Annotated in this window: 75 protein-coding genes, 1 pseudogene and 1 riboswitch; of the genes and pseudogenes, 43 read left to right on the forward strand and 33 right to left on the reverse strand. The window is 47.4% G+C overall.

Features of this window, described 5'->3' with window-relative positions:
- Positions 1-82: 82 nt before the first annotated feature.
- The gene (locus H6G50_RS18050; RefSeq protein ID WP_190719292.1) at positions 83-913 is read right to left on the reverse strand and encodes a tetratricopeptide repeat protein; all 831 of its coding nucleotides are present in this window, start codon (positions 911-913) and stop codon (positions 83-85) included.
- Complete coding sequence (locus H6G50_RS18055; RefSeq protein ID WP_190719295.1) at positions 914-1585, reverse strand: pentapeptide repeat-containing protein; 672 nt, start codon at positions 1583-1585, stop codon at positions 914-916.
- A gap of 400 nt (positions 1586-1985) precedes the next feature.
- On the opposite strand from H6G50_RS18055, the gene cysK reads away from it, so the two are divergent.
- Positions 1986-2948 (forward strand): cysteine synthase A, encoded by a 963-nt coding sequence (cysK, locus tag H6G50_RS18060; protein ID WP_190719300.1) that lies wholly within the window; start codon positions 1986-1988, stop codon positions 2946-2948.
- 479 nt (positions 2949-3427) lie between these two features.
- Complete coding sequence (locus H6G50_RS18065; RefSeq protein WP_347239961.1) at positions 3428-6019, forward strand: family 10 glycosylhydrolase; 2592 nt, start codon at positions 3428-3430, stop codon at positions 6017-6019.
- 175 nt (positions 6020-6194) lie between these two features.
- Here the strand turns inward: H6G50_RS18065 and H6G50_RS18070 are convergent, their stop codons facing one another.
- From H6G50_RS18070 to H6G50_RS18120, 11 genes and pseudogenes are all read right to left on the reverse strand, one after another.
- Positions 6195-7568, reverse strand: coding sequence for an ATP-binding protein (locus tag H6G50_RS18070; RefSeq protein ID WP_199303197.1), 1374 nt, complete (start codon positions 7566-7568; stop codon positions 6195-6197).
- Between the two features lie 97 nt (positions 7569-7665).
- The gene (locus H6G50_RS18075; protein WP_190719312.1) at positions 7666-9495 is read right to left on the reverse strand and encodes a diguanylate cyclase; all 1830 of its coding nucleotides are present in this window, start codon (positions 9493-9495) and stop codon (positions 7666-7668) included.
- A gap of 271 nt (positions 9496-9766) precedes the next feature.
- Positions 9767-10639 (reverse strand): annotated as a pseudogene (locus H6G50_RS18080) (ATP-binding protein); the annotation flags it as partial.
- Positions 10640-10863: 224 nt separating this feature from the next.
- A complete protein-coding gene (locus H6G50_RS18085) occupies positions 10864-12018 on the reverse strand; it encodes an FIST N-terminal domain-containing protein (protein ID WP_190719318.1) in 1155 nt (384 codons plus the stop codon).
- A 37-nt stretch (positions 12019-12055) separates the two neighbouring features.
- Positions 12056-17857, reverse strand: a complete 5802-nt coding sequence (locus tag H6G50_RS18090; protein WP_199303214.1) for an ATP-binding sensor histidine kinase — start codon at positions 17855-17857, stop codon at positions 12056-12058.
- Positions 17858-17925: 68 nt separating this feature from the next.
- Entirely contained in the window at positions 17926-23814 is a 5889-nt protein-coding gene (locus tag H6G50_RS18095) for an ATP-binding sensor histidine kinase (RefSeq protein WP_190719489.1), read from the reverse strand.
- A gap of 84 nt (positions 23815-23898) precedes the next feature.
- Positions 23899-29280 (reverse strand): ATP-binding sensor histidine kinase, encoded by a 5382-nt coding sequence (locus H6G50_RS18100; RefSeq protein ID WP_190719323.1) that lies wholly within the window; start codon positions 29278-29280, stop codon positions 23899-23901.
- 133 nt (positions 29281-29413) lie between these two features.
- A complete protein-coding gene (locus H6G50_RS18105) occupies positions 29414-31126 on the reverse strand; it encodes an ATP-binding protein (RefSeq protein WP_190719326.1) in 1713 nt (570 codons plus the stop codon).
- Positions 31127-31348: 222 nt separating this feature from the next.
- Positions 31349-31579 (reverse strand): type II toxin-antitoxin system CcdA family antitoxin, encoded by a 231-nt coding sequence (locus tag H6G50_RS18110; RefSeq protein WP_190719329.1) that lies wholly within the window; start codon positions 31577-31579, stop codon positions 31349-31351.
- A 63-nt stretch (positions 31580-31642) separates the two neighbouring features.
- On the reverse strand, positions 31643-32788 hold the full coding sequence (tgt, locus tag H6G50_RS18115; protein ID WP_199303199.1) for a tRNA guanosine(34) transglycosylase Tgt: 1146 nt from the start codon (positions 32786-32788) through the stop codon (positions 31643-31645).
- 43 nt (positions 32789-32831) lie between these two features.
- Positions 32832-33284 (reverse strand): hypothetical protein, encoded by a 453-nt coding sequence (locus H6G50_RS18120; protein ID WP_190719335.1) that lies wholly within the window; start codon positions 33282-33284, stop codon positions 32832-32834.
- A 177-nt stretch (positions 33285-33461) separates the two neighbouring features.
- Between H6G50_RS18120 and H6G50_RS18125 the strand changes: the two genes are divergently transcribed.
- The 4 genes from H6G50_RS18125 to H6G50_RS24245 all read left to right on the forward strand — a co-directional run bounded on the left by H6G50_RS18125 (position 33462) and on the right by H6G50_RS24245 (position 37148).
- Positions 33462-34862, forward strand: a complete 1401-nt coding sequence (locus tag H6G50_RS18125) for a 3' terminal RNA ribose 2'-O-methyltransferase Hen1 (protein WP_190719339.1) — start codon at positions 33462-33464, stop codon at positions 34860-34862.
- A 204-nt stretch (positions 34863-35066) separates the two neighbouring features.
- Positions 35067-35849: an intradiol ring-cleavage dioxygenase gene (locus tag H6G50_RS18130; protein ID WP_190719343.1), complete on the forward strand. Its 783-nt coding sequence runs from the start codon at positions 35067-35069 to the stop codon at positions 35847-35849.
- Between the two features lie 31 nt (positions 35850-35880).
- The gene (locus tag H6G50_RS18135; RefSeq protein WP_190719346.1) at positions 35881-36387 is read left to right on the forward strand and encodes a GNAT family N-acetyltransferase; all 507 of its coding nucleotides are present in this window, start codon (positions 35881-35883) and stop codon (positions 36385-36387) included.
- 236 nt (positions 36388-36623) lie between these two features.
- Entirely contained in the window at positions 36624-37148 is a 525-nt protein-coding gene (locus H6G50_RS24245) for a DUF1622 domain-containing protein (protein WP_190719348.1), read from the forward strand.
- 84 nt (positions 37149-37232) lie between these two features.
- Here H6G50_RS24245 and H6G50_RS18145 read toward each other — a convergent pair whose 3' ends face one another.
- The gene (locus tag H6G50_RS18145) at positions 37233-38312 is read right to left on the reverse strand and encodes a hypothetical protein (protein WP_190719350.1); all 1080 of its coding nucleotides are present in this window, start codon (positions 38310-38312) and stop codon (positions 37233-37235) included.
- A gap of 234 nt (positions 38313-38546) precedes the next feature.
- Between H6G50_RS18145 and H6G50_RS18150 the strand changes: the two genes are divergently transcribed.
- Positions 38547-41135: a polynucleotide kinase-phosphatase gene (locus H6G50_RS18150; protein ID WP_190719352.1), complete on the forward strand. Its 2589-nt coding sequence runs from the start codon at positions 38547-38549 to the stop codon at positions 41133-41135.
- Positions 41136-41395: 260 nt separating this feature from the next.
- Positions 41396-43189, forward strand: coding sequence for a family 10 glycosylhydrolase (locus H6G50_RS18155; protein ID WP_242032886.1), 1794 nt, complete (start codon positions 41396-41398; stop codon positions 43187-43189).
- 282 nt (positions 43190-43471) lie between these two features.
- Here the strand turns inward: H6G50_RS18155 and H6G50_RS18160 are convergent, their stop codons facing one another.
- Positions 43472-44221 (reverse strand): class I SAM-dependent methyltransferase, encoded by a 750-nt coding sequence (locus H6G50_RS18160; RefSeq protein ID WP_190719354.1) that lies wholly within the window; start codon positions 44219-44221, stop codon positions 43472-43474.
- Between the two features lie 12 nt (positions 44222-44233).
- A complete protein-coding gene (locus H6G50_RS18165; RefSeq protein WP_190719355.1) occupies positions 44234-45217 on the reverse strand; it encodes a glycosyltransferase in 984 nt (327 codons plus the stop codon).
- 342 nt (positions 45218-45559) lie between these two features.
- Between H6G50_RS18165 and H6G50_RS18170 the strand changes: the two genes are divergently transcribed.
- From H6G50_RS18170 to H6G50_RS18225, 12 genes are all read left to right on the forward strand, one after another.
- Positions 45560-46492: a glycosyltransferase gene (locus H6G50_RS18170; RefSeq protein WP_190719357.1), complete on the forward strand. Its 933-nt coding sequence runs from the start codon at positions 45560-45562 to the stop codon at positions 46490-46492.
- A 48-nt stretch (positions 46493-46540) separates the two neighbouring features.
- Positions 46541-47485, forward strand: coding sequence for a glycosyltransferase (locus tag H6G50_RS18175; protein ID WP_190719360.1), 945 nt, complete (start codon positions 46541-46543; stop codon positions 47483-47485).
- Positions 47486-47597: 112 nt separating this feature from the next.
- Positions 47598-48464, forward strand: coding sequence for a GNAT family N-acetyltransferase (locus H6G50_RS18180; RefSeq protein WP_190719362.1), 867 nt, complete (start codon positions 47598-47600; stop codon positions 48462-48464).
- 272 nt (positions 48465-48736) lie between these two features.
- Positions 48737-48890, forward strand: a riboswitch (cyclic di-AMP (ydaO/yuaA leader).
- 93 nt (positions 48891-48983) lie between these two features.
- Positions 48984-49820 carry a nitrate ABC transporter permease gene (gene ntrB / locus H6G50_RS18185; RefSeq protein ID WP_199303203.1) on the forward strand — a complete coding sequence of 279 codons (837 nt, stop codon included), beginning with the start codon at positions 48984-48986 and terminating at the stop codon, positions 49818-49820.
- Positions 49821-49841: 21 nt separating this feature from the next.
- Positions 49842-51269: a CmpA/NrtA family ABC transporter substrate-binding protein gene (locus H6G50_RS18190; RefSeq protein ID WP_190719364.1), complete on the forward strand. Its 1428-nt coding sequence runs from the start codon at positions 49842-49844 to the stop codon at positions 51267-51269.
- Positions 51270-51333: 64 nt separating this feature from the next.
- Positions 51334-52113 carry a nitrate ABC transporter ATP-binding protein gene (locus H6G50_RS18195; RefSeq protein ID WP_190719367.1) on the forward strand — a complete coding sequence of 260 codons (780 nt, stop codon included), beginning with the start codon at positions 51334-51336 and terminating at the stop codon, positions 52111-52113.
- A gap of 128 nt (positions 52114-52241) precedes the next feature.
- The gene (locus H6G50_RS18200) at positions 52242-53579 is read left to right on the forward strand and encodes an ArsB/NhaD family transporter (RefSeq protein WP_190719371.1); all 1338 of its coding nucleotides are present in this window, start codon (positions 52242-52244) and stop codon (positions 53577-53579) included.
- Between the two features lie 25 nt (positions 53580-53604).
- Complete coding sequence (locus H6G50_RS18205; RefSeq protein ID WP_190719373.1) at positions 53605-54213, forward strand: exopolysaccharide biosynthesis protein; 609 nt, start codon at positions 53605-53607, stop codon at positions 54211-54213.
- 69 nt (positions 54214-54282) lie between these two features.
- Positions 54283-55440 (forward strand): magnesium/cobalt transporter CorA, encoded by a 1158-nt coding sequence (gene corA, locus H6G50_RS18210; RefSeq protein ID WP_190719376.1) that lies wholly within the window; start codon positions 54283-54285, stop codon positions 55438-55440.
- 122 nt (positions 55441-55562) lie between these two features.
- Positions 55563-57410, forward strand: a complete 1848-nt coding sequence (locus tag H6G50_RS18215) for an amino acid permease (protein WP_190719379.1) — start codon at positions 55563-55565, stop codon at positions 57408-57410.
- 91 nt (positions 57411-57501) lie between these two features.
- Positions 57502-57825 (forward strand): thioredoxin, encoded by a 324-nt coding sequence (trxA, locus tag H6G50_RS18220; RefSeq protein WP_190719382.1) that lies wholly within the window; start codon positions 57502-57504, stop codon positions 57823-57825.
- A gap of 168 nt (positions 57826-57993) precedes the next feature.
- Positions 57994-58389, forward strand: a complete 396-nt coding sequence (locus H6G50_RS18225) for a thioredoxin domain-containing protein (protein ID WP_190719385.1) — start codon at positions 57994-57996, stop codon at positions 58387-58389.
- Between the two features lie 255 nt (positions 58390-58644).
- On the opposite strand, the gene H6G50_RS18230 is transcribed toward H6G50_RS18225, so the two are convergent.
- From H6G50_RS18230 to H6G50_RS18250, 5 genes are all read right to left on the reverse strand, one after another.
- Entirely contained in the window at positions 58645-58932 is a 288-nt protein-coding gene (locus tag H6G50_RS18230; protein ID WP_190719388.1) for a DUF2973 domain-containing protein, read from the reverse strand.
- Positions 58933-59116: 184 nt separating this feature from the next.
- Positions 59117-59443 carry a DUF2605 family protein gene (locus tag H6G50_RS18235; protein ID WP_190719391.1) on the reverse strand — a complete coding sequence of 109 codons (327 nt, stop codon included), beginning with the start codon at positions 59441-59443 and terminating at the stop codon, positions 59117-59119.
- A 270-nt stretch (positions 59444-59713) separates the two neighbouring features.
- Positions 59714-60343: a glutathione binding-like protein gene (locus tag H6G50_RS18240; protein ID WP_190719394.1), complete on the reverse strand. Its 630-nt coding sequence runs from the start codon at positions 60341-60343 to the stop codon at positions 59714-59716.
- 257 nt (positions 60344-60600) lie between these two features.
- Positions 60601-62190 carry a mechanosensitive ion channel domain-containing protein gene (locus H6G50_RS18245; RefSeq protein WP_190719397.1) on the reverse strand — a complete coding sequence of 530 codons (1590 nt, stop codon included), beginning with the start codon at positions 62188-62190 and terminating at the stop codon, positions 60601-60603.
- Between the two features lie 193 nt (positions 62191-62383).
- A complete protein-coding gene (locus H6G50_RS18250) occupies positions 62384-63259 on the reverse strand; it encodes an HAD family hydrolase (RefSeq protein ID WP_190719399.1) in 876 nt (291 codons plus the stop codon).
- Positions 63260-63906: 647 nt separating this feature from the next.
- On the opposite strand from H6G50_RS18250, the gene pruA reads away from it, so the two are divergent.
- The 8 genes from pruA to H6G50_RS18295 all read left to right on the forward strand — a co-directional run bounded on the left by pruA (position 63907) and on the right by H6G50_RS18295 (position 71364).
- The gene (gene pruA / locus H6G50_RS18260) at positions 63907-66879 is read left to right on the forward strand and encodes an L-glutamate gamma-semialdehyde dehydrogenase (RefSeq protein ID WP_190719402.1); all 2973 of its coding nucleotides are present in this window, start codon (positions 63907-63909) and stop codon (positions 66877-66879) included.
- 65 nt (positions 66880-66944) lie between these two features.
- On the forward strand, positions 66945-67157 hold the full coding sequence (locus H6G50_RS18265; RefSeq protein ID WP_190719404.1) for a type II toxin-antitoxin system HicA family toxin: 213 nt from the start codon (positions 66945-66947) through the stop codon (positions 67155-67157).
- Positions 67147-67368: a type II toxin-antitoxin system HicB family antitoxin gene (locus H6G50_RS18270; protein ID WP_190719407.1), complete on the forward strand. Its 222-nt coding sequence runs from the start codon at positions 67147-67149 to the stop codon at positions 67366-67368. The genes H6G50_RS18265 and H6G50_RS18270 overlap by 11 nt, the downstream gene beginning before the upstream one ends.
- Before the next feature lie 137 nt (positions 67369-67505).
- Positions 67506-68963 carry an HNH endonuclease gene (locus H6G50_RS18275; protein ID WP_190719410.1) on the forward strand — a complete coding sequence of 486 codons (1458 nt, stop codon included), beginning with the start codon at positions 67506-67508 and terminating at the stop codon, positions 68961-68963.
- A gap of 352 nt (positions 68964-69315) precedes the next feature.
- Complete coding sequence (locus H6G50_RS18280) at positions 69316-69597, forward strand: hypothetical protein (protein WP_190719412.1); 282 nt, start codon at positions 69316-69318, stop codon at positions 69595-69597.
- 153 nt (positions 69598-69750) lie between these two features.
- Positions 69751-70125, forward strand: coding sequence for a DUF433 domain-containing protein (locus H6G50_RS18285; RefSeq protein ID WP_190719414.1), 375 nt, complete (start codon positions 69751-69753; stop codon positions 70123-70125).
- 76 nt (positions 70126-70201) lie between these two features.
- Entirely contained in the window at positions 70202-70438 is a 237-nt protein-coding gene (locus H6G50_RS18290; protein ID WP_190719416.1) for a type II toxin-antitoxin system prevent-host-death family antitoxin, read from the forward strand.
- A gap of 521 nt (positions 70439-70959) precedes the next feature.
- The gene (locus tag H6G50_RS18295; protein ID WP_190719418.1) at positions 70960-71364 is read left to right on the forward strand and encodes a PIN domain-containing protein; all 405 of its coding nucleotides are present in this window, start codon (positions 70960-70962) and stop codon (positions 71362-71364) included.
- Positions 71365-71673: 309 nt separating this feature from the next.
- Here the strand turns inward: H6G50_RS18295 and H6G50_RS18300 are convergent, their stop codons facing one another.
- From H6G50_RS18300 to clpP, 7 genes are all read right to left on the reverse strand, one after another.
- Complete coding sequence (locus H6G50_RS18300; RefSeq protein ID WP_190719419.1) at positions 71674-71913, reverse strand: type II toxin-antitoxin system HicA family toxin; 240 nt, start codon at positions 71911-71913, stop codon at positions 71674-71676.
- Entirely contained in the window at positions 71913-72134 is a 222-nt protein-coding gene (locus H6G50_RS18305; RefSeq protein ID WP_190719421.1) for a hypothetical protein, read from the reverse strand. Before H6G50_RS18305 ends, H6G50_RS18300 begins: the two co-directional genes overlap by 1 nt.
- 401 nt (positions 72135-72535) lie before the next feature.
- A complete protein-coding gene (locus H6G50_RS18310) occupies positions 72536-73918 on the reverse strand; it encodes a glycoside hydrolase family 3 N-terminal domain-containing protein (RefSeq protein ID WP_242032887.1) in 1383 nt (460 codons plus the stop codon).
- Positions 73857-74717, reverse strand: a complete 861-nt coding sequence (locus H6G50_RS18315; protein WP_190719423.1) for an alpha/beta hydrolase — start codon at positions 74715-74717, stop codon at positions 73857-73859. The genes H6G50_RS18310 and H6G50_RS18315 overlap by 62 nt, the downstream gene beginning before the upstream one ends.
- A gap of 24 nt (positions 74718-74741) precedes the next feature.
- Entirely contained in the window at positions 74742-75329 is a 588-nt protein-coding gene (locus tag H6G50_RS18320) for a Uma2 family endonuclease (protein WP_190719425.1), read from the reverse strand.
- Between the two features lie 117 nt (positions 75330-75446).
- Positions 75447-76787, reverse strand: a complete 1341-nt coding sequence (gene clpX, locus H6G50_RS18325) for an ATP-dependent protease ATP-binding subunit ClpX (RefSeq protein WP_190719427.1) — start codon at positions 76785-76787, stop codon at positions 75447-75449.
- 11 nt (positions 76788-76798) lie between these two features.
- A complete protein-coding gene (gene clpP / locus H6G50_RS18330; protein ID WP_190719430.1) occupies positions 76799-77509 on the reverse strand; it encodes an ATP-dependent Clp endopeptidase proteolytic subunit ClpP in 711 nt (236 codons plus the stop codon).
- Positions 77510-77645: 136 nt separating this feature from the next.
- Here clpP and H6G50_RS18335 point away from each other — a divergent pair, with 136 nt between their 5' ends.
- Together H6G50_RS18335 and mnmG are read left to right on the forward strand one after the other, a co-directional pair.
- Positions 77646-77906 carry a hypothetical protein gene (locus H6G50_RS18335; RefSeq protein ID WP_190719433.1) on the forward strand — a complete coding sequence of 87 codons (261 nt, stop codon included), beginning with the start codon at positions 77646-77648 and terminating at the stop codon, positions 77904-77906.
- Between the two features lie 151 nt (positions 77907-78057).
- Positions 78058-79968 carry a tRNA uridine-5-carboxymethylaminomethyl(34) synthesis enzyme MnmG gene (mnmG, locus tag H6G50_RS18340; protein WP_190719437.1) on the forward strand — a complete coding sequence of 637 codons (1911 nt, stop codon included), beginning with the start codon at positions 78058-78060 and terminating at the stop codon, positions 79966-79968.
- 149 nt (positions 79969-80117) lie between these two features.
- Here the strand turns inward: mnmG and blaOXA are convergent, their stop codons facing one another.
- From blaOXA to H6G50_RS18355, 3 genes are all read right to left on the reverse strand, one after another.
- The gene (gene blaOXA / locus H6G50_RS18345; RefSeq protein ID WP_347239962.1) at positions 80118-81014 is read right to left on the reverse strand and encodes a class D beta-lactamase; all 897 of its coding nucleotides are present in this window, start codon (positions 81012-81014) and stop codon (positions 80118-80120) included.
- Positions 81015-81021: 7 nt separating this feature from the next.
- A complete protein-coding gene (cphA, locus tag H6G50_RS18350) occupies positions 81022-83664 on the reverse strand; it encodes a cyanophycin synthetase (RefSeq protein ID WP_190719443.1) in 2643 nt (880 codons plus the stop codon).
- Positions 83665-83850: 186 nt separating this feature from the next.
- Positions 83851-84711: a cyanophycinase gene (locus H6G50_RS18355; RefSeq protein WP_190719446.1), complete on the reverse strand. Its 861-nt coding sequence runs from the start codon at positions 84709-84711 to the stop codon at positions 83851-83853.
- A 58-nt stretch (positions 84712-84769) separates the two neighbouring features.
- On the opposite strand from H6G50_RS18355, the gene hpsE reads away from it, so the two are divergent.
- The 10 genes from hpsE to cysH all read left to right on the forward strand — a co-directional run bounded on the left by hpsE (position 84770) and on the right by cysH (position 94664).
- Positions 84770-85759 (forward strand): hormogonium polysaccharide biosynthesis glycosyltransferase HpsE, encoded by a 990-nt coding sequence (gene hpsE / locus H6G50_RS18360; RefSeq protein ID WP_190719450.1) that lies wholly within the window; start codon positions 84770-84772, stop codon positions 85757-85759.
- 17 nt (positions 85760-85776) lie between these two features.
- Complete coding sequence (locus H6G50_RS18365) at positions 85777-86892, forward strand: polysaccharide pyruvyl transferase family protein (protein WP_190719453.1); 1116 nt, start codon at positions 85777-85779, stop codon at positions 86890-86892.
- A 41-nt stretch (positions 86893-86933) separates the two neighbouring features.
- The gene (locus H6G50_RS18370; RefSeq protein WP_190719456.1) at positions 86934-88727 is read left to right on the forward strand and encodes an asparagine synthase-related protein; all 1794 of its coding nucleotides are present in this window, start codon (positions 86934-86936) and stop codon (positions 88725-88727) included.
- On the forward strand, positions 88724-89902 hold the full coding sequence (locus H6G50_RS18375; RefSeq protein WP_190719459.1) for a hypothetical protein: 1179 nt from the start codon (positions 88724-88726) through the stop codon (positions 89900-89902). Before H6G50_RS18370 ends, H6G50_RS18375 begins: the two co-directional genes overlap by 4 nt.
- A gap of 62 nt (positions 89903-89964) precedes the next feature.
- Positions 89965-90831: a class I SAM-dependent methyltransferase gene (locus tag H6G50_RS18380; protein ID WP_190719462.1), complete on the forward strand. Its 867-nt coding sequence runs from the start codon at positions 89965-89967 to the stop codon at positions 90829-90831.
- 21 nt (positions 90832-90852) lie between these two features.
- A complete protein-coding gene (locus tag H6G50_RS18385) occupies positions 90853-91605 on the forward strand; it encodes a class I SAM-dependent methyltransferase (protein WP_190719464.1) in 753 nt (250 codons plus the stop codon).
- A gap of 33 nt (positions 91606-91638) precedes the next feature.
- Positions 91639-91800 (forward strand): hypothetical protein, encoded by a 162-nt coding sequence (locus H6G50_RS18390; RefSeq protein ID WP_190719467.1) that lies wholly within the window; start codon positions 91639-91641, stop codon positions 91798-91800.
- Positions 91801-91849: 49 nt separating this feature from the next.
- On the forward strand, positions 91850-92965 hold the full coding sequence (locus tag H6G50_RS18395) for a Fic family protein (protein WP_190719469.1): 1116 nt from the start codon (positions 91850-91852) through the stop codon (positions 92963-92965).
- A gap of 126 nt (positions 92966-93091) precedes the next feature.
- Positions 93092-93787: a tRNA (guanosine(37)-N1)-methyltransferase TrmD gene (gene trmD / locus H6G50_RS18400; protein WP_190719472.1), complete on the forward strand. Its 696-nt coding sequence runs from the start codon at positions 93092-93094 to the stop codon at positions 93785-93787.
- A gap of 118 nt (positions 93788-93905) precedes the next feature.
- On the forward strand, positions 93906-94664 hold the full coding sequence (cysH, locus tag H6G50_RS18405; protein WP_190719474.1) for a phosphoadenosine phosphosulfate reductase: 759 nt from the start codon (positions 93906-93908) through the stop codon (positions 94662-94664).
- A gap of 166 nt (positions 94665-94830) precedes the next feature.
- Here the strand turns inward: cysH and H6G50_RS18410 are convergent, their stop codons facing one another.
- Entirely contained in the window at positions 94831-95592 is a 762-nt protein-coding gene (locus H6G50_RS18410; RefSeq protein WP_190719477.1) for a hypothetical protein, read from the reverse strand.
- A gap of 389 nt (positions 95593-95981) precedes the next feature.
- Between H6G50_RS18410 and H6G50_RS18415 the strand changes: the two genes are divergently transcribed.
- The 3 genes from H6G50_RS18415 to H6G50_RS24255 all read left to right on the forward strand — a co-directional run bounded on the left by H6G50_RS18415 (position 95982) and on the right by H6G50_RS24255 (position 98110).
- Positions 95982-96386 carry a hypothetical protein gene (locus tag H6G50_RS18415; RefSeq protein WP_190719480.1) on the forward strand — a complete coding sequence of 135 codons (405 nt, stop codon included), beginning with the start codon at positions 95982-95984 and terminating at the stop codon, positions 96384-96386.
- A gap of 403 nt (positions 96387-96789) precedes the next feature.
- The gene (locus H6G50_RS24250; RefSeq protein ID WP_242032888.1) at positions 96790-97227 is read left to right on the forward strand and encodes a transposase; all 438 of its coding nucleotides are present in this window, start codon (positions 96790-96792) and stop codon (positions 97225-97227) included.
- 154 nt (positions 97228-97381) lie between these two features.
- Positions 97382-98110, forward strand: coding sequence for a hypothetical protein (locus H6G50_RS24255; RefSeq protein ID WP_242032889.1), 729 nt, complete (start codon positions 97382-97384; stop codon positions 98108-98110).
- A gap of 72 nt (positions 98111-98182) precedes the next feature.
- On the opposite strand, the gene H6G50_RS18425 is transcribed toward H6G50_RS24255, so the two are convergent.
- Positions 98183-98806, reverse strand: coding sequence for an IS982 family transposase (locus tag H6G50_RS18425; protein ID WP_277882706.1), 624 nt, complete (start codon positions 98804-98806; stop codon positions 98183-98185).
- Between the last annotated feature and the right edge of the window lie 109 nt (positions 98807-98915).

Raw genomic sequence — 98915 nt, forward strand, 5'->3', positions numbered from 1 at the left:
GAAGCACTAGCTCAAGCTTATGCTCAAGTGACTGAGCAGGATTTTCGTAACTGGTTTACACATTGCTGTTACTGTACCTCACTCACGTGAAAAACGCTATATAAATTATTCCACTTGCCTGAAAAGCTCTTGCTTCAATAAATCGATCCCCAAAACTTTGGCTGTTTTTTATTGCCTGCTCATTAAGCTCAATTGCTCGGTCGAATTGTCCTAGATTAATATGAACAATGCTGAGATTCAAAAAAAATCTACTTTGCAAGTATTTTTCTGCTATTAAATTACTAATATCTAAGGCTTGCTGGTGAAACTCTAATGCTTGAATATATTGACCCTTAGCATTATAAATCACGCCCAGACGATCTAGCGTTTGCATCTCAGATAGGCGATCGTCCTTCTCTCGATTAAGTTCTAACGCTTGCTGACAAAAGTTTAAAGCAGTATTGTATTGACTAAGATAAAAATAAAGAATACATTTTTCACTTAATACTTGTCCATGTAAAGTGCGATCTCCTGTTAAATTAGCTAGTTCTAATGATTGCTCCAAAGTTGTTAGAGCTTGCTGAAATTGACTTAGATAACGATAAGATACTCCAATATTATAAAGTGCTTTTCCTTGTCCGACTCGATCGTTATTCTCTCGATATAAATTGAGTATTTCTCGATTTATCATTAAAGCCGATTTAAAATCACTCTTCCGAAAAAAATCATCGCTTAGTTTTAACAGATATTCTATTTTAATCGTAGTTTCTCGCTCATTTTCAGCAGAGATATGTTTGGAGTTAAGCGGTGAAAATATGGCGACAGCTTTGCGTGTATTACAAAAGAAACCAGCACAAATAATAGATAGAGTCAGAATTCTTAAAAAATAAATTGATAAACCATAACCCTTTTTAAACTTGTTTTTTATTGTCATTCAATGAGTTCCTCCCGGTGTGGGATTGCCTCTAGGAGGTGGTGCTACGTTCGGGATGCCTCTAATGCCTCCAGGTCTTACTTGATGACAACTATTTATACTCTTTGCGGATCGAGTTAGATTTCCCTGTTCCTCTAATAATTCTCCTCTAATTTCAGAACCAGTATTTAGACTTGCTTCGTTAAAATTAGTATTGGACAAGTTAGCATTAATTAAATTATCGTTGTCAAGGGTAGCGTTCTCTAAATTTACATTCGTTAAATCTGCCTCTGCAAGCAAGGCTCCTCTCAAGTTTGCTTTGTTTAAATTGGCATCATTTAAAGTGGCTCTAACTAAAGTTGCATTACTTAAATCCACTTGGGTCAAATTAGCTCCATTTAATTTCGCATTGTCCAATACTGCTTCCGTCATATTTGCATTGCTCAAGTTGGCACAAGTTAAGTCAGCACCCGCTAAGTTCATACCGCTTAAGTTTGCACCATTTAAATCTGCATTCACTAAATTTCTGGGTAAAGTTTCACCACGGAGGTCGCATCCCGGACAGCGGTTGGTTTCGATCAATTGCATGAGAGGGTCAACCTCTTGTGCTTGGGCAGAAAAAGTAATTAATAGGAAACTGGAGACAGCAAGGGTAGCAATAATGTTAATTTTTCTTACTGTTGCTCCTAACATACTAGGTCAATTCGAGGGGTCGCATATATATTATTGTGGATCTTTAATCTTGAGGAGATGCTGTAACAAAAATTGAGTTGAGGCGGAATGGGGTTATACATCGCGCGAAACGCTATCTTACAGGCTGCATCAAAATCCACCGAGCTAATGGTCGCTAATTCAGAAACTGGCGATAAAATCTGGACTCAGCAGGCTCAAACCGATCCCGAAATTGCTAGAGAATTTGGTGGAGATGGGAATCTCGAACTTTGCCCAACATACAAGATTAAGGTTGCCAGTGCATTACAAAGACTTAAGCTGGGCTTTATAAATCGCTGCTTAGGTGCGAGCCTGAGAATCCCTGTCCGTTCCTCTGCGAGGAATGGCACAATGAAACCATGTCCAAATAAGCTTTAGAACTATGCGCGTTGCCCAAAATATTACAGAACTCGTCGGCAGAACTCCTTTAGTTCGACTCAATCGCATCCCTCAAGCTGAAGGCTGCGTGGCTCAAATTCTGGTCAAATTAGAGGGAATGAACCCCGCTGCCTCCGTAAAAGACAGAATCGGGGTTCACATGATTAACGTTGCCGAACGGGAAGGACAAATCGTACCGGGAGAAACGATTTTAGTCGAACCCACTTCGGGCAATACGGGAATTGCCCTGGCAATGGCAGCAGCGGCGAAGGGCTATCAATTGATTCTGACGATGCCGGAAACGATGAGTACGGAACGGCGGGCGATGTTGCGCGCTTACGGGGCGCAACTGGAACTTACGCCGGGAAATTTGGGGATGAAGGGGGCGATTCAACGGGCGCAAGAACTGGTCGAAAGTACGCCCAAGGCTTATATGCTGCAACAGTTCAAAAATCCCGCTAACCCGGAAATTCACCGCCACACGACGGCGGAGGAGATTTGGGAGGATACGGACGGAGAGGTGGATATTTTGATCGCGGGAGTTGGTACGGGGGGAACGATTACGGGAGTGGCTGAGGCGCTCAAACAACGCAAACCCGAGTTTAGCGCGATCGCGGTCGAACCTATCAATAGCCCCGTGCTTTCCGGCGGTAGCCCCGGACCGCACAAAATTCAGGGAATCGGCGCGGGCTTCGTTCCCGAAGTCCTCAAGCTGGATCTCATCGACGAAACGATTCAGGTTTCCGATGAGGAAGCGATGCGTTACGGTCGCCGTCTGGCTCGAGAAGAGGGCCTCCTCTCGGGGATTTCTTCGGGGGCGGCGCTGTGTGCGGCGATTCAGGTCGCCAAGCGCCCGGAGAATGCGGGTAAGTTAATCGTAATGATTCAACCGAGTTTCGGGGAACGCTACCTGAGTACGCCGTTATTTCAAGATTTAGAGCGCGATCGCGAACCCGTTTTAGTATAAGTAAAAAGCGATCGCAAAGTTAACGCTAAAGTTAACCCGATCGGTCGGGGCGGGTGTGAAGATTACAACCTGCCCTCCCCATGTTCGATTGAATTACACCGAGCCATTAGTAGACATTCCGGCCTTGCGTCCGCTATCCTTGATGGGGCGCAAGGCTCCCTCAAACCCAACTACCGCTTCGCGCAATTAAAAATTAAAGATTAAAACTTAAAAATTGCTGCCCGATACCGATTTCAGCAATTTTAAACGGTAGGCGAATTTGCGCCCTCACGTACTAGGGCGTATATTTTAACAGCGATTAAGTAGGGCGAACGGCTAACAGCACGTTTAGTTGATTTTGTCAAATTGCGCCGAATCAGAATGAGGAATTGAAACTCGGGCTTCTACTGCGGTAATATTCTCCCTCACCTCCTCCTACTCTAGGTTTGAGCAATTCGATCGCACATAATTTTTTCTCGGACGGAATTTTGGAACAACGAGTGGATAAAAGTGTTTGGATTTTCGGCCTCGCGCGCGAGGGTTGCCGAGTTGCGGGCGTTACGCTCGGGTTAGCCCTGGCGCTGACCAGCTACCCAAAGCTCGCGATCGCGCAAAATGCTCGGCTCGGAGTCGTCAGGAGCCAAGAAAACGCGCCGCAATGGGCAGAAATTAGCGATCGCTTGCAAGCCGCCGGGGTCGATTACTGCGTCGTCAACCTCAGCGATCTCAAAGCTGGAGCTAATCTCAGCGATCTGAAAATCCTCTTTCTGCCTAACATCGACAATTTAAACGAAGTTCAAGTTGCAGGCTTAGAAAACTGGCTGGCAAGCGGCGGACGGGCGATTGCCACCGGACCGACAGGAGCGCTATCGCCACCGCCCGCACGCGAGAAGTTGCGATCGCTCTTCGGAGCCTATTGGGGCTTCAGTCTCAGCAACGCCGCTCCCCTAGAACCGTTGCGCGTGCGCGAGCAAGAATGGGTGCGGCAAGCCCCTCCTAACGTCCTGCGCGGTGGCGTAGTCATTCCCACGGGGCTGAACAGTCAAACCGCAGCAGTATGGCGATCGGACGGTACGCCGCCCGCCGTCGTCGTCACCGATCGCACTGCATTTTTGGGCTGGCGCTGGGGAACCCAAGTCGTCGCAGCCGCCGATTTTGATGTGTCTTGGTTGCAAGCAACCTTAAACCGTTACGGCGGCGTTGCAGGGGCTAGCGGCGCGCCCCAAGAACCCTGCCTCGCGTCGGGGGGAACGGCTCGGACTGCACCGCCGCCGCGTCCGGTTGCTCGCGCTACGCCTCCGACTCCAACTCCCCCAGCCGTCGGCGGGCGAGGAACGCCAATTAGCGCGACTCAAGCCCAACAGATGCGTCAAGAATTGACAGAAGCGATCGCGCGTTGGGAAAGCGCCTTATTAATGGCAGAAGTTGCGGTCGAAGGAAATGTATCCATGCACGCAGCGAGCGAACAATTTCTCCGCCGCGTGGATAAGGGGACAAATCCGACCGGGAGGGCGGGAACGCTCAACGCAACCCTGGCTGAGGCGCGCAGCGGACTGCAAGCCTTCGATCGCGCCCTGAGCGATCGCGACTACACCCGCGCTCGGCAGCAGGTGGAACAAGTTCGTAATAACCTCCTGAAAACCTATCCCAGCGATCGCCCGATTCGCTATCCGGAAGTGCGCGCCATTTGGTTCGATCGCGGCACGATTGTTAAGGCGCGATCGAAAGCCGATTTAGTGCCGATCTTCGATCGCCTGCAAGCCGCCGGAATCAACACCCTTTTCTTTGAAACCGTCAACGCCAGCTATCCCATCTATCCCTCGCAAATCGCCCCAGAACAAAACCCCCTGACGCGGGGTTGGGATCCCCTCGCCGCCGCGATCGAACTCGCCCACGAACGCGGAATGGAACTGCACGCTTGGGTGTGGATATTCGCCGCCGCCAACCAGCGCCACAATACCATTCTCGGACAGCCGACGGATTATCCCGGCCCCGTCCTCTCGCGCCATCCCGATTGGATTGCCACCGACAGACAGGGCAGTCGTTTCGAGCGCAACCAAAAAGCCTTTTTCGATCCCGCCAATCCCCAAGTTCGCCAATATCTTCTTTCGCTGCTCGAAGAAATTGCCACTCGTTACGCCGTCGATGGCATTCAACTGGACTATATTCGCTATCCCTTTCAGGATCCCAGCGTCAACCAGACCTATGGGTATGGGAATGCAGCGCGATCGCAATTCCAACAACTCGCCGGAGTCGATCCCGTCACCCTCGCCCCCAATAGCCCCTTATGGGAACGCTGGACGCAGTTTCGCATTCAACAGGTGGATAGTTTTGTCGCCGAAGCCGCGCAACGCCTGAGAGCCAAACGTCCCGAACTGCTACTCTCTGCCGCCGTCTTCCCGATTCCGCGAGCCGAACGCCTCGTGCGACTGCAACAGAACTGGGAAAGCTGGCTCGAGCGCGGCGATCTCGATCTGCTCGTACCGATGACTTATGCGCTCGAAAACGACGATTTCCAACGGCTTGCCACCGGATTGTTCGAGAACCAGCCCCGCAGTAACGCGCTGCTGTTACCCGGAATTCGCCTGCTGCGCCTGCCCGTCTCGACGGCTGCCGATCGCCTCCAACAACTTCGGGATCTGCCTGCTAATGGCTATGCTCTCTTCGCCGCAGAAAATTTAAGTTTAAATGTGGAAACGTTGCTGCGTCAAACTCAAGGTTCTCGCCCCAACGTACCGACCGATCCCCTTCCCCAGCGCCAACCTTTCCAAGCGGCTAATCTGCGCTATCAAACTTTGCACCGGGAATGGGTGTTTTTATTGCAGAACGGACAGTTGAATGTTGAGGAAGTTGCTCTCAAACAATGGTCGCTACAAGCGGATTTGCTGGCGACAGCGCTGAATAAACTCGCAGAAACGCCCAATGTTACCAATTTACAAGCGGCGCAGAGGACGTTAGCGAGCTTCGAGCAGCAATTTGGAACTTGGACGCGACAGTACGCGCAAGAGAGTCCGGAGCGGGTGTCAGCTTGGGAGAATCGCCTCGACGCGATCGCGCGTTTGTTGCGCTACGGACAAAATAGAGGGTTTTGAAGGCATAGCACTCACTATAATTGACAATTGACAATTGATAACGTTCGGAGCCGTTCTGATAAAATCCGCAAAATCGCCCATACCCTTGCACCTCCGATTAGGTTGATGTCATAAAAAGAGGCTTCGCCTTAAGGGAGCAATGAATTTTTACCGAAGCCCTATTTACTGGCAGTTCTTAACCTTCGCGATCGATATCGAAGGGCAGTTCGATCGCGAATTCGGTTCCTTTGCCGGGATTCGAGTGACAGTAAAGTTTGCCGCCATGTCTCTCGGTAATAATTTGATGGCAGACCGACAGACCGATACCCTGTCCCTGACCGGTGGGTTTAGTCGTGAAGAATGGGTCAAAAATTTTCGGTTGCACGGCTTCAGGAATACCGATCCCGCTATCGGCAATACGAATTGCGATCCCGCGATCGCCTATCATTTCAGTGCGAATCTTAATTGTATTGCGCGACGATGGATCGGCTTCAATCGCATCGATCGCATTGCTGAGGATATTCAGCAGCGCTTGATTGAGAAGTATGGGATAGCATTGAACTAGCGGTAGACTTTCGTAATCGCGCGCGATCGCAATTGCCGGACGCTCGGCCGTTGCTTGGAGACGATGTTGCAAAATCGTTAAAGCGCTTTCGATCCCTTCGTGGATATCGACAGGTTTTAATCCCGCTTCGTCGTAATGAGAGATGTTTCGCAGCGAAAGGACGATATCTTTGATGCGAGTGCTACCTTTGCGAGCCGATTTAATCAGTTTTTCGAGATCTCGAGTTAGGAAATCGAGATCGATTTCTTCGAGTCGTTCTTGGAGTGCTAGGGGCGGATTGGGATAGTAAAGTTGGTATTGGTTAATCAAACAGAGGAGTTCGCGAGTATAGCGATCGAGATGCTGGAGATTGGCATGAATAAAATTTACGGGGTTGTTGATTTCGCAAGCAAATCCAGCCACAAATTGCCCCAAAGCCGACATTTTCTCGCTTTTAATTAATTGAGCTTGGGTTTCTTGGAGATCGCGTAGTTTCAGTCGCAGTTCGAGTTGCGCGATCGCTTGTCGCCCCAGAACGCGCAAAGCATCGAGTTGTTCGGGACTGAGTTGTCGCGGACAGCGATCGATCGCGCAAAGCGTACCGATGGCGTAACCCTCTGGCGTAACCAGAGGCGTTCCTGCATAGAAACGAATATTAGGATCGGCGGTGACTAAAGGATTATCGGCGAACCGCTCGTCTTCAAGGGCGTTAGGAACCACGAATAGTTCGTCCGGTTGCGCGATCGCGTGGGCGCAAAAAGCAATATCTCGCGGCGTTTCAGCAGCCTCTAGCCCCAAATTGGACTTAAACCACTGTCGGTGGCGATCGACTAAACTTACCAAAGCAATGGGCGTACCGCAAATATAAGCTGCCAATTGAGTTAAATCGTCAAAGGCTTCCTCAAACTCGGTATCCAAGACGCGGTAACGATTCAGCGCTTGCAGGCGCTCTAATTCATTTTCGGGAATCGGTGGCGTTTTCATCAAAATATTGGGGCTGAAACCCCGTCCTTCTTGGGATGACATTCCGCCGGGAGAGATTGGAGAGAATAGGGGAATATCACTCTACAATCTTATCAGGTATTCTCAGGCGATTTTTGTTAATTAACTTGAGGGTTGTTTGCTAGCCACTTTCAACATGGCTTTGATTGCGTCCTAGTTTCTTTGCTTGATACAGGGCTGCATCCGCTCGACAAACTAAATTTTCGGGTTGGTTTTCTGGAGTCGGAATTATTGCTGCTATGCCTAAACTTAAGGTGACATAGGGACTCACTTCAGATTGAGGATGAGGAATTTTTAAAGATAGCACTGCTGTTCGTAGTAATTCTGATAATAAAAAAGCACCAGCTAAGGAGGTATTGGGTAAAATCACTACAAACTCTTCCCCCCCGTAACGAGCGACTAGAGCATCAGCTTGTTTGGGAACTTTTTCAATTGCTTGTGCCACTCTAAACAAACACTCATCTCCCCCTTGATGTCCGTAGTTATCGTTGTAGGATTTAAAATAATCAATATCAATCATAATTGCAGCAATAAACTTTTGTGACTTGATGTGTCGGTTCCATTCTTTTTTAATTAATTCATCAAAATAGCGGCGATTTGGGATTTGAGTAAGCTCATCTAAAATTGCAAGTTTCAATAACTTTTGGTTGGCTTTTTGCAGGGCTTCAGTCCGTTCTTCTACGCGCACTTCCAGTTCGGCAAACAAAGTTTTCAGTTGGGCTGCCATTTGATTGAACGATCTCGCTAATTCTTCAAGTTCGTATATACCTTCTACCTTAACGCTGCGATCGAGTTCTCCCCTCGCAATCGCAACGCTTGCCTGCTGCAATTTGAGAATGGGACGGGCAATCCAACGTGAAGTATAAATTCCTAAAATTGTGGCGATTGCTAGGGCTGCAAAACAGAGTAAAATAGTCGTGCGAGTATTGGCATTAATTTGTGCCATAAAATCAGATTCTGGAATAATAACTAAGACCAACCAATCTAATCCGTGTCGATCTTTCCAAGGATTGACCGAAGTGTAGTAGCGAGCATTTCCCACCTGCATTTCAAAAGACTGTTGAGTTTTAATCGATTGCCAATTCCCAAACTTTTTTTTAAAAATAGCGGCAATCGAGCGAAGCAGGGGATCGCTGCTATCAGCCACATTCAAACGCTTTGCGGTATTATTTATTATCGTGAAAGGAGGTTCTAGACTGGAACTCGCCACAATATTGCAATCTCTTTCTAAAATCAGAATTTTTCCCGTCTGACTTGCTTTTAACTGCTGTAACAACTTACTGATATTAGAGAGCAAAAAATCGGAACCCATTACCGCAATTAATTGCTGACGTTCGTCATAGACGGGGAGCGATGCGCTAATAGAAATATATTCAGGCGAACCGTCCCAGTTGTAGATTTTACTCCAGGTGAATTTGCCTACTTTCACTGCTCTGATATACCAATCTTCGGACAGAGGTTGATACTTGCCCTTATAAATTAGTTGCTGTCGATTTCCTTCCTCATCTGTTGCATAACTGTAGTTTTGATAACTGGTTCGTGGAGATACCTCGTCAATTGTCGTTTTGCCTCCATCTACCCAGCGTCCCGCTCCTGTATATTCTCCTGTCGGTAAGGCATAAAAAATATAGCTAAAGTTTTTGTATGTCTGCATTTGTTTCCATAAATAACGTCCTGTTACTTCCGAATCGCGCAGGTTAAGAATCCGATTTTTGACTGCATCGGCATTAATTTGATTAAGCTGTTGGGGAACTGCTAAGTAGGAATCTAAATGCTGCTGGATTCTAGCGTCAATCTCGCTTATTACCTGATTTGCGAGCCGATCGATCGCCTCTTGTCCATTGCGGAAGGAGAGATAGCTTACTAGCCCAACTGCGGCAAAAGTTTGCAGAAAAAATGGTACAATTAGTACGATTTGAAGGGGAAAGCTGATTTTTTTTGATAAAGGCATTGCAAATTATTTTTAGCGAGTTTAAAAAATATAAAAATATTATTTTTAATGTTTTTTTGTCGAAAAAAAGGGGGCTAAAATGCGCGATCGTACTGATTCTGGAATTCCTGAACCCTTGTCAGTAATTACCAATCTTTCAGCCACGCTCTGGCTTTGATTGTTTACATAGATCCAAAATCGACAGTCTATAGATTATAGTCTATAAAAATACCAAGACGTTTATGAGAGATTGTCATTGCCCTCGAATCGAGCCGTCGTTAGATGACGAACTTTATTTTTTCATTGGCAATAGTATAATAAATTCCGTACCTTGACCCAAGGTGGAATTGACTTCAATCGAACCTTGATGTTTTTCTACAATAATTTGCCGTGCGATCGCCAATCCTAAACCCGTCCCTTTTCCTACTGCTTTGGTGGTAAATAAGTGGTCGAAAATATTCTGTTTTATCTCCTCATTCATCCCTATCCCATTATCAGCAATGACAATTTCAACTTGACAATTCTGGATAAAAGTGGTAACTGTAATTCGGTAACAATTGGCTTTATTCTTCTTGTAACTGCATCCGTTTTTTGATTCTTCTAAGGCATCAATTGCATTCGCAAGAATATTCATAAATACCTGGTTAAGCTGTCCGGGAAAACATTCAATCTTAGGTACATTTCCATAGTTGGTAACGACTTCAATAGCGGGACGAGTTTCGTTCGCTTTGAGACGATGTTTGAGAATTAACAGAGTGCTATCAATGCCTTCGTGGATATTAAAAGGTACTTTGTAATCTCGATCGGCTCTTGAGAATGTTCGGAGTGAAGTGCTGATACTGCGGAGGCGATCGCAGCCCAACTGCAAAGAGGTAAACATCTTAGGTAAATCCTCCAGCAGATAATCCAGATCCACCGCCTCAGCGTGCGCCACAATTGCTTCACCTGGATCGGGAAGAGCTTGACGATACAGCCTCAGATGATGAGCCAAATCCTCAAATTCCTGTTTAGCTTCGTTGAGATTACCTGCAATAAAACCCACTGGATTATTGATTTCATGAGCTATCCCCGCTACAAGATTCCCCAGAGCCGACATTTTTTCGTTTTGAACCAACTGCAACTGCATCTGTTGTAGTTGGTTCAAAGCTTGCTGCAACTCTTCAGTCCGCTGTTCGACCCGCCGTTCTAACGCTTCATTGAGATTCGCAAGCTGTTGTTGAGATTGTTTGACTTCCTCAAACAGTTGTTGCAACAGCGTTTCCCGGCGTTGATTGGTTTCATCCAATTCCAGCAAATGAGCCGATGCCCGTTTTAGTTTCTGCCACAAAACCCGATTTTCCTTCTCCAATGCCTGGATTTTAGAGCGATCGCTAGTTGCTTCTATTTCCATTACTTTGTTCCTAAAAGGAGTGTCACAAACGTTTGATTATGAAACTGGCTTTCTCCAGGAATTTCAAACGGAGAAATTTCTCCATAAGTGTAGAAACCGCAGCTTGGGATCGGCATTGCCAGGAGATCGCGGATGATGGCATATTCCCGATCTGTTTTAGGTCCTAAAAGTCGTCGCCGCACGGTACAAGAGAACAGCAGTGCGGCAGCCGGAGTGTTGCCCGGATAAGCAGCTAAGGCTTGCTGGCTGGAAAGTTTTGCCGCAGTCAGAATATCATTGCGATTGGTTTGGGCAATCTGAACGATCGCCCCTTCTGGAATATCCCCATAGAACACCAGTTTGCCAGAGGCTAAATCTGATTCCTTGCTGGGCAGTCGCAGGCTGAAATGCTGCTGGTTCGGCTCAAAAACGGCCAGTCCAATATCAAGGTCTACCAGCAAATTTCCCAAATAGTGTCGATAAAAGTCATAGGCAGATTGACCGTCGATTTCATAAACTGTATTCTTATCGACTTTAGTAACTCTGCCCTTTTTACCAACAGCACACGAACCGCTGGAAACGCCGCAGGAAACCAGCAAATCTCCTGCAAACAGCAGCACAGGTGCGGCATTGCTCAACACTTCTGTTTGAAAAAACTGAAACGTTTGTTGGAAGCGATACTGATCTGCGGTCAAGCCACCGACGATCGGCACCTGCAATCCGAGCGCTTGTTTTAAGCCCTGTAACACCCCCTCGGCTCGGGTTGTTAGACTTTCAGACAGGGCAATGCACAGTTTGGGTGGCTCGGTCAGATCCGTCGTTGCTTGGGCAATCGCTTGCTGGGCTGCGGCTACCGGATCTTGCGACACACCGCGCCCCACGCCTGCCCTAATTTCGATCGTGTCGGAACTAAACAGCATCAGCGTCAGAGAATCTTCTTGAAATCCCAATACTGAGGAAAGTTCTCCATCGGTAGTGCCGCCAATCAATTCAATTCCAGCAAAGCACTGCTGGATTTGTTGCAGGATTGGGGCATGGTCAAAATGAATTGCTGCAAACAAGATCCCTGCCTTGGGGACTGTACCTGCTAGGGCATCAAGACATTGCTCTAGAACTTCGGCGATCGCAGATTGTGAATCTGGATCGCAGCTATGACCGACGACAACATTCAACATAAATTACTTCTCCTTTCTTTTAATTGCTTACGGTTAATCATCCCTGAATTGGTAGCAACAGTTTAAAAACCGTTTCTTCACCTGGTTGAGAGGAAAAGGTAATGCTTCCCCCATGTTTTTCGACGACAATTTGACGCGCGATCGCCAATCCCAAGCCTGTTCCTTTCCCGACAGCTTTTGTGGTAAATAAATGCTCGAAAACTTTCTGTTGAATCTCCTCACTCATCCCTATCCCGTTATCAGCAATAGTAATTTCTACTTGGCGATCGTCCCCTGAAGTTTGAATGATAATTTGGTTAGGATTGGCTTTGATATCGGCAAAACTTCGTCCGATATTAGATTCATCTAAAGCATCGATCGCATTGGCAAGAATATTCATGAAGACCTGATTGAGTTGTCCGGGAAAGCATTCAATGGGAGGTAGATGATCGTATTGAGTAACGACCTCGATATCTGGACGATTTTCATTAGCTTTGAGACGATGTTTGAGAATTAAGAGAGTGCTGTCAATTCCTTCGTGAATATTGAAGGTGACTTTGTAATCTTTATCGGCGCGGGAAAAAGTCCTTAAACTGGTACTGATATTTTGGATGCGAGCGCATCCCAATTCGATTGAATTGAGCATTTTTGGAAAATCTGACAGCAAATAGTTAATGTCCAATTCTTCTGCTTTTTCTTCAATTTCATAGCCGGGATGGGGGAATTTTTCGTGATAGAGTTGCAGATATTCTGTAAGGTCAGCAAAAGAGGCGATCGCTTCGTTGATATTGCCGGAAATAAAGCCAACAGGATTGTTGATTTCGTGAGCGACACCAGCGACTAGATTTCCTAATGCTGACATTTTTTCGCTCTGGACTATTTGTAATTGCGCTTGTTGTAAGTCCAGTAAAGCTGTTTCTAATTCTTGAGACTTTTGTTTTACAGCGATTTCTGCTTGTTTGCGGTTGGTAATATCTAATAACAAACCATCCCAGATAATAGTTCCATCAGTTTCTTTAATTGGATTGGATGAGGCTTGAACCCATTTTAATTTACCGGAACGAGTAATAACCCGTCCTTGATATTGCCAAGATTCTAATGTTTGAGCGGACATTGCCACAGATTCTTGAAAATAGGCAACATCTTCTGGGTGGGTTAAGGATAGTAATCTATCTGCATCGGCTTCCACTTCCTCTGGAAAAATCTCGTAAATTCCATAGCAGCCCGGACTAACATAGTTAAATTTAGGAATGCCCTCTGGAGAGAGTTGAAATTGATAGATCATCCCCGGTGCGTTCTCAGCAAGGCGTAAAAAGCGCGCTTCGCTTGCTTGTAAATTACTGTAGAGTTGTGCATTTTCTAGAGAAATTGCCGATTGGGTACAAAGTAAGTCAATACTTTGCAAGCGATCGCTGGTAAATACCCCGCCAGTATATTGATTTTCGAGGTAAATAATCCCAACCAATTTCCCTTGATTCATGATTGGCGTGCAACAAACACTTTGGGGTTGATGGGTTAGCATATAGTGACCAATTATTCCAGAAACTTCTGTTTTTAAGCGATCGATGACAACGGTTTTTTGAGTATTTTTGACGTAATAAATTAGAGGTTTTGGCAGGTCTGTGTAAGTCTCTAGAAGATGAGAATTAAGAACAGTTTTTATGTCATTTTCTGAGTTCTCTTGACGATCGACCGAAGTTATTGCCCTGACTTGCAAATTTCCGGCTTGGAGGAGAATCAGTGCTGATTTTTTTGCTCCCGAATTTTCTAAGAGAATGCGGGTGAGATTCGCCATCAATTCATCGAGTTCGATGCTGCTGGAAATGGCTTGAGCGGCTTTGAGTACAGAGGCGAAATCGAGCGCATCGGAAATGCTGCTACTGCTATGAGAACTGCCAGTAGACGTTGAAGTGACGGTAGTCGCGGCGATCGTTTCTCTGGGATTGAGGCTGAGTCGTCGCTGTTGCAGGATCGGTTGCAGCAGTTGGGGATAGCATTTTTCGAGGCGATCGGTTTTGGCTTTGGCTCCCCAGCGGGCGTAGCAGTAGTAGGCTTCTTGCATATAACCTGCTGCAACTTTTTCTTTGCCCCAATCGAGGTAAAACTTAGCAGCGAGTTCGTTGGCTAATGCTTCTTCTTGGATGTATTCGTTTTCTTTAGCGAGTTGGATGGCGCGATCGTACCAATCCCCAGCTTTGTAATACTTTCCTAAAACTCGGTATTTCTCGGCTTCGACTAAATCGTATTTATGTTGGTGATTCATGGGAGCGTGGTTTGCCCATTGCTGTAAAAGAGTTTGGTTTTGTTCCACCCGCTCTAATGTAGTTGATATCTCGTCTGCGCTTTGAGTCAATTTTGCTATGGAAACCAAAGAATCATACAAATAAAATGCAGGTTCGCCAACTGTACTTGCACCTCCCATAAAATAATTTCTGCACTCAACTGCATGGTTGTTTGCTTCTTCAATTTCCCCAAATAACAAGCAAAGAATTAACTTATATATATAAATCATATAGAGTCCATGCCAATCATTTGCAGCGCGCAGCAGTGGCAGAAACTCTGTTTCTTGTAGAGCCGATCCAGACAAAATAGTGGGACGCTCCGCAAAGCCCAATAAATTTAAAATCATTTGCCAGTAGATCAGACAGTAATTAGCCGACCCTAATTGCTTTAGTTGCACTAAAGCATGGTAGTAAGTGCGTGTATTTTGCTCTAAGTCGGAAAGGGGTAAACCGCAATAAAAAGAATTTCGACAGAAACTTTGACCGCAATATCCGACATATTCTAGGTTGCCGATTTCTAGCCCAAGCGTGTATCCCTTCTCTAAGAAAGGTAATGTTTCTTTGATGTGATATTTGCGGTGGAGAATAAAACCACCTAACAACAAAAATACTTCAGGTTTAGTCGCTTTAGCATCAAATTTTAAAACGAGATTCAATGCTAACTGACCAAACTGTGCCGCTAAATCTATATCCTTTTGAATGTTCGAGAGAACCAGGCTGTAGCAAGCATAGTTAGCCGCAGAAACAGATGTATTACCGTATTGCAGAGATAATTTGACGAGCAAGGTCGTTAATAATGGATACAAAAGAGAGCCACAGGTGTAAGCTGCTGCCATGATACTACTAGCAATTTGGGTAATAGCTATTGTGTTCGCATCTGTCATTACAGGGAACTCGGCAAAATCTTCAACTTTCTGGTTTCCAATGATTGTGCTAATTTCTTGGATTGATTGCTGTACATCTTCCATAGTAGGTGCTTCGGTCATTGGTATCCCTAATTGTTGTAAGATATCCATGCCCAGCGCTAGCACTTCATCGAGTTGACTTTGGGAGGTCTTAAATTGAATCTTAATGCGATAAACATTGACCTTTTCTAGTAAGGTATGAGCCTGTTCGATGACTGTTTCAATAAACTGTTCCATCACTGCAAAGTCACCGCACAGAAACGCAAACTCAGCCGTTAATTCGTGAAATTCCAGCGTCAGTTCGTATTGCTGCTGCCAAGCTTGCTCGCCCAGCAAAGATAGCCCAATATTGGTATATTCACGACCTGCTTGATAAGCCGTCGCACTTCTAGCTTTGCGACTGGCAATGAGATTGAGTTTAGCGAGTTCGTAGCCTTGGGTAGGCTGGGTAATCAGAGAAGTTCCGTGATTTAATTGATCGAGCAGTTCAAAAATGCGTTCTTCTCTAGCTTCTGAGGAAATTTGCTGTAACAGTAGTTGCCCGATCTGGTAATGAGTTATTTGTTTTTGTTCGTCTGGAATGAGAGAATAAGCCGCTTGTTGAACGCGATCGTGTAGGAATTTGTAAGAAACGGTCGTTTGTGCCGAGCGATCTATCGATGACGCATCTTGATAAAATTTATAAACGTCATTTTGCGGCAGGATTAAGCCTTCTATTAAAGCCGCCCATAGTGCGGTAGAAGCCTCAATTTGGGATTGTTCGGAGACGATAGCCAGCGTGTCTAAATCGAATTGAGCACCAATACAAGCTGCCAACTTTAGGATAGTTTGGGTAGCATTGGGCAGTTTCTGCAATTGTGCTGCCATGAATTCTACCACATCGTCGGTCAGGGCTAATGCCTGGACTTGGGTCAGATCGCATTGCCAATAACTCAGTTCGCGATCGAATTCGATCGCGCCTTCTTGATATAACGCTTTGAGAAACTGCGTGGTAAAGAAGGGATTTCCTTGGGTTTTTCGAGCGACAATTTCGGTCAGAGGTCGAGCGATCGCGCTTTCGCAATTCAACGTATCGGCAATGAGTTGATTGGTGTCTTCCACACTTAACGCTCGCAAAGTAATTGTATTGGATATTGTGCCGGATTTAACGATTTTATCGAGCGCTAACATCAAAGGATGGGCGGGCGAGACTTCGTTGTCTCGATAAGCTCCTAAAACTAACAAATACCTCGCATCGTTCATTAAATATTTTAATAATTCTAGCGATGCCGAATCTGCCCATTGCAAGTCATCGATAAAAAGCGTTAAAGGATGTTCCTTCTGGGCAAATACCCCAACAAACTTTTGAAAGAGTAGGTTAAAGCGATTTTGGGCAGCACTGCCGGAGAGTTCGGGAACGTCAAGCTGTTTGCCGATGATGGTTTCTAATTCGGGAATGACATCAATAATGACTTGACCGTTTTCGCCTACTGCCTCGATAATTTTAGTTTTCCAAACCGCGAGTTGGGCATCGCTTTCTCCAAGGAGTTGCCCGATTAAATTGCGGAAGGCTTGGACAAAGGCAGAGAAAGGAATATTACGATTAAATTGGTCGAATTTGCCTTTGATAAAGTATCCCCGTTGCCGTACAATGGGTTTATGAACTTCGTTAACGACGGCAGTTTTACCGATGCCTGAAAATCCGGCAACCAGCATCAGTTCTGTATTACCCTCTGCAACACGATCGAAAGCTGCCAACAATTGTGCAATTTCCACCTCCCGTCCGTAGAGTTTTTCCGGGATAATGAAGCGATCGCAAATATCGTGTTGGGCGATCGCAAAGTTCTCAATCTTACCCGTTTCTTGAAGTTGATACAGACAAGTTTCTAAATCGTGTTTCAACCCCAAAGCACTCTGATAGCGGTTTTCTGCATTCTTCGCCATCAATTTCATGACAATGTTTGCTAACACTTGGGGAATTTTTTGTGTTTTCCCTAAGTCAGGCGGAGTTTTGGCAAGATGACAGTGGACTAACTCCATCGGGTCAGTCGCTTGAAAGGGAAGTTCTCCGGTCAGTAATTCAAATAATGTGACTCCCAAGGCGTAAAAATCACTGCGGTAGTCGATGCCTCGATTCATCCGTCCGGTTTGTTCGGGAGAAATATAAGCAAGCGTTCCTTCAAGAACGTTAGGATTTTTAATTTCTTGGGTTTCTTTCGGTAATAATGAGGCAATACTGAAGTCGATTAATTGAAGCTGTTTGCTGTCAGGATGAATTAGAATATTGGCGGGTTTTATGTCTTTATGGATGACTCGGTTTTGCCCCAGTCCGTGCAGAATTTCTGCTAATTGACTAGCGAGAATGAGATACTGTTCTAAGGAAATTTCGACTTGACCTTTGAGCCATTGTTCTAACGAAATATACCCTTCATCCGGCATTACCAAGGCGTAGCCATTGCCGTAGGATTCTAAAGCTAAGGGTTTGACGATTCCTGGTAGATTGAGATTTTGCGCGATCGTATATTGATTGCGAAATTGTACTAATTCGCTAAAACTGGGGTAAGGGTTTCGCAAAAATTTCAGGATGACGGGTTTTTTATCGAATTGGCGGATTGCACGATAGACGAGGGTGCGACTCCCTTGGTAGAGATTGTCGCTGAGGAGGTAACCGTCAAGATGTAAAGTTATTGCCATCATAATTTTAATCTTGTCATTAGTTTTGACTGAGAGTTAAAGCGCTTTGTTGGAGTATTGGTGAGGATTTACCTCAGAGGAAGGGCAATTTCAAACTCAGTTCCTTCTCCTAGGTGGGAACGAACGACGATCGCACCATCATGTTTTTCTACAATAATTTGCCGTGCGATCGTCAATCCTAACCCTGTTCCTTTTCCGACAGCCTTTGTTGTAAACAAATGGTCGAATATCTTCGCTTTTAAATCTTCACTCATTCCTTTTCCGTTATCTAAAATTTGAATTTTGATAACATCATTTTCAGAGACAAAAACCGTTTTTATGATGATTCTTTGAGGATGGCTTTGCAAGTTTTTATAGGGAGTCTTCCGCGCCATTTCATCAAACATATCAATCGCGTTGGCGAGAATGTTCATGAACACCTGATTAAGTTGACCTGGAAAGCATTTAAACGTAGGAATATTTCCGTAATCTGTCACAACTGCAATCGCTGGGCGCTTATCATTCGCTTTCAAACGATGCTTAAGAATCAAAATTGTGCTATCAATTCCCTCGTGAATATCAAAGGATACTTTGCAATCTTTGTCGGCTCTAGAGAAGGTTCTGAGACTGTTACTGATGCTGCGGATGCGATCGATTCCTAGTTGCATTGAGCTAATTAACTTCGGCAGGTCTTCCTGGACATATTCGAGTTCGATCGCTTCTATCTCGTCTTGAATCGTAGCAGTGGGATTGGGATATTCCTGCTGATATCGTTCGATCAAGCCAAACAGGTCGTTAATGTAATCAAGCGCAGGTTTTAAATTCCCTGCAATGAAGCTAACCGGATTATTAATCTCGTGCGCTACTCCTGCTACTAAGTTGCCCAAGGCTGACATCTTTTCGCTTTGTACAAGCTGTAACTGAGCGCTTTGTAGGTTTTCTAAAGCCTCCTCTAAATCCCGTGTCTTTTGTTCTAAAGCTTGTTCGGCAATTTTGCGATCGCTAATATCGATTAACATTCCATCCCAAATAATTCGTCCATTTTCTCTGATTTCGGGTTGAGAGGCGGCTTTGACCCATTTCACATTTCCATTAGGAGTAATAATTCGCCACTCATGACGAAAGGGGGTGAGCGCTTGCGCCGACTCGATAACTGCCTGAAAAGCCTCTGCTCGATCGTCAGGATGTTCAAAGTCCCGCAGACTGAATTTTCCAGACATCACATCCTCAGCGGATACCCCGTAGAGCGTCTGGCAACCCGAACTTACATAAGGAGTGGAAGCAGAACCGTCAGCTTCAATCTGAATTTGGTAAATTAAGCCCGGTACATTATTGGCAAGCTTCTGAAATCGCGCCTCGCTAGCTTGCAATTGCTGTAATGATTGCTCGAGTTGTCGGGCATATTGTTGTGAAAGCGAGTACAGTCGAGCATTTTCTAAGGAGATGGCAGCTTGAGCGCATAATAGGTTGAGAAGTTCGACGCGATCGCGGGTAAATGCACCTGCGACCAGATTGTTCTCCAGATATACGATGCCCAGCAGCTTACCTTGGTGCAAAATCGGACTGCACAAAATACTCTTAGGCTGTCGAGTTTGGATGTAAACATTAGGGCTTAACTGAGGATGTGTCATCGCATTGCCGATGACAGCAGGTTGTAAGCTGCGCTTGACGCTGTTGATTAAGCTAATCGGCACTTCCTCGCTAGACTCGACAGGCACAGGAGTCGATCGCACCTCAGCCTCAATCTGATTGGCAGCAGAGAGTTCGGCAACGGCTCGGACGGTTAACACCTCGTCCTCTTGCAACATTAGCACGCACTTATTGCCGCCTGCGGTTTGCATCACTGTATGCAGCAGGGTTGAGAGCAGTTTGTTGAGTTCGATAGTGCTGGATAGGGTTTGGGAGGCTTTGAGGATAGCCGCCAGATCGAGGGAATCGGAAAGGCTAGTGGAAGATGAATTTGTAACAGTAACGGTTCCGACTGGAAAGACTGTTTCGTTGACCGATAGGGCGGTGCGAGTGGGTTGAAGAATTGGAGCCAGCAGTTGCGGGTAGCGGGTTTCCAGGTCTGAGACTTTGGCTTTAGCACCCCAGCGAGCATAGCCGTAGTAGGCTTCAATCATATACTCTCGGGCAATACGCGGTTTGCCCCAGTTGAGGTAAAACTTCGCGGCTAGTTCGTTGGCAAGTGCTTCTTCCTGAGTGTATTCGTTGGCTTTGGCTAGAGCGATCGCGCGATCGTACAAATCTGTCGCTTCCAAAGCTTTACCGGAAATAACCGCCATTTCAGCAGACAGTAGTAAATACTTATGCAGAAAGTTTTCTGGACAACTATCTGCCCAAGCTTTGAGGTGCTGCTGCTGCTGTTGTAAAACGTCCCAGTACAGTTGTCGATCTGTCTGAGTCGCCTTTGGATAAAGTGCAGCCAGACTTAGCGGGTAATAAAAGTGGTACAAAACGATCGGAAAGAAGCCCGCATTGGTAGGCAACGTTGGCTCTGCTTCTTTCGCCGCCGCGACAGCATCAGCATAGTGACCGTAGAGATACGAAAGTTGCAACTTTAAAAAGCAGTACCAGTTGATTCCATGCTCAAAGTTTCGTTTTTCTCGCCAAACTTGGATGTAAGGAAGCTCTGACTCATCATCATCACTATCTTGGTCGTAGAGTAAATCTGTGCTATGAGAAGCGTCTTGCAAATTCAGGAGGAACTGCCTTTGTAGAGTGAAAGCATACAGCATATTGGCATCGTTCACGCCCCGTACATAACCGAGATACATCTCAGTCTCTGCATAAACAGTAGACAGGCAATCCCCCTTGATAATCATGGCCCATATTAAGAATGAAACAGCCCAGACCCCAAATACAACGTCTCCTCCTTCCTGGCTAGTTTGAAACGCCTGACGAGATATAGAAAGATTCGTTTTTAAGTGTCGATTGTAAGGATTGATGGTATGAGCAAAGATGTTGTTAGTTTTGAAGATAAACTTCGTACTATTAAAATGACGATCGAGCTTGAGTGCTAATGTGCCAAATTCATAGGCTTTTTGATACTCTCCTTTGCTGGCAAGGCTCATACCATAGAGACAGTATGCAAAACCAGACGCTTCAGCATTGCCATGCGTTAACGAAGTATCGATCATCTTCAGCAAGCTCAAGTAAGAGAGGGATTGAGCGCCTCCCATATACGCCGCTGCCCAAATATCCGCCAGTAAACTCATACAGACCTTCGGGTTTGGCTCGACTATTTCGGGCAGATCGAACAACTCGGAAGGAGAAACAGCAGCCAGTTTAGCCTCTAGCCGCTCCAATTGACTTTGAATTTCAGCTTGTTGCTCTGCCTCTGTACGCGGCAAAGGCATACCAAGAATACTTAGACCTTTCAATCCATCGTCAAAACTTCCTCGGATGTTTTCCCCTTGCGTCATCTTCAGATACATCTCGATCCCATAGATGTCAGCTTTCTCAAAGGTAGCCCGAGCATGACTCAAAGCTAAATCAAACCATTGCTCTGCCCGTTCGAGATTACCTGTTAAATATTGGCACTCTGCTCCCTCTCGATACAGGTCAAAGGTTAATTGATAATGAGTATCCCAGCTATCTTCTGCCAGCAAATCTATCCCAGATTTGAGGTAATCAACAGCAGCTTTATAAGCAGTTGAAGCCTTTGCTTTTTTTCCAGCTATCAAATTCAGTTGAGCAATGTTATCCTTTTCGGATTGTTGCAGGGGAATTTCGCTCCCTTTATTAAGTTGATTAACAATATCGAAAATTTTTGATTCAATGGTTGCAGAAGATGTACTCTTGAAGAGTAATTCTCCTACTTTTAGATGGGCTGACTGCTTCTGGGAATCAGGAATGAGAGAATAGGCAGCTTGTTGTACGCGATCGTGCAGGAATCGGTAGGCAACAGATGGGAGAATAGATGAAATAGATGAAGGTTTTGTCGTATCCGTTTCATGCGTGGGGTATACGTTACCAAAGAATTTGTAGACATGGCTTTGAGGCAAAATCAACCCTTCCTGTAACGCTTTCCACAAGTGAGTAGCAGTTTCTTCTTGGGTTTGTTCTGACACGATCGCCAATGTATCGAGATCGAATTGATTGCCGATACAGGCAGCGAGTTTAAGAACGTTCTGAGTGGCAACCGGTAACTTCTGAAGCTGAAGTGCCATAAACTCCACTACATCATCGGTGAGCGCTAGCGATCGCACGTTTGCCAGATCGCATTGCCAGGAACCGACCTCCCAGTTAAAGGCGATCGGTCCATCTTCGTGTAGTGCCTTCAAAAACTGTGTGGTAAAAAATGGATTACCCTGGGTTTTTTGATAAACCAATTCTGTCAAGGGCAGGGTCAGTTCGCTCGAACAACTGAGTGCATCAGCAGTCAAATGATTGACATTGCGCTGACTTAAAGGCGCTAAAGTTAGGGTATTAATATGAATCCCAGCCTTCCGAATATCGTCTAGTGTCAGCATCAGCGGATGGGCTGGGAAAACTTCATTATCTCGATAAGCACCAATAATAAATAAATAATTCTGCTCGACATTGGTTAGTAACAGTTTCAGCAAACTCAGAGAAGCAGAATCAGTCCACTGTAAATCGTCGAGAAACATCACCAGTGGATGCTCCTGTGTAGTGAATACGGCAATAAACTTTTGGAACAGTAGATTAAACCGATTTTGGGCAGCACTACCTGAAAGCTCCGACACCGTTGGCTGTTTGCCAATAATCTGCGCGAGCTCGGGAATCACCTCAATCAACACTTGACCTTGCTCGCCCACCGCTTCGAGAATCGACGCTTTCCATTGCGCCAATCGTGTATCGGATTCACACAGGAGTTGCCCCATGAGGCTACGAAAAGCTTGAACAAAAGCAGAGAAGGGAATGTCGCGGTTGAACTGGTCGAATTTCCCTTTAATGAAGTATCCTCGTTGCCGCACGATGGGTTTATGAACTTCATTCACCACCGCCGTTTTGCCAATCCCCGAAAAGCCTGCGACTAACATTAACTCTGACGCACCTGTGGCAACCCGCTCAAAAGCATTCAGCAAGGTTTGAACTTCGGCTTCTCGTCCGTAGAGCTTTTCCGGGATCAGGAAGCGATCGCACATATCCCGTTTCCCAATCGCAAAGTTCTCAATCTTGCCCGTTTCTTGAAGTTGCTCCAGACAAGTCTCTAAGTCGTGTTTCAACCCCAAAGCACTCTGATAGCGAGCTTCGGCATTTTTTGCCATCAGTTTCATGACAATGTTTGCTAAAGTTTTGGGTATTTCTTTACTAAAGGGAGCGGGAATTTTGGCAATATGAGAGTGAATTAACTCCATTGGGTCTTTGCTCTCAAAAGGGAGGCATCCCGTTAGCAGTTCGTAAAAGGTAACGCCAAGGGCATAAAAGTCGCTGCGATAGTCGATCCCCCGATTCATTCGTCCGGTTTGTTCGGGGGAGATATAAGCGAGGGTTCCTTCGAGGGTGTTAGGGTTTTGGATTTCTTGGGTTTCTTTGGGGAGTAATGAGGAGATGGAGAAGTCAATCAGTTTGACTTGTTGGGTTTCGGGGTGAATCAGGATGTTAGCCGGCTTGATGTCTTTGTGAATGACACGGTTTTGGTAGAGTTGGTGGAGGATTTCTGCGAGTTGAATGCCAATCTTGAGAAAGTTTTCCGAGGACAAGCCATTACCGGTAACGAATGAGCGAAGGGAAATATACCCCTCGTCAGGCATAATTAAGGCATAGTTGTTACGGTAGGGTTCGAGGGCTAAAGGTTTGACCGTTCCGGGGAAGTCGAGATTTTTGGCAATGGTGTACTGGTTGCGAAATTGTAGCAGTTCGCTAAAGCTGGGGTATTCGTTGCGTAAGAATTTGACGATGACAGGAAACCCATCAGCGTTGCGAATTCCCCGGTAGACAGAGGTGCGAGAACCGCAGTAGAGTTGCTCGGTCAGTTGATAGCCAGGGAGAGCAGTGGGTATACTGGTCATCATGGGTATTGGGAATATCGAGAAGTGTTAGAGAGGAGTTTGTGTAGATCTTACTCTCACTATTCCCAAAGTTCCAACTAACACTCATGGCTGGAGGGGAATTTCCATTGTAAACTCTGTGCCTTGACCTAGAACGGAATTACAGGTGAGGGTTCCGCCGTGCTGTTCTTCGATAATTTTACGGGCGATCGCTAACCCCAATCCCGTGCCTTTACCCACGCCTTTGGTGGTAAATAAATGCTCGAAAATTCTTTCTTGTAACTCCTCGGCAATACCATCCCCGTTATCTTTAATCCGAATTTCTACCTTGTTTTGTTCGCGGTTAAGCTGAGTGCAAACCTCGATTTTTTGGGGATGGACTTCGAGTTCGAGATAGCCGCGTTTCTGGGCGACTTCATCTAACGCATCGATCGCGTTAGCCAGAATGTTCATAAATACTTGATTTAACTGCCCCGGAAAACATTCAACTGCCGGAATTCGATCGTAATTTTTGATGACGGAGATTGCCGGTCGCTGTTCGTTGGCTTTGAGGCGATATTTTAAAATGAGTAGGGTACTGTCGAGGCCAGCATGGAGATCGGCGGTAACGGGATGTTCGCTATCGGCCCGAGAAAAGGTTCGCAAGCTATTACTAATGGATTTAATGCGATCGATCGCGCCTCGCATCGCTTCGAGCAGTTTAGGTAAGTCTTCCACTACGAACCCTAAGTCAATGTCTTCAGCATTTTCAAGGACAGCCGCCGGAGGAGAGGGAACGCATTCTTGATAAAGTTCTAAATGAGATAATACATCTTGAATATAATCTCGCGTGTTGCTAAGGCTGCCGTTTAAGAAACCGATGGGGTTATTAATTTCGTGGGCGACACCTGCGACTAAGTTGCCCAAAGAAGCCATCTTTTCGCTCTGAACGATTTGGAGTTGGGACTGTTCGAGTTGTTGGGTGTAGTCTTGCGCTTCTTGGTAAAGTCTTGCGTTTTCGAGGGAAATGGCTGCTTGAGAGCAAAGAAAATTGAGAACGAGCAGGCGTTCTGTGGTGAAAGCCCCTCGAGCGAGTCGATTTTCTAAGTAGAGTAGTCCGACGAGGTTGCCGCGATCGAGAATGGGCTGTACTAAAAGGCTTTGGGGATGGTGGCGCTCGAAATAAGGATCGATAACGGGTAGATTATCCGCAAGAGCGTCGAGTGCGATCGCTTCGAGCGTATTTTTAACGTATTGAATCAGTTTGACGGGAAGTTCGTTATAGCCTTCCAACGCTTGGGAGTTGAGTTGGGTACTTTGGAGCGTTGCAACAGCTTCTACGTGCCATTCACCGGCGCGATCGGGCAAAATTAACGCACAACGCTCTGCTCCCGCATTTTGCAACATGATTTCCGTCAATTGAGCGATCGATTCTTCAAGTTTGAGGGGACTAGAAATGCTTTGAGCGGCTCTAATCACGGCTGCAAAATCTAACGTATTATTCAGGCTGGAACTCGAGGAGCGAGTGATGCTATTGGTCGAAGTTTGAAGTCCAATCTTCGGCGTTGCTAGGGTAGCTAGAGTGTCGAGAAGATTGAGCGGTTGCGAGGCTGAGTGAAGGATGGGGTAGAGTAAAATCGGGTAGCGGCGTTCTAAGTCGTCGGTTTTGGCTTTCGCCCCCCAACGGGCATAGCAGTAGTAAGCTTCCTGCATATAACTTGCGGCAATTCTTTCTTTTCCCCAAGCGAGGTAAAATTTCGCGGCTAATTCGTTAGCGATCGCTTCTTCTTGGATGTACTCGTTTTCTCTCGCTCCGGCAATGGCTTTATCGTATAGCTCGATCGCTTCGAGTTTGCGATCGAGAACGCGACTTTTTTCAGCTTCTACCAAATCGAATTTATGTTGGTAGTTCATGGGTGCGTATTTCGTCCAAAATTGTTGCAATGTAGCCTGATTTTGTTCGACTTGTTGCCATTGCTCGGAATTGCCAACTTCTGAAGGGAGTAACTCCGATAAGATCGCTAGAGATTCGTAAAAATAAAAAGCAGGTTCTGCAACTGTTCCGATAATAAAGGACAAGTTTCTTCCCCATTTATTTAAGGACTTCAGACTTTTTAGATCTCTGAATAAATATCCCAACATTAACTTCAGCAAATAAATATGGCAGGACTCCATAAGTTTAAAGCTATCCGGATTCTCTGCAATAATCTCTGATTCTTGATAAACTTCACCCGATAAAATAGTTGGATTTTCAGAAAATCCTAATAAATTCAAAATGCACTGCCATTGAACTAACCAAAAGCCCATTAAGTGCATCGCGTTACTTCTATGAGTGCGAGCCTCTTGTTCGAGAGCGTTCAAAGGAAGACCTGCCCAAAACGAAGCACCAAAGTAGTTTAAGGCATTATAGGCTAGATATTCGGAGTTTCCAACTTCTAGGGCGAGTGTATATCCTTCTCGATTAAGGGGAAGTATTTTTCGGATGTGGCATTTACGGTGGATGAGCGAAGCAGTCAGCGTAATAAAGAGTTCTGGTTTTATTTCTTTAATTCCAAACTTTTCTGCGAGTTTGTAGCCTAGGTTTCCAAATTTTACGCCGGTTTCGATATCTTTAAGAGAGATACAGACAAAACGACCGTAAGAGCCGTAACTCATTGGAGATTCAAACGTATTTCCATGTTTGATTGAGGCTTTTACGGCTGAGGCTAAAATAAAAATATGACAATTCGGGTTGATGAAGAAAGTAATCCCAAAAATCATTTTTGCTACTTTAGCGATCGCGATTTGATGACGATCTGTCGTGAGAGGAATATTGACTAAATCTTCAATGTCGCGATCGCCAATCAGTTGTGCGATCTCAGCCACCTCTCGACCAATCTCTGCTTCGGTGGGCAACTTAGGAACCATTAAGCCTAGCTGTTCTAAAATATCCAAACCCAGAGCGAGCGCTTCAACTAATAAATTTCGAGAGATAGTGGCTTGAATCTGAGTTAGGTAGACCTCAATGCGATCGAGGAGCGTTTTTGTTTTCTCTAAAACGGTCAAAATTAACGCTTCCATCGCTTCATAGTCGCCGCACAAGGAAGTTAATTCAGCCGCTAAGTTATGAAGTTTCAACGTCAAGTCATATTGTCGTTCCCAAGCATTTTCCCCTAATAAGCCAATCCCAATTTCTGCATAACGCCTGCCCGCATTATAAGCTGTTGAAGTTCGGGCGCGGCGAGTCGCGATCGCATTCAGTTCTGCCAAGCGATCGCGACTCGCTTGCTCCTCGATCGAATCTTTACCTGCGTTTAACTGATTCACCAATTCAAAAATTTGTTCCTCCTGCTGTTCCGGGGGAATTTTAGCTAGGAGAAGCTGCCCGATACGATAGTGGGTTTGCGCTCTTTCAGCTTCAGGAATAAGGGAATAAGCTGCTTGTTGTACCCGGTCGTGGAAGAATCGATAAGTAATATTTTGATGGGGTTCGGATTGTGCTTCTCCTTCCTCATAGCTCGCATAAAACTTATAGATTTCGCTTTGCGGTAAAATTAGCCCTTCCTGCAAAGCCTCCCACAACCCCAGGGCAACTTCAGCTTTATTTTTTTCAAGAACAATAGCTAACGTTGCCAAGTCAAATTGAGCGCCGATACAAGCAGCGATTTTTAAGCTTTCTTGACTGCAAGGCGATATTTTTTTTAACTGTTGACCCATAAACTCGACCACATCACTGCTGAGGGTTAGAGTTTTTAAATGGGTAATATCGCATTCCCAATAGCCGCGAGTCTCAAAACGATTCCCGCGCGGCGCGCACTTAAAAGTGAGGTGGCGCTCGTCGTATAAAGCTTTGAGAAACTGAGTGGTAAAAAAAGGATTCCCTTGGGTTTTAGCGTTAATAATTTCAGTGAGAGGCATCACCAGAGAAGGCGAGCAACGTAAAGTATCTGCAACTAACTGATTGATAACGCGCTGTTCGAGCGGAGTAAGCGTTATGGTATTGACAATATGCCCGCCTTGTTTTAATTCTTCAACCATTAACATCAAGGGATGTGTGGGAGAAACTTCACGATCTCGATAGGCTCCGAGTAACAGCAGACATCGAATATCTTGCATCAACAGTTTCATCAACCGCAACGAGGCTAAATCGGCCCACTGAAGGTCATCGAGAAAAATAACGATGGGATGTTCCGGGCGGGCAAATACTTCAATAAACTTTTGGAAGACTGAGTTGAAGCGATTTTGGGCAGCAGAACCGGTGAGTTCGGGAATGACTTCAATTAAAACCTGTCCGTTGTCGCCGACTGCTTCTAAAATTTGGTTGCGCCATTGGGCGATTTTTGCGTCGCTATCGGCTAGGAGTTGCCTCATTAAGTCTTTAAAGGCGTACACAAAAGCTGAAAAGGGGATGTTGCGGTTGAATTGGTCGAATTTACCTTTAATAAAATAACCGTGCTGGCGGGTAATGGGTTTGTGAACTTCGTTGATGACGGCGGTTTTCCCAATCCCAGAAAATCCAGCCACTAACATCATTTCCGAAGCGCCAACCGCGACGCGAGCGAAGGCGGCGCGTAATTGAGCAACTTCTGCTTCGCGTCCGTAAAGTTTTTCCGGGATAATAAAGCGATCGCATATATCCCCCTGCCCTAACTCGAATTCAGTAATGCTGCCCGTTTCCTGCCACTGCTGAAGGCATTGTTCGAGGTCGTCTTTGAGTCCGAGGGCGCTCTGATAGCGCTCTTCAGCATTTTTCGCCATTAATTTCACCACAATTCCCGAAACCGTCGCTGGAATCTGGGGCGCGATTTGGTGGGGCGGAATCGGATTTTTGGCGATGTGTGCGTGAACTAACTCTAGGGGATCTTTCTCGGTAAACGGGAGTTGTCCGGTTAGCAGTTCGTAGAGGCTGACTCCCAAGCTGTAAAAGTCGGTACGGTAATCGATGCAGCGATTCATTCGTCCGGTTTGTTCGGGGGAGATGTAGGCGAGGGTTCCTTCTAAAAGGTGGGGATTTTGGAGTTCTTGATTTTCTTTGGGTAAGAGCGTGGCAATACTAAAGTCAATGAGTTTGATTTGTTGCGTTTCTGGATTAATAAGAATGTTAGCGGGCTTAATGTCTTTGTGGATGGTGCGCTGCTCGTGGAGGTCGTGTAGGATATCGGCAAGTTGGATGGCAATGTTTAATACATTAATCCAGTCGAGTTTCTGCGATCGCGCGTATTGTGCTAAGGAGATACTGCCGTTATCTTCCATCACGAGAGCGTAGCCGTTTTGCCAGGGTTCGAGGCTGATGGGGCGAACGATTCCTTCGATGGCAAGGTTGCACGCGATCGCGTATTGATTGCGGAATTGAACGATTTCGTTGAAGCTGGGGTAAGTTTGCCGCAGGACTTTAATGACCACCGGACGTAGCCCGGACAGTTGTTTGGCGCGGTAAACCAGCGTTCTGGAACCGGTGTAAAGTTGCTCGGTTAGGACGTAGCCCGGTAGGGTGGGTAGGGTTGTCGTGTCGCCAGTGAGTGGTGTCATAGTCCGAGAGGATTATCTTCGATCTCTTGTTTAGTATTCCCTCAGCGATGGCGATTGACTTTTCCTCCCAACACAATAATTTAAATAGAGTTCAAATAAGGCTTAATAACGGCGATTTTTGGCTCTCTCGACATTACATGGAGCTAAAGCGCTCCATCACCGGTAGCTGGAATAAGGGAACGGTGAATGTCACCGTCGAACCCAATTCTTCACCCATGCTAAAAAAGTCAATCGTTCCTCCCATTGCTTCGATCAGTTTTTGGGAAATTGCTAAGCCTAAGCCCGTACCGCCGTAGGATTTGGTGCGCGAACCGTCCACTTGGCTGAAGTTTTCAAAGAGTTTGTCGAGTTTTTCAATCGGTACGCCAATCCCGGTATCGGCAACGCGAATCAGTACCGTTCCCGGAAATTCGCGATCGTGCAGTTTGATGCGCTTCTTCATCACTTCTGCGGAAATGGTTACGCCGCCTTCATGAGTAAATTTGATGGCATTACCGACGAGGTTGAGCATTACTTGCAATAGGCGTTGATAGTTGCCGTAAATTTTGACGGGTTCGCGGGAGGGAGGCAGTTGAAAATCGAAACTGAGGTTTTTTTGATGGGCGATGGGGCGCGTCTTTTTATCGACATCCTCAAACAGTTCGCTTAAGGGGAAGTCGATAAAATCCAGTTCCATTTTACCGGCTTCGATTTTGGCGATATCGAGGATATCGTTAATCAGGTTAAGGAGGTGAATGGCGGAACGGTGAGCTTCTTTGAGAAAGTCTCGCTGTTCGGCGGGGTCGTCGGCTAAACCGTCCAGGATGAGGCGCAGGAAGCCGATAATGCCGTTGAGAGGGGTGCGCAGTTCGTGGGAGGTGCTGGCCAGGAATTCGCTTTTAAGGCGGGAAGCATCTTCGGCGAGTTCTTTAGCTTGCTCGAGTTCTTCGTAAAGCGAGGCGTGGGCAACGGCGGTACTGACTTGAGCGGCGAGTTCTCGCATTAAGTCGATTTCGTCGGCGTTCCATTGGCGGCGGCGATCGCATTGTTGCAAGCAAATCAAGGCTCCGCGCTGACCTTTATAGAAGGTGGACACGGCGAGGAGCGAGTGCCACTCGAGTTCCTGGGCGCTAACCGGATGGATGGCGATCGGTTCGGAGCGTTGCAGCGCTTGTTGGAAGTGGGGTTCGCTCTCTAAGCTCAGTCGCGCTCCTAACATTGATTTGTAGGGGCGCTGGCAGTATTCGACTTCAACTTTGAGGCACTCTCGATCCGAGTTGTACGATAAGATCAGGCAGCGAGAGACGTTGAGGGCTGCTCCGACGCTATCCACGGTTTGCTGCCAGATGGTACCGAGATCTAAGGTGCGGCGAATATTGCGCGCGATTTCAGCGAGCAAACTGCGATAGGGATTATGGCGAATTTTGCGCGCGAGTTGCTCGACTAAATCTTGGTAGACATCTTGCGATTCTGAGGTTTCTGAATTGAGGCGCTGGATTAAGGTTGCTTCATCCAAAAGTCGCCCCATCACTAAAATCGTATCAACTTGACCGTCAGGAAGCGGGATAGGGCTGAGAATCAGTTCTAGCGGAAAGGATTGACTCGCATACTCGAATAGGGCGCAGTACCGCTGGGGGATTCGTTTTTGTGCTACTTTCTGAAGCCGCCTTCGATACGCTTGCGAATCCGCAGGAACGAAACTGTCTTCAAGTTCGCAGCCGACAATATCTTCGCATCTAAAGCCAAAGTCAGATGCAGCCTTCCAATAAAAGGAAATATATTTCCCGGCGGGGGTTTGAACAAACACGAGGTCAGCGCCCAAATCCTGACAATTTTGTGGGTTGACTTGCACAAGAGCAGAGTTCATCGCGGTCAAGTTTTATGCTGAGGAATTTATCGGCAAGCGGTAGCAGGAAGTTACTCTTCTGTTTTACTCTGAATCATCCGGACTGTCTAGCAATCCGGATAAAATTGTACTGCTCGATCTTTGCTTTCTAAGGGTTTTTACTGACAATCGTTAGGCACCCTGCCGTTCTTCTCACGAAATCCTCGCTGGCCGTGAGTTTATCCTACTGTGTTTTCTGTCAGTTCAATCATTCCATTCCCCTCGCGGTGGGACGGGAGGATTGCGCAGAAAAGTACGAGTTAGATCTTCATCCGGCTCTCGTTCTCCGCGTAACCATTGGCGGATAGCCACTTCGACAATGCGACTGGGATCGTTAGTTAGGTGTCGAATTTGTTCCAATAAATCGGAATCAATACTAATGGATAACTCAACTTTTTCAGATGCACGTTGGGAGGGAATTGTACTGTCATTCATAAGGTTGATTCGATCGCGAAGATCTACTCGTTTTCGGGAAAATAAGCGCCATATTCCCTATCATTATAGCCGTTCTGCTGGGTCAAAGTCTTTCTGGGCTTCGGGGTCGAGCCAAGCGGCAAATTCCGCCGCGAAGCGATCGCACTGAATGGCTTCTCTGATGTCTTTTGTGAAGCGGATCAGTTCGGTTACGTTGTGTAAAGAAAGCAGGATATAGGCGAGCATTTCTTTAGCTTTGACCAAATGATTGAGATAGGCGCGGGTGTAATTTTTGCAACCATAGCACTCGCAAGTTGCATCGAGGGGCTGAAAATCTTCTCGGAAGCGAGCGTTTTTCAGGTTCCAGCGTTCGCCGCGTACTAATGCGGTTCCGTGTCGCCCCAAGCGGGTGGGAATCACGCAATCGAAAAGATCGATTCCCGAGGCAATCGCTACGGCCATTTCGCGATAAGTGCCGACTCCCATCAGGTAGCGCGGTTTTTCGGGCGGGAGTAGGGGGGTTGTGGCGCGGACGATTTCGTGAATTAATTCTGGGGGTTCGCCGACACTCACGCCGCCGATCGCGTATCCGGGAAGGTTGTATTCGACGAGCGATCGCGCCGCTTCCTGCCGCAGATCGCCGTATACGCCGCCTTGAACGATGCCGAATAACGCCTGTTTGGGGTTCTGATGGGCGTTGATGCAGCGTTCCAGCCAGCGCTGCGTCCGTTCCATCGAAGCAACGATTTGCCCTCGTTCGGCGGGGTAGGGCGGACATTCGTCGAAGGCCATAATCACATCCGCGCCGAGGTCGTTTTGAATCGCGATCGCGCGCTCTGGTGTTAAATTCACTAAGCGTCCGTCCCGAGGCGAGCGAAATTTCACCCCTTCCTCGCTGATTTGTCGCAACTTGCTCAGACTAAATACCTGAAAACCGCCGGAATCGGTCAGAATCGGCTGCTTCCAGCCCATAAACTCGTGCAAGCCTCCCGCCGCACGCACCAGCGCTTCGCCCGGTTGCAGGTGCAGGTGGTAGGTATTGGCGAGAATCATTTGAGCGCCCGCCCGTTCCAACTGTTCCGGCGTTAGCCCTTTAACCGTTCCCACCGTTCCCACCGGCATAAAACGAGGCGTTTCGATGCTGCCGTGCGGCGTATGAAAAATCCCGGCTCTAGCACCCGTGGCGCTACAAGTCGCTTGCCGTTCAAAAAAAAATTCGCGCACTGGCAATCTGCCTTTTTAGGGAAATTCAATCTCGAACAATACAAAAAATCTAAAACGCACAATCTTCATCGTCGAACTGTACGTCCCACTTCGCCGATAACACTTGCGCGACCATTGCTTCTAAGCTATCGACATCGAAGTCGGTTTCCATCTGTGGGTCTGCTAAACAATTCGATTGCGGCAGCAATTGTAACCGTCGATTATCTTGCACCAGTTCAAAGCAACTTTCGCCGTCTTCTAAAAGATACAGATGCAAATAATCAAAACTTTGAACGTTGAGGTACAAAGCGCCATTGGCAATTAAAGTCGATTGGGCTGGGTCGGCGAAAACTTCCAAAATGCAGCCTTCACCTTGATTATGAACCGAGCCGTCTAAGGAGTGGATGTAATAAACGCGACTTAAAGAATTTAAAAGTCGCCGCATATCGTCTTTGTTGACAACAATTCCTGTATCGACAATGCAGGGCGCTGGAGGAGAGTGAGGTATTCGATCGTGACTCATGAGAAAAAGCTTTTGATGCGAGCGGATGCCTGGAATTCGAGATTGAATGGGTCGCGAGAGGGTTGAGGGGTCAGACCCTTCAGTCTCTCGATACTATACTGGGGGTTATGGCTCAATCTTAGCCCAATCTTTGAGTGCTGGCGAGTCCATTTTAAATTTTGAGCGATCGAAACTTTCATGTTGCTAACTTTAACGACAACCCAAACTCCAGCGACCGATCTCGGCTATCTGCTCCACAAACACCCCGATCGCTGTCAGTCGTTTTCGTTGCCTTTTGGGGAAGCATCGGTTTTTTACCCCGAAGCGACGCGGGAACGCTGCACCGCTGTTCTGTTACTCGAGATCGATCCGGTGAGCTTGGTCCGGGGAAAATCGAAGGAGAATCGAGAACAAACCTTAGAACAGTACGTTAACGATCGCCCCTATGTTGCTTCTTCTTTTCTCAGCGTTGCGATCGCGCAAATCTTCGGTACGGCACTGAACGGAAACTGTAAAGAACGCCCGGAACTGGCTAAGACAGCTATTCCCTTAACAGCGAGCATTCCTGCCTTACCTTGTCGCGGCGGTGAAGCATTTTTGCGACAACTTTTTGAGCCGTTAGGCTACCAAATTGAGGCAGAATTGTTGCCCCTCGACGAACAATTTCCAGATTGGGGCAATAGTCGCTATTTTTCGGTAAAGTTGCAGCATACGCTGCGATTATGCGATTTTTTAAGCCATCTTTACGTGCTGATTCCCGTTCTCGATGACGATAAGCATTATTGGGTGGGAGATGCGGAAGTGGAAAAGTTGCTGCGACACGGCGAAGGATGGCTGAACCAACATCCGGCGCGGGAGACGATCGCGCGGCGTTACCTGAAACGACAATTTCGCCTCGCACGCACGGCGATTGCGCGCTTAGTCGAAGAGGAGAACGCCAATCCGGAGGCGGTGGAAGGGGAGGGCGCGCAGCAGGAGGAGGCGCTCGAAAAGCCGGTAAGTTTGAACCAGCAGCGCATTGAAGCGGTCATTGCTGTGCTGAAAGCGAGCGGTGCTAAGCAAGTCCTCGATTTGGGGTGCGGCGAAGGGAAGGTGATGCGATCGCTCCTTCAGGAACAATACTTCGAGCGAGTGACGGGCGTGGATGTCTCCTACCGCGCTTTAGAGATCGCTAAGGAACGCTTGCACTGGGATCGCTTACCGCCCTTACAACGCGATCGCATTCAACTACTGCAAGGTTCGCTGATTTATCGAGACGATCGCTTACTGGGGTACGATGCAGCAATTTTAGTCGAAGTTATCGAGCATTTGGAGTTGAATCGTTTGGCGGCGTTGGAACGAGTCGTGTTTGAATGCGCGCGCCCAAAAACTGCGATCGTAACTACGCCTAATATCGAATACAACGTCCGTTTTGAAGGATTAGCGGCTGGAAAATTCCGGCACGGAGATCATCGCTTTGAGTGGACGCGCGCCGAGTTTCAAGATTGGGCGCAGCGAGTGGCAGAACGCTTTAGTTACAGCGTTGAATTTCGCGGTATCGGGACGGAGGATATTGAAGTCGGTACGCCGACGCAAATGGCTGTATTTAGGCAGATATAGCGAGCGGCTTCTCAAAATGAATCAAAATTTGAATTGGCGATCGCGGATTCACCCAAATTAAGTCTTTAGTCCTAGAAGAAATTGGGAAGATCGATCCATGTGCCGGTTTGAGGGTGACTCGTAAGATCGAAACTATGGCACACTATGGCACGACGCGATCGGGTGCGCTCCTTACGCCTCAAATGTAATATCAAGATATCCCCCATGAAAGCTAGAAATTCGAGACAACGTTGGCAAACCCAGAAATCTTTAGCTACGCTAGTAACTCGTCGCAAAGTTCTGGGTTTTATTGGGGGGACGGCTGCCGTTTCTTTATTCGGATGTTGGCGCGGACAGTCGGCTTTATCGGAACCTACGAGTTCTTCAACTTCAACTTCAAAACCGACTGTATCACCTTGTATAGTTAAACCGGAACTGACGGAAGGGCCTTATTTTGTTGATGAAAAGCTGAATCGTTCCGATATTCGCTCGAATTCATCGGATAGCTCGATGCGGGCTGGCGTACCGTTACAATTGATATTTCAGGTGTTGCGGTTGCAGGGGAGTGCTTGCGAACCTTTGCGCGGTGCAATTGTGGATGTTTGGCACTGCGACGCGCAAGGGGTTTATTCGGATGTACGCGATCGCAGTTTTGATACAATCGGGCAGAAGTTTTTGCGCGGCTATCAAGTTACCGATGCTAATGGTATCGCTGAATTCACTACGATTTATCCGGGTTGGTATCCGGGACGAACCGTTCACATTCATTTTAAAATTCGCTTAGAAGGAGCCTCTGCATCGAGCTACGAATTCACTTCGCAACTCTTCTTTGATGAGGCACTCAGCGATCGCGTTTATGCCCAACTTACCTATCAAAAACCGGGACAGCGTACCCTCAATCAAGAGGATGGTATCTTTATAGGCGGTGGCGAACAGTTGATGCCCGAAATTGCCCAAACTGCTGAGGGTTATTCGGGGAAGTTCGCGATCGCGCTTCAGTTAACATGATATCGCCGAACTCACTTTCAATATAGGATTTATGTACGCTACTTACCAAAACTTTACTATTCGAGATTGGACAACGCGCGATCGCGAAACTGCTGCGGCTATAATTCGCTGGGTTTTAAATGAATATAATTTGCCCTGGCAGCCCGACACCAGCGATCGCGATTCGATAGAAGTTGAAAAACATTATTTCAATCGCGGCGGTGAATTTTGGATCGTTTTGCAGGAGAAAAAGATTGTCGGGACGGCAGGGTATTATCCAATTTCTCGCGGCGAAAAAGCCGTAGAAATTCGGAAAATGTATTTATTACCGGAGGTGCGGGGGAAAGGATTGGGGCGGTTTTTGCTGGAGCAATTGGAACGCGCGATCGCCGCGAGGGGATTTGGCGAAATTTGGGTGGAAACAGCTAGTGTGTTAGCCGAAGCCGTACAACTTTACGAAAATTCGGGCTATCGTCCGGCAACGGGAGTCGAAACGCCACGGTGCGATCGCGTTTATCATAAAATAATAGCATCCCAGCAGGGCGGTAACTCAAAGTAAAATAGTCCGATGCCAGATAACCGTCGTTCCCCAAAAAACCCTATTCCCCGCAATAAAAATTCGCGATCGATCTCCGAGTCGTTTCAGGCTTACTTAAGGGAATTCTAAGTAATAACAATAAAAGATTTAATGACCAAGGCTTCGGGCGGAGGCGTGCTACTTGCTCGTTTTTTTCAACGAAAGATAGACTCAATGCGATAAAATATCTCAGAAGCTGAAAGAGCGAGTGGAAAACTGTGAAAAGAGAATCCTGGAGCGAACTTTTAATCCCCTTCGCCTTGATTCTAGGCTTAGTGTTGTTGCTAAGTTTAAATGTGGAAACGGCGAGGGAAGTAACAGTAGAAAGCAACCCTTCAGAAACTTGGTTGAAGTGGATTGTTGGCTATCTGGCTGTGGGCGCTGAAATTGCGGCAGCTATTGTTATTGGGGGAGCCGTAATTCGCGGAATTTTAGACTATTTGCGTCAGTTATTTTCTCATCCCCAGCAGCGTTTTGATGGGACTGAATCAATTCGACTTCAATTGGGTCGGGTGTTAGCGTTGGGTTTAGAATTTACGATCGCTAGCGATATTTTACGGACAGCAGTTGCTCCGACTCGCCAAGATATTTTGAACCTCGGTGCAATCGTTTTACTGCGAACGTTATTAAATTACTTTTTAGAGCGCGAAATCCACCAAGGAGAACGCAACCGTTCGATCTCTCGCGCATCATTGAGAGCGAATAGTTCCTCGGAGCAATCCTCAAGAGTAACTCCCCCTTAGCAACATTTTTGACTTTAAGCCCTTCTTTAATACGAGGGGACAAAAAGCAGATGCTCGCCCGACTATTTAATAACAGTTGCGGAATTAGGAGAGAAGACGAGTCGCGAAGATTTTAGTATTTTCAGCAATTGAATGAGAACGATACCATTTTTGTGCATTATTGCTAACCGTTTGTAGCGCTTCTAAATTCATGTTTTTTAGAGATTCTCCCGCCACAACGTAATGCTGATTCATGTTAATCCCATCCGCTTCTGCTGGGTTGTATTTGGAGAGAATGGGAATGACACCATGAGTGCAGTGAGCGGCAAAAATAGAGGACTTACTCAATTCACCGGGATAAGCACTATAATCGAGAAAACCGGCTAGAGAAGTCAACAGCAATTCGCTAATTGCTTCGCGAGACTGAACGCCCAACTGAACGACTCGAATCCCCTCAGCGTTGGGAAAATTTAATTCAAAAGGCGCACCCACATCGTAAATTTCTTTAATGCCTAACATCTGGCAACTCATTAACAGTTCGTTCGTGAATTCTTGATAAATTTGCGGTCTCGAATAAATTGTCCCCAGCACCACTAAGCGCGGTTCCCGTGCGGTTAAGGTCGGAACTTCTTCAGGTTCGCCAAGGGTAGAAATATTTAAAAGGCGGGGTATGGGCTTTGAAGTCCATTTAGAAAGGGTTTTTTGAAATTTTGTACTATTGGTAAAAATAGCATCCGCCATTTTTACGAGACTCCGAGCCGCTAAGATGTGATGGGGGTGAGGTAACGTAAATCGTCTCACGTTAAACGTTAGCGGCAATTCGTGAAACATCACGATCAGTTTAAAACTGTATTGCTGGCGCACTAGCTTTAAAGCACTAACGAGCCAATATGCTGTCCGGGATGGCTCGTGTTCTCCTCGAAAGTTATAATGGAAAATTATTCCCCCAATGGAACGTTTTGAGAACAAGGAAAATATCGCTTCGGGCGTGCTATCTGCTAAAGCAGTCTCAGTAAAATCTTCGCTTTTATACGTGCTTTTTCTACCATAAAACTGCTTTTCATAAACGACGAAATGACTCCGAATTTGATGCGCTTGTAACAATCTTTCTGCTAATCTAAGAGCATAATCGCTAATTCCCGTTGCAGAATCCATTGGATGGGGAACGAGTTGAATAATTTCCATGTTCGTTTTATGGAAGAAAATATGTTTTTTTGGGATTTTATCCAGATTCAGCTTAGCATAGGTATTACGCACTGACGTAGAATGCGTTTGGTTTCTCTCCCTTTACCTTCTAACGTTGGAGAGGTTAAAGCAGTTCATGAAGTCAGAGCGTGCAATTGTTCGGGTTGCAATTGAGTCAGCCGCGTCCCAGCAAGCACACCTTTCAGATCCTAAAGACAGCTTCGGAAAATGCCCATGAAAATTACGATTCCCGAACTTTCCCTCGTCGTTCTCATCGGTGCTTCCGGCTCGGGGAAATCTAGTTTTGCGCGCAAGCATTTCCTCCCGACTGAAGTTCTTTCCTCCGATGCTTGTCGCGGCTGGGTGTCCGACGATGAAAACAACCAAGCGGCGAGCAAGGATGCCTTCGAGGTTCTGCATTATATTGCCGCAAAACGCTTGGCGGCAGGGCGTTTAACGGTTATCGATGCGACGAACGTTCAGTCGGAGGATCGTAAGTATTATGTTGAGTTGGCGCGGCAGTATCATTGTCTCCCGGTTGCGCTAGTCTTGAATTTGCCGGAACAGTTGTGCCACGATCGCAACCAAACCCGCAGCGATCGCAACTTTGGCCCCCACGTCGTCCGCAGGCACGTTCAAAGCTTGCGGCGATCGCTGCGACACCTCAAACGCGAGGGCTTTCGCTACGTTTATACTTTCTCTTCCGTTGCCGAAATCGAGGCAGTGGAAATCGAACGCCAACCACTCTGGACGAATCGCAAAACAGAACATGGCCCCTTCGATATTATCGGCGATGTCCACGGTTGTTGCGACGAACTAGAAGCGCTCCTCGATCGCCTCGGCTACCGACAAATCGAAACCGAACCGACTTCGACTTTTTGGGACTTTCCCACCTACGCCCACCCCGAAGGCCGCAAAGTCGTATTCCTAGGCGATTTGGTCGATCGCGGCCCCCGCATCCTCGATACCCTCAAGCTCGCTCGCAATATGGTTGCCGCCGATAGCGCCCTCTGCGTTCCCGGCAATCACGACATGAAATTACTGCGGCAACTGAACGGCAAAAAGGTAAAAGTCAACCACGGTTTGGAGCAAACCCTGGCGGAAATCGAAGCCTTACCCGAAGAACAGAAGCAAGATGCGATCGCGCAAATGCGAGACTTTCTCGAATCTCTCATCAGTCACTACGTCCTCGATGACGGCAACTTAGTCGTTGCCCACGCTGGAATGAAACAAGCCTATCAGGGGCGCGGTTCCGGGGCCGTCCGCGCCTTTGCCCTCTACGGCGAAACCACCGGCGAAATCGACGAATTCGGCTTGCCCGTGCGCTACGACTGGGCGCGAGAATATCGCGGCAAAGCAATGGTGGTTTACGGACATACGCCCGTCCCCGCCGCCGAATGGCTCAATAATACCATCGACATCGATACCGGCTGCGTGTTTGGCGGGCAACTCACCGCCCTGCGCTATCCAGAAAAAGAATTAGCAAGCGTCGCCGCAAATCGCGTTTATTGCGAACCCGTCAAACCCTTACATTCTGTCAGCGCTATCGATTCCCCCCTCAGCGCCCAACAACAACACGACGACTTGCTCGATCTCGCCGATGTCCTCGGCAAACGCTGGATTTCGACGCGACTGCACCGTAATATTGTCGTGCGGGAAGAAAACGCGATCGCAGCCCTCGAGGTGATGAGTCGCTTCGCTGCCAACCCCAAATGGTTGATTTACCTGCCGCCCACCATGTCCCCCGTCGCCACCTCCCGCGAACCCGGACTGCTGGAACATCCTGCCGAAGCCTTCGATTACTACCAACAGCTTGGCATTGAGACGGTAATTTGCGAAGAAAAACACATGGGTTCCCGCGCCGTCCTCATCATCTGTCGGGACGAAAGCGTTGCCGCTCGTCGCTTCGGCATCGAAAAGGAAGGGATCGGAATCTGCTATACCCGCACGGGCCGTCGTTTTTTCGACGATATCGCCTTGGAAAGCGAACTGCTAGCGCGAGTCAACGCAGCGATGACGGGAAGCGGTTTCTGGGAAAGCTTGCAAACCGATTGGGCCTGCTTGGATTGCGAACTGATGCCTTGGTCGGTGAAAGCGCAAGGATTGTTGCGGCAACAGTATGCAGCGGTGGGAACGGCGGCGCGGCGGGCGTTAGAGCGGGCAAAGGACTGCTTGCAACAAGCGCGCGATCGCGGCGTTGAGGTTGCTGCTTCCTTAGAACGCCTGCAAGAACGTCACTCCCTCGTTCATCGCTACGCAGACGCTTACCGTCGCTACTGTTGGCCCGTCGAATCCCTCACCGACCTCAAACTCGCCCCCTTCCACCTCCTCGCCACAGAAGGGCAGGTTCATGGCGATAAAACCCACGATTGGCATATGCAGAAGATCGCTGAGGTGTGCCAATCCGATCCCGAACTGCTCTTGGCGACGCAATACCGGCAGGTGGATTTAAACGATGCCGCCAGAGTTGCCGAAGCAACGCAATGGTGGCAGGAGCTAACCGCTAAAGGAGGCGAAGGAATGGTCGTCAAACCGCTGCACTTTATCCAATCGAGTTCTAAGGGTTGGGTGCAACCGGCGGTGAAATGTCGCGGCGTTGAGTATTTGCGGATTATTTACGGCCCGGAATACTCGCGGCCGGAAAATTTGGAACGGCTGAGACAGCGGGGTTTGGGAAGGAAGCGATCGCTCGCCCTGCGGGAATTTGCATTGGGAATCGAAGCTTTGGAACGATTCGTCGCGCGCAACCCCTTGCGAAAAGTTCATGAATGCACGTTTGGGGTGTTAGCTTTGGAAAGCGAACCCGTGGATCCGAGGTTATAGTTTGACAAAGATGGGGTTTCTTACATTAAATAAGAAGCGTTTGAAGGTCTTTTATGCTTAAGAAAACGAGGATTTTCTCAATTGAATCGAAAGAACCTGTACTCTGGACTCTATTCCCTAAATTCATCTGAACTTAACCCATGCAACAACGATTGATTGGGCTGAAACAAATGTTACGGACGTTGTACCGCAGGAGCGGAAATTACGCTCGATCTGTTTTCGGCAGACGTTCTTTAATGGCTCGCAGAAAGAGCATCTCAATGTCAGCCGTTCCGAAAAGATTGAAATTGCCTTTTATTTTTATCGGGCTGACGAGTTTCGTGTTGGCGTTTTTACACCCTCTCGCCGCTCAATCGCAAATGCAGCTTAACGACATCCAAAATCATTGGGCAAAAGATTGCATTCAACAACTCGCGAGCGATGGCATTATTAGCGGTTATAGCGATCGCACTTTCCGCCCGGATCGCCCGGTTACTCGCGCCGAATTTGCTGCCATTGTTAACAAAGCTTTTCCCAATGCGCCCGTCGTCCGCGCGCCAATGGATTTTGCCGACGTTCGTAGTAACTTTTGGGCGCGAAATGCGATCGCGCAAGCATATAAAACCAACTTTCTTTCCGGCTACCCCAACGCTCGCTTTCAGCCGGAACAAAATATACCGCGCGTACAAGCCTTGGTTTCCTTAGTATCGGGCTTGAGTTACGCGCCCGCGCTTCCGGTTGAAACAACGCTCGCTCGCAGCTTTACCGATGCTGCGGCGATTCCTAACTATGCCAAATCCGCGATCGCAGCCGCAACCGAAAAACGCCTAACCGTCAACTATCCCAACGTGCAGCAACTCAACCCCAACCGCTTGGCAACGCGCGCCGATGTCGCCGCCTTTGTCTGTCAGGCGTTGGGGCGGCAGGGCGTGCCGACAGCTTATATCGTTGGCGAAGCGCCCGTCGCGGCGAATAAGCCCGAATTGCGCGGTGTATGGCTCACTAATATCGACAGCGACGTTCTTTTTTCGCAACAAAAATTAACCGACGCGATCGCGCGCCTCGATACCCTCAACTTCAACACCCTCTATCCCACCGTCTGGAATTGGGGCTATACCCTCTATCCCAGCGCCGTCGCCCAGCGAGAAACCGGAATTAGGCTCGATCCGGCTCCCGGACTCCAAGGGCGCGATATGCTCAAAGAAACCGTCACCCAAGGACACGCCAAAGGAATGGCGGTGATTCCCTGGTTTGAATTCGGTTTTATGGCACCGGCCGACTCCGAACTCGCAAAACGCCATCCCGACTGGCTTACCCAGCGTCGCAACGGCGAAACCGTTTGGCTCGAAGGGGGCGTTCACGAGCGCGTTTGGCTCAATCCCCTGCGTCCCGACGTGCAACAATTCCTCACCGATTTAGTGGTTGAAATTGTTAAAAATTACGATGTAGATGGCATTCAATTTGACGATCATTTCGGCTATCCCAGCGATTTTGGCTACGATAATTTCACCGTCGAACTTTATAAGAAAGAACACAACGGTCAAGCCCCGCCGGAAGCTTTTAATGACTCAGATTGGGTTCGCTGGCGCGCAGACAAAATCACTAATTACATGAAAGCGCTGTTTGCAACCGTCAAAAATGTTAGAAAGAATGCGATTTTTTCGGTTTCTCCCAACCCGCAAGAATTTTCCCTAAATTCTTATCTTCTCGATTGGCAAACGTGGGACAATCTGGGGTTAATTGAAGAGTTAATCGTGCAAGTTTACCGCGACGATACGGCTCGCTTTGCGGCAGAACTCGAGCATCCTTCAATCCAGAATGCTAAGAAACATATTCCTGTCGCGATCGGTGTTTTATCGGGTTTAAAAGGTCGTTTTGTTCCCTTAGAACAGATTCAACGCCAAGTTCAAATCGTCCGCGATCGCGGCTTAGCGGGTTCCTCCTTCTTTTTCTATGAAAGTTTGTGGAATTATGCTAAAGAAACGCCCCAACAGCGTCAAACCGGATTCCAACAAATGTTCCCCGCTGAGGTTAAACGCCCCAATATTTATGACGGGTGGAAGCCCAGCACATAATCCACAATATCCAATTGAACACTGATATCTAAGCAAATCTTAAACTTTTGTAGTTTAGTCATATCAATTCTCAGTTACGATGCACTAAATTTTTCGTCGTAGGGGCATAACATTGTTATGCCCTCTTCAGGAATCGTACAAAATCAATGAGAATTGGTATAAGGTGTGCAAGCGTTCTTAGTAAAAAGTTTATAAATTAAGCGCTAATTAATTATGCGTAGGGGATTGCATAACTGTGGATTTTTGAAACTCTAAATAAGATTCACAACCCGTACAGAGACGCTATCGTTTTTGCGCTTTAATGTAAATCCGCTTGCAAGTTTTTTCATCCGTTACGTGAAAAAGATGTTTTTTATAATATCTATAAAGTATATTTTTTAACTTCATGCTATTTAAGATAAAAAGCTTATTGGTTAAAATCGTATCGATAAAATCTTTGCGCCAATCGATTTTCTCAAAGGGGATGATTTCAACAATATTAAAATAAGGAGCGAGACAACTAGACAGAGTTTCGACAGTAAAATGGCGATAATGTTTGTCTTCGGTGGGCATATTACCGTGGGGAACAGTTAGCAGTAATGTCCCCCCATCTTTGAGAAGATTAGCAACGGCTTGTAGGAAAGAATCGCCGAGTTCGGGCGGAATATGCTCGAATACTTCAATTAACAGCGCGATATCGTAGCGTCGGGGTAGTTGCTCTTCAATGATATTAAGATTGTGATAAGTCCCCTCTTCGTTTAACGCCCTAGCAAGATTAATGCTGCGGGACGAATAATCCACCCCTTCGACGACTTTATTTTTAAAGTTTGTTTGCACTTCCTTCGCGATTCTGCCGTCGCCACACCCTACATCAATAAGAGATTCAAAGCTTTCTTTTTTAAGCCGATCGCGCAAAAATTCTAAAGTTGCGGCGTAGTTAATTCCCCAAGGAAAGTTATAGCATTGGCTAAACCCTCGTTTGTATTCTGCGACGTAATGGTAAGGGAAAGCATATCCATCATCCTGAATTTTTTGAACTCGATCTAAAACCATGATGTCCTCGGTTTAATCACTCCAACGAATATAGCCGAAAATTCCGTAGATATTAGAGAGGTTGGGATAGCGTTCTAAAACACTTTGGGCGCGATCGGGTGGTAAAATTAGGCGAGTACCAATGGTAAACAAGAGCGTGGGCAGAATGCGCGATCGCAATAAACGAGGATCGTAATAAATCGCCGTCGCTAAATATCTTAACGCCAATAGAGCGCGATCGCGTCCCGCCACTTTTCCCAGCGCATCAATAATCGATTCTTTGTAACGATTTCCCAGGATATCTTTGCGTAACTTCTTCACCGATTCCGGTGCATCCGCTAACGCTTTTTCAATAATTCGCAGACATCCCTGTTCCTGTCGCTGGGCATTCGCCGACCAAGAGGTAGAATATTGACGATACAAAATTTGAACCGATGGCACGACAGCAAAAGGATAGCGCCGTGCCAAACGCACCCACATATCCCAATCTTGCCCGCCTTTAATCGAGGTATCAAAATCTCCCACTTCAGCAAAGGCAGACTTACGAATTAAGGGATTCGAGCCACTCCCAATAAAATCTGCTAGGAGTAGTTTAGCAAATACATCTCCTTGAAAACTGTGGTGCGGTCCGGTTCGTAAAAATTTACTCTCGATATCGATGTAATCCGTCCAACTATAGACAGCAGCCGCCTCTGGATAATCTTGCAGTGCTTTCAGTTGCAATTCCAACTTATCCGGAGTCCACAAATCGTCAGCATCCAAAAACGAAACGTACTCGCCTTCTGCGTGGGAAATCGCGCGGTTGCGACTCGCGTTCAATCCAGCATTGGGGTAAGAAAAAATGTGAATTCGCGAATCGCCAAGGCTATTGATCGCCTCTACTGTCGAGTCAGTAGAACCATCGTTGATAATCACAATCTCGAAATCGGAAAAAGTTTGTGCTAAGACGGATTCAAGCGTCTCTCGAATTGTCTTTTCGCCATTGTAAACGGAGATTAATACAGAAATAAGCGGCACGATTTTTACTCCTACTCGCGTACAAACACAATCCCAGTCGGGGAGAAATTGCTCGTCCTCTTTCCTATTTTGCCCTCTCAAGCGAGGTTATGCAACTTGACCTGCTTACCGCTTTATAAGTTCTGAACTCACGGCAAAGCCCGATCCTGTCGAAGGACGGGGTTTCAGACTCAAATTTTCGATGAAGGAATAGATAACTTCGGCACGCTTGTTAAATTTTGAGGCGCGCGATCGCGATCGCGCTGAACGCAGGTTACGATCGAGCTTGAGTCTAACCTAAGCCAACAAATATTGTTTCTCAACCTGTAACTCTCTTCTCTTATCGCTCGACTTAGGACAATCATGACGCTAATTTCTGTTGTCATCCCAGTGTATAACGGTCAAGATACGATCGAAGCTACCCTCGCCTCGGTTTTATCGCAGTCTCACTGCAATCTCGAAGTTTTAGTCATTAATGATGGTTCAAAAGATAGAACCTTAGACAAAGTTAATGTAATTAAAGATGCGAGATTAAAAATTTATTCCTATCCTAATGCTGGGCTATCCGCCAGCCGAAACCGAGGCATCGAGCGCGCGCAAGGGGATTATATTTCCTTCATTGATGCCGACGATCTTTGGACTCCGGATAAGTTGGAATTGCAACTGCAATCATTAAAAAATAACCCGGAAGCGGCTCTTGCTTATAGCTGGACAGATTATATTAATTCTGAGGGTAATTTTTTATTTTCTGGCGGTCATAATAGCGAAAAGGGAGAGATATTTGAGAAACTATTGGTCAATAATGTTTTAGAAAATGGTTCTAACGCTCTTATCAAGACTCGCATCTTCGCAGAAGTGGGGGATTTTGATGAATCCCTCTCAGCAGCAGAAGATTGGGATATGTGGCTCAGAATTGCCGAAAAATATCCATTTGTTGCCGTTGACAAACCACAAATCTTATATCGAGTCTCGCCAAGCTCGATGTCTGCTAACATCTTAAATCAAGAAGCTCAATGCCGAATCATTCTCGATCGCGCTTTTTCTCGCAACCCCAACTTGTCAAATCATTTAAAAACGCAGACACTCAAGAATCTTTATAAATATTTGATGTTTAAAGCGCTGGAGGGCAACCCATCTCGGCAAAATGCTAAAGCGAGTTGGTATTGCTTCCTGAACTACCTGCGTTATTATCCTAGTTTGCTGAAACAACCCTCAGTAATGGGCGGAATATTAGCTCGAATTGTAGGAATGTTGTTGTTAAGTCCGCCGCAATTTAGAAAGATATTTAATCGCTAAAACAACAAAATTAATATAGAGCGCTGTAATTCAGTTTAAATTTAAATCATGCCATCAGTTTCAGTCATTATTCCTGCCTACAATGCCCGCTCGACGATAAAGAAAACTTTAGAGTCAGTATTCGCTCAGACTCACTCAGATTTTGAAATTATTGTCATCAACGATGGCTCAACCGATGATACCTTAAAAATTTGCCAGGAAATTCCCGATCGCCGCCTAAAAATATTTTCCTACGAAAATGCCGGTCAAGCCGTCAGCCGCAATCGCGGAATCGAACGCGCTAGCGGCGACTATATCGCCTTTCTCGACGCTGACGATCTGTGGACAAAAAATAAACTCGAAACTCAACTCCAAACCTTACAAAATAATCCTGAAGCTGCCGTCGTTTATAGCTGGACGGATTATATTGATGAAAATGACAACTTTTTACAATCAGGAAGACATATTAACGTCGAAGGCAATGTTTATGACAAACTTTTAATTAATAATTTCATAGAAAATGGCTCTAATGTTTTAATCCGACAACAGGCATTACAAGAAGTCGGAGGATTTGAACCCTCTTTACCGCCCGCAGAAGATTGGGATTTGTGGTTGCGTTTAGCTCGACAGTATCATTTTGCCGTCGTGCCAGAACCTCAAATTTTGTATCGAGTTTCTGCGACTTCTTCTTCGGCTAATTTAACTCGACAAGAAATGCAGACTTTACGAGTTATCGATCGCGCCTTTGCTGCCGCCCCACCTTCTTACCAATCCCTCAAAAAACGCAGCCTCGCCAACCTCTATAAATATTTAGCCTGGAAAGCCTTAGATGCAGCCGCGATCTCCAAAGCTTCTTGGGAGCCACTGCGCTTAACCTTAAACTATATCAAATACGAACCCGAACTCCCTAAAGAAGCAAAGTTTGCCGCGATTATGCTCGTTAAAAGCGCGATCGCGGGTTTCATCTCGCCCGAGCAGCTTAAACGATTATTAGCTAAGCGAAATAAAACTTAAATAGCTGCTAGGAAAAGCTCAATTTCTGACCGACAATAAAGGGTAAAATTAAGCCATTGAGCGGCTAACCCCATCAACGTTGACTCGGAATCTAGAAATAGATTAAGCAGCTATGACGAACAATTCCTTAAACATCCGACCGATGCAGCCAAAAGACTTACAGCTTGCGCTCGATTGGGCAGCAGCAGAAGGTTGGAATCCTGGACTGCACGATGCCATCGCCTTCTATGCAAGCGATCGCGCCGGGTTCCTCGTCGGAGAAGTTAATGGCGAAGCGATCGCTTGTATCTCTGCGGTTTGTTACGATCGCACTTTCGCTTTTATCGGACTGTATATCGTAAAACCAGAATGGCGAGGGCGGGGATACGGAAAACAAATTTGGCAAGCTGCTTGGCAGCAGTTAGCCCAAAGATTGGATGTAGGGCAACGCAGCATCGGTTTAGACAGCGTGGTAGAAAGGGAAAGCACCTACGCGAAAAGTGGTTTTAACTCAGCTTATCGGCATATTCGTTTTATGGGCGAAACTGCCAATTATCGAACCATTCCAACCGAGGTTATTCCCCTCGCAGATGTCCCTTTTGAAGAAGTCCTGCGTTACGATTCCGAACTGTTTCCGGCTAGCCGTCCTCAGTTTCTCCAACCTTGGATCGCCATCGAAGGTGGGGCGGCTTATGGCGTGTTAGAGAATGGAATATTGAAAGGTTACGGCGTACTTCGTCCCTGCACTCGCGGCTACAAAATCGGCCCTTTGTTTGCCGATAATCGCGAAATTGCTGAATGTATTTTTCGAGCCTTAAACGCTTGCGCTAGTCCGCAACCCATATTCCTGGACATCCCCGATATTAATCCCGCTATGACTTTTCTAACTCGGAAATATGAGTTGCAGCCCGTCTTTACTTGTATCCGTATGTACTGCGGTAGAACGCCTACGGTTGATGTCGATCGCATCTTTGGCGTTACCACCTTGGAACTCGGTTAGTGAAGTCGCTCGAGTTTATCTTTATAAACTGACTATAGAGCCGAAATTACTTGCACGACTTCATCATCTTTAATTTTTATTCTAAAGGCAGCATTTTTAACAAATTTTCTCAAGTTATCAATGCCAATTTAGACTCACTTTTTAAAGCGCAATTATTCTCGTACCCATAAGCCTTTATCTTGCATAAGTTACGAAAACTTAAAAATCCCCCAGAAATTTGCGATGGCTGATTGAAAAAATCTTTAACCTATGCTATAGTAACTTGCTAAATCATATCGAGTCAGCCTAATCGAAGCTTCCCCGAATTGGGAAGTAAGAGCGGAGGAACCATTTTTGGGGCGTATTTCAGACTTCTTCGGGAGTCGAAAGGGACATCTCTCAGTCCTAGCCCGTCAGCTAACTCCGCAGGCATTGAGTGAAGACTGAAGAGGCAAAATCTTAAATTGACCCTCATCAGGATTCCGGGTTTCTATTACTCGGTTTTTTGAACCGATTCGTAACAAAGAGGGCATTTAAATAATGATGAACTTATCCGCGATCGCGATTGCGGGGCAAGCTGCATGGAAACGGCTTAAGCCCGTCGTGCTGAAAGATACCGTTTTGCTTCCCGCACTAGGATTTATTGGTTTGATTGCATTGTGGTGGGCGATCGCGCTTTTCCGAAGCGACATGATGCCCACGCCCGCCGAAGCACTCCTCAAAAATCTCGACTATATCTTAAACCCCTTCTATCAACGCGGACCGGGAGATTTAGGAATCGGCTGGCTATTACTGGCGAGTTTGCGACGCGTAAGTTTAGGATTTTTGCTCGGTGCTGTTGTTGCCCTTCCCGTCGGATTTTTAATCGGAATGTCTCGCACCGCCCTATTAATCATCAATCCGATTATTCAACTTCTCAAACCCGTTTCCCCCCTCGCTTGGTTGCCGATCGCGCTGGCTATCTTTAACCTCGCCGAACCCTCCGCAATTTTTGTCATTTTCATCACCTCCCTGTGGTCTACCATCATTAACACCGCCTTGGGCGTTTCCAGAGTGCCAAAAGACTATCTAGAAGTGTCTCAAATGCTCGAAATGTCCAACTGGAGACGAATTACAAAAATCATTTTGCCCGCCAGTTTGCCCTATATTTTTACGGGTTTGCGCATCAGCTTAGGCATCGCTTGGTTAGTGATTGTAGCCGTCGAAATGCTCACCGGAGGACTCGGAATCGGCTTTTTTGTTTGGGATGAATGGAATCGCTTAAACGTTAGTTCCGTTTTCCTCGCCGTCTTCGTCATCGGCTTAACCGGCTTAATTCTCGACTATCTCCTTGCCCTCCTACAAGGCTGGGTTACTCATCGCCCCGTTCGTTCCTAAACCCAGAGGTTAGCGTCAAAAATGAATCAGAAAAATTGGACTCGACGCGAGGCATTACTCGGGTTGGGATCGATCGCGGGTGCAATGGCTTTCTCTTCGTGCGCCCCGAGTACCAACCGCGCCCCGCAAAAGTTAAGCGAAGAAGCCCTAGCGATCGAACCCGCGATCGACCCAAAAACCCTCGAAAAACCCGATCTTAAAATTGGCTACGTTCCCGTTAATGACTGCGCTCCCTTTGCTGTAGCTTGGAGCAAAGGCTTCTTTCGCAAGTATGGATTAAACGTCACCCTCAGTCGCGAAGCCAGTTGGGCCAACTCCCGCGACGGCTTGATTTTCGGACGACTCGATGCCTCGCCCGTCGTCTCCGGGGCCGTAACCAACGCCCGTACCGGCGCAGAAGGAGCGCGCCACGCCCCGTTATGCGCCGCCATGACCATTCATCGCCACGGCAATGCAATGACGATGAATCGCGAGATGTGGGATGCAGGCTTGCGTCCCTTGCAGGAATACAACGGCGACTTAGAACGATTCGGTGGAGAATTGCGCGCCTTCTTTGAAAAAAGACCCCTAGACCAACGCATTTGGGCGGTCGTTCTCAGTTCCTCCATTTACGAATATTTCGTCCGCTACCTCGCAGCTTCAATGGGAATCAACCCGACCAAAGAGTTTCGGATTGTCATCATTCCCCCGCCCCAAATGGTGAACAATATGCGAATTGGGTCAATGCAGGCTTATATGGTGGCCGAACCGTGGAACACTCGAGCCATTAGCGGCAATGAAGGAGTCGGCTTTACCTTCGCTCAAGGCCGACAAATTTGGGAAGGACATCCCGATCGCGTTTTAGCCGTTCGCGAATCTTTCATTGACAACAACCCGAAAACTTATCGTTCCTTAGTTAAAGCCATCATCGAAGCTTGCCAATATTGCAGCAAGCCCGAAAATCGCGAAGAAGTCGCAAAATTGATTACCGATCGCGCTTTTACCGGAGCAAAACCAAAAAAACCGGGCGCGCCCATTGATAAATTTACCCGACCGGGGATCGTCGGCGACTATAACTACGGCGGTTTTGACGGTCGGGAACGCCTCATTAAAACCCCCGAAACGACGTTATTCTTCGACTTGCCGCCTCACTTAGCCACCGTTCCCGGCGACCATTCCACCTTTCTGTGGCAGTCGCAAAGCTTGTGGTTGATGACGCAATCGGTTCGGTGGGGACAACTCCCGGAATTTCCTAAAAATGCCGAAGAAATCGCCCGCAAAGCCTGGAGAACCGACTTGTATCGGGAGATTGCCACAGAAATGGGAATTCAATGTCCCCAAGAAGATTACAAGCTCGAACCGGCCGAACGATTTATCGATCGCAAAGCCTTCGATCCCAGCAATCCCGTCGGCTACCTCAACAGTTTTGAAATTCGAGCCAATGCGCCTCGTTCTTTTTTCCTCTCTTAAATGTTGTCAATCGATCGTTCAAACCCTATCCGTAAAACCGCACGTCGAACTAATCCAGAGTTTTATGAATTCCAACTTTCTCGTCGTTCAAGACTTAATCAAATCATACCCCCAGCCCGATGGCAGTCAATCTGTTATTCTCAATGGCATTAATTTAACCATAGGAGAAAAAGAATATATTTCCGTCATCGGTCACTCCGGCTGCGGAAAATCTACCCTGCTGAGGATTATTGCCGGTCTAGAAAAACCAACATCGGGATTAGTAACGCTCGACGGTAAAGAAATTCGCAAGCCCGGTTCCGAGCGCATGATGGTGTTTCAAAATTATGCGCTCCTCCCTTGGCTGACCGTGAGAGAGAATATTCGCTTAGCCGTCGATGAAGTTCTTACCCAAGCTAGTCGAAGTGAAAAAGTTAGTTCGGTTAACGAGCATTTAGAAATGGTGAACTTAACCAATGCTGCCGATAAGTATCCCGACGAAATATCGGGGGGGATGAAGCAGCGGGTTGGGATTGCGCGCGCACTCATTACTCGTCCTAAAATGTTACTGATGGACGAACCCTTCGGCGCTCTCGATGCTTTAACGAAAGGTAAATTACAAGTTCAAGTTCTTGAAATTTGGGAAAATAACCGACAAGCCGTTATGATGATTACTCACGATGTCGATGAAGCCATTCTTATGTCCGATCGCGTAGTTCTTATGACGAGCGGACCGAAAGCCGCGATCGGTCAAATTCTAGAAGTCTCTTTTCCTCGTCCGCGCGATCGTCACGAACTGCGGGACTCTCGGGAATATTACGAACTTCGCAATCAAGCTTTAGATTTTCTAGAGCAACATCAATAGCATAATATCGAGAGTGAAAGTCGCTTCAAAAAATTTAAAAATTGACACGGCACTTTCGGAAATCAAGGAAGATTGGTATAGTTCCATTGAGTTCTATCTAGAACCGCTCTTGCGATTTGGAGAAATTGATGGAGAATATTCAGTCAGTTATTGCAGCATCCACCTTTATCGCCGTTATTGTTGCCATTACTTTTGAATGGTTGCATTTAACGGTAGCCGCCTTCCTCGGTGCATTAATTCTTATTTTTGCCCGCGTGATGACCTTAAATGATGCCGTGGGTTATATCAGCCAAAGTCACGGGACTTTAGGCTTATTTTTTGGCGTAATGGTTCTCGTGAGAGCTTTTGAGCCGACTAAAGTCTTTGATTACCTTGCCACGCAAATGATTCTGCTAGCGCGCGGAGAAGGCAAACTCTTACTGTTGGGAATTGTTGGCATTACGACACCCATTTGTGCGGTCTTGCCAAACGCAACCACGGTCATGTTACTCGCGCCTTTAATTCCCCCCATCGCTGAGGATTTAGGGATCGATTTTGTACCGCTGTTAATCTTAATGGTGTTCGTGGCGAATAGTTCCGGGTTGTTAACAATTGTCGGCGATCCCGCGACTTATATTGTCGGCGATTCGATTAACTTAAGCTTTACCGATTATCTCCTGCGTCTGAGTTTAGGCGGCGCGATTGCCGTTCTTACAATTCTAGTGCTGCTGCCGATCCTCTTTCGCAAAACATGGAACCAAAAATTTGAAAATCTCGATAAACTTCCCCGCCCTAAAATCAATCATCCCCGCACCCTCACTCTCGGTATTTTTATCGTCGCCTTCGTCCTCGTTTTCTTTGTCATTGGCGAATCCCTCCCCGTACCGATTCCACCCGCTGCGGTCGCCCTCCTCGGTGCAGCCCTCGCTTTACTCCTCGCCCAACAAACTAAAATTGATACGGTCAGTAATATCCTGCGCGATCTCGATTGGAGTACGCTCCTATTTTTTATGTCCATCTTTGTTATCATTGGCGGACTCGAAAAAACCGGAGTCGTCAACAGCATTTCCGGTATATTAGCGACGATTTTAGGGAAAAATATTGCTCTCGGTGCAATTTTGCTGCTGTTCCTCGTTGGTTTCCTCTCCAGCGTCGTCCCCAATATTCCCCTCGTCGTCGCAATGGTTCCCCTACTCAAACAATACCTCGTCAACGTCGGTTTGGTCGGCGCGGAAGTCCTCGATCCTAATTATGCCGGACAGTTCCCCCCGGAAGTGCTGCCGCTCTTTTATGCCATGATGTACGGAGCGACATTAGGAGGAAATGGAACTTTAGTGGGTGCATCTTCTAATATTGTGGCAGCGGGCGTTGCCGAACAGCACGGCAAAGCTATATCCTTTCATGCCTTTCTGCGTTACGGAATTCCAGTTATGCTCGCGCAACTTGTCGCTGCTGCTCTGTTTGTCACCGTGCGCTTTTTAATTTAATTAACCCTCTCTATCTTCTCTCAAAATGCACCTCAAATTTTCCCAAGATATTGAATCTCTCTTACAACGTTTGACTCACAACCCTTTAACTGTTGAGGAAATTGTTGAAGAAACAGAAGAACGCGGCTTCAGTTTGTTAATCTCCCTTTTAGTTATTCCTTTTCTGTTTCCGATGCCGCCGGGACTCTCGAGTATCTTAGGTTCGGGTGCTTTTTTAATCGCCTTGCAAATGGCTTTGGGGCAGAATAAACCTTGGTTGCCAAAGCGGATTTCCCGATTTCAGTTTCCTAACGTTTTGATCGGAACGCTGCTGCAAAATATAGGGCGCGTCACTCGCGCGCTAGAAAAAATAACTCGTCCCCGCTGGCCGAATATCGCGAAAAGTCGCTACGTCTGGCGAATTAACGGTTTATTTTTAGCTTGGTTGGCGGTGCTATTAATGTTGCCGATTCCCTTTACCAATCCCTTGCCCGCTGTGCCGATGTTGCTGTTAGCAGCAGCAACCCTGGAGATGGATGGTTTGTTGATGGGAGTTTGCTATGTTCTGAGCGCTTTTGTGACGGCATTTTTTGGCTTTCTTGGCTATGCTCTTTGGCGCGCGCCAGAGTTACTTCCTGCTCAATTTTTGAGTTAAGCGAGAGTCGATTTCTTTTTCTCGATTAACGCTTTCGCTACTTTGTCGATTCGCCTCCCCTGAAAAACAATGACTGACAAAAATTCATCCTTACAGCTTGGAAACTCTCCCGGAGAAGAGGAAGAAGATTTATTTGACTACTTCATCGAACGTCCGGGAAGTTTGCCGGGGACTTTAGTAATCGAGCAAAATGCAAAACCATCCCAGATTGTTTTAATCGATTATTCGACCGAGAAAGCCGTGCGAGTGAAAAATTTAACCCCAGACGAATGCGCGACGTATTTAGATACGGAGTCGGTGTCTTGGGTGGATGTCGTGGGTTTGGGGAGTGAAGAAACGCTCACAAAATTGGGTCGGGTTTTTAAGCTGCATCCGCTGGTGCTAGAAGATGTGGTTAACGTTCCCCAACGTCCTAAAATTGAAATTTATGACGATCAAGTTGTTGCGATCGCGCAGATGGCCCTCCTTAAAGAAAATCGAGCGGGGTTTTTCCTCGAACAAGTGAGCTTTGTACTAGGAGAACATTACTTATTAACGGTGCAAGAAGAACCAGAACGCGATGCTTTCGATCCGGTTCGCGATCGCATTCGTTACGGCAAAGGAAAAATTCGCTCATTGGCTGCCGACTACTTACTCTACACGCTTTGGGATGCCATTATCGAAGGATATTTTCCCATTCTTGAAGCGTATGGAGAAAGCATCGAAGAACTCGAAGATGAAGTCGTTCTCAATCCCACTCGCAACACTCTCACAAAAATATACAATGTCAAGCGAGAATTACTAGCCTTGCGTCGCGCAATTTGGCCGCAAAGAGATGCAATTAATTCGTTGCTGCGCGATGAAACGTCGCTGATAAGTTCGGAAGTGCGAATTTATTTGCGCGATTGTTACGATCGCGCGGTACAAATTATCGATATGCTCGAAACTTACCGAGAATTGGCTGCGGGTTTGATGGATGTCTATCTTTCTGCTGTCGGCAACAAGATGAACGAAGTGATGAAGACCTTAACCGTGATCTCGACCATCTTTATTCCTTTAACATTTATTGCGGGCATTTACGGGATGAACTTTAATACGCAAGTTTCCCCCTATAATATGCCGGAATTAAATTGGTATCTTGGATACCCCCTATGTTTGGCTGCTATGCTCTTGACTACGGGCGGTTTCACGCTTTATTTCTGGCGGCGAGGCTGGTTTGAAAGTTCTGCGATTCACCCTCGAAAATAGTGATTTAACAGCATAGGTTTTAGGGTCAACCCGCCCCTACAATACTGATAACGGAAAGGGCAGGTTTTCATTTCGGGTCAACCCGCCCCTACAAGTTCGGGTTAACTCATCACTAAATAACTGTGTCTACCTTCTCGCAAATTAATCGCTTTTTATTCGGAAAACCGCTACCCACCAGCGCCCATGCAGAAGAGAGATTGGGCAACTTCGCTGCCCTGGCTATTCTCGCTTCCGACGCACTTTCCTCTGTCGCTTATGCCACTGAAGAAATTCTACTGGTTTTAGCCGTTGCGGGAACTGGAGCGTTAGGGCTTTCCCTTCCCCTTGCAGGCGCGATCGCGCTACTCTTAGGTATCGTCATCCTCTCCTACAGTCAAACCCTGCGCGCCTATCCCAAAGGCGGCGGTTCCTACATCGTCGCGCGCGAAAACCTCGGACTGTATCCGGGACTGATTGCCGCCGCTTCCCTCCTCATCGACTACATTCTCACCGTCACCGTCAGCGTCTCCGCCGGGATTGCCGCCCTCACCTCCGCCATTCCCGCCCTGCACTCCTTTACCGTGCCGCTGTGTATCGGCGCGATCGCGCTGTTAACGATCGCTAATTTGCGCGGCGTGCGCGAAGCAGGCAAAATCTTTATGCTGCCGACCTACAGCTTCATCTTCAGCATCTTCCTGCTGATTATCCTAGGACTCTATAAACAAGCCACCGGAGGCATTCCTGCCCCTCCCGCCGCCGCACCCCTCCAAGCTACTTCCGGTTCCCTCGGAATCTTCCTGATTCTGCGCGCTTTTTCGGCAGGATGTACAGCCCTAACGGGTGTTGAAGCCATCTCCGACGGCGTACTCGTGTTCAAACCGCCCGAATGGAAAAATGCCCGTCGCACCCTCTTTTACCTCGGCAGCATCCTCTGCCTGATGTTCCTCGGCATTACTTACCTCGTCCATTCCTACCATCTCGTCCCTGTTGAAAAAGAAACCCTCGTCTCCGTTTTAGGGCGAGAAATTTTTGGCAACGGCTTACTCTACTATTTCCTACAAGTTTCCACCTTATTCATCCTTCTGTTGGCTGCGAATACCAGCTTTGCCGACTTTCCGAGGCTTTGCTACTTTGTCGCCCGCGATGGCTACCTCCCCCGGCAACTCGCCTTGCTGGGCGATCGCTTGGTGTATAGTAACGGGATTCGCCTCCTCAGCATCGCCGCCGCCATTCTCGTCGTTGTTTTCAAAGGACAAGTTAACGCCCTCATTCCCCTCTATGCGGTCGGCGTATTCACCTCCTTCACCCTTTCCCAAGCGGGAATGGTGCGCCATTGGTTTAAATTGCGCGAGAAAGGATGGCAATTGAGTGGTTTTATCAACGGTTTGGGCGCAATGACAACGCTTCTAGTTCTCGCGGTTATCGTCGCGACTAAATTCCGTTTAGGGGCGTGGATGGTGGTGGTTGCGATTCCCTTACTCGTTTGCTTCTTCGTTTCCATTCACCGCCACTATCGCATAGTTGCCTCAAAGTTGGAGATAAACAGCATAAAACCGATACCGCGCCCGCCGCGCCTGCCGGTAGATGCCGTCGGAACGCATCCTGCCATTGTTTTAGTCGGACAACTCCATCTAGGAACCCTCCAAGCCCTCGATTACGCCCGCACCATTGCCGATGAAATTGTTGCCGTCCACATCGATACAGGCAGTACCAACCGTGCCGCCCTCGAACAAAAATGGCAAGAGCTAGAATCGGATATTCCTTTAGTTATTCTAGACTCTCCCTATCGTTCGATTGTTACGCCGCTCATCGAATTCGTGCAATATTTTGAGACGCGACATTCCGGCATCTTTTCGACGATTATTATTCCCGTTTTTGTTACTCGCAATTGGTGGGAAGAAATCTTGCACAATCAAACCGCATTTTTTGTTCGCGCGGCTTTGCGCGTTAAAGGCAGTCGCGTGGTGACAACGGTTCGATATTATCTCTGAAGAAACCTGTATCATTCGGATAACAGCCCTGAATTCTGGCAAAGTTTGCCTCAATCAATACTATACTATCGAAAAATTAGGAAGGTTAATCATGTCATTAGCGATCGCCGTTTCAGATGCCAACTTTGAGCAAGAAGTCCTCAAAAGCGAACTGCCTGTATTAGTTGACTTTTGGGCTCCTTGGTGCGGCCCCTGTCGGATGGTGGGGCCAATTGTAGAAGAGGTGGCAGAACAATATGCCGGACAAATTAAGGTGGTGAAATTGGACACAGATCAAAATCCCAATACTCCTAGCCAATATGGAATTCGCAGCCTTCCTACCCTAATTGTATTTAAGGACGGCGAGCGGGTTGATACAGTAGTGGGAGCGGTACCGAAATCCACTCTATCTACAACTTTGGAAAAGTATTTGTAAGCCCATAACTCAACATCTCGCTAAGAGTGGACGTTTGAGAGATAGATGTCTTAAACGTCCGCTCGCGACCGGGGAAAATAACCGGCGAAGGGCTGACTTTTAGATGTGTAAAAAGACAGCGCTAGCCGCCTAAAGTTTGCTACTCTAGTTGCTGAAGCTAGCTGCCAAATGGCAGCAATGAGTTCTGGTAAAGTCCGCCTCAATCAATCGGAAAAATTAGGAAGGTTAATCATGTCATTAGTATTTGCCGTTTCAGATTTCAGCTTTGATGGAGAAGTTCTCAAAAGCGACCAGCCTGTATTAGTTAACTTTTTTGCCCCTTGGTCTGCCCCCAGTCTGGAGGTGGGGAAAATTGTGGAAGAGTTGTCAGTAAAATATGTCGAACGAATCAAAGTGGTGAAATTAGACGTAGATCAAAATCTCGATACTCCTAGCCGATATAGAATTCACACTCTTCCCGCCATAATGGTATTTAAGCGGGGCAAGGAGGTGGCTCGATTAGAGAAAATAATAGAAAAAAGCAATATAGAGCAAACTTTGGAAACGTTATCTTTAAGCCCATAACTCAACATCTAAATCGGCAGATGTGGGCTAAATTGACAACTCGGTTTACCCCCCGGAATTCACGCTGCGGCACGAGTCGCAGTCGAGGCGAACGCTCCTTTGAAATTCAACCTCTTACTCTGAATTGGAGCAATCCTGCCCTTGCAAGTTGGCTCTACGAACGAAGAATCCCCATACCTAAAGGCTGGGGAGAGTCAATCTACTGACTTGCTTGATAGTGAGTGCAGTCCTCCTCGCTTTCAATTAATTTCTTTGTTATTGTTCGCTGGGCTTGCTGGGCGAGGCATTATAGAGCGCGTCCAAGCGAGCGCGCGCATCTTCAACACTTTCAGAACGAACCACCAGAAGCGGTTCGTTAATGGGGTTACCGCGTTCGTCTAAGAGTTCGGGATGGGGAACCGTTCTGTGCTGGGAGGAGAAGGGGCTTGGGGAGGAGTAGCGGCGCTGAGACTCGACGCTTAAGGTAATTAAACTGCGAATTAAATTCCCGATCGCGAAAAAGGCAATAACCGTAAAGGCCAAAATGTAAAGTAAATGTAACATTGCGAGGATTCCTTTGGACGAACTGGTGAATATTTAGGATTTAATACAAGTTCTAGAAAAAGCTGACACTGATGTGCAGGTCGATCGCGTTTAACCCGATTCTCAAAGATTATCAGAAGTCCCCTCAATCTTGCCAGAAAATTCTTCAACAAGAAAGAGTTGCGGCTCTGTTGGCGGCTGCCTCTCAGTCGCGATTTTGCTCCTTAGAAGAGCGCCAGCGCATCGCTACGCGCCAACATTGACCGAGCAAATTGTGCCACGGCATTAAGGTTGCCACTTCAATTCCAGCATTGCCATCCATTCCTCGAAACAGGAGTTGAGCAGCGCTGACCTCCTGTTGGGCTGTCTTAATCCGTGCGAGCAGATCGGCTTGTTCTTCCGACGAAAGAAAATCTATCTTCTCAGATTCTAACAAAGTTCGCGATCGCGCAAACCAATACTGAAAATCCTCCAACAGCGGACCTAACACCGTTCCCAACAATTCTTTTTCCGGCGACTCATTTGAAGACACGATAAATCTCACCCAATCTCGATATTTCCTTGTAGTCCGGCAACTTGCCGAATAACTTTGAGTGTAGCGGGTTCAATAGCCAGCGAGCAACATTCGACTTCGAGGCAGGTGAGGGGGGACGGGGTGACGGGGTGAGGGGGGAATGGTGAATTATGAATGATGAGTGATGAATTATGAATGGTGAGTGGTGAGTGATGAATTATGAGGGCGGACGGGGGGACGGGGAGAAGAATTTGACCTCCAGTTTTAAGCTTGTCAATGTACTAGCAATTAACGGTAGTCCTTGGCGCGTTCGTAGGCGGCGATAACGGCGGGGCGCTCTTTGATAGCGTTAAACCAGCGTTGTAGGTTGGGAAACTCTTCGAGGTTTTGGCGCTGTTTCTCGTGGGGGACAATCCAAGGGTAACAAGCCATATCCGCGATTGAATAGTCCCCGGCAAGATAATCGCGTCCTTGCAATTGCTTGTCGAGTACGCCGTAGAGTCGATGGGTTTCGTTGACGTAGCGGGTAATGGCGTAAGGGATTTGTTCGGGCGCGTACTGAACGAAGTGATGGTTCTGTCCCGCCATTGGTCCCAATCCGCCTACTTGCCAGAATAACCATTCCATTACCGTTTTCCGCCCGCGCGCGTCTTGGGGGAGAAAAGAGCCGGTTTTTTCAGCAAGGTAAAGTAGAATTGCACCGGACTCAAAAATTGAAATTGGTTCGCCGCCATCGGTCGGATTGGGGTCTACAATCGCTGGCATTCGGTTGTTAGGCGAGATTTTTAGGAAATCCGGTTTGAACTGGTCTCCTGCTCGAATATCGACTGGGAAAATGCGATATTCGAGTCCTGCTTCTTCGAGGAAAATCGCGATCTTGTGACCGTTAGGTGTGGGCCAGTAGTAGAGTTCGAGCATCGTTTTTAATTCGTAATTCGTAATTCGTAGTTCGTAGTTCGTAATTCGTAATTCGTAATTCGTAATTTACGTCTGATGTGAATTATCCAAAAGCATTAACTGCCCTCACCCCCGGCCCCTCTCCCAACCCTGGGAGAGGGGAGAAAGAACAGTAAAATGGGATTTTCGGCTTCTAATGCACATTAGGCGTAATTTATCATTCATCACTCATCATACATAATTACCCCATTCATTATTCATTATTAATTATTCATTATTCATTTTTCCATCCATCGGTCGAGGCGCTGAGAGAGTTGATGGAGGGTTTCGGAGAGTTCGGGGGAAAGGTCGAGGGGAATGCTGCCCGAGCGGAGGTTAAGATCTCGTTGGGGGAAGGGAATTTCGATCGCGCGATCGCGGAAATGACGTTCGATGAGAAAATAGAGGTCGCTTTTGATGCGAAATTGCTGAGTTGGCTCGCGAATCCATACCAACAGTTGAAATTGGAGGGCGCTATCGCCAAATGCTTTAAAGAAGACTATCGGCGCGGGTTGGGAGAGAACTTCAGAATGCTCCTTAGCGGCGGCGAGGAGAATTTCGCGCACGGTTTCGACAGGGGAACCGTAAGCAACACCAACCGGAATTTTGAGGCGAGAAATGGGACTGCGATGCGTCCAGTTAATCACCTCCGATTCGAGAAAGCGGGAGTTCGGAACGATGACAGAAACGCGATCGAGGGTAACAATGGTGGTACTGCGAGCGTTAATATGTTCCACCGTACCCATTAATTCCCCCACTTCAATAAAATCGCCAATTTGAATCGGACGCTCGAAAATAAGGGCAAGTCCGCTGATAAATTCTTTAGCAATTCCTTGCAATCCTAAGCCGACTCCCACGCCCAATACGCCCGCAAAAACGTTAAGAGAACTGAGTTCTAAACCCCACAGTTGAATAACAACAATCGTGCCGATAAAAATCGTCAAATATTGACTGATGCTGGCGATGGTTTCTTGGGCGGCGCGGCTGAGTCCGGTTAAACTGAGAACGCGAACGCGCAAGATTTGGCGGAAGTTGCTTGCCCCCAGAATCAACAAGCCGATTAACCCCAATAAACGCAGCAGATCTAAAATTGAAAATGATTTGTTCCCTAAAGGGAATAAATCGGAAGTGAGGGCCACCCCGAGGGTATCGATAAGGGTGCGGCTAAACTGTCGGGTTTGGGGGAAGAGGCGGGTGATGTAGAAGAAGAGGGCTAGCGCGATCGCGATGCGAAGAACGGCAAGTAAAATGCGGGCAATTAAGGCTAAAATATTCTTGTCGCTGCGATCGGCAGTGCTGGGACTATTCCCTTGGGATTCGCCTCGCCGCAACATCAGAAAATTTTGCCAGCGCTGCCAAAGCTGCCCTAACAATAGGCTAAGCAAACTCCCCGCCACCGCAGCAATAACAGCCCGAAGAACTGCACCATTGAAATACTCCGGCGTTCGTTCGTAGCGCGCGCGTTCCAGCGCTTTATCAATAGTTCGCGCCCATTCCCCTGCCCTCGCTTGTAAATCGCCACCATCGGGAATATCGGCGGAGGTGATAGAAAGGAGGTAGGTATCGTTGACTTTGATAACGGGGATTTCTCCCACTCGTTCGAGGGTGACGACGGGTGCTTCGTCTCGGGCAACGACGCGGGCGAGAGATTGATTGATTTCCGTCGCCCGCTGTTGTGCGGTGAAGTTTCCCGATTCCGTCACATTGAAAAGTACATTTCCATCCAAGATAATCGGTGCTGTCCTCGCTTGGGCGAAGGCGGGTAGAGGATTTGAGGCGATTGCCAGAATAAGGGCTATCGTACTGAGGAGAAGACCGATGAGTCTCATGCGAGGCGGAAAGAGGGAACAGGTTACAGGTTACAGGTTACAGCAGAAGCGTGCGTTCTTTCTCAGCAGGCTAAAGCACCTCTACTTTGCGTCCTTTTACAGGTTATAGGTTACAGTAGAAACGGGCGAACAATCGCGCTCACCCGGCGTAAAAACTTTTGCACCATTAAGTGGCGTTTAAGTGTTGGTATTCTTATTCTCCAATACTGAGTTTTCGCAACGCAATTTTTTTGCCAATGCTTTCAATGCAGAGTTGTAAAGAACGCATCAGTTCTGAGTTTTCCCGATAATCAGCAGGGGCGAGGTTAGCAACCTTTTGATGGGGGGTGATTTGAGCGTGATGTTCCCATTCTTCGGGGCGGTGATGGGACTTGTAAATGCCAAGCGCAAAGCCGTTGTATTCATTCATCACCGCGAAACAAGGCACGTCAGAAGTCCCATCCCCGACATAGATTGCTTGGTCGAGGGGGACGTGCAAATTTTCAGCAGAGAAGTCGCGATAGTTGTAGATTAAATCTTTATCTTCGGTGCGGTCGATTCCTTGAGAAATGTTGAAGAGATAGCGCGTTTTTTCGACATGAGTCATCTGCTGTTTGATAAAATCGATCTCTCCAGCCGAATTATAGGAAAACTCGCACCCCCACATCCGTTTGAAGTTTGGTGCGATTCGATTATTGCGGGCAAGTTCGACAAAGCCGCCTGTAATGAGGTAAAATTCTATTTCTAACTCGGTGTCGATGCGAGCGGCACAATCTCGCAAGCGCTCGAACATTTCAGGGATGCCATCAATGGGCTTCAGGTTTTGTCCGACTTCGGCTAACTTTTCTCGCGTAATTCTTTCTTTTTCTGGGCGTTGCTGAGAGATTTTTGTTAAGCAATACGCGCTAGCTAAATACTTTTCCCAGTCGTTATCGAGCAAAGGTTGCATTTTTTGGCGATCGAATTCCTCTTTGTCGATCGCAAATCGCGTTAAAATGGCATCGAAACTATCCTGCGGAATTAGCGTTTCGTCAAAGTCGAAGGCAATCGCGATCCGATTGCGGAAGGGGAAAGTCGAGCGATCGGTCATGACGAAATACTTAAAGTAACTTCAATCCCTTATTTTACCATTTTTTGGTCAACGAACCCTTAGCATTTTTTGTTTGCGTGAGTACACTGCGCGGGCGAATGCCATTCGCCCCTACCCATCTAATTTCAATTTTTATACCTCTCATTAGAAAATTGAAGCAAGAAAGAAAAACATTATGAAATATCCCATTATTATTTATCCTTGCGATGAGGTGGCTATGTTGCGGAAATTCCAGCTTTGAAAGGATGTTTGGTTCGAGGATAAACGTTATTAGAAACTTTGGCAGAACTGGAAATTGTCTCCAAACTCTGGCTAGAAACTGCCCAACAATACGGACAGAAATTACCGGATGCGGAAAAAGAGATGCAAAAGGTTAAAGCTTTGAGCGATAGTGGTTGAAGTGTTGAATGTGAAACGATGCTTCCGTTCGTGCTTCCTCCTTCTTATATCAAGAAATCTTGACAAGCTTCCCCGAAAATTCTCGCCCCCACAAACTCTAACCTCTTAGCCCGCCCTAGCTTACCGCTGGTTCAATCCAACTCTAAACCCTTTCAAAAGTTTTCCCCCTTCCCGTGGCTAAAACTCGGACAATAGAGGTAGATTAATAAGTTTGTCGATTAGCATTGTGCCGAAACGGAGGAGAAAAGATGGTTGCTGATGTTGCCATGAATCGAGATTACGAAGCGAAAACCCAACAAATCGCGAAAGAATTAATTGCGGCGACGCGAGAGAAGCGATCGCTCTTCAGCCAAATGCGCGATACGATGCGTTTGGAGGAGAAACTACTCGATTGGGCGATGGCGAATCCGGGATTGCGCTATCAGTTGTTTAGTTTTATCGATTGTTTGCCCGCATTGCGCAGTAAAGCGGAAATCGCGCGGCATTTCCAGGAGTATCTCAGCGATAAATCGGTGGAATTGCCGGGAATGCTCAAAAATATGCTCAATTTCGCCGATGCGAGTTCTCCCCCCGCGCAACTCGCCGCGACGACGGTAGAACAATCGGTGAAAACCCTCGCCTATAAGTACATCGCGGGCGAAAATATCCCCAAAACGATTAAAACCATCGAGCGTTTGCGTAAAGAAAAGCTTGCCTTTACCATCGATTTATTGGGCGAGGCGGTGATTGCGGAGGCAGAAGCACAACGCTACCAGCAGCGATATCTGGAGTTAATCGAAGCGCTGAGTCAGGCGGCGAAGAGTTGGGGTAATATTCCCCAGATTGATGAGGCGGATGGGGAAGTTTTGCCGAAGGTGCAGGTTTCGGTGAAGTTAACCGCATTTTACTCGCAATTCGACCCGCTCGATCCTCAAGGCAGTCAGGAAAAAGTCTGCGATCGCATCCGCCCCTTACTGCGTCGGGCGAAGGAAGTGGGAGCCGCGATTCACTTCGATATGGAACAATATGAGTATAAAGATCTCACCCTTGCGATCTTAAAAGATTTGTTGATGGAGGAAGAGTTTCGCGATCGCAGCGATATCGGGATGACGATACAAGGCTATCTGCGCGACTCCTACGCAGACTTACAAGATTTAATCGCTTGGGCGAAAAAACGCGGCACGCCGGTAACAATCCGTTTGGTCAAAGGGGCATACTGGGATCAAGAAACGATTAAAGCTATTCAACACGACTGGAAACAGCCCGTTTTCAATCAAAAAGTAGCGACAGATGCCAACTACGAGCGATTAATGCAGCTTTTGCTGGAAAATCACGAATTCCTGTACGCTGCTATCGGTTCCCATAACGTCCGCACCCAAGCCAAAGCCGCCGCCATCGCCGAAACCTTGCAGATTCCCCGCCGTCGCTTTGAGATGCAAGTATTGTACGGGATGGGCGATCGCCTCGCGCAAGCCTTAGTCAAACGCGGCTATCGGGTTCGGGTTTATGCCCCTTACGGCGACTTATTACCGGGAATGTCCTACTTAATTCGCCGTTTGCTCGAAAATACGGCTAATTCCTCTTTCTTGCGACAAAATGCAGCCGAAGTTTCCATCGAAGAACTCATCGCCCCGCCGAAAGTTGAAACCGAACAACCGTTAATCGCTAAATCCCCTTTCCCTAACGCCGCCGATACTAACTACGCCGAAGTTGACGTGCGCCGCCAAGCCCAGGAAGCCTTAGCTAGCGTTCGCAATTCCCTCGGTAAAACCTATTTACCCCTGATTAACGGCGAATACATCCAAACTGAATCCTTTTTAGACTCCCTCAATCCCTCCAATCCGGCGGAAGTTGTCGGTAAAGTCGGACAAATTTCCCTCGAACAGGCAGAAGAAGCGATCGCAGCGGCAAAAGCAGCGTTTCCCGCATGGCAGAAAACCCCTGCCTCCGAACGCGCCGCTATCCTTCGCACTGCTGCCGATATCATGGCATCTCGCCGTCACGAACTTTCCGCTTGGATTTGCGTGGAAGTGGGCAAAATTTTGCCGCAAGCGGATGCAGAGGTATCGGAAGCGATTGATTTCTGCCGCTATTACGCCGATGAGATGGAACGGTTGGATGCGGGTTATCAGTACGATATCGCCGGGGAAACGAACCGCTATTTCTATCAACCGCGCGGCTTGGCGGTGGTGATTTCGCCTTGGAATTTCCCGATGGCGATTGCAACGGGGATGACAGTGGCGGCGTTAGTCGCCGGGAATTGCACGTTATTGAAGCCTGCTGCCCCTTCTTCGGTGATTGCCGCCAAAATTGCCGAAATTCTCGTTGCAGCGGGCTTCCCGAAGGGTGTATTTCAGTACGTGCCGGGGAAAGGTTCGACGGTGGGGAATCGTTTGGTGGCGCATCCGGACGTACATTTAATTGCGTTTACGGGTTCCCAGGAAGTGGGCTGCCATATCTATGCAGAAGCGGCGAAGTTGCAACCCGGACAGAAGCACCTGAAGCGGGTGATTGCAGAGATGGGCGGTAAGAATGGGATTATTATCGATGAGAGTGCGGATTTAGACCAAGCGGTGGCTGGGGTTGTGGCTTCGGCATTCGGCTACACGGGGCAGAAATGTTCGGCTTGTTCGCGCGCGATCGCGTTGGAGCCGGTATATGATGCTTTTGTGGAGCGTTTAATCGAAGCGACGAAATCCTTGAATATCGGGGCTGCGGAAGAACCGAGTACGCTGGTTGGGCCGGTAGTGGATAAGGCAGCACGCGATCGCATTTTGGAGTATATCGCGATCGGCAAGCAGGAAGCTACCCTCGCCCTAGAACTGCCGATACCGGAGACGGGGTATTTTATCTCGCCTACCGTTTTTACCGATGTTGCGCCCAATGCAACCATCGCCAAAGAGGAAATTTTCGGCCCGGTTTTGGCAGTGATGAAAGCGAAAAACTTTGAGGAAGCGTTGGAGATTGCCAATAGTACCAACTATGCCCTCACTGGGGGGGTGTATTCTCGCACGCCTTCGCACATCCAGCGCGCCTATGCTGAGTTTGAGGTGGGGAACTTGTATGTGAATCGTACCATTACCGGCGCGATCGTTTCCCGGCAACCCTTCGGCGGTTTCAAGCTGTCTGGGGTGGGTTCAAAAGCGGGTGGCCCGGATTATTTGTTACAATTCCTGGAACCGCGTCATGTGACGGAGAATATTCAGCGTCAGGGTTTTGCGCCGATTGAAGGGGCGGAGTAGTTTTAGTGAGGGCGCAGGTTATGCGCCCTTGACAGGTTTACTCAGAGATAGTCAAAGCATCAGGTATGCCCAAAAAAGTACGAGAATTAAAACAAATCCTTCGCAAAGCAGGGTTTACAGAACTTCCCGGTAAAGGAAGTCATACGAACTGGGTACATCCGTTATATGCGGGAAAGCTTACAATTGCTGGTAAAGATAGTTCGGACGCGAAACGCTATCAGGAAAAAGCTGTTGAAGAAGCGATTTCTGAAATTGAGGGAAGGGCAAATGAGCAATAAATTTAAGTATCAGATGGTGATTCAATGGTCTGAAGAAGATAATTGTTTTTTAGTCGGATTTCCCGACTTTCCCGGACAGAGATGGCGCTCGCACGGCGATTCGTATGAAGAAGCAACAGCCAATGGAATTGAAGCTTTAGAGTCTTTGATTATGGCTTATGAAGCAACCCACGAACCTTTGCCAGAACCGACCGTTTATGAAGTTGCGTAAAACAACATATAGCGCGATGACTTCCTGTATCAGTACAAAAATAGGCAGACAAAGCTTATGAACTCTGACGTTTCGACGAAATCCTGAGTTATGGTTGCTGCTTGTTCACTTTTAAAAGCAATTACTATCTGAATGCTATGTTCGATTTAAACCAAGCTTGGAAATGTGTTGCTGAACTAAGAGGACATTCCAGTTGGATTTATGGAGTTCCAATTATTTCTAATGCAATGTTAGCGAGTGTTAGTGGCAGCAAAATTCTATTATGGAATTTGAACACTCAAGAAATAGATTATGTTTTTGAAGAACATACAAATGTCATACTCTCTCTGAGTCTTAGCTCTGATAATCGGATTTTGACCAGCGGTAGTCTTGATAAGACAGTTTGCCTTTGGAACTTAGAAACAAAAGACCTAATTTGTAGGCTTGCAAAACGCAAAGATCCGATTAACTCAGTCGTGTTTAGTCCTGACAATAAGTTACTTGCAAGTGGAGGAGAAAGTAAATACCGAACCGCTGATGGACAAAAAACAACTATTTATCTTTGGAAAGTTGATAGCAAGGAATTAGTTCGCACTTTTGTCGGACACGATTTGAGAGTAAATACTCTTGCCTTCAGTCCTGATGGGCAAACTCTGGCTAGTGGAAGTAATGACCATACTGTTAGATTATGGGATGTCAATTCGGGTAGACAGTTGTATATTTTAGAGGGACACTCTAGCAAGATTGGTACAGTTGCTTTTACTCCAGATGGAGGCAGTCTAATTAGTAGTGGTGGCGGTGGTATCAAAGTGTGGAATGTACAAACTGGAGAATTGCAGCAGAGCCTTGCTGAACAGTCTGAATATACTCGATGCTTTGCAATCGATCCTACTGGTCAACTTCTAGCTTTTGAAGTACACAATGGGATTGAAATATGGAACCTAAGAAGTAGGGAAAAGGCGCAATACTTAGACTTCATGTCGCCAATTAGCATGAATTTCAGTGCTGACGGGAAATTCTTGGCTAGTGGAGATGCTACTGCGTTTACCGAAGAAGGTGGTTTAGTAAAAGTGTGGAGTGTTCCAACGCTAGAGTTTGTAGCAGATCGAGTTGACCAAAACTCTGCTAGCTCCGAATTGGCTGCTGAGCGTCAAAAAATTGAATCTGAGGGGTATTTTGATGTTAAAACTCTTGAAGATGCTAGGAGGCGGATAACTGCCTCCATTGTACAGCGACAGGGACAAGCTGAATTTCGGCGTAAGTTACTAAAATCTTACGGTGGTCGATGTCCAATAACTAATTGTGATGTAGAATCAGCTATTGAAGCAGCCCATATAATTCCCTATCAAGGGGCTGAAACTAATCACCCAACAAATGGTTTACCGCTCAGGGCTGACATACATACTCTGTTCGATTTACATCTAATGTCAATCCAACCAGATACCTATGGTGTTGTAATTTCCCCTGAACTTACTAGTACCTGTTACCAAGATTTAGCTGGTCGGAAACTGATTTTACCGCAGGATCGAAACGCAGTACCCGATCGAAATGCTTTAACTAAGCATCATGAAACTTTTCTCAGTAAGTGCAAGAATAGTCAGTCATCAGCAAGCTAACAACCTTTTGGCGGGAGTAGATAAGCGAACTTAGAAACGGGACATACAAAACAGCCTTATCAATGTATGAGATAGAGTTCACAGAAAATGCAATTGAAGACCTGAAATCTTTCAGAAAGACAGAGCAACAGATAATCGTATCGGGCATTGATACTCAACTCAAGTACGAACCGACTGTAGAAACTCGAAATCGTTTTCAGATGCGACCCAATGAGGTGGCTGAGTGGGAACTACGCATCGGGAAATATAGAGTCTTTTACAATGTAGAAACTCAAGTGGAGATTGTCAGTATTGAGGTAATTGGATTTAAGAGCGGAAATCAACTCTTTGTACGCGGTCAACGGAGGAAATTATGAGAGTCGTTACAATTTCAGAATCGCAAAGTTTTCTAATCGACTTACTCGAAACGGTTCGAGAAGAAGGATTGATTCTACAAACAACTGACGGTCAACAATTCGTATTGTTCTCTCTTGAGAATTGGCAAGGTTTTGATGTCGGCGACAGTGAAGATTTTGAAGAAGAAGTTAAAGCCACTTCAGAAAACAAAGAATTGATAGAATTTTTAGCTAAACGTCGAAACGAAAACAAACGAGTTTCAATGGCAGATTTGAAAAAACAGTTAGGTTTGAGTTAAAGCAACTAGAATATTGGATGAGGCAGCTTCATCATTTCAGTATAGAGCCTAAGTTATGCAAATCGCGATCGCTCTCCCTTAAGAACTCATTCAACACGCGGATTTATGAGTTACGATAGTGCTATTTCCTACGCGGCTTCGGAGACTATGGATATGACTTCAGTATCCCATCACCAACCCGTCATCATGCGTACAGAGCGAGGGCTGACAATTTCTGGCACTCGTATCACCCTCTACGATGTGATGGACTATCTAAAGGCTCAATATCCTTCAAAATTTATTTGCTCCTTATTCGATCTAACAGAGGAGCAGATTAACGTTGCTTTATCCTATATTGAAGCAAATCGCCCTGAAGTTGAAGCAGAGTATCAACTGGTTCTAAAACAAGCTGAGGAAAATCGGCAATATTGGGAAGAGCGCAGTCGCGAACACCTTGCTCGTGCAGCAAAGAGATCTCCTCAGCCCGGTCAAGAAGCTCTTTGGGCAAAACTTCAAGCGCAGAAAGCTAGATATGAGCTAGAAGCATGAACTTTTTAATCGACCATGTATAATAAATTAGTTGTTCTGGCTGGAATTAAATTTGTCAGGATATCGAGGTAATCCAATGGTCAATGTAACTGTTGATGAAATTCAGCGTGACCCATTAAAGTATCTTCAGCGTGTCGAGGCTGGTGAAGTTCTTATCATTACCCAGGCTAATAAACCGATCGCGGAACTTAGACCTATTACCAGTAATAAACAATTGCGACCATTTGGTTTATGTGCAGGCGAGTTTACCGTTCCAGATGATTTCGATGCTCCTTTGCCAGAAGAGCTTCTCAGTGTATTTGAGGGTCAATGAGAATTTTGCTCGATACGCATATCTTTTTGTGGTTCATCAGTTCGTGCCTACTCAGTGAGTGTCATGTAGTAGCATCGCGATCGCGTGCCACTACGCAAATCCCTGCGCGATCGCTCTCCCCGGCAACCCTTCGACGGTTTCAAACTTTCTGGGGGAGGTTCAAAAGCGGGCGGCTTCTAGAGCTAGCGCTAAGAAAGCTATAATGATGCCATGTCGATCGCGTTTCCTAGGAGCCGTTTATGAGTCAGCAGCTAACTCTAGAAATCAGCGATGAGGTCTACGCCGACCTACAGCGTAAAGCCAGTTCGGTGGGAATTTCTATAACGGAGTGGATAGTTACTGTTCTCAGCAGGCAGGGCAGGACGAGGCTGTCTCTAGAGCAGCAAGAGCAGGCACGGCAGAGGTTCAGAAGTCATGCAGGAGCAATCAGCTTAGGATACGCAACGGGTATAGATAACCAAGCCATTGATGCAGACCTCGCAAAAGCGTATGCCGATGAGTATTAAAACTGGAGTTGTGCTGTGCTTTTAGACACATCAGGCTTGCTGTGCTACCTGCATCGCGATGAGCCGCAGCATGAGAAAGCCGTACAACTTATCCATGCTTCAAGCAATGGGCTTTTGACTCACGGTCATGTCCTGGCTGAATTGGTTGCTCTTGCACTGATTCGCCGCCTCCCTCGAGCTAAGGTTCTAGAGTTTGTAGTTGATTTAGTTGACAACCCAGATATTGAAACGGTCTGGGTTGATGAGCAACTGCACCGAGAAGCGATGCAACTTTTGGTCGCTCGGCAGGACAAGGGGTATTCCTTATGCGATGCGGTCAGCTTTATCCTGATGCGCCAGTGTGGGATAACCGATGGATTGACAACAGATCGCCATTTTGAGCAGGAAGGGTTTGTTAGACTCTTGCCGCCAGCTAGCTAATACCTCAGTGCCGCAGCGCAGTTTCAATTTTAGAGCAGAACGCAAAGGTCATCGCTCTCCCTTAAGAACTCATTCAACATCGCGATCGCGTGCCACTACGCGAATCCCTTGAGGGTCAATGAGAATTTTGCTCGATACGCATATCTTTTTAATGAGGCAGCTTCAACCTTTCACCTTAGAGCCTAAGTTACGAAAATCGCGATCGCTCTCCCTTAAGAACTCGTTCAACATCGCGATCGCGTACCACTACGCAAATCCCTGCGCGATCGCCTTGCCCATAATAATCTTAGCAGTTCTTATACACCTTTCTCAGCTTTGATTATAGGCATCTAAAAACTCCTCTCTCGGCAGGCCAACCTGCGTACAAATAGCTCGAAGTGTTCCACTTTTAATCGCTGAGTGATTTGGCATCACTAAAGGCGTAACTGTTCCATCTTCATTCTTGCGTTGCATCACAATATGTTCTCGCTCTCGAATCATCTCGAAGCCTAATAGCTCAAAGGCTTTAACAACCCGCTTTTTAGGTGCATCAACTGGAAACTTGGGCATTAAAGGGCGACTCCTGCCTCAGTAATGAATACTTCAACTGAGAGAATCTCTTCTAATAATTCTTTACCAAATATCTCGATATAACAAGCAATTGCCGATTTGACATCTGACAGAGCTTCCTCATAAGTGTTGCCTTGACCGACAATCGCACCAACAACACCAATGGGATAAGCAACATATCCATCAGAATGTTTTTCAATCACTATCTTTAATTGATTCATTGATTTTTTCAACAACAGGAGCAAGTTGATTGCCTCTAAGTCACGAAAAGATTTGACATTTTGAGTGTCTTAATTATAACTTAAGTTCCTCGCTCTAATTACCCACCCAGGCGTTGCCGAATCTCTTCCAACAATGTTCCCTCTGGATTAGCGTCGGTTTGTTGGGAGCGATTTTAAACAAAGTTTGACAGGTTTAACTCCTTTTTAGATGACCTATACATGAATGTACTGATTTAGGGCTGGTGGGTGCTGCTCCATGCTACAAAATTAATCTGTAGAGACGTTGTATACAACGTCTCTACAGGCGATTTGTTCTTTCTTAAGTCAGTGCCATTCACCTATACATTGATGGAAGAGTGGTGCGTTACGCTTCGCTAACACACCCTACGGAGTTTTAACTGCTAAAGCCGCGTTTTCCCCTCCAATCTTGCCCCACTTTGTCGCAATTTCTCTTCGCTCAACTTCCCCTGCTTCTGGGCTTCTAACAATGCCTTCATCGCCGGATAATATAAGTCTTTATCGTAGGCAATTAGAATCAAATCGACTCCCGCATTGAGAGCGTAAATTGTCGCGTTTTTGAAACCATAGCGGCTATGATAAACGGCGTACATACTAAAGTCATCGGTAATCAAAATTCCGTCGTGCTGCCATCGATCGCGCAAAACCCCAGAAATCACTTTTGAGGAGAAGGAAACGGGATAGTTGGGGTCGAGTTGCGCTAAGATGGGATGCCCGAGCATGGTAAGGGCTGGGCTGTTTTTCAAAACTTCTCGGAAGGGAACCCAATCTTCGGCTTCGAGTTCCGCGATCGCGGTTTCTAAAACTGCACTATTGAGATGAGTATCTTCAGTTACTCTCCCTAAACCGGGGAAATGTTTGAGCGTACAATAGACGTTCTGTTGCAACAATCCCTCGCAATAGCTTTTGGCAGCGCGAGAAACTACGGCGCGATCGCGGGAAATGGCGCGGCGATAAATTAAGGAGAAGCGATCGCGCGGATTGATAATCTTATGGTTAAGATCGACGACGGGCGCAAAGTTTAGATTAATCCCTAATTCGGCTAATTCTTTGCCCTGCTGCGTGGCATAATCGAAGGCAGCTTTTTCTTGCTGGGCGGGCGTTTTGGCTTCGGCAATCGCAGCGGAAAGTTGAGGTAGCTTGCTGAGAGGTGGCGAGAGACGAGAGACGATTCCGCCTTCTTGGTCGGTGGCAATCCAGAGGGGAGATAAGTTCTGTTGTTTGCGGATATTTTGAAGGGTTTGAATTTCTTGCTGAATTTCAGCTTTGGTTTTGCCCTCAATGTTTCTTCGGGTTATGAAAATTCCCGCGATCGCGCGTTTTTCCACCAGCGCCCGCACTTCCTCAACCTTGCGATAGCCAACGATGAAATGTTCCCCTAATCGTTCCACTTGTGACGCTTCAGCGCTTAAAACCGCTCGTTTTTCGGATTGAAGTTGGGCGGTGAAAGCGAGCAAAATTGAGAGTCCGGCTGCGGTTAAAACCAGGATCGAAATCTTTAAAATTCGTGCTTTTAAATTGGGGCTTGAAAAGCGTGCAAGTTGTGCTATGATAATAATTAAACTTAGGGCAGCTATGGCCCAAAAAATTTCCCAACGGATACCGGCACACAGCGGCGATCGCCAATTGGCTGCAATCCCCAACGAAACCACGGCATACAGTAGTTGTAGGACTTGCAGCAGGATTCCCCCCAACCGCCGCAACTTAAACCAAAGCGCGTCCGACACCCAAAAACTCCCGCACGCTTCGCAAATATGTCGCCGCATCTTCTAGCATGGGAAAATGCCCGGTTTTAGGAATTTCGCAATACTCGATCTTCTCGTTCAACTCCGCCGCTTTTCTGCCCATTTCTGGCGGAATAATCTTATCTTTCTCGCCGCTAATTAACAGCGTCGGCATGGGTAAGCGGCTGAATTTTTCCGGCATAATTTCTACCGCCCTTTGGTTGACGCAGGTAAAAATCGTTTCCAGGGCAGCTTCGCGATCGGCCAGAAGATAATCTTCTAAAAAAGCGCGTTTATCCGGCTTGGGGATGGGGCGATGTAAAAACCGCGCCATAAACATTTGCTCGGTAAACGGAACTTTCATCAACCAGTTATAGCGGAATTTCACCACGTAACCGCCAAACTGATAAAAGGCGGCAAACGCTTTCTCGTCGTACTCAAAAATGCCGGTACAATTGAGAATCGCGCGATCGCACTTTTCCGGGTATAAGTTGAGGAATAAGACGGCAACGGAAGCGCCCATCGAATGCGCGTTGAGGATGGCGCGATCGAGGTTTAATTCTGCCATTAACGCCGCTAAATCTTCGGCGTATTCTTCCAGTTCGTAGCTCAATTCTAAAGGCGTTTGCGGCAGACGAGAACGCCCAAAACCGCGTAAATCGTAGAGCAAACAATTAAACTCATCCGAAAGCGCGATCGCGGTATTACGCCAATAACGAGCGGAACCTCCCCAACCGTGCAAAAAAATCATTACGGGGAGATTGCGGGTGCGATCGCCGATCCATTCGTAATAATGCTCGACACCGCGTACTAAAATTAAAGAAGGAGAAGGAACTTGCATTTTCCTGAATGCCGAATGTTTCTCTCATTGCAAACTTTTAAAAAATTCTCGTACTGCCGTTGGTTGATTATCGGGTTGTACGAAATTCGCCAGAATATTCAAGTCCAGATCGGGTAAAAATTTACTTTTTTCAGAGGTATTATAAGTTCCTCCTTGTAAGCAATAAAGAGAAAACTTTCCTTGCTGCCAAAACCAAACTTCCTTCACGCCTAACCCCAAATAAACTTGCAATTTATTGAGTCCACCGCTCGTTACAATGACTTCTAGCGCAAAATCGGGAATATTTTTTAAATCTCCCACGCAGTAACATTCATCGGGTTCCAATCCTCGTGCTTCTGCCTCATTGCGGTAGGTTGTCGAACCGCAACCGTGAAGATCGAGATTCCGAGCTAAAGCGTAAGTTTCTAAAAGGCGACCGATAATCGTTTTCTCGCGCTCGTGCTGGGGAGAAAGAATCATAATTTCTAGAAATTCTTGGCAATAGGTGAGGCGTAACCCCGGTACATCTTCGAGGACGCGATCGAGATCTATATATTGTTGCCAATTAATATCGTTTAGAATCAGATGCCTATCGGTCTGACTGTCCTGTTTTTCAAGGAGTTCGAGGTTCATATCCGTTTTATAAAATTAAGAATAAAACCGTTAATCGACACTCGATAAATTTATTTTTAATAGAGGTAGAGACGTTGACTGGCAACGTCTCTATCATGCGGTTCTCAATTCACTCAATTACGCAGATTCCGGACGCATCGAAGATGGATGTAGCAATAACTCTGCCGTCGATCGCTTCTCGACCATTTCCGGGGTAATCGAACAGCGGCGCACGTCCTTGCGCGAGGGCAACTCGTACATCACATCGAGCATCAACTCTTCAACGATACTGCGTAACGCCCGCGCTCCGGTTTTGCGCCGATAAGCTTCCCGAGCGATCGCGCGTACTGCATCCGGGCGAAACTCCAGTTGTACGTTGTCCATCTTCAACAACTTCTGATACTGCTTCACCAGTGCATTGCGCGGTTTTGTCAAAATTTCCACTAGCGCATCTTCATCCAGCGGCTCGAGAATCGCCACCATTGGCATCCGTCCGATAAACTCCGGAATCACGCCAAACTTAACCAAATCGTCCGGTTCCAGTTGCGAGAGGGCATTCACCGCACGCTGTTCGCGCGATTGGACTTCACCCGGACGCACGAAACCCATCGACTTTTGACCGACGCGGCGATCGACAATCTTATCCAATCCGACAAACGCACCGCCGCAAATAAACAGAATATTGCTGGTATCGATCTGAATGCAATCTTGGTAGGGATGCTTGCGCCCGCCTTGGGGTGGTACATTCGCGATCGTTCCTTCCAACATCTTCAACAGCGCTTGCTGTACGCCTTCGCCGGAGACATCGCGGGTAATCGAAGGATTCTCGCTCTTGCGGGCAATTTTATCGATTTCGTCGATATAAATAATGCCCCGCTGCGCCTCCTCAACATCCAAGTCCGCCACTTGCAACAGGCGCAATAAAATATTCTCAACATCTTCGCCCACGTAACCCGCTTCCGTCAGCGTCGTTGCATCGGCTACGGCAAACGGCACATCGAGAATCTTCGCCAAGGTTTGCGCGAGAAGCGTTTTACCCGAACCCGTCGGCCCGATCAGCAAAATATTTGACTTTTGCAGTTCGATCGCGTCCTCGCCATTCACCTTACCATTTTGCTTGCTCTGCAAGTAGCTAAGCCGCTTGTAATGGTTGTATACCGCCACCGACAGCACTTTCTTCGCTTCGTCCTGCCCGATCGCATATTCATCGAGATATTGCTTGATTTCCGTCGGTTTGGGAATCTGGTTAAAGGTCAAGCGTTCTGGCTGAGCGCGACGTTTGGGCGGTCGTTCCTCGGAACGCGCTACAGGTTGAGGCACCGGACTCGAGGAATCGATCAACTCCTCATCTAAGATCTCGTTGCATAACTCGACGCATTCATCGCAGATATAAACGCCGGGACCGGCGATTAATTTGCGGACTTGCTCTTGAGATTTACCGCAGAAAGAGCATTTCAGATGGGAGTCGTATTTTGGCATAGGTTGACCTCTTAGTTCGCTGAAGGAGTGCCGACTTGAGTTAAGGGCTTGGACGTTCTTTCGATAACGCGATCGATCAAGCCGTATTCGGCTGATTCTCGAGCGGACATAAAGAAGTCGCGTTCGGTATCAGCAGCAATTTTATCGAAAGGTTGTCCGGTATGGGCTGCCAAAAGTTCGTTGAGTTGCTGCTTGATATAGAGAATTTCTTTAGCTTGAATCTCAATATCAGCGGCTTGACCTTGCGCGCCTCCAAGCGGTTGGTGGATCATGATTCGCGCGCTGGGGAGTGCCATGCGCTTGCCTTTCGTACCGCCGCTGAGGAGGAACGCGCCCATACTTGCCGCCAGCCCGAAGCAAATGGTTACGACATCGGGACGAATTTGCTGCATGGTATCGTAAATCGCCATCCCCGCATAAACCGAACCGCCGGGAGAATTGATATACAATTGAATATCCTTCTCCGGGTCTTCAGCTTCAAGAAATAGCAGTTGCGCCACGATCGAATCGGAAACGGCATCGTTAACTTCGCTTCCTAAAAAAACGATCCGCTCGCGCAGCAGCCGAGAATAAATATCAAACGCTCGCTCGCCCATTCCCGACTGTTCGATGACCATTGGCACGATGGCGCGAGTCTCGGAGGTAATCGGAAGGCCCGAGGCACTCTCGATACAGTATGGGGAATGACTGATTAACGAGCGATCGGTCGCAGATTGGATCATAAAGCGCTGGCACAAAGGGTTATATCGAGAGGGTTTGGGTGAATTTTAAAAGCGACCGCATTCAGTCGATTTTTGGGGTTCTGCCCATTCCCCATTGCTCTTATTAATTATTATGCCCTAAGTTTTAAGCTTCAGGGTGGCGAGCGCACTAGATTTACGCCCGATCTGCCCTCTGCCCGAAAAAAACCGCGATCGCGCCCAACTTCAATTAAAATCCGATTTGCCCGTCCAAAAAGCGCGCTTCTCCCTCGAGTTGGAACCCTTGTTGCCCTACCTTCAGTTAAGCGATCGCGCTCGCCCGCTCCCATCGCGCAAAAGCACTACAATAAGCATTACTAACCTCGGCAAGCTTAAAATTGCGAGCAGGGGGAACGGGGGAATGGTGAATTATGAATGATGAGTGATGAATTATGAATGGTGAGTGGTGAGTAATGAATTATGAGGGGGGATGGGGTGACGAGGGGACGGGGGGACGAATTATGAGTAGTGAGTGATAATTACGAACTACGAACTACGAATTACGAATTACGAATTACGAATTACAAACTATGTTAACCCTTCGACCTCCCGTAGACTTCCAAGACGAATTCGACATCATTGTTATCGGTGCCGGACATTCTGGTTGCGAAGCCGCCCTCGCTGCCGCTCGCTTGGGATGTCGCACGTTAATGTTAACCCTTAACCTCGACAAAATTGCGTGGCAGCCTTGCAATCCCGCTGTCGGAGGGCCGGCAAAATCCCAACTCACCCACGAAGTCGATGCTTTAGGCGGCGAAATCGGGAAAATGGCCGACCGCACTTACCTGCAAAAGCGCGTCCTCAATGCGTCGCGCGGCCCTGCGGTGTGGGCATTGCGCGCGCAGACGGATAAGCGCGAATATGCCAGCGTCATGAAGGGAATTGTGGAAAATCAGGAGAATTTAACCATCCGCGAGGGGATGGCGACGGATTTGGTGCTGGGGAAAAATGACGAGGTTTTAGGCATTCAAACTTATTTCGGTACTTGCTTCGCGGCGAAGGCAGTCATCCTGACGACTGGGACGTTTCTGGGCGGTACGATTTGGATTGGCGATAAATCGATGAGTGCGGGGCGCGCCGGGGAATTTGCGGCGGTGGGGCTGACGGAAACCTTGAATCAGTTGGGATTTGAGACAGGACGGCTGAAAACGGGGACTCCGGCGCGGGTGGATAAGCGATCGGTTGATTACGGCAAGATGGAACCGCAGCCGCCGGATGAAGAGGTACGTTGGTTTAGTTTCGACCCGGAAGTTTGGGTCGAGCGCGAACAAATGAACTGCTACCTAACCCGCACGACTCCGGAAACCCATCGCCTGATTCGAGAAAACTTACACCTGTCGCCCGTTTATGGCGGTTGGGTGGAGGCGCGCGGGCCGCGTTATTGCCCGAGTATTGAAGATAAAATCGTGCGCTTTGCCGATAAGGAATCGCACCAAATTTTCATCGAACCGGAAGGGCGGGATATTCCAGAGTTGTATATTCAAGGGTTTTCAACGGGGCTGCCGGAAACGCTGCAATTGGAAATGTTGCGATCGCTCCCCGGTTTGGAACATTGTACGATGCTGCGTCCGGCTTATGCGGTGGAATACGATTATCTGCCCGCAACGCAATGCTACCCGACGTTGATGACCAAAAAGATTGAGGGCTTATTTTCCGCCGGACAAATTAACGGCACGACGGGTTACGAAGAAGCCGCCGCCCAAGGGTTTGTGGCTGGGGTTAATGCGGTGCAATTTGTCAAGGGGAAAGAGATGGTAATTTTCCCGCGCGAACAGAGTTATATCGGTACGTTGGTTGACGATTTGTGTACGAAGGATTTGCGCGAACCGTATCGGATGCTAACCTCGCGATCGGAATATCGGTTGATTTTGCGATCGGATAATGCTGACGAACGTTTAACGCCGTTAGGAAGAGAAATTGGCTTAATTGATGACCGGCGCTGGCAACTTTTTAGCTCGAAATATGCCAACATTACGGCGGAAAAGGAACGGCTGTACGGCACGCGAGTTAAGGAACGCGACCCTATCGGCGAGCAAATTGTTGCCGATACCCAGCAAAAGATTAAGGGTTCGATTACCCTTGCCGATTTGTTGCGCCGTCCCAACTTTCATTACACCGATCTCGATCGCTACGGTTTGGGCAATCCCGACTTAAATGCAGCCGAACGCGCGGGCGCGGAAATCGAGATTAAGTATTCGGGATACATCCAACGGCAACAAAACCAAATCGAGCAAATCGAACGCCACGCCAACCGCAAGTTACCGGCACAAATCGATTATATGGCGATCGAAACGCTGTCAATGGAATCGCGGGAGAAATTAACAAAAGTCCGTCCGTTAACGATAGGACAAGCCTCTCGGATCGGTGGCGTAAATCCGGCGGATATGAATGCGTTGTTAGTGTATTTGGAAGTGCGAAATCGACAAGTTGCAGTGCGGTAATAGATAATGAATAATGAATGATGAATAATGAATAGTGAAATTTGCTAATCGTTGGGGGAGGAGGCAATAAAGCTCCTCTAACTGTAGGAGCGCTCTTCATATCTTAGACTCGACCCTTAGAGACTATTGATTAACTGTTTGTTAAATGATTACAATACGCCTAAATCTTTCAAACTCCGTCGCATTAACTCGCTGCGAGCCTTAGCATCATTGGGCGTATTAATATCAATATTAACCGCAAAAAAGTAGGCATTTTTATCTCGCTCTACATAACCCACATACCAACCAATTTGCGGTTTTTCGGTTTGCCCAAAACCCAACCAACCCGTTTTAGCACGAATCGTATAATCGGGCGTGCGCTCGACAATCATCATATCTTTAACGGTTGCCATTGTTGCTTTTGAGAAGGGCAGATCGTCTCGATACAAGCGGCGCAAAAATTCAATTTGTTCTCGAGGAGAAATTCGCAATTCTCCTTCCAACCAAAAGCGATCGATCGCGTCTTTCGAGCCGATGTTTTGGTTGCCGTAGCCAACTTTCTTGACCCAATCTTGCATTCGCTCGTACCCGACGCGACGAGCGAGAACTTGGTAGAACCAAACCGCAGAAAGCTTGAAGGCTTCTCGCAAGTTAAGATCGCGGTTCCAGTCGGGAAAATCGCGATCGATCCCATCCCAAGTTAAAACGGCGAGATCGTTGGGGATAACTCCGGTTTCCAGGGAGATTAAGGCGTTGAGAATTTTGAAGGTGGAGGCGGGTAAAAATTGGGTGGCGTTGCGTTCGGGGTTGTGTTGGTAGAAGCGGTTGTTATTGGAGTCGTAAATAATAATGGAACCTTCTACGCCGAGTTCCTGGAAGTGTCGCCCGAAGTTTATTGTATCTTCGCGATCGCTCTGGGCGATCGCGGGGGGCGATGCAAAGGGAGTTGGTAGGGGGGTGAAGCCTATCGATAGAAATAGGGCTGCAATCCCAAGAGCAAATCGAGTCGAGCGATTCAACCCGCCCTTGTAGAACGGGTTGACTTTGTTGACTTTTCTGTTAGGCACGCTTCCTTTACTTCGCATTTTTCGCTAATAAAGACTCGGCCTGACGCTCTTCCAACAACGCGATCGCGCTGCTGACGCTTTCGGGTAGAATCACAATCAAACCGCCTTCCTTCATTTCGCTCAAACCCGCCTCAATCGCTTCGCTCTCATCTAACACGATCTTGCAGGGAACGTCGGGATTGTGGCGCTTAACCCCTTCAACGATTAACGCCGCTACTTCGCCGCTTTCGCGCCCCCGACGATCGCGATCTTCTTTAACAATAATGCGATCGAACATTTTAGCCGACAGTTCGCCCAACAAGATTAAATCTTCATCGCGACGATCTCCCGGCCCGCCAACGACTCCCAAGCGTTCTCCCTGCCAATTGCAAACAAAGCCAGAGAGCGCTTCGTAACCGGCGGGGTTGTGGGCGTAGTCGATGAGCGCCTGATAGCGCCCCAAATCGAATAAATTCATCCGTCCTGGGGTTTGAGCGGCAGAAGTCTTAAAGCTTCGCAGTCCTTGACGAATTTTTTCGATATCCACGCCACTGGCAAAAGCAGCCAAACAAGCGGCGAGGGCATTAGCAATCATAAACGGGGCCATACCGCCCATCGTCACCGGAATATTTTTGGCTTCCTCAATCCGCAATTGCCAATCGCCTTCCATAATCGCTAAGCTACCGCGATCGTAAATTGCCGCTAAACCGCCTTGGCGAATGTGACTTTGCACGATATCGTTATCGGACTGCATCGAAAAATAGGCAATTTTCGCTTTGGTTTTCTGCGCCATTGCCACGACGCGGGGATCGTCGGCGTTGAGGACAGCAAAGCCTTCGGAACTGGCGATTTCCGCCACCACGCTTTTCACCCGTGCTAGTTCCTCAATCGTATTGATATCGCCCAACCCTAAGTGATCGGCGGCGACGTTGAGGACGACGCTAACATCGCAGGTATCGAAGGCAATCCCGGAACGCAAAATGCCGCCGCGTGCGGTTTCCAGGACGGCGACTTCAACGGTGGGATCTTTGAGAATGACTTGGGCGCTTTGCGGCCCGGTGGTGTCGCCTTTTTCCACGAGATGTTCGTTTAAATAAATCCCATCAGTCGTGGTGTAACCGACGATTTTGCCGGTTTGCTGGATGATGTGGGCAATCAGGCGGGTGGTGGTGGTTTTGCCGTTAGTGCCGGTGATGGCGACGATCGGAATCCGGGGGGAAGTGCCGGGGGGAAAGAGCATATCGAGGACAGCAGCCCCGACGTTGCGTGGCAAGCCTTGGCTGGGGCAAACGTGCATCCGGAAGCCGGGGGCGGCGTTAACTTCGACAATTACGCCGTTGGTTTCGCGCAGGGGTTTGCGGATATCGGAGGTTACGATATCGAGTCCGGCGATGTCGAGGCCGATAATTTTGACGACGCGCTCGGCTAGCCAGACGTTTTCGGGGTGGATCTCGTCGGTGCGGTCGATCGCGATGCCTCCGGTGCTGAGGTTGGCGGTAGCGCGCAGATAGGCGCGATCGCCCCGACGCAGAACCGTCTTAAGGGTATAGCCCTGCCTCTGAAGCACATCGGTCGCCGTTTTGTCAAGGACTATTTTGGTGAGGACGTTATCGTGACCGTCGCCGCGATGGGGGTCTTGGTTGGTAATTTCGATTAATTCCGCGATCGTCGAAGTGCCGTCGCCGACGACGTGGGCGGGAACGCGCTCGGCCACGGCAATCACTTTACCGTTGACGACGAGAACGCGATGGTCGCTGCCTTCGTAGTAGCGCTCGACGATAACATTCTTAGTCTTCGAGGCAGCACTAGCAAGGTCGTAGGCTTCTTCGGCTTCCTTGCGAGAGTTAATGTTAATGGTAATGCCGCGTCCGTGGTTGCCGTCGAGGGGTTTAATCACGATCGGGAAACCGCCGACAGAGGCAATTGCGTCGTCGAGTTCGTCGAAATAACCGATAGTCGTGCCGCGCGGGACGGGAATTCCTGCATCTTGCAAAATCGTCTTCGTCCCTTCCTTATCGCAAGCCAACTCTACGCCCAAAATGCTAGAGCGATCGGTCAGGGTGGCTTGAATCCGCTTGCTGTTGCAGCCGTATCCCAACTGTACCATTGCTCTTGCACTGAGCGGCATCCAGGGAATTTTTCGCGCTTCGGCTTCTTTAATAATCGATTCGGTAGAAGGGCCTAGGGCGGCATTCGCATGAAGTTCTTGCAAGTCTTGCAAATCTTGCGCGAGTTCTTGGGGCGGGTAAGTTCCCGTTTCAACGAGACTCTGGCACAGGCGCACGGCGGCGCGAGCCGCATAGCGTCCTGCCTGTTCGTCAACATATTCAAAGACGACGTTATAAACTCCCGCATCTGCCGTTTCGCGGGTGCGCCCAAAACCAACCGGCATTCCGGCAAGTTCTTGCAGTTCTAAGGCAACGTGCTCGATAACATGACCCATGAGCGTTCCTTTCTGGATGCGCTCGTAGAAACCGCCGCGATAACCGGGCGAGCAAAAATGGTCGATCAGGGTGGGCAGGACGCGGGAAAGTCCCTCAAAGAAACCGGGAATTTCATTGGTGTAACGTTCGGCTAGGTCTTCTAGATCGAGACGCATGACAATGAGTTTGGTGCGTCGAATGCTCCAGTAGTTTGGCCCCCGTAAAGTCAGCGTTTTCAGAATTCTCATTTATCGTCTCTTAAAACTCAAAAGCCTAGATTGCTTCGCAAAATTTACCAATTCGCATCCGGAACAATTATACGAAGCCATTCCCTATCACTTGGTAATCTTGGCGAACTGTGGATTTATAAACTGTTCTCTGCGAACAGTTTTTACTGAAACATTGGGCATTAGAAGCCGATCGCGCCTTCGCATTTACGGCTCTCTGGCCAGAGAATCGAGAACTTGACGTTTGTAGAGGTGGTAGCGATCGCCGTGACAGAGGACGTGCAGGCGCAAACCGTGCAAGCTCAGGGGATCGTTAGCGCGAACTTCGGGCTGATTGGTGTGGGAGAGTTCGCTTGCGTCGATGATATTCACCGTACCGCTGCCCATCACTTGAATCGTACCATCTTGCTCGAAAATCGCGCAGGTATCTTCGTCAATGCCGATCCCCAGGAGATCGGGGTGCATCGCGAGCGCGCTGAGTAGGCGGGCCATGCGATTGCGGTTGTGGAAGTGCTGATCGACGACAATTTCGGGAATCATTCCCAAGCCGAAAGTCATATCGACGAGGGAACGATTGGGCGATTCGCCGCTGCCGCCGCCGCCGATGGTGTGGTAGCCCATTACGGCTGCTCCCGCACTGGTTCCAGCCAGGGCGATTTCTTTAGCGCGGACGCGATCGCTAATTCGCTCCATTACGGGTGTTTCCGCCAGCAACCCGCACAAGCGCAATTGATCTCCGCCGGTGAGAAATACGCCGGTACAGCGCTCGATAAAGTTAAGGTAGTTGGGGTCTGAGCCTTGATCGCGATCGCGGATATCCAGAACCTCGATCTCTTTGGCCCCCATATCTTGGAAAATTCGATGGTAGCGTTCTCCCATCAATACCGGTTCGCGCGAAGCCGAAGGCACAATTGCTAAAACGGCATCTTCTGCACCAGAGCGATAAAAAAAAGTTTGCAGAATTTCGCGGCCGTGAATTTTATCTTCGGCCCCGCCGATAACGAGAATAGCGGTTTGGGTCGATTGAGGCATCTGAGTTTTAGACGTTTGAGATTCGAGTTGGAGCATGATATCGCTAAAATGGGCGATGTTATAGTGAATTGAATCTATTCAATCCTGAAAATGAATGTTGGATTCCGTTCGTGCCATTCCCTCGGAAAACCCCATCGATTTTACCATTGCAATTTGTACATATAACGGAGCGGAGCGCTTACCGCTGGTTTTGGAACGATTGAAAGGGCAAATCAATACTGAAAATATTGCCTGGGAAATCATTGTTGTCGATAATAATAGCAGCGATCGCACCGCCCAAGTCGTTCGCGAATATCAAGCCGATTGGCTCGAGCGTTTTCCTCTCGTCTATCAGTTTGAACCCCAGCAAGGCTTAGCTTATGCCAGACAGAGAGCCTTGTCCGCCGCCCGGGGAGAACTGCTGGGTTTTTTAGATGACGATAACTTACCGGCCCCCGATTGGGTAGCTCGAGCTTATGAGTTTGCGCGATCGCACCCCAACGCTGGAGCCTTTGGCGGACAGGTTCATGCCGCCATCGAGGGCGAGATGCCCGCTTATTTTCCTAAAATTGCCGTTTTTTTAGCGATCGTCGAGCGCGGTTCGCAAGCCTTTATTTACCAGCCCCAAAAACGCATCCTCCCTCCTGCTGCGGGGATTGTGATTCGCAAACAAGCTTGGCTCGCAACCGTCCCGGAGCGATCGCTTCTCAAAGGACGAATTGGCTCTTCTATGTTAGCCAGTGAAGATTTAGAATTTCTGTCTTATTTGCAACTGGGCGGATGGGAGATTTGGTATAACCCCCAAATGCACATCGATCATCAAATTCCGCCTCACCGCTTAGAGCGCGCCTATCTCCTGTCTTTGGTGCGGGGAATTGGTTTGGCTCGTCATCCTATTCGCATGATTCGGACTAATTTTTGGCTCCAGCCTCTCTTATTTCCCGTCTATACTCTCAACGATCTGCGCCGAGCGATCTTGTTTTTTGTTAACAACAGAAAAGCGATTAAAACGGATGTGGCTTCTGCTTGCGAAATGGAGTTTTTGTTGAGTAGCTTGTACAGTCCTTTTTATTGGGCAACAAAATACAAAAAGTCCCAATCTTAATCTTTATTCTTTAAACTATGACTTCCCCTAATACAAGCCTATCTCTCCATTCCGGCTCGATGGAGTTGAAACGATCTTTGTCCGAATCCCTCAAAAAACTGGACTATCTTTCTGAGTTTAAATCCTGTGCGTTGCTCGATTATCCCAACTATTTAAACTTAGGCGATCGCGCGATCTGGGTGGGAGCGTTTTTGGCATTAACTGAAGTTCTAAATCTCAACATTAGCTATATTGCTAGCGAAGGGGATTTCTCCGATCGCGCCTTAGCAGAACGAGCCGAGCGATTGCCCATTTTTCTCAACGGGGGCGGAAACTTTGGCGATCTCTGGCCTAAAATTCAAACCTTTCGCGAACGCATTATTTCCCAATACCGCGATCGCCCCATTATTATTCTACCTCAAAGTATCTATTATGTCGATCGCGAGAACCTAAAAAAAACAGCAGCCCTCTTCAACGCGCACCCCAACTTAACGCTTTTTTTGCGCGATCGCATCAGCTACGATTTAGCCGTTGAAAATTTTCCGAACTGTCGCCTTTTCCTCGCTCCCGACATGGCATTCCAGATGGTCGGTTTACCCGGTTTGCCGCAACGAGATCGCGCCCATTCCTCTACCCTATATCTGTGCCGCGACGATCGCGAACTCGATAAACGTTTCGCTCCGAGTGCCATCAACCAGCCCAATTTAGTAGTCGAAGACTGGCACTCTTATTCTTGGCTTCTCGGTACGCAAAAAAGTCAATTCATCCAAGCAATTGCGTCCTTAGTCAGAGAAGGATGGCAGCGCGGACTCGCAACTCCAGACGCATGGCTCGCTAGACAAAATTGGGATTCGTTTCATCCCCAACTCGAAAAATTCAAACATTCCTATGGAGAATTAATGCAGCGCCAATCTTGGAGCTTTCTCTACAGCGCCTTTTATCAATTAAGCCAGCATCGTTTCGTCATAACCAATCGCTTGCACGCCCATATTCTCTGCGTTATCTTAGAGATCCCTCATATCTTCCTCCCGAACAGCTACCACAAAAACGAGGCCTTTTACGAAAGCTGGACTTCTCGAATTCCCTTTTGTAAATTTGTTAAAGAACCCGCGTGCATCGAGACAGCGATTCAAGCCTTACAAGCTTGGATATAAAACAGTTATCCCCAAAAAGCCAGCGGAGTTATGAAAGCAAGATGGCGAATTTTATTGTCATTGTAGACCCCGATCGCGACCGGCGCGCGCGCTTTGTGAAAACTATCGAACCGCTATTAACGCCCTTAGAAGGCTTGGTAACAAACCGCTGCGATTCGGGAGATTTCTGTGCGATTTGGGCGGCAAATCCGACAGCACCGATTAGCTGGGATGCCGACGAGCAAGGAGCGGCTGTTGTTTGGGGAGATGCAATTGCAGCCGATAGCGATCGCAGAACGGACGCAAAGCATTTAAGAAAGTTCTGGCACGGCGGCGATCGCAAAAACTTTCCGGGCTTTGATGGGTTTTATGCAGCCGTGACTTATCAACCCGATTTTGGCCTAACGGTCGGCGCAGATATTCTCGGGTTATTTCCCGTTTATTACTGGTGCGCTCGCGACATTATTCTCGTAGGTTCGAGTCCCGAACTCTTCCAATACCATCCCCAATTTAAACCGCAATTTAATCCAGCCGGTTTAATCGGACTGTTGCTGTTGCGCGTATTAGTTAACGGACAAACTTTATGGTCGGAAGTTCTGCGGTTGGGTGCGGGAAACCTCTTAGCTTGGCAACCCGGAACCCCCGCTCGGGAAATCGAACAATATCGCATTCCCTGCTCGAAGGAGCATAACATCTATTCTCATCTTTCGTTTTCCCAGCATTTAGACCTGCTCGAAGACGCAATCGATCGCGCGATCGCGCGCCCTACCGCTTCGGGCAAAAAACAAGGTCTCCTCTGTTCCGGCGGTTTAGACTCGCGAATGCTAGCTGGATTCTTGCACCGTCAAGGGACTAGCGTCGTTGCTTTTACCCTAGGACGGCGCAACGATCTGGAAATGGAATGCGCCACCCCCGTCGTTCGCGCCCTCGGATTCGAGCAGCACGTCACGGAAATCCCGATGGTAGAATATCCCACCTATGCCGATTTACTCGTTCGCTGGGAACACCTTGCGGGAGGATTCGGCGGTGCGACGGGTCTGGGTTGGAGCGCTCGTTCCTACCTCCAAAATACCCCGCCCGAGATGGTAATGGGGTTTTCCTTGGATGCTATCCTCAGTTGTCCGAGTAGTTCGTCTGTATCCTTTGCCAAAACCTTTGGCGGCACCAATACGATGGGATTTTCGCCCGCAGTCCTCGATAAGCTGCTTTGTCGCGATGTTTTTGGCAATCTCGTTGCCGATAGCTTAGTTCGGCTCGAGCAAACCTATAACCATTACTCCGATCTCCCATTACGGCAAGCTTGGTGTTTCAAACTCTACCACTCAAACCGCTTCGTGATGGGTTTGACGGCTTGGCGAATTTCCTTTGGCGCTTGGCCAATTCTCCCCGTTCTCGATCGCCAATTATTGGAATTAACCGCAGTATTACCCGAAGCGACAGTGGGGAAACGATTAGCACAGAAAGAACTGGTTCGGACTCGATTTCCTCAACTAGCCAAACTGCCGTTAGATCGTAATGGTTGGAACACAGAACCCCTACAACCGAGTCCGCTGCGACAGAAACTCGCACCGCTATTACTGGCGCAGCAGAAGTGGCGGCGCTTGCAACAGCAATTCGGCTACGAACGCCGCCGTTATTACCGAGTTTTGAATCTTAATAATCCTGGATGGCAAGCGGTACGCCGACAGGCAGAACCTTATCGAGGCAAAGTATCGCATCTGATCGATCGAACCATGCTTGACAAGTTATTACCTTCTCCCAATACTTGCATCCCGTTTCAATCTGATGCCATTGCGGAAGGTTCGGGAATGCAAACGCTTTTAGGTTTCTTACTGTGGTCGAGAAATAATTTATGAAACCTCAAACTCATATATGGCCGGAAGAATTTATCGAAGCGGAAGGTTTTGTTACCGCTAGCGCGACGATTGAAAGTAGCGATCGCCAAAAACTTTGGTATCGCGTTCCCATCGAATATCGAAGCGCCCTCTCTTCCACTTGCGATCCCTTCGTCGTCGCTACAATCTTAACCGTCATGCGATCGGGAGATGATTGTGTGGTACATGGCGAAGTTTCGCCTTCGTTATTGAGCAATTTAGAAGAATTTCAAGCCGCTTGGTCGTCTTGGCGACCCGATACTTATCGTATCGTACCCCTGAGCGCAGAAAGCGAACGGGAAGCCGAACTTGCCTCCGAGGGCAATCGCGCGATTTCGGCCTTTTCCGGCGGCGTAGATAGCTGCTTCACCGCCTTGCGCCATCGCACCGGAGGCTGCGGGCGACAGCAGCGCAACCTCGAAGCGGGTTTAATGGTACGCGGCTTTGATATTCCCCTCGAAGACGGAGACGAGATCTTTGAACGCGCCGCAGAACGCTCTAGAACCATGTTATCCAGCGTGGGGATGGAATTAGTTCCGATGGCGACAAATTTTCGAGAAGCGATCGCCATTCCTTGGGAAGATGCTTTTGGGATTGCGATCGCCTCCTGTCTCCATCTCTTGCAGCGTAAGTACACAGCGGGCTTAATTCCTAGTTCTTATGGCTATCGAGCGCTCTCTTTTCCCTACGGCTCAAATCCTGTCAGCGATCCTTTGCTTTCGAGTCGAAGCTTAGAAATCGTTCATGACGGCGCGATCGCTATTCGTTTGGAGAAAATTCAAGCCCTGGTAAATTGGCCCGAAGCGATCGAAAATCTCCGAGTTTGCTGGCAGGGCGAGCAAAAAGATCGCAACTGCGGGCGCTGTGAAAAATGCGTTCGGAATATTCTTAATTTTCGCGCCATTGGTGCTGGTTTGCCCTCCTGTTTCGAGCGCGATGTCACCGACGACCAAATCTTAAAACTTAGAGTCCGAGGCGGTGGTTTAGATGCTTTAGAAGGATTATTAGCAGCTATTCCAACCGAACGCGCCACCGAACCTTGGGTTAAAGCCTTAAAACGAACAATTCGTCGCAATCGAGCCATCAATGCACTAGAAGCTCGGATTCCCAAACCTTGGAAAAATCGCTTGCGCCAAATTAAGAAAATAGGAGGGTAAATCGCAACGAGCAGATCGCTAAGATCTTCACTTAAATTCAAGTCAAAAATATCAATGTAACAATGGATTCTCAATGGACTTCAGATGCTTTTAAAAGCCGTATTTCCGATTACAGCAGCCGTAAACGATTTGAAGCTGGTTCCCCTAACGATCGGGAAATAGAAGCGTATTCCTATCATATCTCTAACCATTTTCGTGGAAACCTACAAGGAAAAAAAGCCCTAGTCTTGGGCTTAACTCCAGAATTACGAGCCATGCTTCATGATTTTGGAATGTCGGTTATTTGTATTGACCAAAATCAAGACGCGATCGCACTGTTTCGAGATTGGCTCCCGCTCGATAGAACGGTTGATGAAAACATTGTTGAAGGCGATTGGATGAATCTAGAGGATTATCTTGACGAACCCATTGATGTTGTTGTAGGCGATGGAGTTTTTGGTAACATCCTATCCCTTCAAGGACATCGTACTTTGCTAAATAAAATAGAAAAAATTCTTAATAATCGCGGCATTTGTGTATTTCGTAAAATTTTAATTCCCGAAAACTTTTCCGTTCAAGAATATGAAGTAAAAAAATTGATTAAAAGACACCGATCTGGCGAAATGGATGATGCAGAATTTGGATTTGCTATGCGAATTTGGGGATTAAAAGATACAGCATTTAACGAAAATAAATTTTTGCTAGATAACAATTATTCCTTTAGCATTTTCCGACAAATGTATCGCGATGGCTTACTGAATGATGATGAGATTGCTGCTATTGAACGCTACTATTTTGGCGGCATTAACCTAATAACCCCTCAAGCAATTTGGGAAGAATTGCTAACAGATTCTGGATTTGAATTTGAAAGTTTTCCCCTGTCTGGAAAAGATTGGTACGCCTATTATCCGATTTTTGGTTGCGTTCGTCGTTCGTACTCTTGCTGTTAAACTAATGGAGGCTAGATAAAGATGTTTCCCGACTACAAAGATATCTTTAATGCACGAGGAATCGATTACCATCAAGCGATGATGGAATATCCCCTAGCACGACAATTGGAATTTAAAAATATTATTAGTATATCCGACTTAGAAGATAATCAAACTGTCGGCGATCTCCCTTCAGGAGGATGTTATCTCAATAATTTTGTCAAGAAAAAGGTCAAAACCATCTCGGTAGAAACCTCAGTTGAATTTGCCCGCAATGCCAAAGAAAGTGAAAATAATCTGACGATTACTTGTGAGGATATAAGCAAGATTCCGCTGTTAAGTGAAACCTTAGATCGCGCGATTAGTTTAGCCGGTTCCCATCACCTCCCCAGCCAACCAGCATTTTATCGGGAAGTCCACCGTTTATTAAAACCAGGAGGTCTTTTTTGTTTGGCAGATGTGAGGGAAGGTTCGGGAGTGGATGGTTTTTTAAATGTCTTTGTTGACCGCTATAACTCAATGGGACACCAAGGAGAGTTTTTAAATCAAAATACAACCATTGAATTAGAAGCGGCAGGATTTGAGATTTTGTATGCGTCCCCGATTCCTTATACTTGGAATTTTAATTCGGTTGAAGAAATGGCTTATTTTTGTAAGCGTCTTTTTTATATCGATCGCGCGACAGAACAGCAAGTGATAGAAGCAATCGAACAGTATCTCGGCTATCAAGTTAGCGAGAATCAATGCCGCATGAACTGGGAGTTATTCTTTTTTAAAGCGCTCAAGAAGGAATAAACGAAGGCGATCTGGTGGGGCGATCCCTATAAAGTGCGATCGCTAATTCGCTCCATTACCGGCGTTTCTGTCAGTAACCCGCACGAGAGGGAACCGAACGTCGCCAATCGGAAATACGCCGATACAGCGTTAGTTGCGATCGCGGACATCCAAAACCTCAATCTGTTTGACCCCCATATGTCGAAAAAACTCTAAAATATCGACACGTTCTCTCGATATGTCGATCGCATCGACATATAGGATTATGACCGCTTTCACACCCGATCGCCCCTATAACGCTCTCCCCTTACTACCGCCCCCCGGCGACATCGAGACGAAGGCAGTGCTAAAAGCTTGCATTGAAGCGCGTGCGGCTGTCGCTGAGTTGAAACAGTGCGGTAGTTTGATTCCGAACCAAGCAATGCTTATCAATACGATTCCCGTTTTAGAGGCGCAAGCAAGTTCCGCGATCGAAAATATCGTCACTACTGCCGATCGCTTGTTCCAGTTTGCCAGCGCGCCAGATTCCCCAGTGGATGCAGCGACAAAAGAAGCGTTCCGCTACAGTAAAGCCTTATTTTCGGGCTTTCAGTCGGTTCAAACGCGATCGCTAACGACGCGAACAGCGATCGAAGTTTGCTCGATCGTGCAAGGTGTTGATATGCAAATTCGTCGCACGCCCGGAACTGCCCTCATTGAAGCTAACAGCGGTAAAGTCATTTATACCCCCCCAGAAACAGCAGTTATTTTACAAGAAAAACTTTCCAATTGGGAAAAATTCATCCATAAAGCCACAGAATTCGATCCGTTAGTTCGTCTTGCTGTTATGCACTATCAGTTTGAAGCAATTCATCCGTTTACCGATGGGAATGGGCGAACGGGGCGCATTCTCAATATTTTGTTCTTAGTCGATACGGGGTTGCTAGAAATTCCCGTGTTATACCTTAGTCGCTACATCATTCAACACAAGCAGGATTATTATCAATATTTGCATCGAGTGACGGTGGAAGGAGACTGGCAAAGTTGGATTCTGTTTATGCTAAAGGCAGTTTTTGAAACCGCACAATGGACGACTCACAAAATTCAGGCGATTCGTCAGTTGATGGAAATTACCACCGATTATGTCAAAACAAATCGACCTAAAGTTTACAACCGCGATCTCCTCGATTTAATTTTTGTTCAACCCTATTGTCGGATCGCCAATGTTGTAGAGGCTGAAATCGCCCAAAGACAAACTGCCTCGAATTATCTCAAAGAACTGTGCGACCTTGAAGTTTTGCAAGAAATAAAAGTCGGCAAGGAAAAGTTATTTATTCATCCTCGATTTTTAAAGTTACTAACAGCAGAGACTCATACCGTGACTCCTTATGAGTCCCTTTAATCCCAATTCTCAGAGAGTCTGCAAAGAACTCAATTTCTGGGCTGGGAGCTAAAGTCCATTCAATTTGTACCGCACCGTTGCTTCAACTCGCAGTACAATACAAGCGGTCATTCGTTTCCGTTGTCCGTGCGCTTCGATATTATTACCCTCTTCCCCGAATTTTTTGCCTCTCCCCTCGCTGTCGGATTGCTTGGCAAAGCGCTCGATAACCGAATTGCCGAGGTTTATTTAACCAATCCCCGCGATTTTGCCACCGACAAACACCATCGCGTCGATGACGAACCCTACGGCGGCGGTGCGGGAATGTTGCTCAAACCCGAGCCGATTTTTGCAGCCGTCGAATCGCTTCCCGTTCTTCCCCGACGCGAAGTTATTTTTGTCTCCCCCCAAGGCGAACCCCTCACTCAATCTCTCCTGCAAGAATTCGCCGCCAACTACGATCAACTTGTTATCCTTTGCGGACATTACGAAGGGGTAGACGAGCGCGTTTGCGAACATTTGGTGACGCGAGAAATTTCCCTGGGCGATTTTGTCCTCACTTGTGGCGAAATTCCCGCTTTAGCGTTGATTAACGGGATCGTGCGCCTGCGCCCGGGGACGGTAGGAAAAGAGGAATCCCTCAAAGCCGAAAGCTTTGAGGCGGGATTGCTGGACTACCCGCAGTATACGCGCCCCGCTAGCTTTCGCGGTTGGGAAGTTCCGGAGGTGTTGCGTTCTGGGAATCACGCCGCGATCGCATCCTGGCGAGAACAACAACAGCGCGATCGCACCCAGGCGCGCCGCCCCGATCTCTGGGAAAAATGGAAAAACGAGTCTCGGTAGCGTTATCATGGCCTGAGAACCGAAGTGTCGGGAAGGTTTACACTGCTCGATCGCCTCTACCCGCACTACCGCAGTGTTTTGTACCCATATAGAACCATAAGGAGCGATATCGCGGTCAATGGTCAATGTAACTTTACAAGAACCTCAGTTAAACCTGCAAGCCATTCAGCAACAATTTGCAAATGCAGATGCTAGCGAAATTGTCAAGTGGTCTGCTAATACTTTTGGCGAAGGATTGGTAGTAAGTACCAGTTTCGGCATTCAATCCGCCGTCATGCTTCACCTTGTCTCCCGTATCATCCCAGACATTCCCGTCATTTGGGTCGATACAGGCTACTTACCGGCAGAAACTTATCGCTTTGCCGCAGAACTCATCGAACGCCTCAACCTCAACATCCAAGTTTATCAATCTCCCCTCAGCCCCGCCCGCATGGAAGCGCTACACGGCAAACTCTGGGAAGAACGCAACGTTGAAGCTCTCAATCGCTACGATTTTATCCGCAAAGTCGAACCCATGCAACGCGCCCTCAAAGAATTAGGAGCGACTGCTTGGTTAGCGGGATTGCGCCGCGACCAAACCGACAACCGCAAAACGATGGATTTTGTCAACCTTCAGTCCAACATCTACAAAATCCTTCCCATTCTCAACTGGAATTCTAAGAACATTTACGACTACTTACAAGCCCACGATCTCCCCTATCATCCCCTCTTCGACCAGGGATACATGACCGTCGGCGATTGGCACTCCAGCCGCCCCCTCACCTTAGAAGACGATGGCGAACGCGATACTCGCTTCCACGGACTCAAGCAAGAATGCGGGTTGCACCTACCCCAAACAATGGGAGAGGAAAAAAGTTTAGATTCTAGTTCTTTGTAACGCAGTTCGGAAAGCTCTATCGTAAGGTGGGCATTGCCCTTTCTGGGATTAAACCTAAAAAAAGATGCAGAAAGTTGGCAATGCCCACCAGCGTAATTTTGCCCGTGACCGAGTAGTTGACCGGCTTTCTAGTAGAATGCGATCGCGCGCCTATCTTCAACGACACCTACAAGCTAATCCCCAGCGACGTGGCAAGTTGAATAACTTTCTGCTCGTACTTTTCTCTAGCACAAGTCAGGTCTCGAGCAGTCTGTAAACTCAGCCTAATCGTATTCAATGCCTGTTCGTGCTGCCCAGATTTCGCGAGTTCCGAGGCAATAAGATTAAGAGAAATTACCTTAAAATTGCAAGTCTCAAATAGGTTAGCCACCTCCAAAGCCACATTCAATTCTCCTATCCTTACTAGATTTTCGACTAACCTTTTCAAGAAACCTTCACTCGGACAAGACCTTGCGATCTCAACAACTTTATCAAATTGCCCTAATTCCAAAAGTTCAGAAGCCAATGCTTTTTTTTCGGGAGGCTCACCCCGCTCTACGATCCTAGAGAATTTAGGGTTAAAACTGTTCTTTATGAAAGCATTGAATAGCAAAGGCTCTATCTCTAAAGCTTTTCTCCACCAAGCTCTAAATCGATAGATAAGTTTGTTTTGTTGTTTTATGACTTCTATAGTTTCTTGAGAAAGTTTCCCCAAAAATAGGTGTGGATCTTCGGGTCTCCGAGCAAGCTCATTAGGCAGCGCAACACAATTTCCAGCTTTGGCATACTGGACAAAATCTTTGGGAGTCGAGCAGTTATAAACATTCTCACTGCAAACTGTACAGTAGCGAATATTTTCATCATCAGTCGAGCTTAAAGACTCCCATTTTTGGGGGCATTGAAACTTCAAATTGTCTGGGCAATTCCAAATTTTAGATAAATCTTGCATCTTCTCAATCGGGGTATTATCCGGAATATCGCAGTCTAGCTCGCCTATCGGTATCTTATACGCGATCGGTCTGAACTTTGTAGGGTGCGTTAGCGAAGCGTAACGCACCGACTTAACTCTTTTTTTTGCATCGCGATTGGGAATTGAGATTGAGGTGAAACACTTTAGTCGCAAGAAATTTTAATGACTGGCTAATAGCTGAAACCTGTTGAAACGGGTTAGGCTAATTCTTAAGATTGTTGAAAAATTGGAAATTTGATTCTTTTGGTGCGTTACGCTTCGCTAACACACCCTACTGTGGAGCATTAGGAATCGCTGGACGGTCTTTGTTGGCAAGGATATACTCGAAAAGACCTCTGTGTTTTCCTTCCACCCTAACAAAGCCAAAGATGAATCGAGAGCGCCTTGTGGAGCTAGAAAAGCAGTACCAAATGCTGCAAAAGCAATTGAGTGGCAAAGAAAAGTCTAAGATTCTCGCACCTCTTGAGGAACAAGAGCGAATCCAGCAACAAATTGATGAAGTAATTCAGCCGCAGCTAAAAGAGTGGAAACAGCGCTACGCCTCTGCCCTTGCTGAAGCTGTTGAAATCGAAGAACTCACCGAATCGCAAGCCGAAGTTGTCGTTGGGGAAATAGTCGAAGAGATTCAGCAGGCGCAACCCAACGCCCCCACAGAGCGCCAAACGGAAATTCTCGAACAAATTCTCGCTAAACTGAACGAACCGGGAACCCCTGCCACTGCAAAGGTGAAATGGGCGGTTAAATCAACGCCGCCTTTTGTGGAGGTGGGGTAACCCTACCCAAGAGTTTTCGTAGCTTAAAACGGTGCGTTACGGCACGTCGAAAATATCATACCAAATCCGGTTCTCATACCCCACTTATTCGAGAAGCTATAGTTCTTGCAATAGAATGATTTGGTCTATTTTGATAAATGGGTTGTGGCAACCGGATTTAGTATCAGTCTCTTTTTCCAAAATTTAGCTCGTGCCTAACACACCCTACTGCCGTGACACCGCTCTGTAGAGACGTTGTATACAACGTCTCTACAAATATTTCGTGTAACCCACCCTACCCAAACGTCAGTTCGGGTTAACTGGAGTTTAGACTAAATCGGAAAGAAAGAGCCGCCCGGGGGTAGACCCGGGCGGCAGTTGCCGTAGATGATGAGATTTAGCAAAAACCCAACTACGGTGTAAAATGATTATCGAAAAACTCAAGCAATTTCGTCAACAAATCTACGAAGATTTGGGAAAGGCAAGGGATGCCCTGTTTGAACTGATGGATGCGCTTGTGCTGACTCCGAAGGCCTCATCGATAGCCGAACTGTCGCTGTGTCCAGTATTCCGCCGTCGCTGGAGTAGCATTTATGAATCCCTCAAAGATAGCAACCTCGACTTCTCCAAGCTGCAAAAGCACTACATCGCTCAAATTCCATCCAACCAACAAATCGTGCTAGTGGGAGACCATACCAGTTGGTCGCGCCCGGATGCTGTGACGCTACAAGAAAGAACTTACGAACACGCCGGAGGCGGAATTGGAGGAGGAAAACCGATAACCGTCGGCCAAGGCTATAGCAGTCTCGCTTGGATACCTGAAGAGAAAGGAAGCTGGGCATTACCTTTATCTCACTGCTAGGATTACCAGTAGCGATAATCCTCTCAGTCTAGGCGCACAGCAACTCAGAGAAATTTGCTCTCAATTACCCCGCCGTCCGGCGAGCATCTGGGATAGTGAATACGCGAATGCCTCTTTTGTTAAACAAACCGCAGAGATTGAAGCCGATTTGTTAATGCGTCTGCGTCCCAATCGTTGTTTATGGAGAGCCACTCCCGTTTATCGCGGTCAAGGTCGTCCTAGAAAACATGGTAGCCGTTTGAAACTCAACGATGCTCAAACTTGGGGTCAGCCCGACCAACAAGTCGAAATTGAGGACCCGACTTGGGGAACGGTTATTCTCACTCATTGGAGTCAGCTTCATTTTTACCAAGCCCCTGAACGAGAAATCGAACTGATTCGGGTGGAGCGAAAAAAACCGACCCGCCGCCGAGATTTAAAACCGATGTGGTTGTGTTGGGTTGGTCAAGCTCTACCCCCACTAGAAAAGCTCTTTCATCTCTATCTACGACGCTTTGCCATCGAGCATTGGTATCGTTTTCTCAAGACTCGATTGCATTGGTGTTTGCCCAAGCTGGGTACACCCCAAGCTTGCGAACACTGGAGTCATTTGATGCCCATCATCACTTGGCAGTTATGGTTAGCCCGTGCTGTCGTTGCTGACCGTCCCTTACCTTGGCAAAAGCCTTTAAGTGCTGAAGAACTCGCGCCGGGACGAGTGGCGCAGTCAATCGGGGGAGTTTTGGCCTCTATTGGCACTCCAGCTACAGCGCCCAAACTCAGGGGAAAGTCGCCCGGTTGGAAAAAAGATACTCCTCGCACCCCAAGAAAGCGATATCCGACGGTCAAAAAGGGTCGAGGACAGTTCCAATCGAGTCAAAAATTACGTCGAAGTTCAGCTTAAACCTGGAAAAATCTCCTTGAATTCGACTCAACTACGGGTTGGGTTACTTTGTCATTAGTCTAAACTCCAGGGTTAAGCAGCAGACGGTAAAGCCCACTCCAAATGGAGAGAAGGCTTTTTGGGCTGATGACAATAGGCTATTAACCCACAGAGAATGTTGATGCAAAAATTAACCGGGCTGCGATGGCGAGAATGCTCGATTTGAGAGATATTCTTGAGTTGGTCGATAATCGTTTCAATGATGGCTCGCTTGCGAGAAAGCAGCTTATCGTTAAGTCGCATCAACTTGTTCTTCATGTTCCGCTTCGGCTTGGCGAAAAACTGGATGCCGTAATCTTCAAGTAATTGCTCAGCTAGCTTGCCAGATACATACCCGCGCGCCGCCACGCGGATCCCTGCGGGATCGCCAAAAACTTTGCCTGATAAGCCTTTAAGCAGAGTGGGAACCGGCTTGCGGTCGTCGGTATTGCCCGGTGTCAACTTGACATTGAGTATCTCGCCCAACTCATTGATGACCAGATGCAGCTTGAAACCAAAAAACCAATCGACGGAGGTTTTACCTCTTGCTGCTAGCTCGTCAAAGACCCGATGGGACTTGATGCGCCGATTGTGACAAACCTTCAGAGAGGTTGAATCGACAAAACTGATGCCCGTACAGTCTCCGAAACAATGCTTGAGGTAAACGCACAGAGGCATCAGAGTACTACATTGACAAGCTTAAAATCGTGGGTAAGAGTTTATCGATCGCGCCGATGAGCAACCCCAACGCTAAGTATCGCATTAAACTGAGTCCCGAGCAACGCCA

The organism is Oscillatoria sp. FACHB-1406, from assembly GCF_014698145.1.
Taxonomy (GTDB): domain Bacteria; phylum Cyanobacteriota; class Cyanobacteriia; order Cyanobacteriales; family Spirulinaceae; genus FACHB-1406.

What these genes read in the sequence shown, in the direction of transcription:
- H6G50_RS18050 (WP_190719292.1), bottom strand. Translation starts at nt 913, where the DNA reads ATGACAATAAAAAACAAGTTTAAAAAGGGTTATGGTTTATCAATTTAT.
- H6G50_RS18055 (WP_190719295.1), bottom strand. Translation starts at nt 1,585, where the DNA reads ATGTTAGGAGCAACAGTAAGAAAAATTAACATTATTGCTACCCTTGCT.
- cysK (WP_190719300.1), top strand. Translation starts at nt 1,986, where the DNA reads ATGCGCGTTGCCCAAAATATTACAGAACTCGTCGGCAGAACTCCTTTA.
- H6G50_RS18070 (WP_199303197.1), bottom strand. Translation starts at nt 7,568, where the DNA reads ATGTCATCCCAAGAAGGACGGGGTTTCAGCCCCAATATTTTGATGAAA.
- H6G50_RS18075 (WP_190719312.1), bottom strand. Translation starts at nt 9,495, where the DNA reads ATGCCTTTATCAAAAAAAATCAGCTTTCCCCTTCAAATCGTACTAATT.
- H6G50_RS18085 (WP_190719318.1), bottom strand. Translation starts at nt 12,018, where the DNA reads ATGTTGAATGTTGTCGTCGGTCATAGCTGCGATCCAGATTCACAATCT.
- H6G50_RS18090 (WP_199303214.1), bottom strand. Translation starts at nt 17,857, where the DNA reads ATGGCAATAACTTTACATCTTGACGGTTACCTCCTCAGCGACAATCTC.
- H6G50_RS18095 (WP_190719489.1), bottom strand. Translation starts at nt 23,814, where the DNA reads ATGACCAGTATACCCACTGCTCTCCCTGGCTATCAACTGACCGAGCAA.
- H6G50_RS18100 (WP_190719323.1), bottom strand. Translation starts at nt 29,280, where the DNA reads ATGACACCACTCACTGGCGACACGACAACCCTACCCACCCTACCGGGC.
- H6G50_RS18105 (WP_190719326.1), bottom strand. Translation starts at nt 31,126, where the DNA reads ATGAACTCTGCTCTTGTGCAAGTCAACCCACAAAATTGTCAGGATTTG.
- H6G50_RS18110 (WP_190719329.1), bottom strand. Translation starts at nt 31,579, where the DNA reads ATGAATGACAGTACAATTCCCTCCCAACGTGCATCTGAAAAAGTTGAG.
- H6G50_RS18120 (WP_190719335.1), bottom strand. Translation starts at nt 33,284, where the DNA reads ATGAGTCACGATCGAATACCTCACTCTCCTCCAGCGCCCTGCATTGTC.
- H6G50_RS18125 (WP_190719339.1), top strand. Translation starts at nt 33,462, where the DNA reads ATGTTGCTAACTTTAACGACAACCCAAACTCCAGCGACCGATCTCGGC.
- H6G50_RS18130 (WP_190719343.1), top strand. Translation starts at nt 35,067, where the DNA reads ATGAAAGCTAGAAATTCGAGACAACGTTGGCAAACCCAGAAATCTTTA.
- H6G50_RS18135 (WP_190719346.1), top strand. Translation starts at nt 35,881, where the DNA reads ATGTACGCTACTTACCAAAACTTTACTATTCGAGATTGGACAACGCGC.
- H6G50_RS18145 (WP_190719350.1), bottom strand. Translation starts at nt 38,312, where the DNA reads ATGGAAATTATTCAACTCGTTCCCCATCCAATGGATTCTGCAACGGGA.
- H6G50_RS18150 (WP_190719352.1), top strand. Translation starts at nt 38,547, where the DNA reads ATGAAAATTACGATTCCCGAACTTTCCCTCGTCGTTCTCATCGGTGCT.
- H6G50_RS18155 (WP_242032886.1), top strand. Translation starts at nt 41,396, where the DNA reads ATGTCAGCCGTTCCGAAAAGATTGAAATTGCCTTTTATTTTTATCGGG.
- H6G50_RS18160 (WP_190719354.1), bottom strand. Translation starts at nt 44,221, where the DNA reads ATGGTTTTAGATCGAGTTCAAAAAATTCAGGATGATGGATATGCTTTC.
- H6G50_RS18170 (WP_190719357.1), top strand. Translation starts at nt 45,560, where the DNA reads ATGACGCTAATTTCTGTTGTCATCCCAGTGTATAACGGTCAAGATACG.
- H6G50_RS18175 (WP_190719360.1), top strand. Translation starts at nt 46,541, where the DNA reads ATGCCATCAGTTTCAGTCATTATTCCTGCCTACAATGCCCGCTCGACG.
- H6G50_RS18180 (WP_190719362.1), top strand. Translation starts at nt 47,598, where the DNA reads ATGACGAACAATTCCTTAAACATCCGACCGATGCAGCCAAAAGACTTA.
- ntrB (WP_199303203.1), top strand. Translation starts at nt 48,984, where the DNA reads ATGATGAACTTATCCGCGATCGCGATTGCGGGGCAAGCTGCATGGAAA.
- H6G50_RS18190 (WP_190719364.1), top strand. Translation starts at nt 49,842, where the DNA reads ATGAATCAGAAAAATTGGACTCGACGCGAGGCATTACTCGGGTTGGGA.
- H6G50_RS18195 (WP_190719367.1), top strand. Translation starts at nt 51,334, where the DNA reads ATGAATTCCAACTTTCTCGTCGTTCAAGACTTAATCAAATCATACCCC.
- H6G50_RS18200 (WP_190719371.1), top strand. Translation starts at nt 52,242, where the DNA reads ATGGAGAATATTCAGTCAGTTATTGCAGCATCCACCTTTATCGCCGTT.
- H6G50_RS18205 (WP_190719373.1), top strand. Translation starts at nt 53,605, where the DNA reads ATGCACCTCAAATTTTCCCAAGATATTGAATCTCTCTTACAACGTTTG.
- corA (WP_190719376.1), top strand. Translation starts at nt 54,283, where the DNA reads ATGACTGACAAAAATTCATCCTTACAGCTTGGAAACTCTCCCGGAGAA.
- trxA (WP_190719382.1), top strand. Translation starts at nt 57,502, where the DNA reads ATGTCATTAGCGATCGCCGTTTCAGATGCCAACTTTGAGCAAGAAGTC.
- H6G50_RS18225 (WP_190719385.1), top strand. Translation starts at nt 57,994, where the DNA reads ATGGCAGCAATGAGTTCTGGTAAAGTCCGCCTCAATCAATCGGAAAAA.
- H6G50_RS18230 (WP_190719388.1), bottom strand. Translation starts at nt 58,932, where the DNA reads ATGTTACATTTACTTTACATTTTGGCCTTTACGGTTATTGCCTTTTTC.
- H6G50_RS18240 (WP_190719394.1), bottom strand. Translation starts at nt 60,343, where the DNA reads ATGCTCGAACTCTACTACTGGCCCACACCTAACGGTCACAAGATCGCG.
- H6G50_RS18245 (WP_190719397.1), bottom strand. Translation starts at nt 62,190, where the DNA reads ATGAGACTCATCGGTCTTCTCCTCAGTACGATAGCCCTTATTCTGGCA.
- H6G50_RS18250 (WP_190719399.1), bottom strand. Translation starts at nt 63,259, where the DNA reads ATGACCGATCGCTCGACTTTCCCCTTCCGCAATCGGATCGCGATTGCC.
- pruA (WP_190719402.1), top strand. Translation starts at nt 63,907, where the DNA reads ATGGTTGCTGATGTTGCCATGAATCGAGATTACGAAGCGAAAACCCAA.
- H6G50_RS18265 (WP_190719404.1), top strand. Translation starts at nt 66,945, where the DNA reads ATGCCCAAAAAAGTACGAGAATTAAAACAAATCCTTCGCAAAGCAGGG.
- H6G50_RS18270 (WP_190719407.1), top strand. Translation starts at nt 67,147, where the DNA reads ATGAGCAATAAATTTAAGTATCAGATGGTGATTCAATGGTCTGAAGAA.
- H6G50_RS18275 (WP_190719410.1), top strand. Translation starts at nt 67,506, where the DNA reads ATGTTCGATTTAAACCAAGCTTGGAAATGTGTTGCTGAACTAAGAGGA.
- H6G50_RS18280 (WP_190719412.1), top strand. Translation starts at nt 69,316, where the DNA reads ATGAGAGTCGTTACAATTTCAGAATCGCAAAGTTTTCTAATCGACTTA.
- H6G50_RS18285 (WP_190719414.1), top strand. Translation starts at nt 69,751, where the DNA reads ATGACTTCAGTATCCCATCACCAACCCGTCATCATGCGTACAGAGCGA.
- H6G50_RS18290 (WP_190719416.1), top strand. Translation starts at nt 70,202, where the DNA reads ATGGTCAATGTAACTGTTGATGAAATTCAGCGTGACCCATTAAAGTAT.
- H6G50_RS18300 (WP_190719419.1), bottom strand. Translation starts at nt 71,913, where the DNA reads ATGCCCAAGTTTCCAGTTGATGCACCTAAAAAGCGGGTTGTTAAAGCC.
- H6G50_RS18305 (WP_190719421.1), bottom strand. Translation starts at nt 72,134, where the DNA reads ATGAATCAATTAAAGATAGTGATTGAAAAACATTCTGATGGATATGTT.
- H6G50_RS18310 (WP_242032887.1), bottom strand. Translation starts at nt 73,918, where the DNA reads ATGCGGCGACATATTTGCGAAGCGTGCGGGAGTTTTTGGGTGTCGGAC.
- H6G50_RS18315 (WP_190719423.1), bottom strand. Translation starts at nt 74,717, where the DNA reads ATGCAAGTTCCTTCTCCTTCTTTAATTTTAGTACGCGGTGTCGAGCAT.
- H6G50_RS18320 (WP_190719425.1), bottom strand. Translation starts at nt 75,329, where the DNA reads ATGAACCTCGAACTCCTTGAAAAACAGGACAGTCAGACCGATAGGCAT.
- clpX (WP_190719427.1), bottom strand. Translation starts at nt 76,787, where the DNA reads ATGCCAAAATACGACTCCCATCTGAAATGCTCTTTCTGCGGTAAATCT.
- clpP (WP_190719430.1), bottom strand. Translation starts at nt 77,509, where the DNA reads ATGATCCAATCTGCGACCGATCGCTCGTTAATCAGTCATTCCCCATAC.
- mnmG (WP_190719437.1), top strand. Translation starts at nt 78,058, where the DNA reads ATGTTAACCCTTCGACCTCCCGTAGACTTCCAAGACGAATTCGACATC.
- cphA (WP_190719443.1), bottom strand. Translation starts at nt 83,664, where the DNA reads ATGAGAATTCTGAAAACGCTGACTTTACGGGGGCCAAACTACTGGAGC.
- H6G50_RS18355 (WP_190719446.1), bottom strand. Translation starts at nt 84,711, where the DNA reads ATGCTCCAACTCGAATCTCAAACGTCTAAAACTCAGATGCCTCAATCG.
- hpsE (WP_190719450.1), top strand. Translation starts at nt 84,770, where the DNA reads ATGTTGGATTCCGTTCGTGCCATTCCCTCGGAAAACCCCATCGATTTT.
- H6G50_RS18365 (WP_190719453.1), top strand. Translation starts at nt 85,777, where the DNA reads ATGACTTCCCCTAATACAAGCCTATCTCTCCATTCCGGCTCGATGGAG.
- H6G50_RS18370 (WP_190719456.1), top strand. Translation starts at nt 86,934, where the DNA reads ATGGCGAATTTTATTGTCATTGTAGACCCCGATCGCGACCGGCGCGCG.
- H6G50_RS18375 (WP_190719459.1), top strand. Translation starts at nt 88,724, where the DNA reads ATGAAACCTCAAACTCATATATGGCCGGAAGAATTTATCGAAGCGGAA.
- H6G50_RS18380 (WP_190719462.1), top strand. Translation starts at nt 89,965, where the DNA reads ATGGATTCTCAATGGACTTCAGATGCTTTTAAAAGCCGTATTTCCGAT.
- H6G50_RS18385 (WP_190719464.1), top strand. Translation starts at nt 90,853, where the DNA reads ATGTTTCCCGACTACAAAGATATCTTTAATGCACGAGGAATCGATTAC.
- H6G50_RS18395 (WP_190719469.1), top strand. Translation starts at nt 91,850, where the DNA reads ATGACCGCTTTCACACCCGATCGCCCCTATAACGCTCTCCCCTTACTA.
- cysH (WP_190719474.1), top strand. Translation starts at nt 93,906, where the DNA reads ATGGTCAATGTAACTTTACAAGAACCTCAGTTAAACCTGCAAGCCATT.
- H6G50_RS18410 (WP_190719477.1), bottom strand. Translation starts at nt 95,592, where the DNA reads ATGCAAGATTTATCTAAAATTTGGAATTGCCCAGACAATTTGAAGTTT.
- H6G50_RS18415 (WP_190719480.1), top strand. Translation starts at nt 95,982, where the DNA reads ATGAATCGAGAGCGCCTTGTGGAGCTAGAAAAGCAGTACCAAATGCTG.
- H6G50_RS24250 (WP_242032888.1), top strand. Translation starts at nt 96,790, where the DNA reads ATGATTATCGAAAAACTCAAGCAATTTCGTCAACAAATCTACGAAGAT.
- H6G50_RS24255 (WP_242032889.1), top strand. Translation starts at nt 97,382, where the DNA reads ATGCGTCTGCGTCCCAATCGTTGTTTATGGAGAGCCACTCCCGTTTAT.
- H6G50_RS18425 (WP_277882706.1), bottom strand. Translation starts at nt 98,806, where the DNA reads ATGCCTCTGTGCGTTTACCTCAAGCATTGTTTCGGAGACTGTACGGGC.